Annotated in this window: 103 protein-coding genes and 2 tRNA genes (2 of these 105 cut by a window edge); 72 read left to right on the plus strand and 33 right to left on the minus strand. The window is 68.3% G+C overall.

All coding sequences use genetic code 11. From position 1 onward, the window contains the following. On the plus strand, positions 1 to 176 hold the 3' portion of the coding sequence (locus tag HDC34_RS07510; RefSeq protein ID WP_104312619.1) for a formate/nitrite transporter family protein. It extends 679 nt beyond the left edge of the window; the window shows 176 of its 855 coding nt (coding positions 680-855); its start codon lies off the left edge, out of view; it ends in the stop codon at positions 174 to 176. Positions 177 to 366: 190 nt separating this feature from the next. Here HDC34_RS07510 and gndA read toward each other — a convergent pair whose 3' ends face one another. After that, positions 367 to 1,839 (minus strand): NADP-dependent phosphogluconate dehydrogenase, encoded by a 1,473-nt coding sequence (gndA, locus tag HDC34_RS07515; protein WP_179556432.1) that lies wholly within the window; start codon positions 1,837 to 1,839, stop codon positions 367 to 369. A gap of 213 nt (positions 1,840 to 2,052) precedes the next feature. On the opposite strand from gndA, the gene HDC34_RS07520 reads away from it, so the two are divergent. The 6 genes from HDC34_RS07520 to HDC34_RS07545 all read left to right on the plus strand — a co-directional run bounded on the left by HDC34_RS07520 (position 2,053) and on the right by HDC34_RS07545 (position 9,342). Next, a complete protein-coding gene (locus tag HDC34_RS07520) occupies positions 2,053 to 2,886 on the plus strand; it encodes a hypothetical protein (RefSeq protein WP_179556433.1) in 834 nt (277 codons plus the stop codon). Positions 2,887 to 3,062: 176 nt separating this feature from the next. Then, complete coding sequence (locus tag HDC34_RS07525) at positions 3,063 to 3,662, plus strand: 50S ribosomal protein L25/general stress protein Ctc (RefSeq protein WP_104253694.1); 600 nt, start codon at positions 3,063 to 3,065, stop codon at positions 3,660 to 3,662. A gap of 132 nt (positions 3,663 to 3,794) precedes the next feature. Further along, positions 3,795 to 4,388 (plus strand): aminoacyl-tRNA hydrolase, encoded by a 594-nt coding sequence (gene pth, locus HDC34_RS07530; protein ID WP_104312358.1) that lies wholly within the window; start codon positions 3,795 to 3,797, stop codon positions 4,386 to 4,388. Further along, a complete protein-coding gene (dtd, locus tag HDC34_RS07535) occupies positions 4,385 to 4,822 on the plus strand; it encodes a D-aminoacyl-tRNA deacylase (protein ID WP_179556434.1) in 438 nt (145 codons plus the stop codon). The genes pth and dtd overlap by 4 nt, the downstream gene beginning before the upstream one ends. A gap of 72 nt (positions 4,823 to 4,894) precedes the next feature. Next, a complete protein-coding gene (gene mfd, locus HDC34_RS07540; protein WP_374757224.1) occupies positions 4,895 to 8,509 on the plus strand; it encodes a transcription-repair coupling factor in 3,615 nt (1,204 codons plus the stop codon). A gap of 2 nt (positions 8,510 to 8,511) precedes the next feature. Further along, positions 8,512 to 9,342 carry a MazG nucleotide pyrophosphohydrolase domain-containing protein gene (locus HDC34_RS07545; RefSeq protein WP_179556435.1) on the plus strand — a complete coding sequence of 277 codons (831 nt, stop codon included), beginning with the start codon at positions 8,512 to 8,514 and terminating at the stop codon, positions 9,340 to 9,342. 243 nt (positions 9,343 to 9,585) lie between these two features. Here HDC34_RS07545 and HDC34_RS07550 read toward each other — a convergent pair whose 3' ends face one another. After that, entirely contained in the window at positions 9,586 to 10,806 is a 1,221-nt protein-coding gene (locus tag HDC34_RS07550; RefSeq protein ID WP_179556436.1) for a winged helix-turn-helix domain-containing protein, read from the minus strand. Beyond that, the gene (locus HDC34_RS07555; RefSeq protein ID WP_104312354.1) at positions 10,803 to 11,081 is read right to left on the minus strand and encodes a hypothetical protein; all 279 of its coding nucleotides are present in this window, start codon (positions 11,079 to 11,081) and stop codon (positions 10,803 to 10,805) included. The genes HDC34_RS07550 and HDC34_RS07555 overlap by 4 nt, the downstream gene beginning before the upstream one ends. Before the next feature lie 49 nt (positions 11,082 to 11,130). On the opposite strand from HDC34_RS07555, the gene hisS reads away from it, so the two are divergent. The 9 genes from hisS (at position 11,131) to HDC34_RS07600 (ending at position 19,117) form a co-directional block, all read left to right on the plus strand. Then, a complete protein-coding gene (hisS, locus tag HDC34_RS07560; protein WP_104312353.1) occupies positions 11,131 to 12,447 on the plus strand; it encodes a histidine--tRNA ligase in 1,317 nt (438 codons plus the stop codon). 120 nt (positions 12,448 to 12,567) lie between these two features. Next, positions 12,568 to 13,155 (plus strand): hypothetical protein, encoded by a 588-nt coding sequence (locus HDC34_RS07565; RefSeq protein ID WP_179556437.1) that lies wholly within the window; start codon positions 12,568 to 12,570, stop codon positions 13,153 to 13,155. A 103-nt stretch (positions 13,156 to 13,258) separates the two neighbouring features. Then, positions 13,259 to 14,539 carry a phosphopyruvate hydratase gene (gene eno, locus HDC34_RS07570; RefSeq protein WP_104253687.1) on the plus strand — a complete coding sequence of 427 codons (1,281 nt, stop codon included), beginning with the start codon at positions 13,259 to 13,261 and terminating at the stop codon, positions 14,537 to 14,539. A gap of 99 nt (positions 14,540 to 14,638) precedes the next feature. Then, on the plus strand, positions 14,639 to 15,337 hold the full coding sequence (locus HDC34_RS07575; RefSeq protein ID WP_179556438.1) for a septum formation initiator family protein: 699 nt from the start codon (positions 14,639 to 14,641) through the stop codon (positions 15,335 to 15,337). Positions 15,338 to 15,407: 70 nt separating this feature from the next. Beyond that, entirely contained in the window at positions 15,408 to 15,938 is a 531-nt protein-coding gene (locus HDC34_RS07580; protein ID WP_249311999.1) for a DUF501 domain-containing protein, read from the plus strand. 51 nt (positions 15,939 to 15,989) lie between these two features. Then, positions 15,990 to 17,516: an FAD-dependent oxidoreductase gene (locus HDC34_RS07585; protein WP_104312350.1), complete on the plus strand. Its 1,527-nt coding sequence runs from the start codon at positions 15,990 to 15,992 to the stop codon at positions 17,514 to 17,516. Positions 17,517 to 17,568: 52 nt separating this feature from the next. After that, positions 17,569 to 17,642, plus strand: a tRNA-Leu gene (locus HDC34_RS07590). Between the two features lie 49 nt (positions 17,643 to 17,691). After that, positions 17,692 to 18,264 carry a GNAT family N-acetyltransferase gene (locus HDC34_RS07595; protein WP_179556439.1) on the plus strand — a complete coding sequence of 191 codons (573 nt, stop codon included), beginning with the start codon at positions 17,692 to 17,694 and terminating at the stop codon, positions 18,262 to 18,264. Positions 18,265 to 18,298: 34 nt separating this feature from the next. Next, positions 18,299 to 19,117: a shikimate 5-dehydrogenase gene (locus HDC34_RS07600; RefSeq protein ID WP_179556440.1), complete on the plus strand. Its 819-nt coding sequence runs from the start codon at positions 18,299 to 18,301 to the stop codon at positions 19,115 to 19,117. Here HDC34_RS07600 and HDC34_RS07605 read toward each other — a convergent pair. Next, a complete protein-coding gene (locus HDC34_RS07605) occupies positions 19,114 to 20,592 on the minus strand; it encodes an ATP-binding cassette domain-containing protein (protein WP_179556441.1) in 1,479 nt (492 codons plus the stop codon). The two genes, HDC34_RS07600 and HDC34_RS07605, sit on opposite strands and share 4 nt — an antisense overlap. Before the next feature lie 501 nt (positions 20,593 to 21,093). Here HDC34_RS07605 and HDC34_RS07610 point away from each other — a divergent pair. The 6 genes from HDC34_RS07610 to ilvA all read left to right on the plus strand — a co-directional run bounded on the left by HDC34_RS07610 (position 21,094) and on the right by ilvA (position 26,323). Beyond that, positions 21,094 to 21,462, plus strand: coding sequence for a hypothetical protein (locus tag HDC34_RS07610; RefSeq protein ID WP_104312347.1), 369 nt, complete (start codon positions 21,094 to 21,096; stop codon positions 21,460 to 21,462). Positions 21,463 to 21,560: 98 nt separating this feature from the next. Continuing rightward, entirely contained in the window at positions 21,561 to 22,208 is a 648-nt protein-coding gene (gene lipB / locus HDC34_RS07615) for a lipoyl(octanoyl) transferase LipB (protein WP_179556442.1), read from the plus strand. Continuing rightward, positions 22,205 to 23,197, plus strand: a complete 993-nt coding sequence (gene lipA / locus HDC34_RS07620; protein ID WP_179556443.1) for a lipoyl synthase — start codon at positions 22,205 to 22,207, stop codon at positions 23,195 to 23,197. The genes lipB and lipA overlap by 4 nt, the downstream gene beginning before the upstream one ends. 39 nt (positions 23,198 to 23,236) lie before the next feature. After that, positions 23,237 to 23,806, plus strand: coding sequence for a LemA family protein (locus HDC34_RS07625; protein ID WP_179556444.1), 570 nt, complete (start codon positions 23,237 to 23,239; stop codon positions 23,804 to 23,806). Positions 23,807 to 23,846: 40 nt separating this feature from the next. Continuing rightward, positions 23,847 to 25,079, plus strand: a complete 1,233-nt coding sequence (locus HDC34_RS07630) for an AI-2E family transporter (protein WP_179556445.1) — start codon at positions 23,847 to 23,849, stop codon at positions 25,077 to 25,079. Beyond that, positions 25,076 to 26,323 (plus strand): threonine ammonia-lyase, encoded by a 1,248-nt coding sequence (ilvA, locus tag HDC34_RS07635; protein ID WP_179556446.1) that lies wholly within the window; start codon positions 25,076 to 25,078, stop codon positions 26,321 to 26,323. Before HDC34_RS07630 ends, ilvA begins: the two co-directional genes overlap by 4 nt. A gap of 91 nt (positions 26,324 to 26,414) precedes the next feature. On the opposite strand, the gene greA is transcribed toward ilvA, so the two are convergent. After that, on the minus strand, positions 26,415 to 26,900 hold the full coding sequence (gene greA / locus HDC34_RS07640) for a transcription elongation factor GreA (protein ID WP_104253676.1): 486 nt from the start codon (positions 26,898 to 26,900) through the stop codon (positions 26,415 to 26,417). A 67-nt stretch (positions 26,901 to 26,967) separates the two neighbouring features. Next, positions 26,968 to 27,423, minus strand: a complete 456-nt coding sequence (locus HDC34_RS07645; protein ID WP_179556447.1) for a DUF4307 domain-containing protein — start codon at positions 27,421 to 27,423, stop codon at positions 26,968 to 26,970. 96 nt (positions 27,424 to 27,519) lie between these two features. Between HDC34_RS07645 and mca the strand changes: the two genes are divergently transcribed. Beyond that, positions 27,520 to 28,416, plus strand: coding sequence for a mycothiol conjugate amidase Mca (gene mca / locus HDC34_RS07650; RefSeq protein ID WP_308807285.1), 897 nt, complete (start codon positions 27,520 to 27,522; stop codon positions 28,414 to 28,416). Continuing rightward, positions 28,413 to 28,784: a hypothetical protein gene (locus HDC34_RS07655; RefSeq protein ID WP_179556448.1), complete on the plus strand. Its 372-nt coding sequence runs from the start codon at positions 28,413 to 28,415 to the stop codon at positions 28,782 to 28,784. Before mca ends, HDC34_RS07655 begins: the two co-directional genes overlap by 4 nt. Positions 28,785 to 28,794: 10 nt before the next feature. Here the strand turns inward: HDC34_RS07655 and HDC34_RS07660 are convergent, their stop codons facing one another. Further along, positions 28,795 to 29,538, minus strand: a complete 744-nt coding sequence (locus HDC34_RS07660; RefSeq protein WP_179556449.1) for a hemolysin III family protein — start codon at positions 29,536 to 29,538, stop codon at positions 28,795 to 28,797. A 70-nt stretch (positions 29,539 to 29,608) separates the two neighbouring features. On the opposite strand from HDC34_RS07660, the gene HDC34_RS07665 reads away from it, so the two are divergent. The 3 genes from HDC34_RS07665 to HDC34_RS07675 all read left to right on the plus strand — a co-directional run bounded on the left by HDC34_RS07665 (position 29,609) and on the right by HDC34_RS07675 (position 32,703). Continuing rightward, positions 29,609 to 30,385 (plus strand): isoprenyl transferase, encoded by a 777-nt coding sequence (locus HDC34_RS07665; protein ID WP_371030422.1) that lies wholly within the window; start codon positions 29,609 to 29,611, stop codon positions 30,383 to 30,385. 258 nt (positions 30,386 to 30,643) lie between these two features. Then, entirely contained in the window at positions 30,644 to 31,963 is a 1,320-nt protein-coding gene (locus HDC34_RS07670; protein ID WP_308807333.1) for a PhoH family protein, read from the plus strand. A 110-nt stretch (positions 31,964 to 32,073) separates the two neighbouring features. Continuing rightward, on the plus strand, positions 32,074 to 32,703 hold the full coding sequence (locus tag HDC34_RS07675) for a prepilin peptidase (protein ID WP_179556452.1): 630 nt from the start codon (positions 32,074 to 32,076) through the stop codon (positions 32,701 to 32,703). Between the two features lie 107 nt (positions 32,704 to 32,810). Here the strand turns inward: HDC34_RS07675 and HDC34_RS07680 are convergent, their stop codons facing one another. The 6 genes from HDC34_RS07680 to fbaA all read right to left on the minus strand — a co-directional run bounded on the left by HDC34_RS07680 (position 32,811) and on the right by fbaA (position 38,072). Beyond that, positions 32,811 to 34,214, minus strand: a complete 1,404-nt coding sequence (locus tag HDC34_RS07680; protein WP_371030393.1) for a class II fumarate hydratase — start codon at positions 34,212 to 34,214, stop codon at positions 32,811 to 32,813. A gap of 59 nt (positions 34,215 to 34,273) precedes the next feature. Continuing rightward, a complete protein-coding gene (locus tag HDC34_RS07685; protein ID WP_104312333.1) occupies positions 34,274 to 34,921 on the minus strand; it encodes a DUF4245 domain-containing protein in 648 nt (215 codons plus the stop codon). Then, a complete protein-coding gene (locus HDC34_RS07690; protein WP_371030391.1) occupies positions 34,921 to 35,145 on the minus strand; it encodes an exodeoxyribonuclease VII small subunit in 225 nt (74 codons plus the stop codon). The genes HDC34_RS07685 and HDC34_RS07690 overlap by 1 nt, the downstream gene beginning before the upstream one ends. A gap of 5 nt (positions 35,146 to 35,150) precedes the next feature. Beyond that, on the minus strand, positions 35,151 to 36,431 hold the full coding sequence (gene xseA / locus HDC34_RS07695; protein ID WP_308807286.1) for an exodeoxyribonuclease VII large subunit: 1,281 nt from the start codon (positions 36,429 to 36,431) through the stop codon (positions 35,151 to 35,153). A gap of 172 nt (positions 36,432 to 36,603) precedes the next feature. Next, complete coding sequence (locus HDC34_RS07700) at positions 36,604 to 37,050, minus strand: DUF6264 family protein (protein WP_146080813.1); 447 nt, start codon at positions 37,048 to 37,050, stop codon at positions 36,604 to 36,606. Continuing rightward, entirely contained in the window at positions 37,047 to 38,072 is a 1,026-nt protein-coding gene (gene fbaA, locus HDC34_RS07705; RefSeq protein WP_104312330.1) for a class II fructose-bisphosphate aldolase, read from the minus strand. The genes HDC34_RS07700 and fbaA overlap by 4 nt, the downstream gene beginning before the upstream one ends. 232 nt (positions 38,073 to 38,304) lie before the next feature. On the opposite strand from fbaA, the gene glpX reads away from it, so the two are divergent. Continuing rightward, positions 38,305 to 39,237: a class II fructose-bisphosphatase gene (gene glpX / locus HDC34_RS07710; RefSeq protein WP_244295971.1), complete on the plus strand. Its 933-nt coding sequence runs from the start codon at positions 38,305 to 38,307 to the stop codon at positions 39,235 to 39,237. 110 nt (positions 39,238 to 39,347) lie between these two features. Here the strand turns inward: glpX and HDC34_RS07715 are convergent, their stop codons facing one another. Together HDC34_RS07715 and HDC34_RS07720 are read right to left on the minus strand one after the other, a co-directional pair. Further along, entirely contained in the window at positions 39,348 to 40,580 is a 1,233-nt protein-coding gene (locus HDC34_RS07715; RefSeq protein ID WP_179556453.1) for a DNA recombination protein RmuC, read from the minus strand. 30 nt (positions 40,581 to 40,610) lie between these two features. Further along, a complete protein-coding gene (locus HDC34_RS07720) occupies positions 40,611 to 41,240 on the minus strand; it encodes a 3'-5' exonuclease (RefSeq protein WP_218854919.1) in 630 nt (209 codons plus the stop codon). Positions 41,241 to 41,441: 201 nt separating this feature from the next. Between HDC34_RS07720 and HDC34_RS07725 the strand changes: the two genes are divergently transcribed. The 6 genes from HDC34_RS07725 (at position 41,442) to HDC34_RS07750 (ending at position 47,479) form a co-directional block, all read left to right on the plus strand. Continuing rightward, positions 41,442 to 42,362: a PIG-L deacetylase family protein gene (locus HDC34_RS07725; protein ID WP_104312327.1), complete on the plus strand. Its 921-nt coding sequence runs from the start codon at positions 41,442 to 41,444 to the stop codon at positions 42,360 to 42,362. Then, positions 42,359 to 43,282, plus strand: coding sequence for an ATP-grasp domain-containing protein (locus HDC34_RS07730; RefSeq protein ID WP_179556454.1), 924 nt, complete (start codon positions 42,359 to 42,361; stop codon positions 43,280 to 43,282). Before HDC34_RS07725 ends, HDC34_RS07730 begins: the two co-directional genes overlap by 4 nt. Then, positions 43,279 to 44,568, plus strand: coding sequence for a glycosyltransferase family 2 protein (locus HDC34_RS07735; protein WP_179556455.1), 1,290 nt, complete (start codon positions 43,279 to 43,281; stop codon positions 44,566 to 44,568). Before HDC34_RS07730 ends, HDC34_RS07735 begins: the two co-directional genes overlap by 4 nt. Before the next feature lie 2 nt (positions 44,569 to 44,570). Then, complete coding sequence (locus HDC34_RS07740) at positions 44,571 to 45,650, plus strand: hypothetical protein (protein ID WP_179556456.1); 1,080 nt, start codon at positions 44,571 to 44,573, stop codon at positions 45,648 to 45,650. 26 nt (positions 45,651 to 45,676) lie between these two features. Beyond that, positions 45,677 to 46,750: a redox-regulated ATPase YchF gene (gene ychF / locus HDC34_RS07745; protein ID WP_104312323.1), complete on the plus strand. Its 1,074-nt coding sequence runs from the start codon at positions 45,677 to 45,679 to the stop codon at positions 46,748 to 46,750. Between the two features lie 186 nt (positions 46,751 to 46,936). Further along, a complete protein-coding gene (locus HDC34_RS07750; protein ID WP_308807287.1) occupies positions 46,937 to 47,479 on the plus strand; it encodes a mismatch-specific DNA-glycosylase in 543 nt (180 codons plus the stop codon). Positions 47,480 to 47,557: 78 nt separating this feature from the next. On the opposite strand, the gene HDC34_RS07755 is transcribed toward HDC34_RS07750, so the two are convergent. Beyond that, positions 47,558 to 49,078 carry a hypothetical protein gene (locus HDC34_RS07755; RefSeq protein WP_218854921.1) on the minus strand — a complete coding sequence of 507 codons (1,521 nt, stop codon included), beginning with the start codon at positions 49,076 to 49,078 and terminating at the stop codon, positions 47,558 to 47,560. Positions 49,079 to 49,271: 193 nt separating this feature from the next. Here HDC34_RS07755 and HDC34_RS07760 point away from each other — a divergent pair, with 193 nt between their 5' ends. The 4 genes from HDC34_RS07760 to HDC34_RS07775 all read left to right on the plus strand — a co-directional run bounded on the left by HDC34_RS07760 (position 49,272) and on the right by HDC34_RS07775 (position 55,118). Continuing rightward, entirely contained in the window at positions 49,272 to 50,309 is a 1,038-nt protein-coding gene (locus HDC34_RS07760) for a hypothetical protein (RefSeq protein WP_179556457.1), read from the plus strand. Between the two features lie 126 nt (positions 50,310 to 50,435). Next, complete coding sequence (locus HDC34_RS07765; RefSeq protein WP_179556458.1) at positions 50,436 to 52,670, plus strand: hypothetical protein; 2,235 nt, start codon at positions 50,436 to 50,438, stop codon at positions 52,668 to 52,670. Then, positions 52,667 to 54,439, plus strand: coding sequence for an HSP90 family protein (locus tag HDC34_RS07770; RefSeq protein WP_179556459.1), 1,773 nt, complete (start codon positions 52,667 to 52,669; stop codon positions 54,437 to 54,439). The genes HDC34_RS07765 and HDC34_RS07770 overlap by 4 nt, the downstream gene beginning before the upstream one ends. A gap of 67 nt (positions 54,440 to 54,506) precedes the next feature. Beyond that, positions 54,507 to 55,118 carry a dihydrofolate reductase family protein gene (locus tag HDC34_RS07775; protein ID WP_104312317.1) on the plus strand — a complete coding sequence of 204 codons (612 nt, stop codon included), beginning with the start codon at positions 54,507 to 54,509 and terminating at the stop codon, positions 55,116 to 55,118. Positions 55,119 to 55,172: 54 nt separating this feature from the next. Here HDC34_RS07775 and HDC34_RS07780 read toward each other — a convergent pair whose 3' ends face one another. Next, a complete protein-coding gene (locus HDC34_RS07780; protein ID WP_179556460.1) occupies positions 55,173 to 55,610 on the minus strand; it encodes a hypothetical protein in 438 nt (145 codons plus the stop codon). Positions 55,611 to 55,791: 181 nt separating this feature from the next. On the opposite strand from HDC34_RS07780, the gene HDC34_RS07785 reads away from it, so the two are divergent. Together HDC34_RS07785 and HDC34_RS07790 are read left to right on the plus strand one after the other, a co-directional pair. Further along, positions 55,792 to 56,190, plus strand: coding sequence for a VOC family protein (locus HDC34_RS07785; RefSeq protein WP_179556461.1), 399 nt, complete (start codon positions 55,792 to 55,794; stop codon positions 56,188 to 56,190). A gap of 70 nt (positions 56,191 to 56,260) precedes the next feature. Then, entirely contained in the window at positions 56,261 to 56,620 is a 360-nt protein-coding gene (locus tag HDC34_RS07790) for a DUF2695 domain-containing protein (protein WP_179556462.1), read from the plus strand. Here the strand turns inward: HDC34_RS07790 and HDC34_RS07795 are convergent. Continuing rightward, positions 56,614 to 57,009, minus strand: a complete 396-nt coding sequence (locus HDC34_RS07795; protein ID WP_257023093.1) for a TraR/DksA C4-type zinc finger protein — start codon at positions 57,007 to 57,009, stop codon at positions 56,614 to 56,616. The genes HDC34_RS07790 and HDC34_RS07795 overlap by 7 nt on opposite strands. Positions 57,010 to 57,149: 140 nt before the next feature. Here HDC34_RS07795 and HDC34_RS07800 point away from each other — a divergent pair, with 140 nt between their 5' ends. The 7 genes from HDC34_RS07800 to HDC34_RS07830 all read left to right on the plus strand — a co-directional run bounded on the left by HDC34_RS07800 (position 57,150) and on the right by HDC34_RS07830 (position 65,339). Next, entirely contained in the window at positions 57,150 to 58,400 is a 1,251-nt protein-coding gene (locus HDC34_RS07800; protein WP_179556463.1) for an NAD(P)/FAD-dependent oxidoreductase, read from the plus strand. Continuing rightward, complete coding sequence (locus HDC34_RS07805; protein ID WP_179556464.1) at positions 58,393 to 60,012, plus strand: cryptochrome/photolyase family protein; 1,620 nt, start codon at positions 58,393 to 58,395, stop codon at positions 60,010 to 60,012. Before HDC34_RS07800 ends, HDC34_RS07805 begins: the two co-directional genes overlap by 8 nt. An 88-nt stretch (positions 60,013 to 60,100) precedes the next feature. Next, entirely contained in the window at positions 60,101 to 60,511 is a 411-nt protein-coding gene (locus tag HDC34_RS07810; RefSeq protein WP_104312311.1) for a VOC family protein, read from the plus strand. Positions 60,512 to 60,630: 119 nt separating this feature from the next. Then, the gene (locus tag HDC34_RS07815; protein WP_179556465.1) at positions 60,631 to 62,031 is read left to right on the plus strand and encodes an MFS transporter; all 1,401 of its coding nucleotides are present in this window, start codon (positions 60,631 to 60,633) and stop codon (positions 62,029 to 62,031) included. Positions 62,032 to 62,096: 65 nt separating this feature from the next. Continuing rightward, positions 62,097 to 62,525, plus strand: coding sequence for a Rieske (2Fe-2S) protein (locus HDC34_RS07820; protein ID WP_179556466.1), 429 nt, complete (start codon positions 62,097 to 62,099; stop codon positions 62,523 to 62,525). Further along, positions 62,522 to 64,654 (plus strand): 4-alpha-glucanotransferase, encoded by a 2,133-nt coding sequence (malQ, locus tag HDC34_RS07825; protein WP_179556467.1) that lies wholly within the window; start codon positions 62,522 to 62,524, stop codon positions 64,652 to 64,654. Before HDC34_RS07820 ends, malQ begins: the two co-directional genes overlap by 4 nt. Before the next feature lie 4 nt (positions 64,655 to 64,658). Continuing rightward, a complete protein-coding gene (locus tag HDC34_RS07830; protein ID WP_179556468.1) occupies positions 64,659 to 65,339 on the plus strand; it encodes a hypothetical protein in 681 nt (226 codons plus the stop codon). Between the two features lie 22 nt (positions 65,340 to 65,361). Here HDC34_RS07830 and HDC34_RS07835 read toward each other — a convergent pair whose 3' ends face one another. After that, positions 65,362 to 66,168 carry a CPBP family intramembrane glutamic endopeptidase gene (locus tag HDC34_RS07835; protein ID WP_179556469.1) on the minus strand — a complete coding sequence of 269 codons (807 nt, stop codon included), beginning with the start codon at positions 66,166 to 66,168 and terminating at the stop codon, positions 65,362 to 65,364. 187 nt (positions 66,169 to 66,355) lie between these two features. Here HDC34_RS07835 and HDC34_RS07840 point away from each other — a divergent pair, with 187 nt between their 5' ends. The 3 genes from HDC34_RS07840 to HDC34_RS07850 all read left to right on the plus strand — a co-directional run bounded on the left by HDC34_RS07840 (position 66,356) and on the right by HDC34_RS07850 (position 71,106). Beyond that, positions 66,356 to 68,224, plus strand: a complete 1,869-nt coding sequence (locus HDC34_RS07840; protein WP_179556470.1) for an ABC transporter family substrate-binding protein — start codon at positions 66,356 to 66,358, stop codon at positions 68,222 to 68,224. A 153-nt stretch (positions 68,225 to 68,377) separates the two neighbouring features. Then, positions 68,378 to 69,952 (plus strand): ABC transporter permease, encoded by a 1,575-nt coding sequence (locus tag HDC34_RS07845; protein WP_179556471.1) that lies wholly within the window; start codon positions 68,378 to 68,380, stop codon positions 69,950 to 69,952. Positions 69,953 to 69,966: 14 nt separating this feature from the next. Continuing rightward, positions 69,967 to 71,106, plus strand: coding sequence for an ABC transporter permease (locus tag HDC34_RS07850; protein ID WP_082805746.1), 1,140 nt, complete (start codon positions 69,967 to 69,969; stop codon positions 71,104 to 71,106). 44 nt (positions 71,107 to 71,150) lie between these two features. Here the strand turns inward: HDC34_RS07850 and HDC34_RS07855 are convergent, their stop codons facing one another. Beyond that, the gene (locus tag HDC34_RS07855) at positions 71,151 to 71,756 is read right to left on the minus strand and encodes a hypothetical protein (RefSeq protein ID WP_179556472.1); all 606 of its coding nucleotides are present in this window, start codon (positions 71,754 to 71,756) and stop codon (positions 71,151 to 71,153) included. Between the two features lie 113 nt (positions 71,757 to 71,869). On the opposite strand from HDC34_RS07855, the gene HDC34_RS07860 reads away from it, so the two are divergent. The 6 genes from HDC34_RS07860 (at position 71,870) to HDC34_RS07885 (ending at position 79,118) form a co-directional block, all read left to right on the plus strand. Continuing rightward, positions 71,870 to 73,663: an ABC transporter ATP-binding protein gene (locus tag HDC34_RS07860; protein ID WP_179556473.1), complete on the plus strand. Its 1,794-nt coding sequence runs from the start codon at positions 71,870 to 71,872 to the stop codon at positions 73,661 to 73,663. A 107-nt stretch (positions 73,664 to 73,770) separates the two neighbouring features. After that, positions 73,771 to 75,687 (plus strand): translational GTPase TypA, encoded by a 1,917-nt coding sequence (gene typA, locus HDC34_RS07865; protein WP_179556474.1) that lies wholly within the window; start codon positions 73,771 to 73,773, stop codon positions 75,685 to 75,687. A gap of 45 nt (positions 75,688 to 75,732) precedes the next feature. Further along, positions 75,733 to 76,203, plus strand: a complete 471-nt coding sequence (locus HDC34_RS07870; RefSeq protein WP_179556475.1) for a hypothetical protein — start codon at positions 75,733 to 75,735, stop codon at positions 76,201 to 76,203. Continuing rightward, entirely contained in the window at positions 76,200 to 76,526 is a 327-nt protein-coding gene (fdxA, locus tag HDC34_RS07875) for a ferredoxin (protein ID WP_104253637.1), read from the plus strand. The genes HDC34_RS07870 and fdxA overlap by 4 nt, the downstream gene beginning before the upstream one ends. Then, a complete protein-coding gene (gene dapC / locus HDC34_RS07880) occupies positions 76,523 to 77,653 on the plus strand; it encodes a succinyldiaminopimelate transaminase (protein ID WP_308807288.1) in 1,131 nt (376 codons plus the stop codon). Before fdxA ends, dapC begins: the two co-directional genes overlap by 4 nt. A gap of 130 nt (positions 77,654 to 77,783) precedes the next feature. Then, positions 77,784 to 79,118, plus strand: a complete 1,335-nt coding sequence (locus HDC34_RS07885; protein ID WP_104312298.1) for a citrate synthase — start codon at positions 77,784 to 77,786, stop codon at positions 79,116 to 79,118. Between the two features lie 169 nt (positions 79,119 to 79,287). Here HDC34_RS07885 and dapD read toward each other — a convergent pair whose 3' ends face one another. Further along, positions 79,288 to 80,271, minus strand: a complete 984-nt coding sequence (gene dapD, locus HDC34_RS07890) for a 2,3,4,5-tetrahydropyridine-2,6-dicarboxylate N-succinyltransferase (RefSeq protein ID WP_104312297.1) — start codon at positions 80,269 to 80,271, stop codon at positions 79,288 to 79,290. 76 nt (positions 80,272 to 80,347) lie between these two features. Here dapD and dapE point away from each other — a divergent pair, with 76 nt between their 5' ends. The 3 genes from dapE (at position 80,348) to HDC34_RS07905 (ending at position 83,573) form a co-directional block, all read left to right on the plus strand. Further along, a complete protein-coding gene (dapE, locus tag HDC34_RS07895) occupies positions 80,348 to 81,478 on the plus strand; it encodes a succinyl-diaminopimelate desuccinylase (RefSeq protein WP_179556476.1) in 1,131 nt (376 codons plus the stop codon). After that, a complete protein-coding gene (locus tag HDC34_RS07900; RefSeq protein ID WP_179556477.1) occupies positions 81,460 to 82,719 on the plus strand; it encodes a hypothetical protein in 1,260 nt (419 codons plus the stop codon). Before dapE ends, HDC34_RS07900 begins: the two co-directional genes overlap by 19 nt. Positions 82,720 to 82,853: 134 nt before the next feature. Beyond that, positions 82,854 to 83,573 (plus strand): hypothetical protein, encoded by a 720-nt coding sequence (locus HDC34_RS07905; RefSeq protein WP_179556478.1) that lies wholly within the window; start codon positions 82,854 to 82,856, stop codon positions 83,571 to 83,573. Positions 83,574 to 83,659: 86 nt separating this feature from the next. On the opposite strand, the gene HDC34_RS07910 is transcribed toward HDC34_RS07905, so the two are convergent. Continuing rightward, positions 83,660 to 84,256, minus strand: a complete 597-nt coding sequence (locus tag HDC34_RS07910; protein WP_104253631.1) for a superoxide dismutase — start codon at positions 84,254 to 84,256, stop codon at positions 83,660 to 83,662. 216 nt (positions 84,257 to 84,472) lie between these two features. Between HDC34_RS07910 and HDC34_RS07915 the strand changes: the two genes are divergently transcribed. Then, positions 84,473 to 84,643: a DUF3117 domain-containing protein gene (locus tag HDC34_RS07915; protein ID WP_104253630.1), complete on the plus strand. Its 171-nt coding sequence runs from the start codon at positions 84,473 to 84,475 to the stop codon at positions 84,641 to 84,643. A gap of 76 nt (positions 84,644 to 84,719) precedes the next feature. On the opposite strand, the gene HDC34_RS07920 is transcribed toward HDC34_RS07915, so the two are convergent. Beyond that, positions 84,720 to 85,349 carry an O-methyltransferase gene (locus tag HDC34_RS07920; RefSeq protein WP_179556479.1) on the minus strand — a complete coding sequence of 210 codons (630 nt, stop codon included), beginning with the start codon at positions 85,347 to 85,349 and terminating at the stop codon, positions 84,720 to 84,722. Between the two features lie 133 nt (positions 85,350 to 85,482). Between HDC34_RS07920 and HDC34_RS07925 the strand changes: the two genes are divergently transcribed. Then, on the plus strand, positions 85,483 to 85,896 hold the full coding sequence (locus HDC34_RS07925) for a Sec-independent protein translocase TatB (RefSeq protein WP_249312005.1): 414 nt from the start codon (positions 85,483 to 85,485) through the stop codon (positions 85,894 to 85,896). Positions 85,897 to 85,953: 57 nt separating this feature from the next. Here the strand turns inward: HDC34_RS07925 and HDC34_RS07930 are convergent, their stop codons facing one another. Genes HDC34_RS07930 through HDC34_RS07940 form a run of 3 tightly spaced genes read right to left on the minus strand, consistent with a single transcriptional unit; the run spans position 85,954 to position 89,070 of the window. Further along, entirely contained in the window at positions 85,954 to 87,078 is a 1,125-nt protein-coding gene (locus tag HDC34_RS07930) for an Mrp/NBP35 family ATP-binding protein (RefSeq protein ID WP_374757225.1), read from the minus strand. Between the two features lie 5 nt (positions 87,079 to 87,083). Beyond that, positions 87,084 to 87,743 carry a DUF1003 domain-containing protein gene (locus tag HDC34_RS07935; RefSeq protein ID WP_104312291.1) on the minus strand — a complete coding sequence of 220 codons (660 nt, stop codon included), beginning with the start codon at positions 87,741 to 87,743 and terminating at the stop codon, positions 87,084 to 87,086. Continuing rightward, positions 87,730 to 89,070: a magnesium transporter MgtE N-terminal domain-containing protein gene (locus HDC34_RS07940; RefSeq protein WP_104312612.1), complete on the minus strand. Its 1,341-nt coding sequence runs from the start codon at positions 89,068 to 89,070 to the stop codon at positions 87,730 to 87,732. Before HDC34_RS07940 ends, HDC34_RS07935 begins: the two co-directional genes overlap by 14 nt. Before the next feature lie 96 nt (positions 89,071 to 89,166). Between HDC34_RS07940 and HDC34_RS07945 the strand changes: the two genes are divergently transcribed. Then, positions 89,167 to 89,895 (plus strand): general stress protein, encoded by a 729-nt coding sequence (locus tag HDC34_RS07945; RefSeq protein ID WP_179556481.1) that lies wholly within the window; start codon positions 89,167 to 89,169, stop codon positions 89,893 to 89,895. A gap of 16 nt (positions 89,896 to 89,911) precedes the next feature. On the opposite strand, the gene HDC34_RS07950 is transcribed toward HDC34_RS07945, so the two are convergent. Both HDC34_RS07950 and HDC34_RS07955 read right to left on the minus strand, forming a co-directional pair. Next, positions 89,912 to 91,483: an aminopeptidase P family protein gene (locus HDC34_RS07950; RefSeq protein WP_374757226.1), complete on the minus strand. Its 1,572-nt coding sequence runs from the start codon at positions 91,481 to 91,483 to the stop codon at positions 89,912 to 89,914. A 68-nt stretch (positions 91,484 to 91,551) separates the two neighbouring features. Continuing rightward, on the minus strand, positions 91,552 to 92,607 hold the full coding sequence (locus tag HDC34_RS07955) for an endonuclease/exonuclease/phosphatase family protein (RefSeq protein WP_179556482.1): 1,056 nt from the start codon (positions 92,605 to 92,607) through the stop codon (positions 91,552 to 91,554). A gap of 86 nt (positions 92,608 to 92,693) precedes the next feature. Between HDC34_RS07955 and HDC34_RS07960 the strand changes: the two genes are divergently transcribed. Next, positions 92,694 to 93,569, plus strand: coding sequence for a PHP domain-containing protein (locus HDC34_RS07960; RefSeq protein WP_104312288.1), 876 nt, complete (start codon positions 92,694 to 92,696; stop codon positions 93,567 to 93,569). Between the two features lie 127 nt (positions 93,570 to 93,696). Here the strand turns inward: HDC34_RS07960 and HDC34_RS07965 are convergent, their stop codons facing one another. Continuing rightward, positions 93,697 to 95,187: a DEAD/DEAH box helicase gene (locus HDC34_RS07965; protein ID WP_104312287.1), complete on the minus strand. Its 1,491-nt coding sequence runs from the start codon at positions 95,185 to 95,187 to the stop codon at positions 93,697 to 93,699. A gap of 199 nt (positions 95,188 to 95,386) precedes the next feature. On the opposite strand from HDC34_RS07965, the gene HDC34_RS07970 reads away from it, so the two are divergent. Continuing rightward, complete coding sequence (locus tag HDC34_RS07970) at positions 95,387 to 96,118, plus strand: ferritin-like fold-containing protein (protein WP_179556483.1); 732 nt, start codon at positions 95,387 to 95,389, stop codon at positions 96,116 to 96,118. Between the two features lie 121 nt (positions 96,119 to 96,239). On the opposite strand, the gene HDC34_RS07975 is transcribed toward HDC34_RS07970, so the two are convergent. Then, on the minus strand, positions 96,240 to 96,569 hold the full coding sequence (locus tag HDC34_RS07975) for a hypothetical protein (RefSeq protein WP_146080809.1): 330 nt from the start codon (positions 96,567 to 96,569) through the stop codon (positions 96,240 to 96,242). A 10-nt stretch (positions 96,570 to 96,579) separates the two neighbouring features. Beyond that, positions 96,580 to 96,804: a DUF3107 domain-containing protein gene (locus HDC34_RS18185; RefSeq protein WP_104253871.1), complete on the minus strand. Its 225-nt coding sequence runs from the start codon at positions 96,802 to 96,804 to the stop codon at positions 96,580 to 96,582. A gap of 166 nt (positions 96,805 to 96,970) precedes the next feature. Between HDC34_RS18185 and HDC34_RS07985 the strand changes: the two genes are divergently transcribed. Together HDC34_RS07985 and HDC34_RS07990 are read left to right on the plus strand one after the other, a co-directional pair. Next, positions 96,971 to 100,342 carry a UrvD/REP family ATP-dependent DNA helicase gene (locus tag HDC34_RS07985; RefSeq protein WP_179556484.1) on the plus strand — a complete coding sequence of 1,124 codons (3,372 nt, stop codon included), beginning with the start codon at positions 96,971 to 96,973 and terminating at the stop codon, positions 100,340 to 100,342. Beyond that, positions 100,339 to 103,635 carry an ATP-dependent DNA helicase gene (locus HDC34_RS07990; protein ID WP_179556485.1) on the plus strand — a complete coding sequence of 1,099 codons (3,297 nt, stop codon included), beginning with the start codon at positions 100,339 to 100,341 and terminating at the stop codon, positions 103,633 to 103,635. Before HDC34_RS07985 ends, HDC34_RS07990 begins: the two co-directional genes overlap by 4 nt. Here the strand turns inward: HDC34_RS07990 and HDC34_RS07995 are convergent. Continuing rightward, on the minus strand, positions 103,610 to 104,800 hold the full coding sequence (locus tag HDC34_RS07995; protein WP_179556486.1) for a phosphotransferase: 1,191 nt from the start codon (positions 104,798 to 104,800) through the stop codon (positions 103,610 to 103,612). The genes HDC34_RS07990 and HDC34_RS07995 overlap by 26 nt on opposite strands. Before the next feature lie 94 nt (positions 104,801 to 104,894). Between HDC34_RS07995 and nudC the strand changes: the two genes are divergently transcribed. Continuing rightward, a complete protein-coding gene (nudC, locus tag HDC34_RS08000; RefSeq protein WP_257023094.1) occupies positions 104,895 to 105,833 on the plus strand; it encodes an NAD(+) diphosphatase in 939 nt (312 codons plus the stop codon). After that, the gene (locus HDC34_RS08005) at positions 105,817 to 107,589 is read left to right on the plus strand and encodes an ATP-dependent helicase (RefSeq protein ID WP_258068201.1); all 1,773 of its coding nucleotides are present in this window, start codon (positions 105,817 to 105,819) and stop codon (positions 107,587 to 107,589) included. The genes nudC and HDC34_RS08005 overlap by 17 nt, the downstream gene beginning before the upstream one ends. An 867-nt stretch (positions 107,590 to 108,456) precedes the next feature. On the opposite strand, the gene HDC34_RS08010 is transcribed toward HDC34_RS08005, so the two are convergent. Then, positions 108,457 to 109,824 carry a zinc-dependent metalloprotease gene (locus HDC34_RS08010; RefSeq protein ID WP_179556488.1) on the minus strand — a complete coding sequence of 456 codons (1,368 nt, stop codon included), beginning with the start codon at positions 109,822 to 109,824 and terminating at the stop codon, positions 108,457 to 108,459. A 130-nt stretch (positions 109,825 to 109,954) separates the two neighbouring features. On the opposite strand from HDC34_RS08010, the gene HDC34_RS18190 reads away from it, so the two are divergent. From HDC34_RS18190 to HDC34_RS08030, 4 genes are all read left to right on the plus strand, one after another. Further along, positions 109,955 to 111,172 (plus strand): PDZ domain-containing protein, encoded by a 1,218-nt coding sequence (locus HDC34_RS18190; RefSeq protein WP_104312278.1) that lies wholly within the window; start codon positions 109,955 to 109,957, stop codon positions 111,170 to 111,172. A 158-nt stretch (positions 111,173 to 111,330) separates the two neighbouring features. Further along, positions 111,331 to 114,264: a UPF0182 family protein gene (locus HDC34_RS08020; RefSeq protein ID WP_179556489.1), complete on the plus strand. Its 2,934-nt coding sequence runs from the start codon at positions 111,331 to 111,333 to the stop codon at positions 114,262 to 114,264. Between the two features lie 404 nt (positions 114,265 to 114,668). Beyond that, positions 114,669 to 114,745: transfer RNA gene (locus HDC34_RS08025), tRNA-Met, on the plus strand. 245 nt (positions 114,746 to 114,990) lie between these two features. Continuing rightward, positions 114,991 to 115,343, plus strand: the start of a protein-coding gene (locus HDC34_RS08030; protein WP_179556490.1) for a DUF817 domain-containing protein. The gene runs 538 nt beyond the window's last position; 353 of the gene's 891 nt are visible here — the first part of the coding sequence; it begins with the start codon at positions 114,991 to 114,993; its stop codon lies off the right edge, out of view.

The raw sequence follows: 115,343 nt of genomic DNA on the forward strand, positions 1-115,343 counted from the left end.
TCACGCTCATGGACTACCTCATCTGGAACGAGATCCCCACGGTCGTCGGCAACCTCGTCGGCGGACTGCTCTTCGTCGGACTCCCGCTCTACTACACGCACGGTCGCACCCGAGCATCCCGTGCCCTCGCGCCGAAGAACGCCGCATCCGACGCGAAGACCCCCGCCGCGGTCTGACCCCCCGTCTGTCCCTCACGCGGCGCGAGTCGCCCCAAAGGGTCGCCGGATGAGCAGAACAGCGACCCACTGGAGCGACTCGCGGTAGGGCACAACAGCCTCAGGATGAGGCGGGTCTGCGCTCTTCGAGACACCGAAGGCCCCGTCCTCCCAGCTGATGCTGGGAGGACGGGGCCTTCTTGGCGGCGAGCTACGCGTTGTGCTCGGTGCGGTCGCCGGACCAGTCGGTGTGGAAGACGCCGTCGCGGTCGACGCGCTTGTAGGTGTGGGCGCCGAAGAAGTCGCGCTGTCCCTGGATGAGGGCGGCGGGGAGGCGCTCGGCGCGCAGTCCGTCGTAGTACGACAGGCTGGAGGAGAAGGCGGGGGCGGGGATGCCGGCCTGCGCTGCCTGCACGACGACGCGGCGCCACGCCGCCTGGGCCGTGTTGACGGCGTCGGTGAAGAAGGGCGCGGTGACGAGGGCCACGAGGTTCGGGTTCTCGGCGTAGGCGTCGGTGATGCGGTTCAGGAAGCGGGCGCGGATGATGCAGCCTGCTCGCCAGATCGCGGCGATGTCGCCCTTCTTGATGTCCCAGCCGTACTGCTCGGCGCCGGCGATGATGGCGTCGAAGCCCTGCGAGTAGGCGATGATCTTGGACGCGTAGAGCGCGAGGCGCACGTCCTCGACGAACGCGTCGGCGTCCTCGACCTGGAAGCCGTCGGGGCCGGGGAGGGTGCGGGATGCGGCGCGCTGCTCGAGCTTGGAGGACACGGAGCGGGCGAACACGGCTTCGGCGATGCCGGAGACGGGCACGCCGAGGTCGAGGGCCGTCTGGACCGTCCAGGCGCCGGTTCCCTTGGCACCGGCGGCGTCGAGGATGACGTCCACGAGTGGCTTCCCGGTGTCGGCGTCGACCTGGCGGAGGACCTCCGCGGTGATCTCGATGAGGTACGACTCGAGCTCGCCCTTGTTCCACTCGGCGAAGATCTCGGCGATCTCGGCGGGGGTCTTGCCGGTGCCGCGGCGGATGAGGTCGTAGGCCTCGGCGATGAGCTGCATGTCGGCGTACTCGATGCCGTTGTGGATCATCTTCACGAAGTGGCCGGCGCCGTCGGTGCCGACGTGGGTGACGCAGGGCTCGCCCTCGGCGACCGCGGCGATGGTGCGCAGGATGGGGCCGAGCGTCTCGTACGACTCGGCGGTGCCGCCCGGCATGAGGGAGGGGCCGTTGAGGGCGCCCTCTTCGCCGCCGGAGATGCCGCAGCCCACGAAGTGGATGCCCGTCTCGCGCACGGCTGCCTCGCGGCGGCGGGTGTCGGTGAAGAGGGCGTTGCCGCCATCCACGATGATGTCGCCCGGCTCGAACGCCTCGACGAGCTGGTTGATGACCGCGTCGGTGCCGGCGCCTGCCTGGACCATGATGATCGCGGTGCGGGGCTTCTGGAGTGACGCTGCGAAGTCGGCCACCGACTCGGAGGGCACGAATCCTGCTTCGGGGTGCTCGGCGACGAGCGTGCGGGTGCGCTCGGGGGAGCGGTTGTAGACCGCGACGGTGTTGCCCTCGCGGCTCGCGAGGTTCCTGGCGAGGTTGGAGCCCATGACGGCCATGCCGACAACGCCGATGTTCGCGCTGGGGGACGAGCCGGTTTCCGAGGAGATCGAGGGGGCAGCGTCAGTGGTCATAGATGCGTCTCTTTCAGAGTGGATGCTTGTCTCCCGTCAGGGCGATGCACGGGACACTCCACGGTATTGCACGACGGGCAGTCGTACGCTGACTTGTGGCACGAGCACGGCAACGATTTCCGAACATGACGAAACGTCGCCGAACTCGGCGCACGGCCAGGACCAGATCTGGCGGTGCGCGCGACCGCGAGCACCTAGACAGGGAGACACTCAGTGGCTGATCACGACGCCCGCACGAGAGCCTACGATTTCGGGCGCCCAGACGATGACGGCGACGCCATCACCGACGAGCAGCCGACGACGGCGATGCCGAGGACGCGTGCGACGCCGAGCTCTCCATCCGCTCGCTCGTCGTCGAGTCTCTACGCCGGCAGCGAGGAATCGACCCGCGTCATCCCGCAGCAGGCACCGCCGCCCGCGGTGGCACCCGTCGCTCCGACCCGCACGCCCAAGGAGGGCAGGCAGCAGCCACCCGCCGCGCAGCAGCCGGGGCAGACGGATGCGCGGGGGCAGGCGAACAAGTACGGCCGCGCCCGCGAGTCGGCCAGCCCCAGCGTCTGGGCGCGCATCGGCTCCGTCTTCCTCGCCGTGCCCCTCTACGCCATCTGCGTGGTCGCCTTCAGCGCCATCCCCCTGCTCATCATCGTCTCCGGAGTCTCGTCGTCAGCAGGCAGCTTCATCGGGGACGGTGGGGGAGTCTCACCTGTCTGGACGATGCTCGTCACCATGCTGGCGGCCGTCGGCTTCTTCCTCATGGCGCTCACGATGCGCCTGTCCGGAACCGGGTCGGTCGTCGCGGGGGCGCTGTCCGTCCTGGCGGGGCTCGCCTCGTTCCTCTTCCACGCCCAGCTCACATCCGCCATCGCGGCCGCGCCGCTGTGGCAGGACCAGCTCGCCACGTTCGCACTGTTCGCGGGTTCTGCATCCGGAATGGCTGTCTCGCTGCTCGCCGCAGAGCTGGTGGTCTTCGGGTTCGCGATGCTGGGTGCCGGCGCCGCCGTGAGCAGCGCTCGCCGCCACGGCTGGCGCAAGGCCGTCGGCTTCTGACGGGGAGCTCAGCAGAGCTTTGCAAGAACGTGCCCACCCGCGCGCTCGATGACGTAAAGTGGGGGGCTGAACTTCGGCGAGGGGCCGTGAGGCCCGTGATCGACGCGGTGATGTGTCCTTGAATGGGCCTCCACACGCTTCCTCAGTCTGTCGAGAACCACCACCAAGGAGACAACATGGCAGAGACCAACAAGCTCAGCGTTGAACTGCGCAACCAGTTCGGCAAGGGTGCGGCACGCAAGATCCGCGCCGCAGGCAAGATCCCCGCGGTCCTCTACGGCCACGGCACCGAGCCCCGCCACCTGACCCTCCCGGGTCACGAGACGATGCTGCTCATTCGCAAGGCGAACGCGCTCATCGAGCTCGACATCGAAGGCGACAAGCAGCTCGCGCTCGTCCGCGACGTCCAGCGCGACCCGGTGCGTCAGATCATCGAGCACCTCGACCTCGCGGTCATCCGCAAGGGCGAGCGCGTCGAGGTCGACGTGCCGCTGCACCTCGTCGGCGACCCGTTCCCCGGCACGATCGCCGTGCAGGACGCGACGACGATCCTCGTCTCGGCCGACGCCACCACGATCCCGAGCTTCATCGAGGTCTCGGTCGAAGGCCTCGAGGATGGCACGCTCATCCACCGCGAAGACCTCAAGCTGCCCGAGGGCACCGAGCTGGTCGACCTCGCGGAAGACGCAGAAGAGGTTGCCCTCGTCTCGATCCAGACGCCTCGCGGCGAGGACGAGGACGAGGACGAAGAGTCCGAAGAAGCAGCCGCCGAGTAATCTCGCGTCTGGCGTCGTCGACTCGACGCAACTTCGTCGAAAGGCGGGCGGCTCCGGCCGTCCGCCTTTCGCGTTCCAGAGATCCCACGGGTCGTCGCGCGGCGCATCCCGTCGCATGAAAGGCTTTGCAGCATGGCAGCAGACACCTGGCTCGTGGTCGGACTCGGCAATCCCGGCGAGAAGTACGCGAAGAACCGGCACAACGTCGGTCAGTTCGTCGTGGACGAGCTCGCGAAGCGACTCGGCGCGAGCTTCTCGCGGCACAACAAGGCGAACGCCCGCACCGCCGAGGGGCGCACGGCCCCGGGTGGGCCGAAGCTGGTGCTCGCGAAGTCGAACGGCTACATGAACACCTCGGGCGGACCGGTCTCGCAGCTGGTCGACTACTACGGGGTCGACGTCGACCACGTGATCGTCGTGCACGACGAGCTCGATCTCCCGTTCGACACCCTCAAGCTGAAGGTCGGTGGCGGCCACGGCGGTCACAACGGCCTCCGCGACATCAGCGCGGCACTCGGCGACCCGAGCTACCTGCGCGTGCGTGTCGGCATCGGGCGTCCTCCGGGCCGGCAGGACGCGGCCGACTTCGTCCTCAAGGACTTCGCGGGCAGCGAGCGCGAGGTCCTCCCCGTGCTCGTCGGTGACGCGGCGGACGCCGTCGAGCTGATCGCGAGCGACGGCATCCAGGCCGCTCAGCTGCGCGTGCACACGGCAGCGGGCGCGTGAAGCTCGTCATCCAGCGCGTCACCGAGGCGAGCGTCACGGTCGACGAGCGGACCGTCGGCCGCATCGACGAGCCGGGACTCCTGATCCTCGTCGGCGTCACGCACACCGACACCGACGCGGATGCGGCGAAGCTCGCCCGCAAGGTGCTCGGGCTGCGCATCCTGAACGACGAGAAGAGTGTGCTCGACACCGGCGCCCCGGCGCTGGTCGTCAGTCAGTTCACGCTCTACGGGGATGCACGCAAGGGGCGACGGCCGTCGTGGTCGCTCGCGAGTGGGAGGGCCCACTCGGAGCCGCTCGTCGACGCGTTCGTCGCGGCCCTCCGGGAAGGTGGAGTGCACGTCGAGACCGGTGAATTCGGCGCCATGATGAAGGTCGCGAGCGTCAACGACGGTCCCTTCACCGTGCTCCTCGAATCGGCAGACCTGGCGTAGATCGCCGACGGCGAGACAGCGAGCCTGGGCACTGTAGGAAGTATCTTCGCCTCGGCGCGTACAATTCCCCGAGTGACTCTGCACGGCTTCGTACGCTCCATCCAGTCCACCCCTTCCTTCGAGCGCGCCATGGGGCGGGCCGGTCGTGACACCGACTTCTCGCTCGTCGACGGGGCGAGGGCCCCGCTCATCGCGAACCTCCTCGCTGCGCGCCAGGCCGAGCTCGGCGCGGCACCCATGCTGTTCGTGCTCACGGCGACGAGCCGCGAGACCGAGCAGTTCGGCACAGACCTGCAGACGTTCGTCCCGGACGCGCACATCGCCGAGTTCCCCGCCTGGGAGACCCTCCCGCACGAGCGCCTGAGCCCATCGGTCGAGACGACGGGCAAGCGACTGCGCGCGATGCGCGAGCTCACCGAGTGGAAGGCCAGCGAGCGGACGTCTCCGTTCGTGCTGCTCGCCTCCGTGCGCGCCGCCCTGCAGCCGCTCCTCCCCGGTCTCGACGCGGCCACGACCATCCGCCTCGAGCGCGGCTCCCGCGGCAACGACCTCTCGAGCCTCGCCCTGCAGCTCGTCGACCTCGCCTACTCGCGCGTCGACATGGTCACCCGCCGCGGCGAGTTCGCCGTGCGCGGCGGCATCCTCGACGTGTTCCCGCCAGACGCCTCGCACGCGCTGCGCATCGACTTCTTCGGCGACGAGGTCGACGAGATCCGAGTGTTCTCGGTCGCCGACCAGCGCTCGCTCGAGTCAGAGGTCACGGAGGCGCTCATCACGCCGGCGCGCGAGCTGCTGCTGACGGAGAGCGTTCGCCAGCGGGCTCGCGAGATGCAGCACGAGTTCCCGAACCTCCAGCAGATGCTCGCCAAGATCGCCGAGGGCATCCCGTCGGAGGGCATGGAGTCGCTCGCGCCGGCGCTCGTGAGCGAGCTCGTGCCCATCACGAGCTACCTGCCAGAGGACGCCGCCATGGCGGTGCTGTCGCCCGAGCGAGTGGCCACGCGCGCCGTCCACCTCTCCGAGACCAACCACGAGTTCCTCGAGGCCGCCTGGAGCGCGGCTACGGCCGGCGCCGACGCCCCTATCGACCTCAGCTCCGGTGACTTCCTCACCGTCTCAGGGCTGCGGGATGCCCGTGGCGCGAGGCCGTGGTGGTCGCTGTCGCCGTTCCAGTCGCTGGAGATCCCGGAGGAGCAGCTCGACGCGAGCGAGATCCTCGCCGTCAAGATCGAGGGCGACGCCGTGCCGAGCTTCGCCGGCAATGCCGACGGCGCCATCGAGCACGTGTCGGCTCTCCTCAAGGACGGCTGGCGGGTCGTCGTCACGAGCCAGGGGCCAGGGCTCGTCGAGCGCGCGAGCCAGCTGCTCTCCGAGCACGGCGACGGGGCACGGCTCGTCGATGAGCTCCCCGACGAACTCGAGACCGGCGTCGCCTACCTGACCCAGTCGCCCGTCTCCACCGGCGTGCAGGTGACCGGGCAGAAGCTCGCGCTGGTCACCGAGACCGACTTCTTCGGTCGCTCCGTCGGCTACGACTCCAGGCAGCCGAAGAAGCTCGCCAGGCGCCGTACGAACTCGGTCGTCGACCCGCTGCAGCTCAAGGCGGGCGACTTCGTCGTGCACGAGACGCACGGCATCGGCAAGTTCATCGAGCTGCGAAAGCGAGAGGTGCAGGCCGGCGGCCGGAACGCCCCGAAGACCGTACGCGAGTACCTCCTCATCGAGTACGCGCCCTCCAAGCGCGGGCAGCCCGGCGACAAGCTCTTCATCCCCACCGAGCAGCTCGACCAGCTGACCAAGTACGTCGGTGGCGAGGCGCCAGCCCTGTCGAAGATGGGCGGTTCCGACTGGTCCGCCGCGAAGGGCAAGGCGCGCAAGGCGGTCCGCGACATCGCCGTGGAGCTCGTGAAGCTCTACAGCACGCGCATGGCGTCGAAGGGCCACGCGTTCGGGCCGGACACGCCATGGCAGCATGAGCTCGAGGAGGCGTTCCCCTTCGTCGAGACGCCCGACCAGCTCCAGACCGTGGACGAGATCAAGCGCGACATGGAGCGGCCCATCCCCATGGACCGCCTCGTCTCCGGCGACGTCGGCTTCGGCAAGACGGAAGTCGCCGTTCGCGCCGCGTTCAAGGCCGTGCAGGACGGCAAGCAGGTGGTCATCCTCGTGCCGACGACGCTGCTCGTGCGCCAGCACCACGAGACGTTCTCCGAGCGGATGGCGGGCTTCCCCGTCACCATCAAGCCGCTCAGCCGCTTCCAGTCGAAGAAGGAGTCCGAGGAGACCATCCGCGGGCTCGCGGACGGCTCGGTCGACATCGTCATCGGCACGCATCGCCTCCTCACCGACTCGATCGCGTACAAGGACGTCGGGCTCATCGTCATCGACGAGGAGCAGCGCTTCGGCGTCGAGCACAAGGACGCCCTCAAGAAGCTCAAGGCCAACGTCGACATCCTCGCGATGAGCGCGACGCCCATCCCGAGAACCCTCGAGATGGCCGTCACCGGCATCCGCGAGATGTCGACCCTCGCGACGCCGCCGGAAGACCGGCACCCGATCCTCACGTTCGTCGGCGCCAAGTCCGACCGCCAGGTCGCAGCCGCGATCCGCCGCGAGCTGCTGCGTGAGGGCCAGGTCTTCTACGTGCACAACCGCACCGCATCCATTAACCGGGTCGCGGCCGAGATCGCCGAGCTCGTGCCTGAGGCGCGTGTCGCGGTCGCCCACGGCAAGCTCAGCGAGGCACGCCTCGAGCAGATCATCGTCGACTTCTGGGAGCGCAAGTTCGACGTGCTCGTGTCGACGACGATCGTCGAGACGGGCCTCGACATCGCCAACGCGAACACGCTCATCATCGACGACGCGGAGCGGTACGGCCTCAGCCAGCTGCATCAGCTGCGCGGGCGTGTCGGCCGCGGCCGCGAGCGCGCCTACGCGTACCTGCTGTACGACGGAACGCGTCCGCTCACGGAGACCGCCACCGACCGCCTCGAGACGATCGCCGCGAACAACGAGCTCGGCTCCGGCATGCAAGTGGCGCTCAAGGACCTCGAGATCCGTGGCGCCGGAAACCTGCTCGGCGGCGAGCAGTCCGGACACATCGCGGGCGTCGGCTTCGACCTCTACCTGCGCATGATCGGCGAGGCCGTCAACACGTTCCGCGGCGAGGTTGCGGAAGGCCAGACCGAGCTGCGCCTCGAGATCCCCGTGGATGCACGCGTGCCAGAGGACTACGTCGCGAGCGAGCGACTGCGCCTCGAGGCGTACCAGAAGCTGTCGAGCGCCTCGAGCCCCAACGCGAAGCCCGGCCAGATCGGGCTCGTCCTCGAAGAGCTGCAGGACCGCTACGGCGAACCGCCCATCGAGGTGCAGCGTCTCATCGAGGTCTCGAAGCTGCGTCGCCTCGCCGTCAAGGCCGGCCTCGGCGAGCTCGTCGTCTTCGGCAAGACGCTGCGCATCGGGCCCGCCGAGCTCAGCGACTCCAAGCAGATGCGCCTCCGCCGCATGTACCCAGGGTCGAAGGTCGTCGACGCCACCCATTCGCTCGCCATCCCGGTGCTCGAGGGCCGCGACGGCACCCTGCCGAGCGACGAGGAGATGCTCATCTGGGTGCGCGGCATCCTCACGGCGATCTTCGAGGTAGAAGACGAGACCGTCGAGGTGACGAGCGACGCGGAGGCGAAGTAGCCGTGGCCGACGCGAGCGAGCGGTCTGGGCAACGCGAGCATCCGGAGCTCCTCCGTCTGCTTGAAGTCGTCGGGGCGTTTCGCGGCGACGGCGGATGCGCCTGGTACGAGGAGCAGACGCACGCGACGCTCGTGAAGTACCTCACGGAGGAGACGGCGGAGCTCGTCGAGGCCCTCGAGGACGACAACCCGGCCGACATCAAGGAGGAGCTGGGAGACGTGCTCTTCCAGGTGCTCTTCCATTCCGACATAGCCTCCACGCGGGGGAGCGGCGCGTTCACGCTCGAGGACGTCGCGCGTGAGCAGGCCGACAAGCTCGTGCGCCGCAACCCGCACGTCTTCGGGCCGACCCCGACCCGTGACATCGACGAGATCATCCGCCTGTGGCAGGAGGCCAAGGCCGTCGAGAAGCGCGACCGCACGAGCGTGCTCGATGGCGTGCCCCGCGACATGTCGGCGCTTGCGCTCGCCCAGAAGCTCCTCGGGAAGGAGCGCCAGGTCGCCGCGGCGGTGTCGCCCGCCGTCGCGGCTGACACCGCATCCGTCGCCACCACTCTCGATTCGGGATGGGGAAATCACCTCGGGATGGAAAACAAACCATCTGGAAGCGAGAAAGCCATCCCGAAACCTGGGGTGGAGGTCGGTGCGGTCGGAGCCGACTCGGTCGGAGCCGACGCGGTCGACGCGGTCAGCGAGGAACTGGAACTTGGGCGGACGCTGCTGGCGCTCGTGCGAGACGCGGATGCGCGGGGCCTCGACGCCGAACGCGCGATGCGGCTCGCGAACCGCGAACTCGAGCAACGCATCCGCGCGGCCGAAACCCGACGCGGCTGATTTCCGTCACCGGCGCCGCCTCACGAGGCCCCGTCCGGCCGCCCCTCGTCCCGGTGCTGCGGCCGCGCATCGCTGCCAGGCAGATGGCCGCTTCTGCCGGCCTCCCGCGAACTGCTGCCAGTCAAGTGGCCGCTTTGGCGCGGCCTAACGGGCTCATCGGCTGGCAGCGTTGGCTCGCGGCGCAGTTGGGCCAGCGCAATGTCAGCGCGTCGTCGTCAGTGCGCCAGGTCAGGCCAGGTCAGGTCAGGTCGTGAGGGCGCCCGCGAGGTCGCGGGCGAGGGTGCCGCGGTCGGCCACGACGATGTCGTCGAGGTTCTGCCAGGCGGCCGCCTCACGAAGCAGGAGCGCGGTGCGCTCGGCGATATCGGTGGGCGCATCCGCTTCGCTCCACGCAGATTGCACGCGCAGGATGCGCGACTGGCGGTCGTTCTTCAGGTCGACGCGGCCGACGACGGCGTCGCCGAGGAGGATGGGCAGTGAGTAGTAGCCGTACACGCGCTTGTGGGCGGGGGTGTAGATCTCGATGCGGTAGTGGAAGTCGTGCATCCGCTCGGCTCTCGGCCGGAACCAGACGACGGGGTCGAACGGTGAGAGGAGCGCGGCCGCGTCCATCGCGCGTGGGCGGCGGGCGTCCCGGTGCAGCCACGCGAGGCCGGGCTGGCCGTCTTTGCCCCACTCGGCGACTCGCACGGGGAGGACCTCGCCAGAGTCGGCGAGCTCTTCGAGCGCGGTCTTCGTGAGCGCCATCGGCACGCGGAAGTAGTCGGCCAGGTCAGCCGTGGTGCCGATGCCGTGGGCGGCGGCGGCCATCCCGGTGAGCTCGCGGACCGCGTCGCGCGTGCTCACCTCAGCACCACGCACCTCGGCGGGAAGCGCCTGCTCGGGAAGCGCGTAGCGTCGCTCGAAGCCCTTGCGGGGAGCTGACGCCAGCTCGCCCCACCGGAAGAGGTACTCGAGCACGATCTTGACGTCTGACCACTCCCACCACGATCCGCGCCGTTTGTTGGCCTCGTGCTCGAACTCGCTGGCGGCGAGCGGTCCGCGCTCGAGGAGCTCGGCGCGCAGCCAGGCGATCGTCGCCGCGTGGCCCTCGAGGAACTCCGCGTTCTTGCGCCGGTCGCGTTCCGCTTTGTCGCGCATGCGCCACCCGAACAAGGGGAGCGACGCGACCGGGAGCAGCGCCGCCTCGTGGGCCCAGTATTCGGTGAGCCGCGGGGTGCGGCCCGACGCGAGCCGGTCGAGTACGGCTTTGTCGTAGCCGCCGAGGCGCGAGAAGACGGGCATGTAGTGGCTCCGCTCCCACACGTTGACGGAGTCGATCTGCAGGAGGTGGATGCGCGAGAGCAGCGAGCCGAGCTGCCTGGTGCCGACTTCGGTCGCGGCACTTCGGGTACCGAAGCCCTGGGCTGCGAGCGCGATGCGCCGGGCCTGGCCCGCACTGACGAGGGGGAGCTGGGCGGTCATGCCTCGTCACGCCGTTCGAGCGTGATCTCGACGCGGCCGGTCTCAACCGGCAGCGGGCCACCGGTGACCGGGGTGGGGGCAGGCATCACGCGCTCCGCCTCGAGTGCCTCCGCGGCCTCGGCGTGGGTCGGGGCGAATGCCTGGTCGACGCCGGTCATGGCGCCGGACAGGGCGCCGCCGACGCGTGGGCGGCCCGGGCGTCCGATGCGCGAGAAGCTCCAGAACATGCAGGCAGCGAAGAGAAGCGCCGCCGAGAGGATGATGAGGCCGGTCACCGCGCGCCCCCGGACGTCTCGCGTGCGATCATCCTGCGAGAATAGTGCAATGGCTTCTCAGATCACCCCGCCTCGTGGCATGCGCGATTTCCTCCCGGCAGACAAGCGCAGGCGCGAGCGCATCCTCGGCACGATCCGCGAGGTGTACACGAGGCACGGCTTCGATGAGATCGAGACGCCCGTCGTCGAGGACACAGCGCGGCTGCACTCGGGGCTCGGTGGCGATAACGAGAAGCTCTCGTTCGCCGTCATGAAGCGGGCGCTCGACGGGGACGCGCTGGCCGCCGCGGCTGAGGCTGGGGACCCGCTCGCGCTCAGCGACCTCGGCCTGCGCTTCGACCTGACGGTGCCGCTCGCCCGATTCGTCGCGACGCACCGCGGCACGCTGCCCGGCGTCTTCCGCAGCCTGCAGATCGCCCCCGTCTGGCGCGCCGAGCGCCCACAGAAGGGCCGCTACCGGCAGTTCGTGCAGTGCGACATCGACATCATCGGCGAGCCGGGGGCGCTCGCGGAGGTCGAGTTGCTCGTGGCTTCGTCGGCTGCGCTCGTGGAGCTCGGCCTGGACGACTGCACCATGCGAGTCAACGACCGACGCCTGCTGACCGCGCTGCTCGTGCACTGCGGGTTCGCGGATGCCGAGCACGGCGCCGCGCTCATCACCATCGACAAGCTCGACAAGATCGGACCGGAGGGGGTCGCCGCGGAGCTCGCCACGATCAACGCGACGGCGGCCCTGCAGCTCGCGGCGGCGCTCGCCACCTGGGCCCCGCTGCTCGAGTCGGGCATCCGCTTCGACCGCGAGACCATCCTCACGAGCCTGCCCGGCGCGCTCCGCGAGGACCCGGCCGTCGTCGAGGTCGTCGACGGCATGGTCGAGATCGCGGATGCTGCTGCCGCTGCTGGCGCGTCGACCCGGCTCGTGTTCGACCCGAGCCTCGTCCGCGGGATGGGCTACTACACGGGCACGATCTTCGAAGCCGCTCACCCCGAGTCCGGTTCGTCGGTCGGTGGCGGCGGTCGGTACGACGGCATGATCGGCCGCTTCCTCGGCCAGGATGTGCCGGCCTGCGGCTTCTCCATCGGCTTCGAGCGCATCGTCGACCTCGCTCAGCTGCCGGAGACGGGGGAGGAACGCGCAGTCGCGCTGCTCTTCGACAAGCGCGCATCCGTCGCCGACATCGCGAAGGTCAAGGGCGCGGTCGTGCGCTCGGGGGCCTCGCGCGTGCGGGTCGCGAAGAAGCCCAAGAACGTGCGTGGCCTCCTCGCCTCGCTCGCCGAGCAGGGGTTCACGCACGTCGCTCACGTGCGGGATGAGCACGTCGAGGCGCCCGAGACGCTCAGCTTCGAAGCGCTCCAGGACTCGTAACCTGGCACCTCCGAACGAGGAGGAGCTTTGGAATCGAGCGCCCGACGGGTGAAACCAGTCAGCAGAGTCCGAGGGCGTTGGCTCGCGTCCGCCGGCCTCGCGGTGGCAATGGCAACGTCAGTGAGCGGGTGCTCACTGCTCGGCGAGTGGGACGACCCCTTCACCTTCCAGGAGGTCGTCATCCCTGAATCCGTTGCCGAGCCCGGCAGCCGATTCGAGTACCAGGAGACCGCGCTGCTCCCGCTCGAGGACAGTCGCGAGGTCGCCGTCACCTTCTCGGTGCTGTCGATCGGTGGTCCGGAGAACGCGGGCCTCGCGGAGATCGGCGACGAGTGGACGCACCCGGAATCGGTGAACGTCGAAGTCGGATTGCAGGGTGACGCGCAAGATGGGACGTCGGCGCTTCCACCGGATCTGGTCGGCATCCTCGACGACGGTTCGGTGGCGCCGCGCGCGACCGTCGACGAAGCGCCTGACGCAATCGTCTGCGAAGAAGCCCTGGGCGTCCCCAAGCAGGACGAAGCCGACTCGCAGCAGCTCCGCTGCGCTCTCTATCTCGTACCTCCCGGCAGGGTGCTCGAGCAATTGCAGTGGGATCCGGCGGGCACAGCTGCCGAGTACGCGCAGAACCCGGTGGTGTGGCGGGTCCCGAGCATGGCGGAGCTGATGGCGGGGGAGACTGCCGGGTTGCCGTCGCCCACCCCGTGAGCTCGTCAAGCCCCTCCTTCCTCACGTTCCACCGACCCCGATACACTGACGAAGGACCGCGTCTCTGGCGGTCCGTACGCTACTGATTCGCAAGGAGCATCCTGTGGCCCTTATTGACGTCGTCCACGCCCGCGAGATCCTCGATTCCCGAGGCAACCCAACCGTCGAGGTCGAGGTTCTGCTCGATGACGGATCGACCGGCCGCGCGGCCGTGCCGTCCGGTGCATCCACCGGTGCCTTCGAAGCCTTCGAGCTGCGCGACGGCGACGCCGACCGCTACCTCGGCAAGGGCGTCCAGAAGGCCGTCGAGGCAGTCATCGACGAGATCGACCCCGCCATCGAGTTCTTCGACGCCAGCGACCAGCGCCTCGTCGACGAGGAGCTCAAGGAGCTCGACGGCACCCCGAACAAGAAGCGCCTCGGCGCGAACGCCATCCTCGGCGTGAGCCTCGCGGTCGCCAAGGCTGCAGCCGACTCGGCTGGCCTCCCGCTCTTCCGCTACGTCGGCGGCCCGAACGCGCACGTGCTGCCCGTGCCGATGATGAACATCATCAACGGCGGCGCGCACGCTGACAACGGCATCGACGTGCAGGAGTTCATGATCCTCCCCATCGGTGCAGAGACCTTCAGCGAGGCGCTTCGCTGGGGCACCGAGGTGTACCACCAGCTCAAGAAGACGCTGCACTCCAAGGGCTACGCGACGGGCCTCGGCGACGAGGGCGGCTTCGCCCCCGACCTGCCCAACACGCGTGCGGCTCTCGACCTCATCGTCGAGGCCATCGGCGCGACGAAGTACGAGCTCGGCACCGACATCGTGCTCGGCATGGACGTCGCCTCGAGCGAGTTCTTCAAGGACGGCAAGTACCACTTCGAGGGTGCTGAGGTCTCGGCCGAGGAGATGACGTCCTTCTACGAGAAGCTCGTCGCCGACTACCCGATCGTCACGATCGAGGACCCGCTGGACGAGGACGACTGGTCGGGCTACCAGGCCCTCACCGCCGCCATCGGCGACAAGGTGCAGATCGTCGGCGACGACCTGTTCGTCACCAACCCGGAGCGCCTCCAGCGCGGCATCACCGAGGGCGCGGCCAACTCGCTCCTCGTGAAGGTCAACCAGATCGGCACGCTCACGGAGACGCTCGACGCTGTCTCGCTCGCGCAGCGCGCCGGCTACACGGCGATCCTCTCGCACCGTTCGGGCGAGACCGAGGACGCGACGATCGCTCACCTCGCAGTCGCCACGAACTCCGGGCAGATCAAGACGGGTGCGCCCGCCCGCACCGACCGCGTCGCGAAGTACAACGAGCTCCTCCGCATCGAGGAAGAGCTCGGCGACGCCGCCGTCTACGCGGGACGCAGCGCCTTCCCTCGCCACAAGGCGTAGGCACTGCGCCGCGCTGATCAGCGCGACACACGAACGGGTCGGGGCAAGTCCCCGGCCCGTTCGGCATGATGGAGAGTCGACACGGAGAGGGGGATGAGCATGCCCAACTCGACAGGCAAGTCCGGCGCAGGCAGGAAGACGGGCGCAGCGGACGATTCGAGCACCAGCGCGGGTTCGCGAGCTGGCTCGAAGTCCACCCCGAACACGACGTCGAAGACGCGGCCAGTAACTGCCGCGCCACCGAAATCGAACGCGAAGGCCAAGTCGAACGCGCAGGACAAATCGAACGCGAAGGCCAAGTCGAGCGCGAAGCCGAAGTCCAAGCCCCGCGCCAAGTCCACGTCGACGTCGCCCCGCACATCCGGGCAGGGCGCTTCCGGCTCGCGCGGCCGCATCCCGACCGTGCGCCCGAACGGCGCGACCGTGCTCGTCGCCCTCGTGGTGATCCTCGGCATCGCCGTGCTCGCGCCCACGGCCCAGCGCTACATCGCGCAGCGGCAGTACGTGGCGCAGCTGCAGGCCGAGCTCACCCAGACGCAGCAGAGCGTGGACGAGATCGCCACGGAACGCGACAGGTGGAGCGACCCCGCGTACATCCAGTCGCAGGCACGCGGTCGACTCCTCTTCGTCATGCCGGGTGACACGAGCTACCTCGTGCTCGACCCGCCGGCGACCACCAAGCAGCAGCAGAGCAACATCAGCACCGACCTCCACGAGACGCAGTCAAGCTGGCTCGACAGCTTCGCCGAGTCGCTCGTGACCGCGGGCACGGCCCCGGCGCCGACTCCGACCGACTAGCAGCAGACGCACCACCACGATCAGTGGATGCGCGTGAACGCGGATCCACCCGCACAGCCGAAAGCGACCAATGCTCGAGTACTCAGAAGCCACCGAACGCGATCTCGACGTCATGCGCGAGCAGCTCGGCCGCCCCATGCGGGGGGTCGTCGGCATCGGCGCGCGCTGCGCGTGCGGCAACCCGACCGTCGTCGTCACCCGCCCGCGCCTTCCCGACGGCACGCCGTTCCCCACGCTCTACTACCTCTCCCACCCGGCCGCGACCATCGCCATGTCGCAGATCGAGGCAGACCAGATCATGCCAGAGATGCAGCAGCGCCTCAGCGAGGACGACGAGTTCCGGGCCGCCTACCTCGCCGCGCACGAGCGCTACCTGGCGGAGCGCGAATCCCTCGAGGTCGTCGAGGAGATCTCGGGCGTCACTGCGGGGGGCATGCCGACACGCGTCAAGTGCCTGCACGCGCTCGCCGCCCATTCGCTGGTCGCGGGGCCCGGTGTGAACCCGGTCGGCGACTGGGCCCTTGAGCTGTCAACGTGGTCACCGCAGCGCTGCGTGTGCGCCAACCCCGGTGATGCACTCACCGGTGATGTGCAGGAGTAGACTTGACAAGGTTTTCCTCGCCCAACCATCGCATGCAGGGAGTACAAGTACGTGACTAAGATTCTCATCGTTGGCGGAGGTTACGCCGGCTTCTACACGGCATGGCAGCTCGAGAAGCAGCTGAACCCGGGCGAAGCCCAGGTCACGGTTGTCGACCCACTGCCGTACATGACGTACCAGCCGTTCCTTCCCGAGGTCATCAGCGGAAACATCGAGCCGCGTCACGCGGTCGTCTCGCTGCGACGTCACCTCAAGCGCTCGCGTGTCATCACGGCTGAGGTCACGAACATCGACCACGCCACGAAGACGGCGACCATCACGCCTGAGATCGGCGAGCCCTACACGGTCAACTACGACATCATCGTGGTCACCGCGGGTGCTGTGTCGCGCACGTTCCCGATCCCGGGCATCGCCGACAACGCCATCGGCGTGAAGACGGTCGAAGAGGCCACGTGGATCCGCGACACGATGATCGACAACTTCAACAAGGCGTCGACGATGGCCCCCGGCCCGGAGCGCACGCGCCTCCTGACCTTCGTGGTCGTCGGCGGCGGCTTCGCCGGCATCGAGTCGTTCGCTGAGATGCGCTCGCTCGCGACCGCGCTGCTCGAGGACTACCCGTCGCTGCAGTTCGACGACGTGCACTTCCACCTCATCGAAGCCGCCGGGCGCATCATGCCCGAGGTCTCCGAGGACACGGCTCTCTGGGTCATCAAGAACCTCGCCGAGCGCGGCGCGACCGTGCACCTCAACACGCAGGTCACCTCTGCTGTCGACGGTGTCGTCGAGACGTCGGCCGGCGACAAGTTCCCCACGGACGTCATCGTCTGGACGGCTGGCGTCATGGCCGCTCCGATCATCAAGAGCAACAGCGACCTCCCCGTCGACGAGCGTGGACGCCTCCGCGCCCGCGCCGACCTCCGGGTCGAGGGCGACAACGGCATCGTGCAGGACGCCTGGGCGGCCGGCGACGTGTCCGCTGTCCCGGACCTCTCCGGTGGCGGAGTCGGCGGCTTCTGCGTGCCGAACGCGCAGCACGCGGTTCGCCAGGGCAAGCTCATGGCCTCGAACCTCGTCGCAACGCTTCGCGGCGGAACGCCGAAGGACTACTACCACGAGAACATGGGCGCGGTTGCCGGCCTCGGTATCGGCGTCGGCGCCTTCCAGTCGGGCACCTTCGCCCTGACCGGCGTGCTCGCCTGGCTCGCGCACCGCGGCTACCACGACCTCGCGATCCCGACCGTCGAGCGCAAGATCCGCGTGCTCACGGGCTGGATCAACAACTTCGTGCTCGGGCGCGACTTCGTGTCGCTCAGCGCCCGCGAGACGCCTCGCGCCGGCTTCGAGCGGTTCGCTTCGCGTCCCCGCCCGGCCGTCGCCGAGGCGAAGAAGGACGCGCCTGAGAAGCTCCCCGCGTCGAGCGAGCACGGCGGCGGCAAGCCCGCTGCGCCGTCGGACAAGCCCGCTGCTGACACGAGCGGCAAGAACGCTGCCGAGAAGGTCACGGCTGAGGCAGGTTCGGCCGCTCCCAAGCCCGCCGCCCGCTCGGCGAAGGCTCCCGCTGGCGACAGCAAGTAGCGACGCTCGTCGGGGCCGCCTCATCTTCGGATGCGGCGGCCCCGACGTGTACGCCCCTATAGCCCAACTGGCAGAGGCAGAGGACTTAAAATCCTTGTGTTCTGGGTTCGAATCCCAGTGGGGGCACTTCGCAAGCTCCTCGCTTGCTCCGAGGTCCGCGTGGCACCATGCCCACATGGTGATCGAGGTTCGGGCGGCGAAGCGGTTCGCCGACGTGCAGACGATGGTCGGCCCCAAGCGTCCCGACGCCAATGTGTGCTGGTGCCTCAGCTACCGCATCCCGTCGAAGGAGAACCAGTCGTTGGCGGGCGTCGAGCGTGGTGAGCGCGTCAAGCGTCTGCTCCGCCAGAAGATTCCGCCTGGCGTGCTCGCCTACGACGGCGACGAGGTCGTCGGCTGGGCCGCCGTGCACCCGCGAAGCGACACGAGCTTCGCCCGCAACCGCCGCATCCCGCGCCTCGACGATCTGCCCGTGTGGTCGCTGTGGTGCGTTCGGGTGCGTCCCGGGTTCCGCGGCCAAGGGCTCTCGCATCGCCTCGTCGAGGGTGCTGTTCAGCTCGCGAGGGAGCACGACGCCCCTGTCGTGGAGGCGTATCCCGTTGACAACGGGGGAGCGAAGGTAGATCTCACGATGGCCTATGTCGGCACGCGGGCGCTCTTCGAGAAGGCCGGCTTCTCGAAGGCGTCCGACACCGACTCCGTGCTGAACGGCTTCCCGCGCGTCCTAATGCGTCTCGATCTGCGCTGAAGCGGCCGCGTCGAGGACGCGCCATACTGGCGTCATGCCGATTCTGAACAAGGACATGACCCTCTGCATCTCGCTCGCCGCGCGGCCGTCGAATCTCGGGACGCGCTTCCACAACTTCCTCTACGACGAGCTCGGCCTGAACTTCATCTACAAGGCGTTCACCACGGAGGACATCGAAGGTGCCGTTCGCGGCGTTCGAGCACTGGGGATCCGCGGCTGCTCGGTCTCCATGCCGTTCAAGGAAGCCGTCATCCCGCTCGTGGACGAGCTGGACGCGTCGGCACTCGCGATCGAGTCGGTCAACACCATCGTGAACGACGGAGGAAAGCTCGTCGCCTCCAATACCGACTACGAGGCGATCGCCGCCCTCATCGCGGAGCACGACATCCGCCCGTCGCTGCCCGTTGTCGTGCGCGGGGCGGGCGGCATGGCGAAGGCCGTCGTGGCGGCGTTCCGGGATGCGGGCTTCGCGGATGTCACGGTCGTCGCGCGCAACGAGAGGACGGGCTCCGCACTCGCCGAGAAGTACGGATTCCGGTGGCAGGCCGTGGACCCCTCGCCTGGTCCGTTCGCACTCGTCAATGTCACCCCGCTCGGCATGACGGGCGCCGACGAGGGGGCGCTGTCATTCAGCGAGGAGCACGTCGCCGCAGCCGAGCTTGTCTTCGATGTCGTCGCGTTCCCCGCGGAGACTCCGCTCATCCGCCTTGCACGTTCTCGCGGAGTCCCCGTGATCACGGGCGCGGCCGTGGCTGCGCTGCAGGCCGCGCGTCAGTTCGAGAAGTACACGGGGACGACGATCACCGCTGACCAGGTGGAGCGTGCCGCGGCGTTCTCGCGGCAGGCTGTCTAGGTGGTGATCGCTGCTCGGCGTCCGACGCGCTCAGGCCGCTGGGCACCGAGCATCGCGTGCACGATCATGTCCTCGTCGAGCAGCTCGGAGCGGCCTTCGAGCGCAGTGCGTCCGTTGGCGAGGACCACGACCCGGTGGCTCCACTGCAGGAGCTCCGTCATGTCGGTGCCGAGGAACACCACCGCGGTGCCGGTCTCGGCGAGGCTGTGGAGGAACGCGAACACGGACCGTCTGGCACCGACGTCGACGCCCTGCGTCGGGTGAGCCAGCACCAGGACGCTGCCGCCGCGTTCCACGGCGCGGATGAACTCGGCTTTCTGCTGATCGCCGCCCGAGAGCTCATCGAGCGCGGCGTGAATGTTCGTCGTATTGATGCGCAGACGGTGCACCAGGTCGATCATCTTCCGAGCCCGCGTGATCTCGGCGCTGAGCGAGCTGTCGGCCGGATCGACGCCCTGGCTGAGGCTCCGGTCCGAGTCGAACGAGGGAACGGCGTCCGGGAGGAAGCTCACTCCGTGCGCTTCCGCGGCCCCTGACTCCGTCAGATCGACCGGCTCGCCGAACAGCTCCACGTGACCTTGCCCGGGGTGCTGGGCGCCGCCGAGGATCTCGATGAGCTGGCGGACGCCCGAGTCGTGTGTGCCGGTGATGCCGACGACCTCGCCTGGGCGGACATGCAGATCGACGCCGTGCAGAAGCTGGCCGTCTCCGACGCCGAAGGCAGCGAGTGCCGCGCGATGAGCGTCATCGGCGGCGACCGCGAGCGTCGCATCGGATTCCGGCAGCTCGCCCAGGAGCATGATCGTGAGCTCTTCCGAGCTGAGCCCCGCGATGGGGGTGTCGATGGCGATCCTGCCCTCGCGGAGCACGAGAACACGGTCGACGATGGACTGCACCTCGTCCATCCGGTGCGTGATGTAGAGGATGCCACGTCCTTGCCCGGCAAGCTGGCGCAGGACCCGGTGGAGCAGCGCGATCTCGTGATCTGCGAGCGTCACGGCCACCTCGTCGATCACCACGAGCTGTGCCTCCTCGGCGAGCATGCGCACGACCTCGACGAGCGCGCGTCGACCACGATCGAGCTCGCTGACCATGGCGCCGAGGTCCAGCTCGGCACCGGTCTGGTCGAGCAGCTCGGTCGCGCGTTCGAGGACCTCCTCGTGCGCTTCGCCCGCCCGGTAGGTGTTCCGGAAGAGCGCCTGCGCAACCGTCAAGCCGGTCGGCGGCTCCGCGTTCTGCGTGATGACGCCGACTCCGCATGCCTGCGCTTCGTCGAGCGACTCCGGCGCGTACGGCTCGTCGCCGAGAATCATGGTTCCGGAATCGAGTTGGTGTCGTCCGACGAGCGTGTTGACGAGCGTGCTCTTCCCGGCCCCGTTGACCCCGATCAGGCCGACGATCTGACCTCTGTACAGGGTGAGGTCGATGTCGCGAAGTACGTGCCGGTTGCCGTACGAAGCGGTCGCATCAGTCATGTGCACAAGAGTGTCCATCGTTCCCCCTCGATAGCTCTGCGACGCGTGATTCTGGGATCGACAACGCGCCGTTCGTCCGCCCCCTCCGCAGCGGACTGCGAACTCGGACGAGCCAAATCTATACGATCGCTGACCTCTGCCGCGTATTTCTGGGGTCCAGGTGTGCGTTATGGTCATGTCGGCTGCCGTCGGCAGCCAACACCGACTGGATCTTCGATGCGGCTGAGGTTTGACGTGCGGACACCCGATTCACTGCCATGGTGGCGGCGCTTCCTGGGCCTGGCTGCCGCGGATGTCACGGCCGGGTCTGGAGCTGCGACTGCTGCGGAGCATTCTCCGGGACGCATGAACGATGGCTCGGATGCGTTGGGGAATCTGGTCGGCAAGGGGGAGTCGGACGACGAAACCGCTTCGGAATGGACGATAACGCAGGACGATCTTTCGCCTGCCGTTCCTGAAGGTGTGGAGTCGGCGACTCGAAACGCAAAGGGGAAACACCACATGAGTTCACTCGACGAAGCCATCAGGCAGCTGCTCAGCATCGAGGGCGCCACCGGCGCTGCGATCGTCGACTATGCCAGCGGCATGGCGCTCGCGCAGGGCGGCAATCCGTCCTTCGACCTCGGCATCGCGGCCGCCGGCAACTCCAACGTCGTGCGGGCGAAGCTCGCGACGATGAGCGAGCTCGGCGTCACCGACGAGATCGACGACATCCTGATCACGCTGAGCTCGCAGTACCACCTGATCAACGTGCTCAACACGCAGGGGTCGAACGGCCTGTTCATCTACCTCGTGCTGAGCCGTACGAGCGCGAACCTGGCGCTGGCGCGGCACAAGCTGAAAGCGGTCTCGTCGCAGATCGCGGTGTGACGGCCGGCGACGGGCGCGCGGAGGGGTGACCAATGGTCGCCCCTCTTTGCGCCGAGCAACGTTCTTGTACTGCGTCCACAATATGCGACACTGGTGCCATGATGCATGTGCTGACACCGGGATTCGGGCCAGAGGCCGTCGAGTACGCCGAGGCGCTCGGGATGCAGCGCGCGCTGCACGCCCAGCGGGTCGCCAGTTCGCGCGGTGACACGGTCGTCCTGCTCGAGCACCCGAGCGTCTACACCGCCGGGCGGCTGACACGGGCCAGTGAGCGTCCCGTGGACGGGACACCGGTCGTTGATGCAGACAGGGGCGGCCGTCTGACCTGGCACGGGCCGGGCCAGCTCGTCGGGTATCCGATCGTGCGGCTTCCGGAGCCGATCGATGTCGTGGCGCACGTCCGTCGGCTCGAGGTGGCGCTCATCGAGCTGATCGGCGAACTCGGCATCGTCGGCCGCCAAGTCGCCGGACGGTCTGGAGTTTGGGTGGGACCTGAGGATGCACCTCGGAAGATCGCCTCGATCGGCGTCCGCGTGGTCGAGGCGTGCACCATGCACGGCTTCGCCCTGAACTGCTCGAACGAGCTCGAGCCGTTCCAGCGCATCGTGCCGTGCGGGATCAGCGACGCAGGCGTCACCTCCCTGAGCGTGGAGCTCGGACGGGTGGTCACGCCGGCTGAGATCACCCCACGAGTCGCCGAGCTGCTCACCGAGCACCTCGTCATCCGAAACGAGGTCGCGGCATGACGATCAAGCCCGAGGGGCGGAAGCTGCTCCGTGTCGAGGCGCGCAACGCGGCGACTCCGATCGAGCGCAAGCCGGAGTGGATCAAGACGAGAGCCAGGATGGGGCCCGAGTTCACGAGGGTCTCCGAGCTTGTGAAGGAGGGCGGCCTGCACACGGTCTGCCAGGAGGCAGCCTGCCCCAACATCTACGAGTGCTGGGAAGACAGAGAGGCCACGTTCCTCATCGGGGGATCGCAGTGCACGCGCCGGTGCGACTTCTGCCAGATCGACACGGGCAAGCCAGCTGAGTACGACACCGACGAGCCGCGGAGGGTCGCCGAATCGGTGACCGCGATGGGGCTTCGCTACGCGACGGTGACGGGCGTCGCGCGAGATGACCTGCCTGACGAAGGTGCATGGCTTCATGCGGAGACCGTGCGGCGCATCCACGCCGACAACCCGGCAACAGGCGTCGAGATCCTCGCGACGGACTTCTCCGGAAACCCGGAGCTGCTCGCGGAGGTCTTCTCGTCGCGGCCGGAGGTGTTCGCACACAACGTCGAGACCGTGCCGCGGATCTTCAAGCGCATCCGCCCCGCGTTCCGCTATGAGCGGTCGCTCGGCGTCATCACCCAGGCGAGGAACGCGGGCCTCGTCACGAAGTCCAATCTGATCCTCGGCATGGGGGAGGAGCGCCATGAGATCGAGCAGGCTCTCGCCGACCTCCGCGAAGCCGGCTGCGACATCATCACGCTCACGCAGTACCTGCGCCCCAGCCCACGACACCTGCCGGTGGCCCGGTGGGTGAAGCCGCAGGAGTTCGTCGAGCTGAAATCGGTCGCCGAGGAGATCGGCTTCCTCGGCGTCCTGGCCGGCCCGCTCGTGCGGTCCTCGTACCGTGCGGGGCGCCTGTGGGCGCAGGCTGCTCGGCGCCGGGGGATGCCCATCCCCGAGCACCTTCGGCACCTCGCGGAGTCGGCGTCCAGTGAATTCGCTCAGGCGGTGAGCTGACCCCGCCGCCTCGCAGCCGATGCGGGATACCATTCCGGCATGCTCGAAGTCTGGATCGCCGTCGGAGCCGTGCTCCTCATCGTCATTGCCATCGCCGTGTACGCGGTCGCCACGAGCCGCGCGTTGAAGCGGCTGCAGACGCGCGTGGATGCAGCCTGGACTGACATCACCGCGCAGCTCGTTGCCCGCGAGGAGCTCCTGCCGCAGCTCGAGAGCAGCGTGCGGACGTTCGCGACGCACGAGGACAAGGCCTTCGCCGCGTTCGCCGAGGCGCGTCAGGCCAGCTCGCAGGCGCAGACCCCTGAAGAAGTGAGCGCCGCAGAGAACGGGGTGCAGGGCGCGCTCCGCGGTCTCTTCGCCGCCGCAGAGGCCTACCCGCAGCTGCAGGCGAGTCGGGAGTTCCTGCAGCTCCAGTCCGACCTCGTCGACGTGGAGAACCGCATTCAGGCATCGCGTCGCTTCTACAACGGAGGCGTTCGCGAGTACAACACCAAGGTCAAGGTGTTCCCCAACAATCTCGTCGCCGGCCCGCTCCATTACGAGCAGCGCTCGTTCTTCGAGGTGGCCGACCGTGCCGCCATCTCGCAGCCCCCTCGGGTGCAGTTCTAGTGGCACCGACGCGCCCGCGGGCGCTCCTAGTATTGAGCCTATGACCGAACGAGACCTCGACGAGACGACCGCCACGGCGGCCTCGGCGAGAACCGGCTCCACACTGGCGCAGAACCCCTCGCCAGCGCTGCGCAACGAGAGCGAAGACGAACTCGTCCCACGCGGTCTTCGCATCGGCGCCGCCTGGGCCTGGCGCAGCGTGGCCATCCTGCTCGCGCTCATCCCGCTCGGCTGGCTCGTGACCCAGGCGTCGCTGCTCGTCATCCCCCTGCTCGTGGCCGCACTGCTCGCATCGCTGCTAGCCCCACTCATGAAGTGGCTGGTGGGGAGCGGGCTGCCGCGCTGGGCCGCGCTCATCCTGTCGCTCATCGTGCTGCTGGTCGCCATCGGCACCCTCATCACGCTGGTCATCAGCCAGTTCGCGCAGGGGTTCAACCTCGACCTCGGAAAGCTCGAGGCGCAATACCAGCTGGCCCTGCAGTTCCTCAGGGACTCCCCGCTGCACGTCACCGAGGAACAGGTCGATGCGGGGCTGAGCGAGATCGTCGGCTGGGTGCAGTCGAACGTCAATTCCATCGCGTCGCAAGCGGTCTCGGTCGGGTCGAACGTCGCCGCCTTCCTCGCGGGGACGCTCGTCACCGCGTTCGCGCTGATCTTCTACCTGCTCGACGGGCGCAGCATCTGGCTCTTCATCGTGTCGATCTTCCCGAAGAAGGCGCGCGCCGCCATCGACGGAGCGGGGCAGCGTGGGTGGATCTCCGTGGGCCACTACGTGCGCGTGCAGGTGCTGGTCGCCCTCATCGATGCCGTCGGCATCTACCTCGGTGCCGTCATCCTCCAGGTGCCGTTCGCGCTGCCGATCGGCGTCATCGTGTTCCTCGCCTCGTTCGTGCCCTACATCGGAGCGATCTCGGCGGGCACGATCGCCGTCGCGGTCGCCCTGGCGTACAACGGCTTCCTCAACGCCCTCATCATGCTGATCGTCGTCGTCGCCGTCATGCAGATCGAGTCGCACATCCTGCAGCCGCTGATCATGGGCAGCGCCGTCAAGCTGCATCCGCTCGCCGTGCTGCTGTCGGTGAGCGCCGGAACCATCTTCGGCGGCATCGCCGGTGCCGTCTTCGCGGTCCCGCTCGTTGCAGCGGGCAAGGTCATGGTCCAGTACATCTCTCGGGGCTCCTGGCGAGACGAACCCGACCCGACCAAGCTCACCAAGCCCCCAACACCCCAGCGCGAGAAGTCGCAGCGCGAACAGAAGGCAAGCACGGTATGACCGCTCCCATCATCACGCTGGACCAGATCGTCGCGGCACGCGAAATCGTGCGGCAGGTCATCTCGCAGACGCCCATCGACTCGGCACGCTTCCTCTCGGAGAAGCTCGGCTCGCCTGTGCTGCTCAAGTGCGAGAACATGCAGCGCACCGGGTCGTACAAGATCCGCGGCGCCACGTACCGCCTCTCGCAGCTGAGCGAGGAGCAGCGGTCTCGCGGAGTCGTGGCGGCCTCGGCAGGAAACCATGCGCAGGGCGTCGCGTTTGCTGCGCGAGAGCTCGGCATCAAGGCGACCATCTTCATGCCAGTGGGCGTGCCCCTCCCCAAGCTGCAGGCCACGCGCGGATACGGCGCCGACGTGGTCCTGACCGGTGTCAACGTCGCCGACGCTCTGGTCGCTGCGAAGCAGTTCGCGGTCGACACGGGAGCGGAGTTCATCCACCCGTACGACCACGCCGACATCATCACGGGGCAGGCCACGCTCGCGCTCGACATCCTCGAGCAGGCACCCGACGTCGACACGATCATCGTGCCCATCGGCGGGGGCGGCCTCATCTCGGGCGTCAGCGTCGCGGCGTCGCTCCTCGGCGAGCAGCGTGGTCGGCCGATCCGCATCATCGGCGTGCAGGCCGCGAACTCCGCGCCCTTCCCGGTCTCACTCGAGGCGGGCTACCCGGTGAAGATCCAGGCGCGACCGACGATCGCCGACGGCATCGCCGTCGACGTGCCAGGGGACATCACGTTCGAGGTCGTCCGCAACCTCGTGGATGAGGTGGTCACGGTCTCCGAGGACGACATCTCGCGGGCGATCCTGCTGCTCGTCGAGCGCGCCAAGCTCGTCGCCGAGCCAGCCGGGGCGACTGCCGTCGCGGCGATCCTCGCCGGCAAGATCAAGGACGCGGGCACGACCGTCGCGATCCTCTCGGGCGGCAACATCGACCCGCTCATGCTCGAGAAGGTGCTGAGCCGCGGCCTCGCCGCATCCGATCGCTACCTGAAGCTCGTCATCGAGCTGCAGGACGTTCCGGGTCAGCTCGCGCTCATCGCGAAGACCATCAGCGAGGTCAACGCGAACGTGGTCGAAGTCCTGCACACACGCCACAACAAGGGCCTGCAGGTGAGCCACGTCGAGCTCGAGGTCTCCGTCGAGACGCGCGGCACCGAGCACTCCCATCAGGTGATGGATGCGCTTCGCGCGCTCGGCTACCAGCCGCGCACGAGCCGGGACGCGGCTCCGATGCCGTGACCCGAGCATCCGGCGCGCAGCCCTGACACAGAAGAGGACCTCCCACGGGAGGTCCTCTTCTGCTGCACCGCGTGCGCGCTGCGGCTGGCGCCTACGGGTGGAAGGTCTCGACCTCGACGATCTCGACGTCGATGGAGTTGCCGTTCGGCGCCTCGTAGCTGGTGGATGCGCCGACTGCGAGGCCCAGGATGGAAGCCCCGAGCGGGCTCTCACCCGAGTACACGCGCAACTGCGTCTGCGAGGCCATCTCGCGGCTGCCGAGGAGGAACTTCTGCTCCTTGCCGCCGATCTTGGCCGTCACGACGGTTCCGGTCTCGACGATGCCGGATGCTTCCGGCGCTTCGCGGACCTCGGAGTTCTTCAGCATCGTCTCGAGCTGGTTGATGCGGGCCTCGATCTTGCCCTGCTCGTCCTTCGCCGCGTGGTAGCCGGCGTTCTCCTTGAGGTCGCCGTCTTCGCGCGCCTCTTCGATGCGCTTGGCGATCTCTTCACGACCGTTCACGGCGAGCTCGTCGAGCTCCGCCTTGAGCCGGTCATACGTCTCCTGGGTGAGCCAGGTCACCGATGGGTTAGCCATGCTGGAACTCCTTGTGCAGCCGGATACGACCAAAGCCCTGACGCGAGTCAGGGCCTCAGTCGCCATTCTACGGCAACCAGCATTCCTTCACCAAAGCCGTCGTGCCCGCCTTCGTCGTCCGGACCTGGACATTCAGCACCTGGGACGCCTCGTCGGTGGGTGGGACGTCCACGACGTCCCAGCCGACGACTGCCTGCTGCTCGTCGCGGATCTCGATGGCGCAGGTCACCTCGGTGCCTGCCGGGGCCGTGATGCGGTAGTCGAAGCTCACGTTCGCGTCGTCCAGGATGGAGAACCGGACGGTGTCGGCGCGGATCGCCGAGGAGGAGACCGGGCCGACGGTCGTCGTCGCCCAGAACGCGACGACCGCGATGACGAAGATGCCGACCACCATCCAGATCCAGCGTTCCGGCTTCTTCTCGGAGCGGGGGGCGCGCGCGCCATATCGATCGACGAGATCAGCGCGGGATGCGAGGTCGGCTGCGGGGGTGGCCGCGGCGACGGTTTCGCGTTCAGCTGACACTGGGGGTTCCTCTCGGCGGGAGGGCGTGCACGGCCAGAAACTGGCGGCCGCGCGAGATAGGCTCTCTACCTAGGTTAACGTTCCACGAGGAGACCAGTGACACTTCGACTGATGGCGGTCCACGCCCATCCCGATGACGAGTCCAGCAAGGGTGCAGCGACCTACGCCGCGTACCGTGCGAGGGGTGCCGAGGTCATGGTGGTCAGCTGCACCGGTGGCGAGGCTGGCGACATCCTCAACCCGGGGCTCGAATCCGTCTTCCACGCGCAGCGTGACCTCGCGGGCCTCCGCCGCGTCGAGATGGCCGCCGCACAGGAGTTCCTCGGCGTCGAGCACCGCTGGCTCGGGTACGTCGACTCCGGGATGGCGTCGGAAGACGGCTCGCTGCCCGTGAACTCGTTCGCGAGCATCCCACTCGACATCTCCGCGCGGCCGCTGCTGCGCCTCGTCCGTGAGTTCCGCCCGCACGTGCTCGTCACGTACGACGAGAATGGCGGCTACCCGCACCCAGACCACATCCGCACGCACGACGTTTCCATGCGCGTCTGGCGCGAGTCCGGACTCGCCTCGCACCCCGAGCTCGGCGCACCCTGGCGCATCTCGAAGCTCTACTACGACCGCACCATGAACGGCAAGCGGGCGGACAACCTCCTGCAGCACATCAAGGGACTCGACCCGGAGTCGCCGCTCCTCGAGCGCCTCGAGCAGATGCTCGCCTGGATGCGCGACAAGCCCAGCAACGTCACGACCCAGATCCAGATCGACGAGTTCTTCGACGCCCGCGACTCGGCCCTGCGTTCGCACGCGAGCCAGGTGGCGCCCGATAGCGGCTTCTTCGCGATTCCACGCGACATCGAGGCGGCGGCCTACCCGTACGACGACTTCGAGCTGGTGGACTCACGCGTCGATGCGCCGACGCCGGAGACCGACCTGTTCAGCGGTGTCGACGAGCGGAATGACGACAAGCAGCGCTCCCCGGGGGCTTCCGCGTGATGCTCGTCGCGCAGGCCCAGACCTGGATGCTGACACTCGCCGCGACCGCGCCGACGCCGGGGGAGGAACTGCCTTTCAACCCGGATGACGTGACCCCGGGCCCGCTCGGCTTCTTCGTCTTCATCTTCGTCGCGGTCGCGACCGGACTGCTCGTGATGGACCTCATCCGCCGGACGAGCCGCGTCCAGGCGCGAGCGCGCATCCGCGAGCAGCTGCAGGCCGAGGTCGCTGCGGGCAAGGCCGCGGACGCTGCGGCCGCTGCGCGGCCGGCAGGCTCGGGCGCCGTGGCGACGGGAGATGCCCACCCGGACGGACAGGCCGCACCGGACGCAGAGCAGGCCGCAGGCGAGAAGAAGATCGCCGACTAGGTCCGTCCGGTCAGCCGGTGAAGACCGGCGGGTCGATGCACAGCAGCAGGATGCCCGTCCACTGGCTCAGGAACGCGAGCACCGTGAAGACGTGGAACAGCTCGTGGAAGCCGAAATGGCCCGGCCAGAAGTTCGGACGCTTGAGCGCGTAGAAGACCGCGCCGACGGTGTAGAAGAGACCTCCGACGACGATGAGCACCACCGTCGCCACGTTGACAGCCGCGATATCGCCGAGGTACGCGACGGCCGCCCACCCGAGTGCGATGTACAGCGCCACGTAGAGCCAGCGCGGAGCGCCGATCCAGAACACGCGGAAGCAGATGCCGAGCAGCGCGGCGACCCAGACGACTGCGAACAGCGGCCACCCCTTCTCCGGTGGCAAGGCGACGAGCGCGATGGGCGCGTACGTCCCCGAGATGAGCAGGAAGATGTTGGCGTGGTCGAAGCGCTTGAGCGCGACACGAGCCTTCTCGCTCCAGTTGAAGCGGTGGTAGAGCGCTGAGATGCCGAACAGCAGCCACGAGCAGAGCGCGTAGAGCGCGCAGGCGAGCTTCGCGGTGGTGCCCTCGGCGAGCACGATGAGCACGATGCCGGCAACGACCGACACGGGAAGCGTGCCGGCGTGCACCCAGCCGCGCCAGGACGGTTTCGCCTCCACGACGGGAGCCCCCGACTCTGCCTCGAGCACCGGCAGGTGCACCGTAGGCTCCGGCCCCGGGTCGAGTTCATCGTCTGCGTGATGTTCTGAAGCCACCCTCGAACTCTACGCGGCCTCGTGCACGTGTATCCGACCCGGGGTCCGGTACGTTGGCTGAACCATGTCGATGATTCCCACCAGCTTGCGGAGCTTCCTGTACGGGCTGTACACGAGGCGTCTGCGTCGATCTCTGCACGGACGTCCCAAGCCGAAGCACGTCGCGATGATCATCGACGGCAACCGGCGCTGGGCCAGGCAGCTCGGCCTGCGCGACGCCGCGCAGGGGCACGCGGCGGGCGCGGCCAAGATGATGGAGTTCCTCGCCTGGTGCGACCGGGAGGGAGTGCAGGTCGTCACGCTCTACCTGCTCTCGAACGACAACCTCAAGAACCGCAGCAGCGAGGAGCTCGACGCCCTCATCGACATCATCGAGAAGCTCGCGGTGCAGATCGCCGACAACGCGCGCTGGCGAGTGCACCACGCGGGGTCCTCGGAGCATCTCCCAGCCGGGCTCGGGGCGACGCTCGAGCGCCTGCAGCGCGACACGGCCCAGCGCCGTGGCATGCACGTGAACCTTGCCGTGGGGTACGGAGGCCGCAGCGAGATCGTCGACGCGATGCGGCGGATCGTGCGAGCGCACGCAGCAGACGGGGGCGATGTCGCCGCACTCGCGGACATCCTCACCCCCGATCTCATCGCGGAGCACCTCTACACAGGCGGGCAGCCAGACCCCGACCTCGTGATCCGCACCTCGGGTGAGCAGCGGCTCAGCGACTTCATGCTGTGGCAGTCGGCCCACTCGGAGTTCTACTTCGTCGAGGCGCTCGGGCCGGACCTACGAGAGGTCGATTTCCTGCGCGCCCTGCGCGACTTCGCTTCGCGCCAACGCCGCTACGGACAGTAGCGGCCGCGCTCCCAGACACGAGCCAAGATTTAACGTTCGCCTGCGCGTGGCGTGCGCGGCATCGTCGTACGTTAATGCCATCAGGTACGGTGCCTGATCGAAACGGCCACAGGTTCCCGAAGTTCGTTTCACCCTACCGAGTGCCCCTGTGGTCGGAACGTAACCCAACGACGAGCGAGAGCTTGGCGAAGGAGCGGAACTGCCGTGACACCCGCACAGCGCAACACCGACCACCTCGAGAACGAGGAAGGGAGCGCCGTGCACGTCGCGGTTCCCGACACCGCGACCTCGACCCGCACCTACGTGCTCGACACGTCGGTGCTCCTCAGCGATCCGAGGGCCCTCTTCCGTTTCGCGGAGCATGCCGTCGTCATTCCCGTCGTCGTCATCACGGAGCTCGAGAAGAAGCGGCACGACCCGGAGATCGGGTACTTCGCACGCCAGGCGCTCCGGTTCCTCGATGAGCTGCGCATCAAGCATGAGCGCCTCGACTTCCCGATCACCATCGGGGAGGCCGGAGGCACGTTGCGAGTCGAGCTCAACCACTCGAACATGAGCGTGCTGCCCAGCGGGATGCAGCTCGGAGACAACGACACGCGCATCCTGGCGGTCGCGCAGAACCTGGCTGGCGAGGGGCTCGCGGTCACCGTCGTCTCCAAGGACCTGCCGATGCGCGTCAAGGCGTCGGCGATCGGCCTCGCCGCTGAGGAGTATCGGGCCGAGTTGGCTCGCGACACCGGCTACACGGGGGTCGCCGAGATCTCGCTCGGGGCGGACGAGCTCGACACGCTGTACACCGACGAGACGGTCGCGACCGGGGCCGTCGACGAGCTGCCCGTTAACACGAGCCTCGTGATCCACTCGGATCGCGGCTCCGCGCTCGGACGCGTGTCGGGGAAGGGCGCCGTCCGACTTGTGCGGGGCGATCTGGATGTGTTCGGCGTGCACGGGCGTTCGGCGGAGCAGCGTCTCGCCATCGACCTGCTCCTCGATCAGTCGATCGGCATCGTGTCGCTCGGCGGACGCGCGGGTACTGGGAAGAGTGCCCTCGCCCTGGCCGCGGGCCTCGAGTCAGTCCTCGAACGCGGGCTGCACCGGAAGATCATGGTCTTCCGCCCACTCTTCGCGGTGGGTGGGCAGGAGCTCGGCTTCCTGCCCGGCGACCAGGGCGAGAAGATGAACCCTTGGGGGCAGGCGGTCTACGACGCCCTGTCGGCGATCGTCTCCGAGAACGTCATCGACGAGGTCATGGATCGTGGCATGCTCGAGATCCTCCCTCTCACGCACATCCGCGGGCGGTCGCTCCACGACGCCTTCGTGATCGTGGATGAGGCGCAGTCGCTCGAACGGAACGTGCTGCTCACGATGCTCTCGCGCATCGGCAAGAACTCGCGCGTGGTGCTCACCCACGATGTCGCTCAGCGCGACAATCTGCGCGTCGGTCGGCATGATGGCGTCGCCTCGGTGATCGAGACGCTCAAGGGGCACAAGCTCTTCGCCCACATGACGCTGACGAGGTCCGAGCGCAGCGACATCGCCGCGCTCGTCACCGAGCTGCTGGGTGACTACGAGGTGTGACGCTGCGGACGGGCGCGGGGACTGCCCGGATTGCACTTCGGGCAGCGCCCACGCCCTCGATCCTGTGGATAACTTCTGCGCGGCACGAGTGTGGTGACTAGCGTTCGGGCATGGCAGAGAGAGCAAGGGGGAGCTCTTCTGCCGTGACGAGGCTGGGCTCCGCGCGCGAACACGGGGGAGCGCGGGGCCCGGCCTCTTCGTCACGGCGGTGGAGCTTCGGGGAGTTGCTGTGCGTTGGCGCCCTGGTCGGCGTGGCGGTCGCCGCGGCGGTTGCGGGGCGGCTCGGCGAGCTCCCGGTGATGGTCGCGCTCGCGATCGTCACGCCCCGTCTCGTCGTCACTGACGTGAGGGAGCACCGACTGCCGAATCCGCTCGTGGTGTTCGCCGCGCTTGGCCTGCTCCTCGCGTGCTGCCTCGACTGGCTCCTCACCGGGAGCCTCGACCTGGTGGCGATCGTCATCGGCGTGCTGGTCGGAGCTGTGCTCCTGCTCTGCTCCGTGCTCGGCGGGCTGGGCATGGGCGACGTGAAACTCGGGGCCGTCCTCGCGGCCGCGGCGGCTCTGGTGCACCCGTCCCTCGCCGCTCTCCTTGTCTTCCTCGCCGTCCTGTTCGGGGGACTGCAGAGCATCGTCGTGCTCGCCTGCACCCGCGATCGGCGGCGGAGCATCGCGCTCGGGCCGGCGCTGCTCGCCGGTTACTGGCTCCCCGTGACGTGGCTGGCCGTGTCCGGGCCGGTGTGACCGCCACGCGCTTGCGACGGCGCCCGCCCGCTTGAGGACAGCACCGGGGGATGACAGCAATGACCCGCCGTGTCGCCACGGCGGGTCATTGCTGCGCAGACGCGCGCTTACAGGTTCGGCGAGGTCATGCTGAGCACGTCGAGCTTCTCGTCGAGCTGCTCTTCCGTGATGTCGCCACGCTCGACGTAGCCGAGGTCGATGACGGCCTGGCGGACGGTGACCTTGTTGGCAACGGAGTACTTCGCGATCTTCGCGGCGGCCTCGTACCCGATGATGCGGTTGAGCGGAGTGACGATCGACGGGGAGGACTCGGCCAGGGCGCGAGCGCGCTCTTCGTTGGCGACGAGGCCATCGACGGTCTTGTCAGCGAGCACGCGGACGCTGTTCGCGAGGAGACGGATGGACTCGAGCAGCGCGGTTCCCATGACGGGGATCTGCACGTTCAGCTCGAACGAACCAGAGGCTCCTCCGAAGACGATGGCCGCGTCGTTGCCGATGACGCGCGATGCCACCATGAGGACCGCCTCTGGCACGACCGGGTTGACCTTGCCCGGCATGATCGAGGAGCCCGGCTGCAGGTCGGGGATCAGGATCTCGCCGAGGCCCGTGTTCGGCCCGGATCCCATCCAGCGGAGGTCGTTGTTGATCTTGATGAGGCTCACCGCGATCGTCCGCAGCGCGCCCGAGGCTTCGACGAGGCCGTCACGCGCGCCCTGTGCCTCGAAGTGGTCGAGCGCCTCGGTGAGGGGGAGCTTCGAGTTCTCGGCCAGCTCGGCGATGACCTGCTGCGAGAACCCGGCCGGGGTGTTGATGCCGGTGCCCGTCGCGGTTCCACCGAGGGGGACCTCGGCGACGCGTGAGATCGTCGACTGCACGCGCTCGATGCCGAGGCGGATCTGCCTGGCGTAGCCGGCGAACTCCTGGCCGAGCGTGACCGGGGTCGCATCCATGAGGTGCGTGCGGCCGGCCTTCACGGTGGTCGCCCACTGCTGGGCTTTGCGCTCGAGGGCTTCAGCGAGGTGCTCGAGACCGGGGACGAGGTTGTTGAGCAGCGCGTCCGTGACGGCGACGTGCACCGACGTCGGGAACACGTCGTTCGACGACTGCGAGGCGTTCACGTGGTCGTTCGGGTGAACGGTCTCCCCGAGGCCTCGTGTGGCGAGAGTCGCGAGGACCTCGTTGATGTTCATGTTCGACGAGGTGCCGGAGCCGGTCTGGTAGACGTCGATCGGGAACTGATCGAGGTGCTCTCCGTCGATGATCTGCTGTGCGGCGGCCACGATGGCGTCGGCCACGGGCTGCTCGATGATGCCGAGCTTGGCGTTCACGATCGCGGCGGCGCGCTTGATGCGTGCGAGGGCGATGATCTGGCCCGGTTCGAGGCCCGCACCGGAGATGGGGAAGTTCTCGACGGCGCGCTGAGTCTGCGCAGCGTAGAGGGCGTTCTTGGGAACGCGGACCTCGCCCATCGTGTCGTGCTCGATGCGGTACTCGTCTTGATTTTCCACCACGTTGTGTGACCTTTCCAGGTAGCCGATCTCTGTAGAGGCCAGCCTACCGAGTACTGGCCTCAGCCGAGGTCGGCAGCGACGAGCTCTGCCAGTTTCGTGACGGTCTCCGGCTTGTTGTTGCCGTAGACGAGGTAGGCCTGGTCGCCCTGCTCGTGGACGAGCATGTAGGCACGGTTGCCGGCGTCCTCCGGGCTCAGGTTCGTCGCGTCGTACTCGATCCAGTCGAGGCCGCCGACCTGCACGGTGCCCGTCGGCGTGCGCTCGCGCGTTGCGTCGAGCAACCAGGTCGGGTTGACGCCGATGCCCTGGCTCAGCCCCACGTACTCCGTCGGGGCATCCTTCGGGCCGACGAGGAAGCCGATGTACCACTCGCTCACGCCGTCGGCGCTCGTGCGGATCTCGGCCTCGTTCGCGGTCCAGTCTGCCGGGACCTGCGGCACGACGAGCGGCTCGGCGAAGTCGCCCTGCGCGCTCTCGGCCTCCGAGGCGAAGTCGACGTCGAAGGACACCGGCGTCTCGTTGCGCGGAACGATGGCGACGATGAAGACAACGAGGCCGAGCGAGACGAGGAGCGAGTAGACGAGATTGTTGATCGTCTTGCGCTTGCGGTACAGGCGCGAGGACTCGGCCTTCCGCGCGAAGGTCTCTTCCGGAGTCTCGGGGCGACCGAGCTCCGCGACGATCGGGGGTTGCTTCTGCTTGGCCATCAGGACTCGTCGGTGTCGTCGGTGCGCCGGCGTGCCGCCTCGAGGCGTTTGCGTGCGCCGAGCAGCCACGACTCGCAGTGCGCCGCGAGCTGCTCGCCGCGCTCCCAGAGCTTGAGTGAGGCCTCGAGCGAGGCACTACCCTGTTCGAGCTGGCTCACGACGGAGATGAGCTCGTCGCGTGCCTGCTCGTAGCTGAGCTCTGCGATGTCGGACTGTTCCTGCATGGTGGTCATTCTACGTTCGCCTCCGTTGCGCCATTCGAGGCGCCGGTCGTGATGATGGGCTCGCCGCCGAGGGACGAGGCCGTGATGCGGCCGTCAGCCGTGCGGATACGGAGCTCGGCGGACGCTGGGGCGTCCTGCCAGGCCGTGACGAGTGTGCGAGCGGCGCCGTCGACGCGCTCGACGATCGAGTATCCGCGCTCGAGCGTGCCCTGCGGGGAGAGGCCGCGCAGATGGCGGGCCAGCGACTCGAGCTTGTCCTGTTCTCGGTCGAGGCGACGGGTGATGAGCTCTTCGCCGCGCTGCGAGGCGCGCATGAGCTCCTCGCCGCGCTGGTCGATGATCCAGGACGGGTTGGCGAGCGCCGGGCGAGACACGAGGGACTCGAGGGCATTCGACTCGCTGCGAACGCGGTCGACGATGCGCTGCAGGATTCGGGACCTTGCCTGCTGGACTCCAGCGAGTTCCTCCGCCACGTCTGGCACGACCCGCTTGGCGGCGTCCGTCGGGGTGGAGGCTCGGAGATCGGCGACATCGTCGAGGATCGGTCGATCGGCTTCGTGGCCGATGGCGCTGACGACGGGTGTCGAGAGCTCGGAGACGAGCCGCACGAGGCTCTCGTCGCTGAAGGGGAGGAGGTGCTGGAAGTCGCCACCGCCTCGCGCGACGATGATGACATCGACCTCTGGGTCTGCGTCGAGCTGCAGCAATGCGGCCGAGACCTCGGCGACCGTGCGCTCGCCCTGCACGGAGGTGTGGATCGTGCGGAACTGCACTGCTGGCCAGCGGAGCTCCGAGTTGCGTCGCACGTCCTTCTCAGCGTCGGACTCTCGCCCCGTGATGAGTCCGATGGTGCCGGGCAGGAAGGGGAGAGCCTGCTTGCGGCCATCGGCGAAGAGGCCCTCGGCGGCCAGCTGCTTGCGGAGCCGTTCGAGCCGTTCGAGGAGGTCGCCGAGTCCGACGTGCCGCAGGTCGGAGACTTGCATCGAGAGCGTGCCGCCTTTGACCCAGAAGTCTGGTTTGACGCTCGCGATGACGCGGTCGCCTTGCTTGAACTCGCCGTCGAGACGCTGGACGACGCTGCGCCAGGCGGTCACCGAGAGCGTGGCGTCCGCGTCGAGGTCCTTGATCTTGCCGTAGGCGTGCCCGCCTCGGATGCTCCAGCCGGTGAGCTCGCCCTCGATCCAGACGGAGCCGAGGCGCGCGATCCAGTCTCGAACGAGTTCGGAGACGACGCTGACCGGCCAGGGTGCATCCGGTGTCGACTTCGGGGGCTGGATGACGACCACGTGCCTCTTTCGGAGATCTGGGCTGTCCCGCGCGGATGCGATCAGGACTGCGCATCAGGACCGAGAAACTCGGCCCTGGCTTGCGATATCGAGGATATCGCGTGCCAGGGCCGAGTTCTCGTGCCTGTGGAGAGCGCCACCGCGCTCTTCGGTGGCTACCGGGCGTGTCGCGTCAGGTGGACGTCGGCGTCGCGGTTGGCAGTGCGCCGCTCGAGAGCGCCTGAAGCAGCTCTCCGTGGAGCAGGATCGCGGTCAACGTGAAGCCGAAGATCGTGATCAGGGTGACGACGGCGCCGATGACGGGAATCCACATGGCGCGCTTGCCTGCTTTCCAGCGGATCAGCGTGAGGTAGAGCGTGAGCGCGTAGATCGCGGGAAGCACGAGGATCGCCGTCGTGGACAACACGCCGAGTCCTTCAGGCCGGACGTAGTCGCTGATCCCGAAGTCCTCATAGAGCAGGGCCATCTGGCCCGCCAGCGAGTTCTCCGTGAACGTCGTCATGTTCAGGATCGTGGCGACGAGGCCGAGCACCAGGAACCCGATGCCGAGGAAGCGGTCGTTCTTGCGTTTCGCCTCCTGCACCGTGTCCTGCTGCTCGGCTCCCGGCGTCACACTCACGCCGCTGAGTGACCGAACGAGCCGAGCTGCTTGGTGGCCTCGACGACGCGAGCCGCCATGGCGGACTCGGCCTTCTTGCCCCACGAGCGGGGGTCGTAGACCTTCTTGTTGCCGACTTCCCCGTCGATCTTGAGGAAGCCGTCGTAGTTCTTGAGCACCGTGTCGGCGACCGAGCGGCTGAACGCGTACTGCGTGTCCGTGTCGATGTTCATCTTGATGACGCCGTTGCGCACTGCCTCGGCGATCTCTTCGTCGGTGGATCCCGAGCCGCCGTGGAAGACGAGGTCGAGCGGCTTGGCTCCGGTGCCGTACTTCTCAGCCAGGCCCGCCTGGATCTCCGCGAGGAGTTCAGGACGGAGCTTGACGTTGCCGGGCTTGTAGACGCCGTGGACGTTGCCGAACGTGAGCGCGGCCATGTAGCGGCCACGGTCGCCGAGACCGAGAGCTTCGACGGTCGCGATCGCGTCATCGAGCGTCGTGTACAGGTGCTCGTTGATCTCGTGCGCGACGCCATCTTCTTCGCCGCCGACGACACCGATCTCGACCTCGAGGATCTGGTTGTTGGCCTGGGTGAGCTTGAGGATCTTCGAGGCGATCTCGAGGTTCTCAGCGAGCGGCACAGCCGAGCCGTCCCACATGTGCGACTGGAAGATCGGCTCGCCGCCGCGCTTGATCTGCTCGGCGGATGCCTCGAGGAGCGGGTAGACGAATCCGTCGAGCGCATCCTTCGGGCAGTGGTCGGTGTGGAGTGCGACCGTGATGGGGTAGTTCTTCGCGACCTCGTGTGCGAATGCGGCCATGGCCAGCGCGCCGGAGGCGCGTGCCTTCACGGACTGGCCGGCGAAGTAGTCGGCGCCGCCCGTCGTGACCTGGAGGATGCCGTCAGAGCCGGCTTCGGTGAGACCCTGGAGGACGGAGTTGATGGTCGACGAGCTGGAGACGTTGATCGCGGGGTACGCGAAGCCGCCTTCCTTGGCTCGGTTCAGCATCTCGGCGTACTGGTCCGGTGTTGCGATGGGCATGTGTGCTCCTTCAGCGCTTGGAACTTACGCGTGAAGTCTAGCCAGGGCCGCCGACTTTCTCCGAGCGCGCGTACTAGGGTTGGGAACTGGATAGCGCGGAGCAATGGTGTCGTGTGATTGCTCGGCGAGAACGTCCACAACGCCAGCGAAAGGGACCCCTGTGACCTCGACTTCCGCCACTCCGACTCCTGAGCACGGGCAGCTCTTTGCGAACCCGGACCGCAACCTCGCTATGGAGTTGGTGCGCGCAACCGAGGCCGCTGCCATCCGAGCGACGCCGTTCATCGGGCGAGGCGACAAGAACGCTGCCGATGGCGCCGCGGTCGATGCCATGCGCAAATTCCTTTCGACCGTCGACTTCGCCGGCGTGGTCGTCATCGGCGAGGGTGAGAAGGACGAAGCCCCGATGCTGTTCAACGGCGAGCAGGTCGGCAACGGTCAGGGCCCTGACTGCGACATCGCGGTCGACCCGATCGACGGGACGAGCTTGACCGCCGCCGGGCGCCAGAACGCGTTGAGCGTCATCGCCGTGGCTGACCGCGGTTCGATGTACAACCCGAAGGATCTCTTCTACATGGAGAAGATCGTGACCGGCCCCGAGGGGGTCGGTGTCATCGATCTCGCTCGCCCGATCGGCGAGAACATCCGCGCGCTGTCGAAGGCGAAGAACAAGCCGGTCGAGGACATGGTCATCGCCGTGCTCGATCGACCTCGCCACGAAGAGCTCATCAACGAGATCCGCGAGGCCGGAGCAGGGACGCAGCTCATGCTCGACGGTGATGTCGCTGGCGGCATCAACGCGGCGCGGGGCACCGGGCGCATCGACATGTGCGTCGGCATCGGCGGAACGCCGGAGGGCATCATCACCGCCTGTGCGATCAAGGCCCTGGGCGGCGTGCTCCAAGGCCGCTGGTACCCGCGCAATGCTGAGGAGCGCGAGCGGGCGATCGCTGCTGGACACGATCTGGATGCGGTGCTCACGCAGGACGATCTGGTCCGCACGGAGAACACGTACTTCGTGGCCACGGGTGTGACTGACGGTGGCCTGTGCGCGGGTGTCCGCCGGGTCGGCAACCGCATCATGACGGATTCGGTTGTGCTCCGTTCGCGTTCGGGCACGGTCCGCAGAGTCACGGCTGAGCACCTCGCCGACAAGTGGCTCTGACCCGGGTCTCTCTCTGACACATTCGCTGTTCTTCGGATGCTCCGCCCGCCACCAGGCCGGTGAAGCACCCGGGGGCAGCGATGTCTCGTCCGGGTGACTTGGGGTGCGCGTCAGCGCCCGCTTGGCGCGCTCTCTGCCGGTCCGGACAGCGTGGGTTCGGTCAGTTCTGGCGCCGTGAGCCCGCGGAGCTGGTCCTCGACCGGCCGCGGGGTCGAGATCGGCGAGCCGATGTTGAGCGCGTCGAGTTTCCGGGCCGTTGGCAGCACGCGCGTCTCGAGCGAGCCGAGGAACGCGTTGTAGCTGGTCGTCGCCCCTGCGAGTGACCGACCGAGCTTGTCGATGTGGGTCGCGAGGGTGCCGAGGCGCGCGTGGAGTTGCGTGCTCAGCTCGAAGATCTCGTGTGCACGGTCTTCGAGGACGTCCTGCTGCCAGGCGTATGCGATGGCACGGAGCGTGGCCCACAGCGAGACCGGCGACGTGACCGCGACGCCACGGTGGATGGCGTCCTCGAGCAGCGAGGGATCGGCGGCGACGGCGGCCGAGAGCGCCGACTCGCTCGGCACGAACGCGATCACGAGCTCGGGCGATCCCGAGACCGCACCGGGGTAGCCGCGAGCGGCGAGCGCCGTGACGTGCGCCCTGAGCGTTTTCGCGTGTTCGCCCAGGAGGGTCCGCCGTCTGCTGGTCTCCTCCTCGTCGCCGAGCTCGCTGAGCTGGCTCGCTGCCAAGTACTTGGCCATCGGTGCCTTCGCGTCGATGACGAGGTGCTTGTCTCCGGGGAGGTGCACGAGCATGTCGGGGCGACCCGCTCCCTGCTCGCCGCTGACGCTCACCTGCGTGTCGAAGTCGACCCGTTCGAGCATCCCCGAGGCCTCGACGATGTTGCGAAGCTGCGCCTCGCCCCATACGCCGCGCGCCTGGTTGGACTGGAGCGCGGAGGCGAGCGAGTCGGTCGTCGCCCTGAGGCGTTCGTCTGCCTCGTGCTGGTTGCGGAGCTGCTCGCTGAGCTCGCCATGCTGCTGGAGCCGCTGCTCCTCGATGGACGCGACGGCCCGGCGCATGAGCTCGAGCTGCTTGTTCACCGGGGCGAGGGCCGTGAGCACCTGCTGCTCACCGACCTCCTTCGACCGTCGTGCCTCGAGCTGCGCTCGCTCACGCGCGAGAACCCCCTCGAGGTGATGCTCCGCGGTCGCACGCGCCTCGTCTGCTGCTTCGGCTCGCGCGCTCGCACCGGCCAGCTCAGCTGCGAGCTGCTGACGCTGTGCTGCGCCGCGCATCGCGGCGACGGCGAAGCCGACGACGAGGCCGAGGAGGAGCCCGATGGCGAGGAGAAGAAGATCCATACGTCCACCCTCGCAGGTGCCACCGACATTTCAGGCGAAGGTGGCCGCCGCAGTGAGTGTCGCCGCGCGTTCCCGCTCCTGATCGAGTTCGATCCGCTCGATGGCGACGTCACGGCTCGCTGCCAATGAGGCGAGGTCCGGAGCGCCGAACCGCCGTGCGCTGTCGATGACGATTGCCGCGCTCGCCTCTGCATCCGAAACAGGGTCGTGGTGGACCAGTGTCCGAAACCCTGCGGCTTCGGCGGCAACCGGGAGACGATACGAGTGCAGCTCGTAGCTTCGGCGCGCCAGTCGGAGGGAGCAGAAGTAGCGCAGGGCCGGCAATGCTGCCTGCGTCGCGAGGCTCGTCGCCAGCAGCACGCCGATGTCGAACCTCGCGTTGTGTGCCACGAGCACGTCGTCGCCGAGGAAGGCGAGCAGCGCCGGCAGCTGTCGCTCCCAGGATTGGGCCCCGCGGGTCATCTCCCGGCTGATGCCGTGCAGCTGCACGTTGAACGGGCGGAACTCATCGTGAGCGCTCGGCGGTCGGATGAGCCAGGTCGCACGATCGGCGATCCTCCCGTCGCGGACTCGGACCAGACCGACCGCGCACGCCGAGGCGGGGGAGCCGTTGGCGGTCTCGAAATCGATCGCCGTGAAGTCGATGGTCACGTTGTCCATGCTCGCACGCTGCGCCGTATTCGACCGCTCCCGGACGGAGAGTGGGAAGATGCTGGACTAACTTCATGGACTACTGACCTGATATTGCGGGATCACAAAGAAATGCGTGCGGGCAAGCCGCCGTAGGATTCCAACACCGGAATAGCACCCCGATGAGATGCAAGGGCGTTCGCCTCTGTGCAGGAAGAAGAAGGAATCTCCATGATCGTTGCGGTCCTCGGGGCTTCAGCGTGTCTGGGGCTCATCCTCTACGTGGCCGTTCGCATGGACAGGGCCCTGGTGTCAGCGGAGGTCGGGCCACCGGTGCGCTGGATGCTGCTCCTGTTCGCGAGCTTGCTCGGCTTCGCCTACTTCTTCCTGATCTTCCACGCTCAGGGTGACGATCACGCGCCGACGCAGCTGGAGGTGCTGGGAACAGTCGCGCTGTGCCTGCTCGCGGGGCTGCTCGTCGTCTTCATCGAGGCCGTGCACGCCAGGAGGCCGTCGGTCGTGCAGCCGAAGCGCGTCCTCGTGGTTGGGGCGCATCCGGATGATCTGGAGCTCGCGTGCGGCGGCACCGTCGCGTCGTACGTCGATGGCGGACACCAGGTCAAGGTCCTCGTGATGAGTCGTGGTCAGCGGGGCGGCGATCCGTCGGCGCGCATCCTCGAGGCGCACGCCGGGGCGGCGATGCTCGGTGTCGACGATGTCACGGTGCACGACTTCCCGGACACGCAGCTGGCCGACGCGAACGGCAGCATGATCCGCGCGATCGAGAGCGCGATCGCGTCCTTCGCGCCGACGGTCATCCTCACGCACTCGGAGCACGACCACCACCAGGACCACCAGGCGGTGCACCGTGCAGTCGTTCGAGCGGGGAGGCAGGCGTCGTCCATCCTCTGCTTCGAGTCTCCCTCGGTCACGCGGCAGTTCAACCCATCGATGTTCGTCGACATCGACGCGTTCATCGACGTCAAAGTCAAGGCGGTGCAGACGCACCGCGACCAGGCAGGGAAGCCGTACATGACCTCGAATCGGGTGCGCGGGATAGCGGCCTTCCGAGGGGCGCAGGCTAAGTGCGATCACGCGGAAGGGTTCGAGCTCGTGCGATATCTGCAGAACACAGGAGGACGCTTCTCATGATGAGGACAGTCTTGGTCACCGGGGCCGGAGGTCCCGCGGGGAAGGCGCTCGGACGGCAGCTCGCTTCTCTGCGCGCCAACGGTCTCGAGATCTTCGCGATCGGTACCGACATCACCGCTCTGTCGGACGAGAACTTCTCGATGACGGTGCAGGTACCGCGCGCGGACTCGCCGGACTACGCTCCGGCGCTTCGAGAGCTCGTCGTGCAGACGCGAGCCGACGTCGTCATTCCGACGGTGTCAGAAGAGCTCGTTCGGATCGCTGGAATCGCGCACCTGCTCGGAGAAGGTGAGCGGGAGCCAGCGGTCGTCGTCTCGCCGCCCGCTGCGACCACGCTCTGCGAGGACAAGCTCTTCACCATGTGGGCCCTTGACGCTGCCGCCGTCGCCGTGCCGAAGTTCACGGGTGGTGCCGAGCACGCGACCGCGCAGAGCGCACTCGATGCGTTCAATGGCCCGGTCATCGTGAAACCACGCGTGTCCCGCGGAGGCAGAGGCGTTCGCCTCATCGAAGACGCCCGCGACGACTGGGGTGGTGTGGACGCCCGAAGCCTCATCCAGGCCTTCGCGCCCGGCATCGAATACGCGCCCCAGGTCTACCGCTCACCTCGGACCGGAGAAACCAGCGTCGTGGTGCTGGAGAAGACCGTCATGAAGGAGGGCCGCATCGGGAACGCCGTCGAGACGACGCGGCTTGCCGCGCACGAGGCCGTCGATGTCGCGTGGCTGGCAGAGTCGGCCGTCACGAGGCTCGGACTCGTGGGGCCCGTCGACCTGGACATCCGGCGCGATGAGCATGGCGTGCCCGTCGTGCTCGAGGTCAACGCGCGCTTCGGGGCCAATTCAGAGCACGCTCCCGAGCTGCTCGCCTCGGTGCTCGCCGACTGGGCGTCCTTGGTGGAGCAACTGGACCCTGCATGACCCCGTGGCTCTTCTGGCCGCTCCTGATCCTCGGCACGCTCATCCTCGTGCTCGGGGCGCTGAAGCTGGTCTACCTGCCGCTCGCGGTGGCCTACGAGGTCTCGGCGAGTCGCCGTCGTCGCCATCGACCGCGTCATTCCGAAACGACGATCTTCGGGGTGAGCGCACCGTTCGTGAGCGTTGTCGTGCCCGCGTTCAACGAGGCGAATGTGCTCGAGAACTGCGTTCGGTCGCTGGCGCGTTCGAACTATCCAGCGTTCGAGATCATCCTGGTCGACGACGGATCCACGGACTCGACGTTCGCGCGGATGCAGGAGCTCGCGGCCGAGTATCCAGGGGTCACCGCGCTGACCAAAGCCAACGGCGGCAAGGGGTCTGCGCTGAACGTCGGCATCAAGGCTGCGCAGGGCGAAGTCCTGCTGTTGAGCGATGCCGACGGAGTATTCGGTGAGGACGCCATCGCGAGCATGATCGAAGCCTTCGCGGATCCGTCGATCGGAGCTGTCTGCGGGGACGATCGGCCCGTCAACCTCGATCGAGTCCAGACGCGGTTCCTCGCCGTGATCAGCCACGTGGGCACGGGCCTCGTGCGCCGTGCCCTGCACGTGCTGCGGTGCCTCCCGATCGTCTCCGGCAACATCGGCGCGTTCCGTCGCGACGTGCTCGAACGCAGTGGGCTGCTCGCCGAGGACACACTTGGGGAGGATCTTGAGCTCACCTGGCGCATCTACCGCGCCGGGTTCCGAGTTGCGTTCGCACCGAGAGCGGTCGTCTTCGCCGAGAGCCCGTCGACGATCAGGGGACTGTGGCGACAGCGAGTGCGGTGGGGTCGAGGCTTACTGCAGACCTGCGGGAAGCACGCTGACATGATCGGGAATCCCCGCTTCGGGATCTTCGGCCTTTCCTTGATCTATCTGGTCGCCACGTCGATCGTCGTGCCGATCGCCCAGCTGCTGATCGTGCCCCTGCTCATTCTTGCCGTCATGCTCGGCGACAGTTCGGCCGTTGCCTCGGATGCGTGGCAGCTCGTGCTCTGGCTCGGACTCCCGGTCGCGGTCCTCTTCCTGCTCGTCGCTGTCGCGCTCAACCGCGCCTGGGGTGATCTGCGGTTCGCGTGGACCCTGGTGCTGTGGCCCGTCTACTCCTCGCTCATGAGCGTGGTGTTCGTGCGGGCGCTCTCCCTGGAAATCCGAAAGGCCCCACAACGATGGAACAAGCTCGAACGAACCGGGGTCGTGTCCCGCACCAGCACGGAGCGCGTCGCCGCGCCGCTCTCTGCGTCCTGACCGTGGTCTCGCTCTTGGGCCTCGCCGCATGTGCCGACGACTCGCAGATCATCTACCCGGAGGTGCGGGCGGTGAGCCTCGGCTTCGAGGACGTCGCCAACGCCGACACGGATTGGTCTGCGGTCCGAGCCGACCTCGAATCTGTGAACGCGAATGCCGTGCACCTCGCAGTGGGGCGTGTCGAGTGGTCGGCCTTCCCGTGGGCGAAGCATGCGGATCGCAACTCGTCTCTTGTCGACGAGACCGGAACCGACTACGTGCAGCGTGCGATCGATGAGGTCGGCACCCAGCCGGACGGGACACCTCGACGGATCGTGCTGACGATCGATGCCCTGATCCCCGAGCTCATCGCCGCTGACCCCGAGCTCGCAGGGGTCGACGCATCTGGCCAGCGGTCGGAATCCTTCTCGTCCGCGTCTGCGCTCGCGGACGGACCGGTGGGGGACCGGCTCGTCGAGATGGTCGGGTACGTCGCCAGGACCTACGACGCTGACGAGGTCACGCTCACGGAGACCATGTTCGATGGGTCCACATTCGGCGATGACGACCGCGAACTGTACATGTCGATGTTCGGCGCAGCCGACTGGCCACGAGACGCAGACGGTGCGATCGATACCGGGCATCCGTCGATCGGCGCGTGGCGGTCGCAGGTGATCGCCCAGCTCGCATCCCGTGCACGTGTGGCGGCGAACGCGGCCGGCAGTGAGCTGGCGCTGGATGTGCGCACGTCGTGGGAAGACCCGGTCTCCGGACGCGCTGAGAGCGGCCACGACCTCTCGGTGCTCGCGGGGGCCGTCGATCGGCTCATCGTCTGGAACTACTTCGGCATGAGCGGTGCGTCTGGCGATGACTCGACCACCCTGACGCGCGCGTTCCGTGACGCGGGTATCGATCCGACGATGGTGACGATGTCAGTGGGGCTGTGGACCGACGACGGGGACGTGTTGCTCGATCCGGCTGATTTCGGGGCAGGGGTTCGCGCTTCCGCGAGCTACGGGGTGACGAGTGTCGCCGTCACGCCGCGCTCGCTCATGACGCGAGCGCACTGGGACGCGCTCGCGTCGGTCTGGAGTGCCGAATGACGCTCGGCCCCGTACGATAGACCCTCGTGGCTCTTACTCTTGGCATCGTCGGCCTGCCCAACGTCGGCAAATCGACCCTTTTCAACGCACTCACGAAGAACCAGGTTCTCGCGGCGAACTACCCGTTCGCGACGATCGAGCCGAACGTGGGGGTCGTCGAGCTGCCCGACGCTCGCCTGAAGGTGCTGGCCGAGATCTTCGGGTCGGAGCGCATCCTCCCCGCAGCGGTGTCGTTCGTCGACATCGCCGGCATCGTGCGCGGTGCGAGCGAGGGGGAGGGCCTCGGCAACCAGTTCCTCGCGAACATCCGTGAAGCGGATGCGATCGTGCAGGTCGTGCGCGGCTTCGAGGACGGCGACGTGGTGCATGTCGACGGCAAGGTCGAGCCGGCCAGCGACATGGAGACGATCAACACCGAGCTGATCCTCGCCGATCTGCAGACCATCGAGAAGGCGCTGCCGCGCTTCGAGAAGGAGGTCAAGCAGAAGCGTCTTGACTCGTCCGTGCTCGAGGCGGCGAACGAGGCCAAGGCGGCGCTCGACGAGGGCACGCTGCTCTCGGCGACGAAGATCGATCTCGAGCCCGTCAAGGAGCTCGGCCTGCTGACGGCCAAGCCCATGATCTTCGTCTTCAACATCGACGAGGCCGCGCTGAGCAGCGAGGAGAAGTTGGCCGAGCTGGCCGCGCTCGTCGCACCCGCGAAGGCGATCTTCCTCGACGCGCAGACCGAGTCGGAGCTCATCGACCTGGACCCCGAAGAAGCGGCAGAGCTGCTCGCGTCGCTCGGCCAGGACGAGTCGGGCCTCAGCCAGCTCGCGCGCATCGGCTTCGACACGCTCGGCCTGCAGACGTACCTCACCGCCGGCCCAAAGGAGTCGCGCGCGTGGACGATCCGCAAGGGCTGGAAGGCCCCGGCTGCGGCCGGCGTCATCCACACCGATTTCGAGCGCGGCTTCATCAAGGCCGAGGTCATCTCGTTCGATGATCTTGTCGAGACCGGCTCCACCGCCGAGGCTCGCGCCAAGGGCAAGGCCCGCATGGAGGGCAAGGACTACGTCATGCAGGACGGCGACGTCGTGGAGTTCCGCTTCAACGTGTAGCGGTGGCAGCGTCCACCGTCTGACTCGTGCAGACCAGCCTCGGACCGTCGATGGGAAGGACTTGCAGTGAGTGACTCGCCCGTGTTCGCGCCCATTCCTGCCAGGGAGCGTCGGGAGTCGCCGCTTGGTGGTCGGAAACCTCTGACTTCCGAGCTTGCCGCGTTCCGGGGCAGCGACGCCGATGCCGTGGACGACATTCTCCCCGTCGATCTCGCAGCAGTCCGTCTCCTCATCGTGGGCGTCAACCCGGGGCTGTGGACTGCGGCGGTCAACGCCCCGTTCGCTCGGCCGGGCAACCGTTTCTGGCCCTCGTTGCACCGAGCCGGGTTCACGGACCACGTCGTCGACGCCTCGCGCGGACTCTCAGCCGACGACGAGCAGTCGCTGCTGCGCCGCGGCATCGCGATCACGAACCTGGTCGGTCGCGCCACGGTGCGAGCTGACGAGCTCTCGCGCTCAGAGTTGCAGACCGGCGGGCGACGACTCGTCGAACGTGTGCGGGAGATGCGTCCGGACGCGGTGGCCGTTGCCGGTATCACCGCCTTCCGAACCGCATACGCGCTGCCCAGGGCGGTGCTCGGACGGCAGGATGTGCTCGCGATCGACGGTTGGCCTGAAGGCGTCGACCTCTGGGTCGTTCCTCAGCCGAGCGGGCTGAACGCGCATGAGACGATCGACACGCTCGCTGTCAAATGGCGAGAGGTCTGGGAGTCGCTGCCACCCGAGTGACGCTCCGTACCTGGACTGAACAGGTCGGGCCTCGGACCGAGCAGAGGGCTACGCCGCGAGCGCCGCTGGGACTGGACCTCAGCGGTCGCGGTGCGGCAGCCAGAGGTGGACGTCGATGTCTTCCGGCTGCTCCAGGCTCACCGCGATGGTCGTGATGTGCACGCCGTCGCGTGCGTGCACGTGGATCCAGCCCTGCTCGAAGTCGCGCAGATCGTCGTGCTCGCCGATGTACGTCGGCACCCCGAACGGGAGCTCCTCGCGCGTCGGGCGGGCGGGCGTTCCGTCGACGAACGCGGCGAAGCGCTCGGCCCGGGAGACCGCGCCGCCGATCTCGACACGCTCGAGACGGCCGTCGCGGAACGAGAGGTCGACCCCGTCGAGCCGGCCGACCGCCAGCACCAGCGGATGCGCTTCCGGCTGGCCGAGGGCGTCGAGGAACATCGTGAACTCGCCGGAGCGCCACCGGTGGATGCGGTGGGACACGCTCACCCCGGTGGGGAGCGCCGTCAGCTCGGTCACCGCCGCGTCGGCTTCGTGCGAGCTGTACTCCGTCATCAGATCGCAAGTGCCGAACCGTCGGAGTTCCATCCGGCCGGTCGTCGCGAGCGGCGCACCGAACGCTCGACGAGTCTCGTCACGCGTCCCTGGCCAGCGCGGACTGCGCACCGGTGGCGTCTCAGCCGCCCAGGGCTCGGTGTCCACCTCAGGGGAGGGGCGGAGGCGGACGCTCAGTACGCGGGCGTCTTCGACCTGCACCTCCGCGCCACAGTCGAACTCGAGAAGGTGCCTGGGGAACCCCGACGACACGGCCCAGCGCCGGCGGACCTCCCCGAGCAGCTCGACCCCGCGCGTCCACGCGAAGCCGCCCTCCGGCTCGCCGAGCATCTCGAGGAGCAGCCTCATCGGCCCGTCCGGCACGGGCTGCGCGGCGGGGCGCTCGAGGATCACCTCGGCAAGGCCCTCAGCCTCGTAGCCGAGGCGCACGCGATCACCCTCGAGGCCGTGCACGTCCGAGTCCGCCTCGATGGAAGCGCCAAGCACCGCCGACACCTGAGCTCGACTCGCCCCGGCACCGAGCCCGGCGATGAGGCCAGCCGGTCGCGGATAGGCGGGGTCCCCGCGCAGCGTGAAGCGGATGCCTGCGACGCGCCCGGCATCCACGGTCACGTCCTCCGTCCCGCCCGCGAGCGCCCGCGAGACCGTCGCGCGTTCCGAATCCGGCGCCTCACCCAGGGCGTCCACGTGGTGCCAGATCTCCCCGTCGACGCGGGGAGGGAACATCCGGGTCCTCGCAGGAACCCACTGCTCCGGATACCAGGACCCGCCGCGAGGGTCGAAGAGCCTGAGGTCGTCGTGCTTCCCCGACCAGCACTCGCCGACGAACCCTGGCTTGACCGAGTCCCAGACCAGCTCCCCGACGTACTGCTCGGCGGTGAGCTCGAAGAGCGCATCCGCGGAGCCGTGCCCGACCTGCTGGTCGACGCCGACCCAGGTGGTTCCGGTCGACGTCTCGACGCCGAGGCTCGGCTGGCTCCTCACCTGCACGAAGCACCGCGAGTCCAGCTCCGGCGCCTTCGATCTGCTTCTGCGCTTCGACACTCGGGGTCCGCCAATCCGGTCTGCCAGGGCAGGGGCAGCGCACTGACAGCAGCAACCGTACCCGGATGCTCGTCGATGGCGCCCTCAAGCACCACCGGTGACGGTCGCCGAACCGGCAGTGAACGCTGCTCGCGGACACGCGTGCCGCCTCGCATACTGGTGGCGTCGGTTGAGCCTCGAGGAAGTGGTGGACATGAGCAGAGACGTGAACATGCCGAGCATCGATGTCTCACGGGACGGGCTGCGCATCGACGGCGTGCCGGTCGACGCGCAGAGCGTCCGAGCCCTGACGGACGCGCTCGGTTCGCCGCGCACCCTTCCACCGAACGGGAGCACCACCTGGGTCGTCTGGGACGACGTCGGCGTGCGCGCGTCCACGAAGGACGGCGAAGCTGCGACGGGCGTCTACGTGACCGTTGCGACCGATGCGCAGAGAGAGGCGAAGCGCGACGAATCGGCGCGCCTCTGCCGCCCTTTGGGGCTCTACACGGGTGCGTTCACCATCGGGGGGCAGTCGCCGATCGCCGCGGCCCCGGATGCGGAGCTCCGGAAGGCGTACCTCATGCTTCGGTTCAGGGTCGGAGATTGGGAGTTCGTCCTGCTCCTGAACACCACCGAGCTGCGGGAGCTCCACGCGATGGAGGCCCGGGAGCGCTTCGCCAGACAGCAGACCGAGGAGCTGGCGGACATGGTCCGGTCGGCGCAGGCACCGGTCACGGAGATCATCGCCTCGTACAGGCCCGTGCTGCCGGTACAGGAGCCGTCTGGCAAGTGGAAGCTTCCGGTGCTCGAGGAGCCGACACTCTCGCTGAAATCGTTCCCGTTCCGGCTCGCCATCCTCAACGAGCTCATGTTCGTTCAGCGAGTGCTCGGTCCGCGCTTCAACGTGTACGACTTCGCTCAGGATCGAGGGGCGAAGAACTTCGATCCGGACGAGTACTACGACACCATGATCCCTTCCGTGCGCGCCTGGCTGCGCAGCTACCCGATCCCTGCGCGCGTAGCAGGGAAGGTCGAGAAGCTCGTTCTCGACGGCGGCAATGAAATCTACGCGCAGCTTATTCCGCAGTGGGATGGCGAGGACAGCAGCTTCGACATCGCAACCGTCACCGACCACGACCTCGCGCCGTTCACGAACCTCCGGCGAGTGGACGACATCGGCGGTTTCCTCGGGCCCCGCGCACGCAGGGCGCTCGCACGGCGCGGCGTGCAGGTCGACGGTGCCGACTGAGCCGTCCTTCCGTGAGCAGCACGCGAGGGCCTCGTCATCCAGGAGCACTCGGTCGACGGCGACGGGCACCTTCAGCATGGCCTGGGTAGGGTCGTCGCGAGGACACGTCCCCAAAGGAGGCCCACGATGATCGCGTATTCAGAGCTAGGCACGCTCGAAGACGAGCAGCAGGAACGCGTCCAGAGTCTCTTCGAGCGCAGCTCCACTATCTGGGACCTGCCAGAGGACGAAGGCAAGCTCGAGGTCTGGGATGAGTTCATCGAGGACTGCGAACGCGCCGAGTTCCCCCACCTCATCGCGAGCGCGCGGTTCGGCCAGTACACGACCCTCGTCAAGGCGGGGTTGGGAGTCCGAGCGCTCGACGCCTACGTGCGCCTCATGCAGGTCATCCACCGCCACGGCGACCTCATCGCACCCGAGAACGTGAACCGCATGCTCAATTCCATCGCGACGGCGAGCATGACGCTCGTCGACGACCCGGTAGTGCCGCTCGAGCAGATCACCCGTGCCATCGATCTCGTCGAGCAGCAGATCCGGCAGCGGGGTGCCGACATCGTCGGCGTCTACGTGGCGCGAGCCACGGTCTCTGCCGCCAGGGGCGAGGCCGAGGCGACGCTCGACTGGATTCAGCGCTGGCGATCCGAGAACAGCATCGAATGGCGTCCGGATGACTCCGGCGTCATCCAGATGGAGCTGCCTCTGGTGGCCCGCTTCGATCTGCCGCGCGCGACGGTGACGCTCGAGCAGCGGTTGCGGATGCTCGAGATCGACCCTCGCGCGTTCGACGAGGCGCGTTCCGAGGCGGTGAACGCCTTGCCGCTGCTCGTCATGCTCGCCTTCTTCTACGTTCGCGCGGGCCGTCGAGCCGACGCGAACCTCATCGCCGACCAGCTCCTCGAAGGAGTCGGATCCGCCCGGCTCGCTCGAGACGGTGTCGCCGAGTTCCTCATCCCCGTCCTGGAAGAACGGCCGGATGCAGCGCTCGCTTCCGTCGACCACACCCTCCGCAACCTGCACCTCGATGGGAGTGACTGGGAGGCGACAGCCGCCGTCGCGCGCAGCCGCATCCTCGCCGACCCGACTGGGGAGGAGGGCAAGCTGCTGAGGGCGCTGGCCGGGCAGTCCGCCGCCGCCTTGGACCGGCGTGGCGGCACCGACGTGCACTCTCGCGAACTCGAGACATTCTGGTGGGCGGGGCTCCCCACCCATCCGCGGCCCACCCTCGTCGATGACCCGGAGGTCTGGGGCGATGTGGAAGAACGAGCCGAGGCGATTCTCGCCGCGGGCTGGCTGCCTCGCACGGCCTCGGTGAGCTCCGAGGACCCGCCCATCTCCATCAAGCACCGCTACGTCGCGCACCTCGGCGACACGATGGAGCTGCTCTCCGCGGAGACCCCCGAAGACGCCGACGCCCTCGCGGCCTCCCTAACCGCGCGCTCGGAGCAGCTCAAGTGCGCGTCGACCCGCTACTGCGTGCCGTTGCTCCACGGTCTCAGGGCGGGTCAGCAGGGCAGGATCGCCACGCTCGTTCGCGACTTCCGCAGTTCGCAGACGGAGCTCCTGCGCGCGCACGACGCCATCGAGGACGCCTTCCAGGCTATTGGCGAGCGGTTCTTCGCGGTGACCGTCGAGCAGGCAGTCGCATCGCCCGACGTCGCGTGGTCGGAGATCGAGGAGCTCATCCAGACCGAGACTCGCCTGCGGGAGGTCACCGGTGGCCCGCTCGCGCATCTCTCGCTCGCGCGCGCGGAGATCGCCGCCCACCGCGACGATGGCTCGGCCCTGCGCGCGGCCGTCGAGCAGGTGCAGCACGAGCTGGCGGCTGAGGAGAAGCTGCTCGACCGGGTCTCGGTCGACCTCGAAGTCGTTCGGCTGACCGCCCTGGTCGAGCCCGCCTTCGCGGCGGCGACGGCCAAACGCGTCCTCGCGATCGGGGATGCCGAGCAGATTCGAGCCGCGACTGCGTGGCTGTGCTGGCTGGATGCCCGTTCCGGAGACAGGGCGGCCTCAGCCGAGCTTGTTCGGCTCCTGGAGAGCGTCGACGGGGATGTCACAGAGTTCGGGCCGTTACCCGGATGGGTGCTGCTCGAGGGGATAGCCGCACCCGGTGCGGACTTCGGACGGATCATCGATGCGCTGCTCGATGAGGTCGACGAGTCGCCAAGCGAGCTCATGGTCCTCGCCGCCTGCGGCAGCGCGCTGCTCGCCACATCCCCTGACGACCCGCGGGGCCCGAGACTCCGTTCGCGGGTCGCGGACCTCACCCGCGGTCTGGACGCCCGGAACGGGGATGACGGGTGGAGCACCTGGGTGCGGGACCGGTGGTTCCCGGGCGACACCTCCTTCGGGGTGTCCGCATGAGCGGGGAGAGCTTCCGTGTCGACCTGCGCGGCATCGTCGACATCCTGTCCCACCACCTGTACTCCAGCCCGCGCGTGTACCTCCGCGAGCTGATCCAGAACGCCAGGGACGCGGTGGTGGCCAGAAGCGAATCCGATCCGTCCGCCCCTCGGGAGATCGCGATCGAGATCGAAGACGGCGGGGCCGTGCTGGTCCGCGACTCCGGCATCGGGCTGACCGAGGAGGAGATGCGGTCGGTGCTCGCGACCATCGGCGCCTCGAGCAAGCGGAGCGACTTCACGCGAGTGCGTCGTCAGTACCTGGGCCAGTTCGGCATCGGGCTGCTGTCGTGCTTCCTCATCGCCGATCGCATCGAGGTGCGGTCGCGCAGCGCCCGTTCGGCCGACGCGCCGACGCTGAGCTGGGTCGGGAACTCTGATGGCACATTCACGATCACAAGCGCCCAGACGCCTCTCCCGGACGCCGGCACCGAGGTGCGAGTGCAGGCGCGCGCCGACGACCGGGAGTGGGTCGAACCGGTGCGGGTGCAACTGCTCGCTGAGCGTTTCGCGAGCTTGCTCGAGCTGCCCATCAAGCTGCAGACCGGTGCGCACCAGCAGTCCGAGATCGTCAGCACCCGGACGCCGCCATGGAGAGGCTCCGGCCTCGAGGCGACCGCCTGGTGTCATCGCGAGCTCGGATTCGCGCCCCTCGCCGTGCTTCCCATCGACGTGCCCACGGCCGGTGTGGTCGGGGTGGCCTTCATCTCGGACAGCCCGGGGCGGGTCGGGAACCGACACGGCGACACCGTCTACTCTCACGGCATGTTCGTCGCCGACGACAACGTGCAGCTGGCTCCGAACTGGGCCTACTTCGTGCGACTCGCCGTCGAGGGCGGCGACCTCGCCCTGACCGCCTCCCGAGAATCCCTGCAGGACTCGCCGGCGATCGGCGACGTGAAAGCGCAGATCGGGACGCAGCTCAGGCAGGGGATCGAGCACTTCGCGCTGAGCGACCCGGTCGGCTTCGACCGATTCATGGACGTCCACGCGAAGGGCATCCTCGCCATGGCGGCGGGCGATGACGACATGCTCGACCTCGTCATCGGCCACGTGCCCTGGGAGACCAGCGAAGGCACGATGACGCTCGCGCAGATCCTGCGCCTCTCGGACGATGTGCGGTACACAACGTCGATGACCGACTTCACCGCGTTCGCCCCGCTGCTGCGCGCGAAGCGATCGCTGCTCGTCAACGGCTCCTATGTCTACGGCAGCGAGATCCTCCGCAAGGTGCGTGAGCGCCGCGGGCATACGGCGCGCGTGCGAGCGTTCGACCCGCACGCGTTCCTCGACTCCCTCCCGGAACCGCGCGGGGGTGGCGCGGAGGCCCGCGGGTTCGAGGTGCACGCCCGTGCAGTCCTCGAACGGCTCGGCGTGGACCTCGATCTGCGGGCGTTCGCGCCTGCATCCACGCCTTCGCTGTTCGTGGCCGCCACCGGCGATGACCACTTGAGTCAGCTGGCGGACGACGGTGCTGAGGCGGACCCTTGGGCGGGGTTGCTCAGCGAGCCTGAGGCGTCGCCTGTGCGACCGCGGCTCGTCATGAACGTCACGAGCGACGCGGTGCGCTCCCTCGTGCGCGTGCGCGACGAGCGAGTGCGGGCGGAAGCCATCAGCGGGCTCTATGTCATCGGCCTCCTTCGGGCCGGCCAGACGCTCGACGAACGGCACGGTGAACTGCTCAGCAGCACGTTGCACACCCTGATCACGGCGGCGGGTGGCGGGGAGTGATGCCCGGGCTGAATCGGGAGTAGGGTCGCGGTCACGATCCGATCTCGCGTCCAACGGAGGGCCCCGAATGTCCGACACCACGTGCCACATGTCCATCTCCCTGGACGGCTTCGTCGCCGGCCCCGAGCAGAGCCGCGAGCATCCCCTCGGCCGGGGAGGGCACGGCCTCCACACGTGGCACATGGGGGATCCGCGCGCGACCGACGCCGACGAGGTCGCGGCCAGCTGGCTCATGCGGCCCCGAGGCGCCTACGTCATGGGCCGGAACATGTTCGGCCCGATTCGCGGCGAATGGGACGGAGAGTGGCGAGGATGGTGGGGCGATGAGCCCCCGTACCATGCGCCGGTGTTCGTGCTCACTCATCACGCCCGCGAGCCAATCGAGATGGAAGGCGGCACGACTTTCCACTTCGTGACCGACGGGTTCGACGCCGCCTTCGCCCGGGCCCTGTCCGTCGCGGACGGCAACGGCGTCGACATCGCCGGTGGCGCCTCCACGGTCCGACAGGCACTGCAAGCCGGCGTCATCGACGAGCTCGCCCTCGACATCGCGCCCGTGCTGCTCGGTGGCGGCGAGCGGATGTTCGACGGCGTCGAGACGTTCGGGTACGAACCGGTCGAGGTGCTGCACTCACCGCTCGCCACGCACATCCGGTACCGCAGAGCCGCACACGGCTGAGAGAGCGGGCCAGGCGGAAACCCCCTGCCTGGCCCGAGTCCGACTCCGTCGCGCTTACGCGCCCGCGGCCCTGCGCACGCAATCGGCGATGGTCTGCTCAGTCTCCGGCGTCAGCTTGATGAGCGCGAACGACGTCACCCAGAGGTCGCCGTCATCGAGCTTCGCGGCCTCCTCGAAGCCGAGCGTTGCGTACCGAGTCGTGAACTTCGATGCCGCCTTGAAGAACACGACGACCTTGCCGTCTGCGTCGGTGTAGGCGGGGAAGCCGTACCAGGTCTTCGGCATGAGCTGCGGGGCGACGTCCTTCACGATGCGGTCGACGCCCTCGGCGAGCGCCTTGTCCTCGTCGGTCATCTCCGCGATCGCCTTCTGGATAGCCGCGTCGCCCGCGGCCCGGTTCTTGCCCGCCTTCTGCTCGGCGCGCAGCTCCGCGGCACGCTGCTTGACCGCCTCGCGCTCGTCCTTCGAGAGTCCGGTCGTCTTCTCCGCCATGGCAGCTTCCTTCGTTCAGTCGTGAGCAGGTGAATCACGACTACGGTACGACCCCTGGCGCGCGGATGCTTCTCCGAACCTGCTCGGTCTCCTCGAGCTCGCGAGTTCGAGGTCGTCTCGGGCCGGGCGGCGCGAATCCCCAGCTCGCTCGTCCAGGATGGGCGAGTCTGAGGAGGCGCACATGGGACTTCGCTGGTATTCGACCGTCATCGATTCGAGAGATCACCGCGCTCTTGCGGCCTGGTGGGCGGAGACGCTCGACTGGCAGGTCTCCTTCGAGGACGGCGACGAGGCGGTCATCATCCCGAAGTGGCTCGATGAGGACAACCCTGGTGTGCCCTTCGAGCGGGTCGGCCCCGGACTGGTCTTCGTCCCGGTCGGCGACGACAAGACCGTGAAGAACAGGCTCCACATCGACCTCGCGGCTCCGCTGCACGAGAGCCAGGTCGCCCATGTCGACGCCTTGATCGCGAGGGGCGCCACCCGCGCCGACGTCGGGCAGGGCGACGACGTCAACTGGGTTGTCCTGCTCGACCCGGAGGGCAACGAGTTCTGCGTGCTCTCGTCTCGCGAGAGCTGAATCGCGGCGGCGTGCTGTGGACGTGCGCACTGCGACAGAGATTGTCGGTGGTCCGGTCCAAGATCAGGTCATGACAGATCAGCGAATCGACCAAGAAGCCGAGACCCTCGTCCAGACGATGGCGAACGACCTGCTCGAACCCGGGCCGCGCGAATGCCTGCTGTGCTACGTCGCCGTGCAGCTCGACGAGTTCGGCTGCGACGGCGCTCACCGCTTCTCGCAGTGGTACCAGGAACGCACGGCCCCGCGAGCGACCGCACTCCTCGAGCGCCTCGATCGTCTGGGCGCGTACTGCGACTGCGAGATCTTCCTCAACGCGTACGACGCGTGCGGGGGTGAGCCGGCGACGCTGCCGCCTTGCCTCGGCGTTCGGCGAGGTTCCACGCAGCCGTGCAGGCTGTGGTGGAGAGAGCGGCGATCCGCCTACTGACGGCCGCGGCCTCGCCGTTGCTCTGCGCAGGAGACGCAGTGCTCCGCGAAGGGACGAACCCGCAGCCTGATGTTCGGGATGCGCTGGCCGCACGTCGAGCAGACGCCGTAGCGGCCCTCTTCGAGGCGCAGAAGCGCTGCCTCGATCTGCCTGAGTTCCGACTGCGCCGCGTCCACCTGCCCGGCAAGGCGGGACCACTCGGCCGACAGCGGAGCGCCGTCGGGGTCGTGCTCGTCGTCGTCGTTGAGCGAGGAGCGGTCCTGGACAAGCGCCCGCAGTGCCGCGGACGTACTGGTGACGCGGTCGACGGCGTCCGCGCGGAGCGAGGCCAGTCGCTTCGCGTGCGTGGCGGGGGAGTCGGACTCCTCCATCTCATGAATGCCGTGCATGCGGGCCATTCTGCGCCACCAGCACCCCGGCCTGCCGAGGACCGCGCCCACCAGCGTTCACGAGCCCGCGCTCAGGGACGGCCCGGGTTGCTCCCGCAGACTGACGGACCAGTCGAGCGAAGCCCATCGAACGGAGCCATATGGACACGGACGTCGTCGTCATCGGAGCAGGGCTCGCCGGCCTCAGGGCCGCGCGGAGCCTCGAGGAGCGCGGGCGCAGCGTCGTTGTCCTCGAGTCGGAGGACGAGGTCGGCGGCAGAGTCGGCACGGACGCCATCGACGGCTTCCTCTGCGACCGCGGCTTCCAGGTCCTCAACCCCGCTTACCCGGCGTTGCGCGCCTCCGTGGACCTCGCTGCGCTCGACCTCAAGCGCTTCGGGGTCGGGGCCATCGTCCGTTCGCGGGAGCGGACGTCGACGCTCGCGCACCCGCTCCGCCATCCGCGGTTCGCGTTGCAGACGCTGCTCAGCGGGCACGTGCCGGTCTCCGACGTCCTGGCCCTCGCACGCTGGCTCGGCCCGACGCTTGCACAGCCAGACCCGCAGGCTGCTGGGCCGGATACGACGCTCAGCGCCTCATTCGACGATGCGGGCCTCACCGGGCGGCTCCGACTCGACCTGCTCGACACGTTCCTCGCCGGAGTCCTGGCCGACAGCAGCGGAGGCAGCTCGGCGAACCACGTCAAGCAGCTCGTCCGCTACTTCGCGCTCGGCGCGCCAGGGCTCCCCGCCGACGGGATGCGCGCACTGCCTGCCCAGATCGCCGCCTCGCTGCACGAACCCGTCCGGCTCGGCACCGCCGCGCGGGAGGTGACCGAGACCGGGGGTGGCGTGCGGGTCGTCACCGACCGCGGGACGATCCTCGCCCGAGTCGCGATCGTCGCGGTCGCCCCGAACGACCTCCCTGCGCTGACCGGCCAGGCGGCTCCGAAGACGCACGGCCTGACAACATGGTGGTTCCGGGCCACGGGGACGCCGCGAACCGGGCCGTTCCTCCTTCTGGATGCCTCGAACATCGGCGGCGGGCCGGCCGGGCCGATCTGGAACACCGCCGTCATCTCGGAGGTGGCCCCTTCGTATGCCCCGGCCGGACAGCACCTCGTGCAGGCGACCACCCTCCTCGACCACCTGGACGGACTCGCGAGCGAAGCGGACGTCAGACGCGACCTCGCCCGTCTGTACGGCACGCCCACCGACGGCTGGGAGGTGCTCGCGCACCACGTCATCCCGCACACCCTCCCCGCCCAGCCACCGCCCCTCGTCGACCGCGGGCCGGAGCGAGTCGGGGAGCGGCTCATCGTGACGGGCGACCACCGCGAGACAGGGTCCATCCAAGGTGCGCTGGTCGCCGGAGACCGGGCCGCAGACGCCACCGTCGAGCTCCTTGGCTGAACCGAGAGCGGCAGGGCGGGAGCTGCGGCTCGTCCTGCCTCACCAGCTGTTCGAGGCGCACTTCGCCGAGCCGACCGGAACCGTGTTCGTGCTCATCGAACACGACCTCCTCTTCCGCCAATACGCCTTCCACTCGCACAAGCTGGTCCTGCACCGAGCATCCATGTCCCGGTTCGCGCAGCGTCTCCGCGTTGCAGGGCACGTCGTCGAGTACCTGGAGAGCGACGCGGCTGCTCCCTCCGGCCAGCAGGTGGCCGCCCTCGTCCGCCGAAACTCGCCGACCCGGGTGACGTGGTTCGACGTGGTCGACGACTGGCTTGAACGCGACCTGACCCGGGCACTGGCCGCAGGGGGCTACACCGCGGTGGCGGGAGACGAACTCGAGACGCCGAACTTCCTCACCGACCGGGCGCAGCTGGACTCCTGGTTCGCGCACAACGAATCACGCATGCACGAGTTCTACATCTGGCAGCGTCGCAGACTCGGCATCCTCCTCGACGGCGACGCCCCATGCGGCGGCCGCTGGTCGTTCGATGCGGACAACCGCAAGCGCGTGCCGAGGGGATACGTGCCGCCGACGGTCTCGCGCTTCCGCGGACACCCGAGCGTGCATCCCCAGGGCGTCTTCGACCTGGACGCACTCATGTCTCCCACCCCGCCATCAGATGGCCGCGACGAAGGGAAGGAACAGGTCGAACTCGCCGTCGCCTGGGTTCGCGAGGAGTTCCCCCAAGCCCCGGGCGACCCGACGACGTTCGCCTGGCCGACGACCGCGGACGAGGCGCGCGAGCACCTCCGAGAATTCGTCCGCACGCGCCTCGACGACTTCGGCCCGTACGAGGACGCGATCTCCGCGGAGCATCCCTTCCTCAACCACAGCCTGCTCACGCCAGCACTCAACATCGGTCTGCTCGACCCGCGCGAGGTGCTGCAGATGACGCTCTCGAGCGCCCGCGCGGACACACCCCTCGCCTCCCTCGAGGGCTTCGTGCGTCAGGTGATCGGGTGGAGGGAGTACATGCGGGCCACCTATCGGCTCCGTGGCCGGGAGCTCCGGACATCGAACGTCCTCGGACACACGAATCGCCTGGGGCGCGGATGGTGGACCGCCAGCACCGGACTGGACCCCGTCGACCTCGTCATTCGTCGCGTCCTCGCGACCGGGTACGCCCACCACATCGAACGCCTCATGGTGCTCGGCAACGCGATGTCACTGCTCCGCATCCACCCGGACGACGTCTACCGGTGGTTCATGGAGCAGTTCGTGGACGCCTACGACTGGGTCATGGTGCCGAACGTCTACGCTATGAGCCAGTTCGCGGCCGGCGAGACGGTGACCACCAAGCCCTACGTCTCCGGCAGCAACTACCTGCGGAAGATGTCCGACCTTCCTTCGGGGGCGTGGACTGAAGCCTGGGATGCCCTGTACTGGGACTTCGTCGCCCACCACCGGGCGGTCTTCGCCCGCAACCCGCGCACCCAGATGACGATCGCGCTCCTCCAGAACATGGAGCCGGAGACGCTCGCACGACACCGTGCTCGAGCGCAGGGACTCCTGCAGGACCCCGACGAAACCCCGCTCGTGATCGGGACGACCCGCGACGCCACGTGACGCGCTTCCGGTGGACTGCTCGGACTCCTATGATCGGACTACGACGCGTAATCCGTCGTCACATGTCTCGAGTGCAAAGGAGCCCATCATGGGCGTATCCATGGTCTTCCCGAACCTGCCCGTCGCCGACGTCAAGGCGGCAACCGACTTCTACGTCGGACTTGGCTTCACCATCAACCCGATGTTCTCCGACGACAGCACCAGCTGCGTCGTCGTCAACGACCAGGTCGCGATCATGCTGCTGCAGACCGAACGGTTCCAGGGCTTCCTGCCGGAGGGCGCGGAGACCATCGTGGGCGGAAACCGACACGAGAGCACGACCGCGCTCCTCCTCGGCAGCACCGAGGAAGTCGACGAGATCACGGCCAAGGCGGAGGCTGGTGGGGGCAGAATCCACCGTCCGGCTGAGGCGAACGAGTTCGGGATGTACGGCTCAGCGTTCGACGACCTCGACGGCCACCTGTGGGAGGTCTTCTACATGGCGTCCCCTGAGGCCTGACTCGCAGAGAGCGCTGCTCCGCGGGCCTCCGTTGCGCAATGCGGCAGCGGGGCTGGTGGAGCCGTTTCCGGTCTGGCACGGTTAGTCGTCCCCTCCACCCCGCACCCTTGGATACGCACATGACCGAGCGCACCCCGGCTGACCGCCACGCCGCAGCGACAGAGCAGGCGGCGCCCACGCGCAATCAGCACCTCGATCGCCTCCCGTTCACCGGCAGGCACCGCAAGCTCCTGTTCGGGTCCGGCATCGGCTGGGCGCTCGACGCCATGGACGTGAGCCTCATCTCGTTCGTCATGGCCGCGCTCGCGGTGCAGTGGAGCCTCGACGCGACGACGCTGTCGTTCATCGCCTCGATCGGCTTCGTCGGCATGGCGATCGGCGCGAGCGTCGGCGGACTGCTCGCCGACAAGCTCGGGCGGCGTCAGGTGTTCGCGGCGACCCTCCTCATCTACGGTCTCGCCACGGGTGCCTCCGCGCTCGCGGCGTCGGTGGGCGCGCTCATGGTGCTGCGCTTCATCGTCGGTCTGGGGCTCGGCGCCGAGCTTCCCGTCGCCTCGACGCTCGTGAGCGAGTACGCGCCGAAGCGCATCCGCGGACGGGTCGTCGTGCTGCTGGAGGCGTTCTGGGCTGTCGGCTGGATCGGCGCCGCCCTCATCGGGGCCTTCATCATCCCGCTGTCGGCGGATGGATGGCGCTGGGCTCTCCTGACGGGCCTCCTGCCTGCCGTCTACGCGGTGGTCGTGCGGTTCGGGCTCCCCGAATCCGTCCGCTTCCTGGAGAGCAAGGGCAGGTACGCGGAGGCCGAGCGAGCGGTCCGGCAGTTCGAGGAGTCGGCTGGCGTCGATGCGCCCCCGGCGGCGGGTATCGACGCGTCTGACCGCGGACACTCCGCAGCGCGAGCATCCGTGTCACCGGATTCCCAGCGGGCACGATGGCGCGACCTCTGGGCGCCGTCGCTGCGCCGACGGACGGCCGCCCTGTGGGCCGTGTGGTTCTGCATCAACCTCAGCTACTACGGCGCGTTCATCTGGATTCCGAGCCTCCTCGTCGGCCAGGGTTTCACCCTTGTGAAGTCGTTCGAGTTCACGCTCATCATCACGCTGGCGCAGCTGCCCGGCTACTTCGTCGCGGCCTTCCTCATCGAGCGCATCGGCCGGCGTGCGACGCTCGCCATCTTCCTGCTCGGTTCCGCGTGTGCCGCGTTCTGGTTCGGCTTCGCGACGACCGAGGGCGCGATCCTCGCCGCGGGCATGTGCCTGTCCTTCTTCAACCTCGGCGCGTGGGGAGCGCTCTACGCGATCGGCCCCGAGCTCTATCCGACGAGGCTGCGCGCGTCGGGAACCGGGGCGGCCGCGGGCTTCGGCCGCATCGCGTCGATCATCGCGCCGCTGCTGGTGCCCATCATGCTCGCGGGTGGTGGCAGCGTGCTCGTCTTCGGCGTGTTCGCCGCGGCGTTCCTGCTCGCCGCCGGTGCCGCATTCACCCTGCCGGAGCTCATGGGGCGGGAACTCGAGGAGTAGTCGACGCGGGGAGTGGCTCGCGCGCGCCGCGGCCCGCTCAGCCACGCGCCGACTAGCCTTGACGTGTGAGCGAACGACGAGATCCTTCACGACGCGGGGTCATACGGGGAAGCGCGGCTGTCGGCGGCGGAATCGCGACGGCGGCGCTGCTTGCCGCGTGCGGAGGCGACGACGCCGGTGGACAGGATGCGGATGCCACGTCGACGGTGAGCGGCGCCGTGCCCGTCGGCGACGTCCCGGTCGGAGGCGGGGTCGTCATCGCGGACACCGAGACGGTCATCACCCAGCCGGCCGCGGGTGAGTACTTCGGCTTCAGCTCGATCTGCACGCACCAGGGGTGCCCGGTCGCCACGGTGACCGCGGAGCACATCATCTGCCCCTGCCATTCGAGCCACTACGACACGAGGACCGGGGAGCCGGTCGCCGGACCGGCGGACCGGCCGCTCACCCCTCGCACCATCACCGTCACCGAAACTGAGGTCGAATACTCGTGAGCATCACCAATCTGACCGCGATCCGCGATCTCGCGACGGACGCGGGTCTCGAGGTCGAGTACTGGGGCTGGCGGGGCGAGAAGGAGCAGGTCGCGCCCGAGACGCTCGCGGCGGTCCTCGGCGCCCTCGGTCTCCCGGCATCCACCGACGAGGACGTCGCCGCCTCGGCCCGCGAGTTCGAGAACCGGCCGTGGCGTCGAGTGGTGCCGTCCTGCACGACGGTGCGGGAGGGCAGCGACGCCACGATCTTCGTCCACGTTCCTCACGGGAGCGCCGTCCAGGTCGACGTGCTCCTCGAAGACGGGTCGACTCGCAGCCTGCAGCAGGTCGAGAACTGGGTCGATCCGAAGGACCTCGACGGTGCGCTGATCGGTCGCGCGACGTTCGCGCTGCCCGCGGACCTGCCGACGGGCTGGCACGAGGTCGTCGCGAAGGTCGGGGACGACCTCTCGGAGCATGCGCCTGCTGGCACGCTGATCGTCGTGCCGACGAGGACGCCCTGGCCAGCCGAGCGCTCGTGGGGGCTCTTCACCCAGCTCTACCAGCTTCGCTCGACCACGTCCTGGGGGATCGGCGATCTCCGGGACCTCGCCACGTTGACGGCCTGGGGTGCGCAGCGTGACGCGGACTTCGTGCTCGTCAACCCCCTCAACGCGAACCCTCCGGTGTCTCCCATGGAGCCGTCTCCGTACCTGCCGACCTCACGGCAGTTCGGCGACCCCCTGATCCTCACCGTCGACTGGGCGGCCGCCTTCGTCGCGCATCGCACCGAGGTGCCGGCCGACACGGTGGAGCTGCTCTCGCGCCTTGCGGGCGAGGCGATCCTGGGCAACGGCGTCGACAGCATCGATCGTGACGCCGCCTGGGCGCTGAAGGAACCAGCGCTCCGCGCGCTCTTCGACGTCTGGCAGTCGGCGAATGTGATCGACGACGACGTCACGGAGTTCCGCAAGGAGGCGGGGGAGCCGCTCGAGCGGTTCGGCGTCTTCTGCGCCATCTCGCGCGTGCATGGGCGAGATGCTCGCAACTGGCCGAGCGAGCTGGCCACCGCGAACGGTGCCGACGTGCTCGAGTTCGCGGCTGCTCACGCCGAGGACGCCGAGTTCTACGTCTGGCTGCAGTGTCTCCTGGAAGCGCAGGCGAAGCAGGTGCAGTCCGATGCGAGGTCGGCCGGCATGTCGATCGGCATCGTGCACGATCTGCCCGTCGGTGTGCACGCCGGTGGAGCTGATGCGTGGTCGTTCGGGGCGGCGATGGCCCGCGGCGTGACGGTCGGCGTGCCGGCCGACCAGTACAACCAGTTCGGGCAGAACTGGTCGCAGCCGCCGTGGCGCCCCGACATGCTGGCCGAGCTCGGCTACGCGCCGTACCGGGACATGCTGCGCGCCGTCTTCCGCAACGCTGGCGCTGTGCGCATCGACCACATTCTGGGCTTCTTCCGCCTGTGGTGGATCCCGGAGGGCAACACCGCGAAGGATGGCTGCTTCGTGCGGACCGACGCAGAGGCCATGCTGGGCATCCTCGCGCTCGAGGCGCAGCGAGCGGGCGCCGTGGTGATCGGCGAGGACCTCGGCACGGTTCCGCCGGAGGCCAGGGATGCGCTGGCCGAGCGCGGCATGCTCGGTGCCTCCGTCCTGTGGTTCGAATGGTCGGACGATGGGGTCCCGCTGGCCCCTGAGGACTACCGGCGCGCCTGTCTCGCGACGGTGACGACGCACGACCTCCCGCCGACGGCTGGGTTCCTCGCGCTGGAGCACCTCGACGTTCGAGAGCGCCTCGGGCTGCTCGAAGGTTCGGTCGAGGAGGCGCGGGCCGAGGAGACCGAGACGATCTCGAAGGTCGTCGACCGACTCCGGCGAGCTGGCCTGGTGGGGGAGGAGCCGAGCAACGCGGACATCGTCGTGGCGCTGCACGAGTACCTTGCCGGTTCGGCTGCCCAGCTGTTCGGTGTGGGCGTGTCCGATCTCGCGGGTGACCGCCGCGGCGTGAATCAGCCGGGCACCGCCGACGAGTATCCGAACTGGCGAGTGCCCATGACGGATGCCGAGGGCAGGCTGGTCTCGCTCGAAGCGCTCCTGGGCTCGCCGCTCGCCGCCCGGATCGCGGCGGCGTCGGGGAGAACCGAGTAGCGCGGTGAGGCTCTCCGGCGGGTGGCGGCCACGGGGTGTCCGCGGCCTCCTCCTGGCGTCGGCGCTCGGTGCGTCGCTGCTGCTCGCGGCGTGCGTTCCGCCGGTGGCCGCGACGCGCGAATCCGCTGATGCGGTGGCCGTCATCGCCACCCCGGGCGTCACCCAGACGCCGACGCCGACGGTCACCCCGATCAACGTGCAGGTCGTGGCCGCGCCACGAGTCGCGGAGAACGAGAACCCGAAGCCTGTCGACGGCGAGCTCAGGTTCACGAGGGGCCAGTGGGCGACGGTGCTCGGCGCGAGTGGCGAACCCGTCGGCCGCTTCACCATCGCGGGTGTGGCCTTCGACGTTCGGTGTCTCGAAGAGGATGCTCCGAAGGCCGGCGGCAGCTACGTCGCGATCCAGCTGCAGGTCGAGGGATACGGGGCGCTCAGCGCCGAGGATGAGGAGGGCGCGTTCGCGCCCGTGTTCGCCTTCGACAGCCTTCGCCTGTTCGAGAAGAACGGCGACTCGAAGCTGGGGGCCTCGCTCGCGGACGACTGCATCGGGAGCTCCGTGCAGCAGCGCGAGTACGGGGTCGGCGCAGAGTCCGGGTACGTCGTGTTCGACGTTCCGAAGGAGCGCTTCGACGTGGTCTGGGAGTACGGCGACCAGTCGTTCCGGTTCGTGAATCTCACCGTCTGAGGGCTCCGCGCCGCGACCGGTCTCAGGTGAAGAGCTGCGGGAGGAGCGCCGCGGCGAGGGGATAGCCGAGGAACGAGACGGCGTCGAGGATGAAGTGCGCGACGACGAGGCCGCCCACGCGCCCCTTGCGGAGGAACCACCAGGAGAGCAGCACGCCCATGGCGACGTTGCCGAGCGCCATTCCGGGGCCCTGATACAGGTGGTAGGAGCCGCGGAGGAGCGAGGACGCGACGATGATCTGCCAGGTCGCCCACCCCAGCTCGCGCAGGCGGGTCGCGAGATACCCGACGACGACGATCTCCTCCAGAAGCGCGGCACGCAGCGCCGCGAGCAGGAGCAGGATCACGGTCCACCACGTGATCTCCTGCGCGCTCGCCTCGACGGAGAGCGTGAGCCCGAGTGCCCTGGTCGCGAGGTAGAAGACGATACCGGGCACGCCGACGCAGGCGGCCAGCAGAAGGCCCTGCCCGAGGTCGCCGAGGGGCTGCCTCGTGTCCAGGCCCAGCTTCCGGAAGCCGGAGACGGTGGGCCTCCAGAGCAGCCAGATCACCAGAGCGACGGGTACGAGGTCGGTGAGGATGCTCGAGAGCTGCAGGAGCGCGTCGAACAGTGGCCGCGCGTCGCGGGAAGCGTTCAGCGTCGTCGTCTGGTCGGCGAGTGCGGTGTCGCGCGTCGCACGATCCGCGAGGGAGATGACCGCGTACAGGCTCGACGGGATGATCGCGAGTGCCAATACGATCCAGATCTCCCAGCGCAGCCGCACGCGCGCGGAGCGGTCCAGTTCCTCCGGACCCTGGCTGACCGTAACGTCAATGCGCGAATGTGACATGTCCGCAGTCTACGAACGGCGAACGGCTTGTAAGAGTTGAACAAGACCCGTTTCGTGTGAGTAACGATCCCCTGAATTGGTGAAACCCCTCGCGCGAGGGGGCGTAGGTTCAACGGGTATTTGTCGATAATTCACAGAGTTCGTGGATGTTCGACGTTCACAGCCCCTGTTTCCCCAAGGAGGTCCTATGAGGACATCACGAGTTATCGCCGTGGGAGCCGTCGTCGCCACAAGCGCGTTGGTTCTCGCCGGCTGCTCTGCCCCGAATCGCGATCCGGAGATCGTCGGTGGCTCCGCCATCACGGTTGCATGGAACGACCCGTTCTTCGCGTTCAACGTGAACACCTCGGCCAACAACGCCGCGGCGAACGCCAACATCGTCCACGTCACGTCTGATGGCTTCATCGACTACGACCCGACCCCCGAGCTCGTGGAGAACACCGAGTTCGGCACGGTCGAAGAGGTCTCGACCGACCCGCTGACCATCAAGTACACGGTCAACGACGCGGTCACCTGGAGCGATGGCACGCCGTTCGACGGCGCCGACCTGCTGCTCACCTGGGCCGCCAACACCACGCACCGCGAGGCGGGCGAGGTGCCAGAGGCCGAGTACGACGACGAGGGCAACGTCACGAACCAGGACGCGATCGACGCGGCCGCGGACGCCGGTGTCTACTGGGGAACCGACCCGGCACCCGGTCTGCAGCTCGACCTCGCCTCGCAGGCTCCGACGCTCGCCGACGACAACAAGTCGTTCACGGTCGTCTACGACCAGCCGTACGCCGACTGGAAGACCATGTTCGCGCCGGACACGACGGCGATCTCGGCACACGGCACCGTCCAGCTCGCCTACCCGGGTGAGTACGACGACGCGCAGGCCGCGAAGGATGCCTTCATCACCGCGGTCAACGACAACGACAGCGAGTTCCTGAGCAAGGTCGCCTCCGCCTACCGCACCGGCTACGACTACACGTCGATGCCGGAGGAGCCGCAGAAGACCCTCTCCAACGGCCCGTACACGATCACGGATCTGGTCGAGAACCAGTACGTGACGCTCACGGCCCGCGAGGACTACACGTGGGGCCCGCTGCCGCACTACGAGACCATCACGATCCGCTTCATCCCGGACCCGCAGGCACAGGTGCAGGCGCTCCAGAACGGTGAGGTCCAGATCGTCTCCGGTCAGCCGACGACCGACCTCCTGCAGCAGCTCGAGGCCACCGAGGGCATCGAGTGGGAGTCCTCGCTCGAGGGCACCTACGAGCACGTCGACCTCCAGGTCGCCAACGGCGGCGTCTTCGACCCCGCTACCTACGGCGGCGACGAGGCCAAGGCCCAGCAGATCCGCGAGGCCTTCCTCCTCACGATCCCGCGTCAGGAGATCGTCGAGAAGCTCATCACGCCGATCGCCCCGGATGCGACCACGCGCGACTCGCTCGTGTTCCTCCCCGGTGCCGACGGCTACGAGGAGTCGGTCGCCGACAGCGGCGTCTCCCGCTACTCGGGTGACGACGCTGCCATCGAAGAGGCCAAGGGCCTCCTCGCGCAGGCTGGCGTGGCCAACCCCTCCGTCCGCTTCATGACGGCATCCACGAACCCGCGTCGTCAGCAGGAGCTGCAGCTCATCAAGGCCTCGGCCGAGAAGGCCGGCTTCACGATCGTCGACGCGAGCGCCGAGGACTGGTCCACCGTGCTCACGACGCAGACCGACGCCTACGACGCGGCCCTCTTCGGATGGCAGTCCGAGGGTCTCGGTGTCGGCGAGCCGTCCCCGAACTACATCACGGGCGGCATCAACAACTACTACGGCTGGAGCGACCCCGAGCTCGACCAGATCCTCAAGGACGTCGACGTCACGATCGACCCCGCCGAGGCTCAGGGCAAGCTCGTCGAGGCCGAGAAGATCATCATGGACAACTCGTGGTCCGTGCCGATCTTCCAGTTCCCCGGTGTCGTCGCCTGGAGCGACGAGGTCGCGAACGTCAAGCCCGGGTTCCTCTCGCCCCAGTACTTCTGGAACGCCTGGGAGTGGGCACCCGTGGAAGCCGCTGAGTAGTCACACCAGCGTCGAGCTCTCGACGCGCTGACCGCCGCGCGGTCAGATCTAGCGACGGCGGGAGTACCGTAGTCTTCTCGACTGCGGGACTCCCGCCTCGTCTGTTCACGGCCGCACCCCGGCCGAATGCCCCTTCCAGAACAGGACCCATCTGTGCTGAGATTCACCCTCCGACGCCTCTTCGTGTCGATCTTCATCCTGCTGGGCGCGCTCTTCATCGTGTACAACCTCGTCGCGATCTCGAAGGACCCGCTCGCGGACATCTTGGAGTCCACGGCTCCCAACAAGGAGCAGCTCATCGCCGCGCGCGTGGAGCTCCTGCAACTGGATGTGCCAGCCCCCGCCCGCTTCTTCCTGTGGCTCGGCGGCATCCTCGGGTTCTTCATCCCGACCTTCGATGACCCGAACGGCCTGTTCGGCTTCCTCGGCAACAACTTCTCCATGGGCGTCAATATCGCCAACCAGGACGTCGGCCCGCTCATCGCCTCGGCGGTCGGCCAGACCCTGCAGCTCGTCACGGCCGCGACGCTCATCGCCGTCGTCATCGGCGTCGCCGTCGGTGTGACGACCGCCCTCCGCCAGTACTCCGGCTACGACTACACGGTCACGTTCCTGTCGTTCCTCACGTACTCGCTGCCGATCTTCTTCGTGGCCGTGCTGCTCAAGCAGTACATGGCCATCGGCTTCAACGACTTCCTGCAGGACCCCGAGATACCGATACCGCTGCTGCTGCTCATCGGCGTGATCATGGGCTTCATCTTCATGTCGATCATCGGAGGGCCCGCAAAGACGCGCGCCACCGTGTTCGGTGCTGGTGCCGTCGGCACGATCGCGATCCTGTTCGGGATGGAGCTGCTCGACTGGTTCCGCAATCCCGGGCTCGGCACGGTGCTCATCATCGTGCTCGGCCTCGCCACGGTGCTGCTGACCGCCGCGCTCACGGTGGGCCTCTCGCACCGTCGCAACCTCATCGTCACCGGTGCCGTCGCGGTCGTCGGGGGAGCGCTCTGGTACCCGCTGCAGTTCGCGATGACCAACGAGATCGGCGCCTGGTTCCCCATCGCCCTCATCGTGGTCTTCACGGTCATCGCCTGGTTCGTCGGCAAGTACTTCGGAGGCCTCGACAAGCGCAACGTGGCGAGCAACGCCGCCATCGTCGGCTTCGTCGTGTCGCTGCTGCTCGTCATCGACCGCGTCATGCAGACCTGGTCCGGCTACTACGACCAGACCGGCGGCCGTCCGATCGCGACCGTCGGAGCGTCCAGCCCGCAGCTCGGCTCCGACCCGTCGATCTGGCTGCAGATGCTGGACGGCTTCACGCACCTCCTGCTGCCGACGATCGCCATCATGGTCATCTCCATCGCGAGCTACAGTCGCTACTCGCGCTCCAGCCTGCTCGAGATCATGAACCAGGACTACGTCCGCACGGCACGCGCGAAGGGCCTCCCCGAGCGCACCGTGGTCATGCGCCACGCGCTGCGCAACTCGCTCATCCCGATCACCACGATCGTGGCCGCCGACGTCGGCGCCATCATCTCGGGAGCGATCGTCACCGAGCAGATCTTCGGCTGGCGCGCGATGGGATCGATCTTCTCCGAGTCGCTGCGCAACGTCGACCTGAACCCGCTCATGGGCTACATCCTCGTGACCGCGGCGCTCACCGTGATCTTCAACCTGATCGCCGACATCCTGTACTCCGTCCTCGACCCGCGAATCCGCCTGAGCTGAGAGAGGGCTGAGCTATGACGACTCCGAACTTCACCGAGATCACCGCCCCGCAGCCTCACGGCCCCGGCGACGAGCTGACCATCGAGCAGCGTGAGACCATCGGCCTCAGCCAGGGCCAGATCGTGTGGCGGCGCTTCGTGCGCCACACGGGTGCCATGGTGTCCACCGCCGTCCTCCTGGTCATCGTGCTGCTCGTCTTCACGTCCGTCGGCATCGTCGTGCCGTGGTGGGACTTCTCTGAGGGCAAGTTCACGCAGATCCAGGTCTCGGGCTGGTGGGCCTACGACTGGAACTCCATCGCGCCGATCGTGAACGGCGGCAATCCGACCTTCGTGAGCCTCTTCGACTGGGGCTCGCATCCGTTCGGTCAGGACGAGATCGGCCGTGACATCTTCGCCCGCGTCATGCGCGGCACGCAGCAGTCGCTGACGGTCATGTTCATCTACGGCATCCTCGCAGCGGTCATCGGCATCATCGTCGGCGGCATCGCGGGCTACTACCGCGGCTGGGTCGACAACGTGCTCATGCGCGTCACCGACCTCTTCCTCGTCATCCCGACGCTCGTCTTCGCGGCCGTCCTCGGACAGCTCGCTGGACAGAACGAGGTGCTGCGGGCCTACGGCGCCGTCTCGCTCGCCGTGGTCCTCGGCCTCGTCGGCTGGATGTCGCTCGCCCGCCTGGTTCGCGGCGAGTTCCTCACCCTTCGCGAGCGCGAGTTCGTGGACGCTGCGCGCGTCGCCGGCGCCTCCGGCCGGCGCATCATCTTCCGCCACATCCTGCCGAACGCTCTCGGCGTGGTGATCGTCTCGACGACCCTGCTGATGAGCGCCGCCATCATCCTCGAGGCGAACCTCTCGTTCCTGGGCTTCGGCATCCAGCCGCCCGACGTGTCGCTCGGCCAGATCGTGCAGGAGTACCAGGGCGCGTTCGCCACCCGTCCGTGGCTGTTCTGGTTCCCCGGCGCCTTCATCGTGGCGATCGCCCTGTGCATCAACTTCATCGGCGACGGCCTGCGAGACGCCTTCGACCCGCGTCAGCGCAAGATCCCGGGCAACGGCACCTGGTCGCGCATGTGGCGCACGCTCACCTCGCGCGACGGCCGTCCGACCAAGGGCGACGCGGCTGACCGCGACTCGAGCAAGGCGGATGCGTGACGGTCCTCGTGGCAGAGCGCGCCGGGTCGCTGGCCCCTGTGGGGCTAGAACGCGAAGAGCGCGCCGACGACCAGCAGGGTGGTGATCAGCACCACCGTGTTCGCCACGTTCTGCGTGCGCACGACCGGGGCGAGCGGGGCTCCGGCCTCACGCTGCTGCTGGGCCCTGCGGTGCGTGAGGTTCACGGCCGCGTCTCCCGAGTACGTGCCGGGAGCGGCGCTCGTGCGGATGCTCTGCGACTCGTCGGTGAGTCGGCGAGGGTCCTTCCACAGGAGCGGGTCGCGCGGGTCCATTCGCTCGGCGCTGAGCCGGTCGGGCGGGGGAGCGGCCCACGCGCTGACCTTGCCCTCCGGCGTGGTGACGGTGAAGCCGCGCGTCGTCTCGACGAGCTCGATGTGGCCGTATGGCACCACCGTCTTCTTGAGGGGGTTGTTCACCTCGAGCGCATCATCGGTGAAGACGACGCTCGGGCTCACGAGGGTGATCCAGCCGACGCCGAGCGCCAGGATGGGCAGCGGCAGCACCGAGAGCAGGTGGCGGCCGGCACCGGGCGTCACCGCCACGGAGATGACGGCGACCAGCGCCATGGCGGCGATGACGCCGTAGACGACAAGACCCATGCGGGGGCGGAGAACTGTTCGCTCGGACACGAGCCAAGTGTCGCAGACGAATCCCGTCCCACCGCGGTGAGCGGACCGGCAGTCGGTCCGCTCGCACCTCAGACTCCACGCACTTCGACCGCAGCCCACCGGGAGGCACGCTCATGAGCACGACTTCACGCAAAGACGACACGACGCCCATCCTCGAGGTGCAGGACCTGAGCGTCGAGTTCTGGGTCGGCGGAGACTGGGTCCCCGCCGCGAAGGACATCAACTACGTGGTCCGGCCGGGCGAGGTGCTCGCCATCGTGGGCGAGTCCGGCTCCGGCAAGTCGGTGTCGTCGATGACGCTGCTGGACCTGCTCCCGAAGAACGGGCGCACGTCCGGAAGCGCGAAGCTCAACGGCACCGAGCTCATCGGCGCCCCGCAGTCGACGCTTCGTCGCGCGCGTGGCAATGACATCGCGGTCATCTTCCAGGAGCCGATGACCGCGCTCAACCCCGTGCTCACGATCGGATTCCAGATCTCCGAGGCCCTGCGCATCCACAACCCGACGATGACGCCGAACGATGCGCGCGAGCGTGCGCTCGAGCTGCTTCGCCTCGTGGAGATGCCGAACCCGGCCAAGGCGTTCGACTCGTACCCGCATCAGCTCTCCGGCGGCCAGCGCCAGCGCGCCATGATCGCGCAGTCCCTGAGCTGCGACCCCGACCTCCTCATCGCGGATGAGCCGACGACAGCGCTCGACGTGACGATCCAGGCCGAGATCCTGGAGCTCATGCGCTCACTCCACGAGCGCCTGAACTCGGCCATCGTCATCATCACGCACGACATGGGCGTCGTCGCCGACATCGCCGACAACGTGATCGTCATGAAGGGTGGAGAGATCGTCGAGCGCGGCACGGTGCGCGAGATCTTCAAGAACCCGCAGCACGCCTACACGAAGACGCTGCTCGACGCCGTGCCGCACCTCGGCACGGGGGAGGCGAGCGGGCTGGACGCGCGCGAGTTCACGGGCGAGCCGGCTCTCGTCGTGCAGAACGCCGACATCGAGTACCCGAAGCAGGGGCGCGTCCCAGCGTTCAAAGCGGTCGAGGACGCGACGTTCGAGATCTACCCTGGCGAGATCGTCAGCGTCGTCGGCGAGTCCGGCTCCGGCAAGACCACGGTCGCGCGAGCGGTCGTCGGCCTGCTGCCGGTCGCGGCAGGCTCCATGAAGCTCAACGGCGTCGAGCTCAACGGCGTCTCCCGGCAGGACCTCGCGAAGGTGCGCCGCGACATCGGCATCGTCTTCCAGGACCCGGGCTCGTCGCTCAACCCCCGCTGGCCCGTCGGGCAGTCGATCGCCGAGCCGCTCATCCTCGAGAAGAAGCTCACGAAGGCCGAGATCGAGGCCCGCGTCGGCGAGCTGCTCGACCAGGTCGAGCTGCCCCGTTCCTTCCGCAACCGCTACCCGAACGAGCTCTCCGGCGGCCAGCGTCAGCGAATCGGCATCGCTCGAGCCCTTGCGCTCGAGCCGAAGCTCCTCGTCGCCGACGAGCCGACGTCGGCACTGGACGTCTCGGTGCAGAAGCGCGTGCTGGAGCTGCTCGTCGAGATCCAGCAGCGCCTGCAGTTCGCGGTGCTCTTCGTGACCCACGACCTCGCCGTCGTGGACCAGCTCGCCAACCGCGTGATCGTAATGAACCACGGCAAGATCGTGGAGCAGGGGCCGACGGACCAGATCCTGCGCGCACCCCAGGATCCGTACACGCAGCGCCTCGTCGCTGCCGTGCCGGTTCCCGACCCTGACGAGCAGGCGATGCGTCGCGAGGAGCGCGCCGCGCTCAAGCGGGCGACGGCCGCTGCGGTCACGAACGAGGTGCTCGGCGACGACATCGTGGTCTCCGACGCGCCGAGCGGGCAGCAGGAGAACGTGCTGCGGGCGGAAGCCGAGGAGCGCGAATCCGGGCAGTGACCCGGTAGAAACTTCGACCAGCGTGAGGCCCATCTCACGCTGGTCGGGAGGCGTGCCCTCCGTGACGTAGGATGAACTGCCCTTTTCTCAAATGAAAGCACCCCTGAATGACTGCTGTGCCTGTCGCCCACCGTTCTGAACTCCGTAACGTCGCCATCGTGGCGCACGTCGACCACGGCAAGACGACCCTCGTCGACGCCATGCTGAAGCAGACGGGCTCGTTTGGCGAGCACGACAGCAACTCGACCGAGGCCCGAGTCATGGACTCGAACGACCTCGAGCGTGAAAAGGGCATCACCATCCTCGCCAAGAACACGGCGATCTCGTACAAGGGGAAGCACGCCACGGATGGCCCGATCACGATCAACGTGATCGACACCCCCGGCCACGCCGACTTCGGCGGTGAGGTCGAGCGCGGCCTGTCGATGGTCGACGGCGTCGTCCTGCTCGTCGACGCGTCCGAGGGTCCCCTCCCGCAGACTCGCTTCGTGCTCCGCAAGGCGCTCGCCGCGAACCTGCCCGTCATCCTCTGCGTCAACAAGACGGACCGTCCCGATGCCCGCATCGACGAGGTCGTCGCCGAGAGCCAGGACCTGCTTCTCGGCCTCGCCTCCGACATGGCCGACGAGGCACCGGATCTTGACATCGACGCGCTGCTCGACCTGCCCGTCCTCTACGCCTCCGGGCGTGCCGGTGCCGCTTCGCACAACCAGCCCGCTGACGGCGAGCTGCCGGACAACGACGACCTCGAGCCCCTCTTCGAGACGATCCTCAAGCACATCCAGCCGCCCGCCTTCGACCCAGAGGCGCCGCTGCAGGCGCACGTGACGAACCTGGACAGCTCGCCGTTCCTCGGGCGTCTCGCTCTGCTGCGCGTCTTCAACGGCACGCTCAAGAAGGGCCAGAACGTGGCCTGGGTCAAGAACGACGGCTCGGTGCACAACGTGCGCATCACGGAGCTGCTCGAGACGAAGGCGCTCGACCGCGTCCCCACCGACTCCGCGGGCCCCGGTGACATCGTCGCCGTCGCCGGCATCCCCGAGATCATGATCGGCGAGACGATCGCCGACCCCGAGGACATCCGCCCGCTCCCCGGCATCACGGTCGACGAGCCGGCCATCTCGATGACGATCGGCACGAACACCTCGCCCATCATGGGCAAGGTCAAGGGCCACAAGCTCACCTCGCGCATGGTCAAGGACCGTCTCGACCGCGAGCTCATCGGCAACGTCTCGATCCGTGTCCTCGACATCGGCCGCCCGGACGCCTGGGAAGTCCAAGGCCGTGGCGAGCTCGCGCTCTCCGTCCTCATCGAGAACATGCGTCGCGAAGGCTTCGAGCTGACCGCCGGCAAGCCGCAGGTCGTCACGAAGATCGTCGACGGCAAGACGCACGAGCCGTACGAGCACCTCACTATCGACTCGCCAGAGGAGCACCTCGGTGCCATCACGCAGCTCCTCGCGGCGCGCAAGGGCCGCATGGAGTCCATGTCGAACCACGGCACCGGCTGGGTGCGCATGGAGTTCGTCATCCCGTCGCGTGGCCTCATCGGCTTCCGCAGCGAGTTCATGACCAGCACACGCGGCACCGGTATCGCCAACGCCATCTCGCACGGCTACGAGCCATGGGCCGGCCCGATCACGACCCGCACGTCGGGCTCGATCGTCGCCGACCGCGCCGGAGTGGCGACGCCGTTCGCGATGATCGCCCTGCAGGAGCGCATGTCGTTCTTCGTGCAGCCGACCGAAGAGGTCTACGAGGGCATGGTCATCGGCGAGAACTCGCGCGCCGACGACATGGACGTCAACGTGACCAAGGAGAAGAAGCTCACGAACATGCGTTCCGCCAACGCGGACACGTTCGAGTCGATGACCCCGTCGCGCCAGCTCACGCTCGAGGAATGCCTCGAGTTCGCTCGCGAAGACGAGTGCGTCGAGGTCACGCCCGAGAAGATCCGCATCCGCAAGCTGCTCCTCGACGGCAACGCACGTGCACGTGCCACGTCGCGCGCCAAGAAGCAGTAGTCGAACGTGCGAACTCGCACGGTTCGCAGTGAAGATTAAGGTCGTATGACGGAAGTCATCGAACAGCCTGCCGGAGAGCAGCGCACCGGGGAGCGAATCCTCGGGGCGCTGCTCTACGCGCTTCTCGGCCTCATCGTCGGCACGGTCACGACGTTCCTGCACCGCGGTCGCGTCGAGCTCTTCGACACCACGCTGTGGGTCGGTATCGTGCTCGGACTCGCCTGCATCCTGTGCCTCGGCATCGGCCTCCGCATGTACCTCGTCGACCGGTGGATGACCACGGGATTCGCGGCCGGCGTCGTCGCGGCGGTCGGCGCCCTCGGACTCTGGAACCCCGGGTCCAGCGTCGTCGTCGTCGGGGACGCATTCGGCCTCGCGTGGCTGGCGCTCGCATCGCTCATCGCGGCGGCCTGCGCATTCTGGCCGCAGCTCCCGAGCCGTCGAGCGCGAACGACGCCCGTCCGCGACGAGTACGATGGGAGATCGCCCACGAACTTGGAGGAGTCACCCAAGTGACCTACGTCATCGCCCTTCCCTGTGTCGACGTGAAAGACCGGGCCTGCATCGACGAGTGCCCCGTCGACTGCATCTACGAGGGCGACCGGATGCTCTACATCCATCCGGACGAATGCGTCGACTGCGGGGCCTGCGAGCCCGTGTGCCCCGTCGAGGCCATCTACTACGAAGATGACCTGCCCGACGAGTGGAGCGAGTACTACACCGCGAACGTCGACTTCTTCAGCGAGATCGGCTCCCCGGGAGGCGCGGCCAAGGTGGGCGTCATCCATCACGACCACCCCCTCATCGCGGCACTCGACCCCCAGGGGGACGGCGCGTGACGCTGGGTGAGCTTCCCGACTATCCGTGGGACAACCTCGCGCCGTACGTCGAACGAGCGAAGTCGCATCCTGACGGCGCCGTGGACCTGTCGATCGGCTCGCCGGTCGACCCGACTCCCGAGATCGTGCGGACGGCGCTGCGCGAGCACGCCGACGCGCACTCCTACCCGACGACAATCGGCACCCCTGAGGCGCGGGATGCAGTGGTCGAGTGGTTCGCGAGGAGCCGGGGTGTCACGGGGCTCGGGCGAGCGAACACGATGCTCACGGTGGGCTCGAAGGAGTTCGTCGCCACGGCGGCGTTCTTCCTGCGCCTCGGTGCAGGCGACACCGTCGTCTACCCGGCACGCGCCTACCCCACGTACGAGATCGGCGCCGTCTTCGCTGGGGCGGCGGGGTTCTCAGGTGACGACCCGGCTTCCTGGCCCGCGTCGACGAAGCTCATCTGGCTGAACAGCCCCGGCAATCCGGACGGACGCGTCCTCGGCGTCGACGAGCTCAGGGCCGCGGTCGAACGTGCGCGGGAGCTGGGGGCCATCATCGTGAACGACGAGTGCTACGCCGAACTCGGCTGGGGTGAATGGTCGGGGGAGCGCATCCCGAGCATCCTCGACGATCGGGTCACCGGTGGTGACCTGACGAACATCCTCGCCTGCTCCTCGCTGTCGAAGCGCTCGAACCTCGCCGGATACCGAGCGGCGTACATCGCTGGTGATGCCTCGCTGATCGAGAGACTCCTCGTCGCGCGCAAGCACGCCGGCCTCATCGTGCCAGCTCCTGTGCAGGCGGCGGTCGCGACGGCGCTCGGCGATGACGAGCACGCCAGGGAGCAGTACCACCGCTACCGCCGACGCCGCGAGGTGCTGCTGCCGGCCCTGCAGTCCTGGGGGCTGCGCATCGAGCACAGCGAGGCGGGGCTCTACCTCTGGGGCACGACAGGACATGACTCGTGGACCACGATCGGCGCGCTCGCCGATCTGGGCATCATCGGCGGGCCGGGCGTCTTCTACGGCGACGCCGGAGCCCAGTACGTCCGCATCTCACTCACGGCCACCGATGCGCAGATCGCTGAGGCCGCCCGGCGCCTGATTGCGGCCAATGCTGACCAATCGGTGCACGCGCAGTAGACAACAGACAGCACATCGCGGGTTTCATTGTGGATTCGCATAGTCACCTTGTCGACCGATTAGGCTATGAGGACACTGCGCGTTCTGCGTGCTCGCCGGGGAGCATCCCCCACTCGCTCGAGGAGGATTTGTGACTGAACAGCACAAGCAGGCTGAGGCCCACCAGCACGAGGCGGACTCGGCCACCTTCAGGATCGGCGACAGGACCGCGGAGTTCCCAGTCCTGCGCGCCACCGAAGGCGCTGACGCGGTCGACATCTCGACGTTCATGAAGCAGACGGGATACACGACGCTCGACCAGGGGTTCGTCAACACGTCGTCGACCAAGTCCGCCATCACGTACATCGATGGTGCCAACGGCATCCTGCGTTACCGCGGCTATCCGATCGAGGAGCTCGCCTCCAAGTCGAGCTTCCTCGAAGTCGCCTACCTGCTCCTCTACGGTCAGCTCCCCACCGAGTCCGAGTACGAGAGTTTCACGGATCGCATCCGCCATCACACCCTCCTGCACGAGGACCTCAAGCGCTTCTTCACGGCACTGCCGCCGCACGCTCACCCCATGTCGGTGCTCTCCAGTGCGGTCAACGCGCTCTCGACCTACTACGAGGACTCGCTCGACGTCCACAACCCCGAGATGGTCGAGCAGTCGACCATCCGGCTCCTCGCGAAGATCCCGGTCATCGCCGCCTACGCGCACAAGAAGAGCATCGGCCAGGCCTTCCTGTACCCGGACAACTCGCTCGACTTCGTCGACAACTTCCTCAAGCTCAACTTCGGCAACCTCGCCGAGCCGTATGAGGTCAACCCAGTGCTCTCGAAGGCGCTCGAGCGCCTCCTCATCCTGCACGCCGACCACGAGCAGAACGCATCGACGTCGACGGTCCGCCTCGTCGGCTCGACCGAGGCGAACATGTACTCGTCGATCTCAGCCGGCATCAGCGCGCTCAACGGCCCGCTGCACGGTGGCGCGAACGAGGCAGTCCTGAAGATGCTCGCGCAGATCCAGGAATCGGGCGAGGGCGTCGACCGCTTCGTCGAGCGCGTGAAGAACAAGGAAGACGGCGTCCGCCTCATGGGCTTCGGGCACCGCGTCTACAAGAGCTACGACCCGCGCGCGAAGCTCGTCAAGGAGTCCGCCGACGAGGTGCTCGCCGCCCTCGGCGTCAACGACCCGCTCCTGGAGCTCGCCACGCAGCTCGAGCAGGTCGCGCTCAACGACGACTACTTCAAAGAGCGCAGCCTCTACCCGAACGTCGACTTCTACACGGGCCTCATCTACAAGGCCATGGGGTTCCCCACGCGCATGTTCACGGTGCTCTTCGCCATCGGCCGGCTGCCCGGCTGGCTCGCGCACTGGCGTGAGGCCAACGCCGACGCCAAGACGAAGATCGGTCGCCCGCAGCAGCTGTACACGGGGGAGCCGGAGCGGCACTACCCGGAGAACCGCGGCTTCCAGCTTCTCTGACGCTGGCCGCGCGACGACAAGAGAGAGCCGCCGGAACCTGGAAATCCCTGAGAGGGCTTCCGATCCGGCGGCTCTCGCTCTACGCTGAACGAACAAGACACTCCCCGCTCGAGCCGCACGACAGGTGGCCAGCGGGGAGTGTTGTTTCGTCTCCGGGTTGCGGGGGTTGCTAGGCGTGCAGCGCGTCGTTGAGCTGGATGCCAGCCCCCGTGCGGGCTAGGGCCTCGACGGCGCCGTTGAGCGAGTTGCGACGGAACAGCAGGTTGGGCACACCGGAGAGCTCGGCGGCTTTCACCGAGCGGGGCTCGCCGATCTGACCGTCGGGGTCGCTCACGCCGATGAGGGAGACCTTCGTGCCGGCCGTGACATAGAGGCCGGCCTCGACGATCGAGTCGTCGCCAAGCGAGATGCCGATGCCGGAGTTCGCGCCCAGCAGTGCGCGCTCGCCGATTCGGATGCGCTCCTTGCCGCCGCCGGAGAGCGTGCCCATGATCGATGCGCCGCCGCCGATGTCGCTGCCGGCGCCGAGGACGACGCCCTGGGAGACGCGGCCCTCGACCATGGAACGGCCGAGCGTGCCCGCGTTGAAGTTGACGAAGCCCTCGTGCATGACGACCGTCCCCGGGGCGAGGTGCGCGCCGAGCCGCACCCGTCCGCCGTCCGCGATGCGCACATCCGCCGGCATGACGTAGTCGAGGAGGCGCGGGAACTTGTCGACGGCGTAGACCTGGATGCCCTCGCGCTGAAGGCCCGCGCGCGAGCTCGCCGCCAGCTCGGGGCGCATGGGCCCGACGTTGGTCCACGCGTTGGTGGGCAGGTGGCCGAAGATGCCGTCGAGGTTGATGCTGTTGGGCTCGACGATGAGGTGGCTCAGGAGGTGGAGGCGCAGGTAGGCATCGACGACGCTCTCGACGGGACCGTCCAGCTCCACGGTCACCGTGACGGGGCTGACCTGGACCTGGCGACGCTCGTCATCGTAGGCGAGGGCGGCGAAGCTCGCGGGCGAGATGTGCGGGTCTCGGCCCTCTGGCAGGGCGCCGAGCGCGGGTGTCGGGAACCAGGCGTCGAGCACCTGTCCGTCGTTCGTGATGGTGGCGAGGCCGTCGCCCCACGCGGTCCGCGGGTCGTTGGAGGTTGGTGCATCGTTGGTCATGGCTCCAGGCTACCCAGCGAAGGGCTCGCGCGGGCACGAGCGGGCCCGTTCCGGTGGAGGACTTAGGCTTGAGCGCATGTCTTCTCTCGCGAGCGCCGACGCCATCGATCTGACGCGACCTTCGACCGAACTCACGAGGCTGCTGTGCGACATCCCGTCGGTATCCGGCGAAGAGGCGGCGATTGCCGACACGATCGAGGCGGCGCTCTCGCCGTTCGAGCATCTCGAAGTGCTCCGGCTCGGCAACACGATCGTCGCGCGCACGTCGCTTGGTCGCACCCAGCGGGTCGCGATCGCCGGGCACATCGACACGGTTCCGATCAACGAGAACCTCCCGACCCGCAGCGAGGTGCTGACGCCCGAGCAGGCGGCCGCGGACGTGCCGGGCACGCCGGCCGGTGAGTACCTCTGGGGGCGCGGCACCGTCGACATGAAGGCCGGTGTTGCCGTGCAGCTGCGGCTCGCGGCAGAGCTCACGGAACCCGCCGTCGACGTCACCTGGATCTGGTACGACAACGAGGAGGTCGCCTCAGACCTCAACGGCCTCGGGCAGCTGGCCGATGCGCGACCCGATCTGCTCGCGGCGGACTTCGCGATCCTCGGCGAACCCACGAAGGGGGAGGTCGAGGGTGGCTGCAACGGCACGATCCGCGTCGACATCCGCACGAGAGGCAAGCGCGCGCACTCCGCCCGCGCCTGGGTGGGCCAGAACGCCATCCACAGGGCGGCGCCGATCCTCGCGAGGCTCGCGGCGTTCGAACCGGCCACCGTTCCCGTCGAGGGGCTCGACTACCGGGAGGGGCTCAACGCCGTCCGCATCTCAGGGGGAGTGGCCGGCAATGTCATCCCAGACGAGTGCGTCGTGCACGTCAACTACCGCTTCGCTCCGGACAAGTCGCTCGACGAGGCCGAGGCGAAGCTCCGAGAGTGGTTCGGCGACTTCGAGCTCGACTTCGTGGACCGTTCTCCCGCCGCGCGTCCCGGGCTGGACGCACCGCTCGCCCGCGGCTTCCTGGAGGCGGTTGGGGCGGAAGCCAAGCCGAAGTACGGGTGGACGGACGTGGCGCGCTTCTCGGCCCTGGGCATCCCGGCCGTCAACTACGGCCCCGGCGACCCGTTGAAGGCGCACGCGGACGACGAGCGGGTGCTGCTGACCGAGATCACGCGCGTCGAAGAGGGGCTGCGCACGTGGCTGACCTCACGCTAGCCAGGACTGGGCGCGACGACTTCACCGTCGCCGCTGACACGCGACCCACCTACTTCTCCTACTACTGGAATCGCCTGCCGCCACTTGCGCAGGTCGCCATCATCTTCGCCGTCTCCCGCGTCGTGACGACCACGTTCCTGCTGGCGTTCGCCTCGCAGCAGCAGGAGACCTGGCAGTCGCCGGCCAAGCCCGACCTGTGGACCTTCTCGAACCTCTGGGACTCGGCCTGGTACGAGCGCATCGCGACAGGGCCGTACGGCTACTCCAGTGACCTGCCGAGGAACGACGAGGGGCAGGTGACCGAGAACGCGTGGGCGTTCATGCCCGTGTACCCGGTGCTCGTCCGCGCGCTGATGCTCGTGACGACGCTCCCCTGGGAGATCGCGTCCGTGCTCGTCGCGACGGCCTTCGGGTTCGCCGCTGCATGGGTCTTCAACCGAACGCTTGCCCTGGTCGTCGACAAGAGCACGACGTCGTTCGCGACGCTGCTCTTCTGCATCGGGCCGACGAGCCCCTTGCTGCAGCTCGGCTACGCGGAGAGCGCGCAGAACTTCTTCGTCGCGCTGCTGCTGTACCTCCTCATCAAGCGCCAGTGGCTCGTCATGCTCCCGGTCATCGTCATCGCATCCTTCACTCGCCCGACCGGGCTCGCGTGGGCTATGACGCTGGGCCTGTACTTCCTCGCTCGCTGGTGGATGCACGCCAAGGGCAGAGAGGACTTCCCGAAGCCGGAGGTCATCAAGGTCATGGCGGCCGGTCTGCTCTCGGCGCTCGCCGGCTTCGGCTGGCTCCTCATCGCATGGGCCGTCACCGGCATCCCGTCGGCCTACATCGACACGGAGCTGGCCTGGCGCATCCACTACACCGGCCCCATCGAGCTCGTGCCGTTCACCGGCTGGTTCCACGGATCGACGTTCTGGTTCGGGCAGCCGATCGGTGCCGTGATCGTCGTGCTGTTCGTCGTCGTCGTGCTCGGCGTCATCGCGCTGCCGGTCATGCGAAGGCTCGGCATCGAGATCAGGATCTGGCTGCTCAGCTACTTCACATACCTGTTCGCCGTGTTCTTCCCGCAGTCGAGCACCTTCCGTCTGCTCATGCCGATGTTCCCCGTCCTCGGCGCGGTCGCCATCCCCAAGTCACCGCTCTACCGGGTCGGCGTGGTCGTCGTCATGCTCGTCGGCCAGCTGGTCTGGCTGTACATCTGCTGGTACACCGTGGAGGGTGACTGGACCCCGGCTTAGCCCGGTCCAAAACGTCACCGTTCCGTGGCCGGAGCGTTATCGTTTCCGGCACAGAAAGCCCTGGTGAACCCCTACATTGAGGGCAGGCAACAGCACCGACGCAGCAGCGTCGACAGAACACGGGGGAGCAGGACATGGAACGACTCGGGGCGGGGCGGATCGCAGTAATCGCGGCGGTCGGGATGCTGGCACTTTCGGGGTGTCAGGCGACACCGGGGGAGGCGGGCCCAACGACCACGTCGTCACCCACCGCGGCAGTCACGGCGACGCCTGAGGTCACGGAGACCGCGACCGCAACGCCCGAGGAGACGGAGCAGCCCGCGGTTGCCTGGAGCATCTCCTCGATCGACTCGGCGGAACAGTGCGCGCTCTTCACCGACGCCATGCTCGGGGACCTCAACCCGGCGCGCCTCGTGCCCTTCGAGCAGGCGTTCTCGATCGAGCAGCACCCTGATCTGACACAGCTCGCAGCTGCAGCTCCCGAACTCTGCAACTGGGTTCCGTCGAGAGTCGGAGATGTCGAGGGGACCGGTGGTGGTCAGCCCGGTGGGAAGTGGCGCTCGACCTTCCTGCACATCGCGACCGTTCCGAGCAGCGAGACGCTCGACGCCGCGACCATGTTCGATGAGTTCGAGAGCTTCACCGAGGGGTTCTCGGTCGGCACGAACCCGTACACCACGCAGGAGCTCGGCGACGGCACCGTCTACCTCCTCGAGAACAAGACGCACGGCGAGACCGTGCCCGCCGACATCTGCCACTACGTCGAAGGGCAGACCGTCGTCACCATCGTGCGTGAGACCGATGGGCAGTGCGTCGCGGCCCTCGAGCGGGCCGTCGCCGTCGCGAAGGGCTGACCTGCTGGCCCAGCCCCAGAGACAGCGATCGCCGCATCCAGCACGGATGCGGCGATCGTCGTCTGCGGGTCGCCCCGCTGGTTGAGCTAGGAGCGTGCGGCGTCGAGGCGCTCGCCGACGTTCTTCCAGTTCACGATGTTCCAGAACGCCTTGATGTAGTCGGCACGGACATTCTGGTAGTCGAGGTAGTAGGCGTGCTCCCACACGTCGAGCTGCAGGAGCGGCGTGACCCCGAACGGGATGTTGCCCTGCTGGTCGAACAGCTGGAACGTCGTCAGGTTGCCGCCGGTCTGGTCGTAGCCGAGCACCGCCCAGCCGGAACCCTGGACGCCGAGGGCCACCGCGGTGAACTGCGCCTGGAACTTCTCGAGTCCGCCGAACTGCTCGTCGATGGCGTCCTTGATGCCACCCTCGGGCTCGCCGCCCTCGGGGGAGAGGTTGGTCCAGAACACGCTGTGGTTGACGTGCCCGCCGAGGTTGAAGGCGAGGTCCTTCTCGAGCTTGTTGATGTTCGCGAGGTTGCCGCTGTCTCGCGCCTCGGCGATCTGCTCGAGGGCCGTGTTCGCGCCCTTGACGTACGTCGCGTGGTGCTTGTCGTGGTGCAGCTCCATGATGCGAGCTGAGATGTGGGGCTCGAGTGCCGCGTAGTCGTATGGAAGGTCGGGAAGCGTGTATTCAGCCACGGAAAGTCCTTTCGATCATCTGGCAAGAGCAGGAGGCGTCGTCGACGCCAACGCCTTTCGACGCTACACCTCGCTTCTGGTCGTTCCCCCGTCGATTCCCCGCAAGTCTGCGTGCATCCAGAACACGACTTTTCACATTCCGGAGGGCCGAATGCACACTCCGTCCACGAATTTGGGATACTAGGAGGACACTGCACAAATCTTGGAGGCGCAATTATGGCCGCGATGAAACCGCGTACTGGTGACGGACCTATGGAAGCCATCCGCGAAACACGGCTGATCATCGTCCGTGTACCCCTCGAGGGTGGCGGGCGCCTCGTGGTGTCCGTCAACGACGACGAAGCACGCGAGCTTCGCGATGCGCTGAGCTCGGTCGTCGGCGAATAGCCGTTCCGCACGAAGCAGAAGGGCGTCGACCATTCGGTCGGCGCCCTTCTGCTGTGCCTGCTCGGGGCCTTCTTGCCTAGCGCAGCTTCGTGAGCTGCAGGATCCCGCCGTCAAGAGGCAGGAGTGAGAGCCGCAGGTCGTCTTGCAGGTCGAACTCGGCGTAGAGCGCGCGAAGGCCGCTCGTCAGCGCATCGCGGCGGGCCGGCGATGCCACCTTGCCGCCATTGAGCGCGCCGAGTGCCACGATCGTGCCGCCCGGGCGGATGAGCCGGAGTCCGTGCTGCAGGTGAGCGCCGATGTGCGCCACGTCGCCGCCGATGACGACGAGGTCGTACCCGCCCTCCGTCATGCGGGGGAGCACGTCCTGCGGGTGGCCCGTGATGAACCGGAGGCTCGCGCCTCGCGCACCCGCCGAGACGAGCAGGCGACGAGCGTGGCCGAGGTACTCGGGCTCAGCATCGATGCAGGTGATCGTCGCGCCGGGCGCGCCGCGCCAGACCGCGTGGGTCAGTACTCCCGCCCCGGTGCCGATCTCGATGATCGTGGATGCGCCCGTGGCGGCGGCGAGGAACGTCAGGTGGGCGGCGGCTGCCGCCGAGGGGAGCGGGAGTCCGAGTTCGAGCGTCAGCTGACGAGCATCCCGGACGAGGGCATCGTCCACGATTCGCTCGTTGATGTAGCGCGAGCTGAGCTCCAGTTCAGACATTCTCCAAGACTAGCGTCGGCCTGGCCCGCGGGGCCCGAATGCGGAGTCCCAGCTGGCGTGCCCGAGTGCCGTGTTGGCGCAGACCAGAGCCTATGATGGGACGGTGTTTGGGCTGACGTTTGAGAAATTGCTGTTGATCGGCATTATCGCGGCCTTCATCATCGGTCCCGACAAGCTCCCGAAAGCTGCCGAGCGTCTCGCTGATGCGGTCAAGTGGCTTCGTGGTGCGTCCACGAACGCCAAGTCGCGCATGAAAGAGGAGATGGGCGACGACTTCGCGGACGTCGACTGGCGCAAGCTCGACCCCAGACAGTACGATCCCCGCCGCATCATCCGCGACGCGCTCCTCGCTGAAGACGAGCCCGTGGCCCCTGAACCCGCTGTCGCGAAGCCGACCTCGACAGGAGCGGCTGCGAGCACCGCGGCGCTGGCCGCTGGAGGAGCCGCCGCCGCGATCGGCGGTGCTTCGCGACCGAGCTGGGCAGCAGGCGCCGCTCCAGCTCCCGCCGTGGTCGGGCCCGTGCCCTTCGACGGTGAGGCGACCTGATCCTGACGCCCAACCACGCTCACGCAGGCGGGCGCGCTGCATGTCTGCCGGCCCCGTCTAGACGAGCGACACGGGCAGCCTGCGGCCGCTGAGCCCCCTGGGCTGAGCGAGCAGTGCATCCGCCGCCTGCTGCAGGGCGATGCCCGCCGGAGTGGTCGGTGCCTGCCGGAGCAGGGGCGTGCCTGCATCGCCGGACTCGCGCAGAGACTGGCTGACGGGCACTTCGGCGAGCAGCTCGACGGGGGAGCCGTCTTCGCTCAGACGATCAGCGACCGCCCTTCCGCCGCCCTCTCCGAAGAGCGCGACACGCACACCGTCGGCCGAAGCGAACGGCGACATCGTCTCGATGACGCCGATGACGCGCTGGCCGGTCTTCCTGGCGAGCGCACCCGAGCGCCACGCGACTTCGGCCGCCGCGGCCTGGGGCGTCGTGACGACGACGACCTCGGCTCCCGGCAGCAGCTGTCCGAGGGAGATGGCGATGTCGCCGGTTCCCGGCGGCAGGTCGAGAAGCAGGACGTCGAGGTCACCGAAGTACACGTCGGTGAGGAACTGCTCGATCGTGCGGTGCAGCATCGGGCCGCGCCACGCGACCACCTGCGCGTCGTCGCCGAGGAACATGCCGATCGAGATGAGCCTCACCCCGTGCGCCTCAGGCGGCACGATCATGTCGCCGACCCGAGTGGGCGAGACATCATCACCCAACCCGAAGAGACCCGGAATCGAGTATCCGTGCACATCCGCGTCGATGAGGCCCACGCTGAGCCCGCGTCGAGCGAACGCCGCGGCGAGGTTCGCCGTCACCGTCGACTTCCCGACACCGCCCTTGCCACTCGTCACGGCGATGACACGCGTCAGCGAGTCCTTGCCGAACGGATGCACGCGTCCGGCTCGCGAGCCGCGGAGCCGTTCAGTGAGCGCGGTCCGCTGCTCGCGCGTCATGACGCCCACCACGAGCTCGTAGGGCGCGCCGTCGATGACCGACTCGATCGCAGATCGCACGTCCCGCTCGATCTGGCGGGCAGCAGGACAGCCCACGATCGTGAGGCGGAGCTCGACCTCGAACGCCCCGTCCCCGCGCTCGTCGACGCGCTCGATCATGCCGAGCTCGGTCAGCGGTCGACGCAGCTCAGGGTCGCTGACCTCGCCGAGCGCGCCCCAGATGTCCGCAGCGACGGTCACGCCACTCACACCTGCTCTTCTGCCGACTTGGCCGCGCGCTTCCTGTCCCGGATGGCTTCCGCACGTCGCCTCGCTGAGTCGCTGACCCGCTGCTCCTCGCGCGAGATGGTCTCAGAGCCCTCCTCATCGGGATCATCGAGGTCCTCGATGTCCTCGAGCAGAGCGCGCAGCTCGGCCCGGATGAAGTCCTTGGAGGCCAGATCCTTGGTCAGGACGCGCAATGCCACGATCTCGCGCGCGAGGTACTCGAGGTCGGCCGAGTTGCGCTCGGCGCGCTGCCGGTCCTGCGCGATCTGCACGCGGTCGCGGTCATCCTGCCGGTTCTGGGCGAGCAGCAGCATGGGGGCCGCGTAGGACGCCTGGAGCGAGAGCATGAGCGTGAGGGCGATGAAGCCGAGGTCGGCGGAGTCGAAGCGCAGCTCGATGGGTGCCATCGAGTTCCACACGACCCAGAAGATGACGAACAGCGACAGACCGACGAGGAAGGCGGGGGTGCCCATGGCTCGGGCGAACGCCTCCATGCCGCGGCCGAACGCATCGCTGCGCTCGTGGTCGCGGTTCTCCGAGTCGTCTCCACGAGCGTCACGCCTCGGCTTCGGGCGCGGCCGACGGAGGTGGAGGCCCTTGACCTTCGGGCGCTCGAGATCGTCTTCACGACGTGCCATGAGTCCTCCGGACCACTGGAGAGTTCGCGGGGGCGGTGACGGCGCGCTTCGTGCCGACACGCTGCGAGACGCGGCTGGGCACGACCTCGCCTTCCGCGTCGACCTGTCGCCAGTCCTCTGGCAGGAGGTGATCGAGGACGTCGTCGATCGTCACGACGCCCACGAGGCGGTGCGCCTCGTCGATGACGGGCAGCGCGACGAGGTCGTAGCTCGCGAGCACACGAGCAACCTCGGCGTCGCGCATCGTCGTCGGCGCTGGCTCCATCTCGCGGTCGAGGATGGTGTCGAGGCGCTCGTGCGGCGGATATCTGAGGAGCCGTTGGAAGTGCACGAGGCCGAGGTACCGGCCGGTCGGCGGCTCGTAGGGGGAGAGGGTCACGAAGACACTGGTCGCGAGAGCAGCCGGGAGGTCCTTCCGGCGGATCAGCACGAGCGCCTCTGCCACCGTGGCGTCCCCGGGGAGGATGACGGGATCGGTGGTCATGAGACCACCAGCGGTGTCCGGTGCGAACTCGAGGAGCATGCGGACCTCTTCCGCCTCCTCCGGGTCCATTCGCTGCAGGAGCGCCTCGCTCTTGACCGCGTCCAGCTTGGCCACGAGATCGGCGGCGTCATCAGGCTGCATCTTGTCGAGCACGTCAGCCGCATGCTCCTCATCGAGCCACTCGATGATCGTCACCTGGTCGGACTCCCGCATCTCCTCGAGCACATCCGCGAGCCGCTCGTCCGGCAGCATGCTCACGACCTCCTTGAGGCGTGCATCCGGCAGATCGAGGAGCGCTGTCGCGAAGTCGCTCGGCTTCATGTCGGAGTGAGCCGTGAGGAACTGGGTCGCCGCCTGCTGCTCACCGAGCGTCACCTCTGGAGTGACCTCGTCCCACGTCGCGAAGCGCGTCGGGCCGGTGCCGAAGAGCTGCTTGCTCTTGCGAGGCAGGCGGACGAACAGCTGGCCCACGTTCCAGTACCCCTGCGCGTCCTCCTCGATCTGGACGTCCTCGATGGTGCCAGTCGCCGTCCCGTCGTTGAAGGTCACGGAGCGGTCAGCGAGGTCCGCGAGCACACGCACCTCCTGCCCGTGCTGCACGAACGGGCGCGAGTCGATCTCACCGCTCACGACGATCTGCCCCGAGCCGATCGACTCGACCTGACGGATCGGGATGAAGATGAGTCGCTTGCTCTTCGTCTCGACGACGAGCCCGTTGACGCGCGGGGAGTGCGCTGCGCGGTACTCGACGATGACGTCGCGCACCTTGCCGATGCGGTCGCCGTCCTCGTCGAAGACGGGGCACGCGGAAAGTCGCGCTGTAAAGACCTTGGAGACGCTCACGGGCCAATGGTAGTCGCCCGTGAGGGCTCGCCAGCCGAGAGCGAACATGTGACCGGGCCGCCGCGTTTCCTACTGGCGTGCTGAGAGAATGGCGGCATGACAACCCCAGGCACGACGACACGTGGCGCGCGCAGTCGGTTCCCGAAGGTCCCAGAGGGCGACGTGATCGCGAGCCTCGAGAGCTACGAGGAAGCCCGCGCCGTCGTGGACGGTCTCGCGAAGCAGGACTTCCCGGTCTCGACGGTCTCGATCCTCGGCAGTCACCTGCGCACCGTCGAGCGGGTCACGGGCCGCATGTCGTTCGGCAAGGCGGCGCTCGGTGCGGTCGGCACAGGCGTCATGCTCGGTCTCTTCGTCGGGCTGCTCGTGCTCATCGTCACGCCCGGGGTCGGCTTCGAGACCCTCATCGCGATCCTGCCCGTCGCGATCGGCTTCTCCGTGATCTGGAGTGTCATCGGATACGCGGCGAACCCGCAGCGTCGGCAGTTCACCTCGGTCATGCAGGTCGTCGCGACGCACTTCGACGTCGTCGTGCCGCGGGAGCACGCCGGGAAGGCGCGCGGTCTCCTCGGCACGCAGCAGGCACCTGCCGCTGCGGTTCCGGCCCAGCAGGCGGCGGTTCACGTGCCGCCCGCCGCACCTCCCGCGCAGCAGCCCGGGCTCGACGCGCCGGCAGCTGACGCGGCGAGCACGGACGCCGAAGCTGCCCCCGCAGCGCCCCGCCGCACCTACTCAGAAGCGCAGGCCGAGCTGCGGCGGCTCGAGCGCGAGAAGCGCGCCCAGCAGGCAGACCAGGGACGGCCTGGGCCCAACGGCACGTCCTGAGCCAGCGGCCCCGCCGCTATTCGCCGTGAAGCCTCGCGAACCACGACTCGACATCCGCAACCGTCCGCGGAATGGCTGACGAGAGGTTCTCGGCGCCGTCGGCCGTGACGAGGATGTCGTCCTCGATGCGCACGCCGATGCCCCTGAGCTGCTCTGGCACCGTGAGGTCGTCCGGCTGCAGGTACAGCCCCGGCTCGATCGTGAACACCATGCCCGCCTCGAGCACGCCGTCGAGGTAGAGCTCGCGGCGCGCCTTCGCGCAGTCGTGCACGTCGATGCCGAGGTGATGGCTCGTGCCGTGGACCATGTAGCGGCGGTACAGCTGCTCGGCGGGGTCCGTCTCGCCGACCCCCAGCGGCATGCCGAGCTCCTGCGTGCGCTTGGCGATGACCTCCATCGCCGTGTCATGGATCGTGCGGAACGTGATCCCCGGGCGAACGATCGCGAACGCGGCATCCGCGGCCTCGAGGACGATCTCGTACACGAGGCGCTGCTCGTCGCTGAACCGTCCCGTCACCGGGATCGTCCGCGTGATGTCCGCCGTGAACAGCGAGTCGACCTCGACCCCCGCATCCACGAGGATCAGCTCGCCTGGGCGCACCGCGCCGGAGTTCTTCGTCCAGTGGAGGATGCAGGCGTGGCTCCCGGAGGCCGCGATGGTGTCGTAGCCGACGTCGTTGCCCTCGAGGCGCGCCCGCTGCTGGAAGACGCCCTCCACGATCCGCTCACCGCGCGGATGGGCCGACGCCTGCGCCAGGGCCGCGACGATGTCGTCGAAGCCCGCGGCCGTGGCTGCGACGGCCTCGCGCATCTGGCCGATCTCGTAGGCATCCTTCACAAGCCTGAGCTCGCTGAGGTCCTGGGCGAGGAGGGCGTCGTCGGCGAGGAGCTCATCGAACTCGGCGTCGGGGAGCGACATGGTGCGCCGAGCCTCGTCGACTCGGTCCGTGAGCGCAGCATCGGCCTCGCGAAGCACGAGCGTGCGCGCGTCCGTCACCAGACCGAGCTCGGAGAACTCGGCGAGATCCCGAGCCGCGACGTCGAGGTCGGCGGCGGTCTGCGCGAGCGACGGCCGTGGGCCGATCCAGAATTCGCCGATCTCGGAGTTCGCGTAGAACTCGTCGCTGTCACGGCCGGCGCGTTCGCGGAAGTACAGCGTCGCGTCGTGGCCGTCGTCGACGGGGTCGAGCACCAGGACGGCGCCAGGCTCGGCGTCCGAGCCCCACCCCGTCAGCTGCGAGAAGGCGGAGTGCGCTCGGAAGCGGTAGTCGGTGTCGTTCGAGCGCTGCTTCAGACTCCCCGCTGGGATCACCAGCCGCGCGCCCCGATGACGTGCGGAGATCGCGTCGCGGTGGGCGGCGGCTGTCGGCACCGACACTCGGGCCTCCGGCAGCGGCTCGTCGCGCTCTGCCCAGCCGCGCATGATCTGCGACCGGAACACGTCGCTCTTCGGCGTCGTGCTGCGGTTCTCGTTGGCAGGCGCTTCGACGGCCTGCGCGCCTTCGTCCACGGCCGATGCCGCCTCCGTGGCGGATGCTGTGGCAGGTGCTGTGGCGGACAGGGTGCGGGAGCGGTCGGAGGTAGTCACCCCACCATTGTCGCGCGGAAAACTGGACGACGCGGTCACCGTCGAGGCGCTCTCGATGAGAAGGCGCGTCAGCTCAGCGACGACGGGGAAAGCTGCGCGAACACCGGCCGGTGGTCGCTGCCGGCGTCGTCGCGGGAGACCACCACCTCGAAGCCCGTGACGCTCCACTCCGGCGTCGCCATGACACGGTCGATGTTCGCACCGAGCAGCGGAGGCACTCCCGCGGTCCAGGTGCCCACGGCGCCGTTGCCCGTCGCCAGCGCCGCATCCGCGCACGAGCCGAGCTGGCTGGCGCCACTCTCTCCAAGACCCGAGAGGTGGTCGAGCGTCGAGTTGAAGTCGCCGGCGACGATCGTGTTGCTCGTGCACTGCGCCGCGAGCCATTCCAGGTCGGCCTTCCACGCCTCCATGTTGCCCGGCGTCGGCGAGACGGGGTGCGCGGCGATGATCGTGGGGCCGCTGCCGTCGACCGGGACCGCGATGACCGTCGGAAGCGTGCTCGTATCACCGCGGTCGGTGACGACCTCGTAGTCGCCGAGGTCCGGAGAGATGAGGAGCGTCGTCGACGTGGCCTTGTAGTCCTCATCGATGGTCTGGGTGTGCACCCACATGGGTGAGCCGGCCTCGGACATCTGTGCGGCGATCTCCACGCCCAGCTCCTCGGTCGTCTCCGGGAGCACGACGACATCCGCACCGACTTCCACGGCGAGCTCGGCGATCGAGGGGGAGCCGGGAGCGTCGCCGCGCGTGTTCCAGCTCAGGATGTTGATGGACCCCGGCGCGTCGCTCGCGGCGAGGGGAGCACCGAGGCCCCGGTCGAAGAGCACAGCGACCGTCGACGCGACGAACAGCGCGATGACCAGAGCGGTCATCCCGAGGACCGCGCGCGCCTTCCGAGAGGCGAGGACCGGAATGAGCAGGAGCAGGAGGATCGCCGTCGCCCCGATGGCCACGGGCAGCCGGAACGAGATCGCCTGGGCCACCAGCGGCGCGCGCTGCAGGTCGAGCAGCTGCGGCCAGCCGAGGACGATCGCCGCGGCGAGCGCGACCAGCCCGAGGAGGATCCCCGCTGCACGGTGGCCGGCGAGAGAGGAACGTCTGGGGTGTGAAGAGCTGCGCGGCATGACCGCCTCAGCGTAGCCCCAGAGCCGAAGAGAGCCTGGGAGGCGCGTGGCGTTCACTTCCGGACCCCCTGTGATTTGATCGAAGCATGACCCCCTCCGACAAGCCAGGCATCGATCTCCACACCCACTCGGTGGTCTCAGACGGGACCGAGTCGCCTGGTGACGTCGTGCGGCAGGCGGCGAGGGCGGGCCTCGACGTCATCGCCCTCACCGACCACGACACGACGGCAGGCTGGGCGGATGCCAGCGTCGCGGCGCGGGAGACGGGCATGACGCTCATCCCAGGTATCGAGTTCTCCTCCCAGCTGAACCACGCGAGCATTCACGTGCTGGGCTACCTCATCGACCCCGCGAACGAGGTCATGCTGGCGGAGATGCAGCAGGTGCGAGAGTCCAGAGTCTCGCGTGCCGAGCGGATGGTGCAGATGATCGGCGGCGACCACGACCTGGACTGGAACGACGTGCTCGCCGTCACGGAGCCCGGCGCGACGGTCGGCCGTCCGCACATCGCCGATGCGCTGGTGTCCAAGGGCATCGTCGAGAGCCGTGTCGCCGCGTTCGAGACCATCCTGCACTGGAGAGGCGGCTATTACGTCGCGCACTACGCTCCCAGCCCGTTCGACGCCGTCAGGCTCATCCGGAGGGCCGGTGGGGTGCCCGTGCTCGCGCATCCGGGATCGAGGGGAAGGCGGGGAATGGCAGCCGACGTCCTCGAGCAGCTGGTGCAGGCCGGCCTCGGCGGGCTCGAGGTGGGGCACAGGGAGAACGATGCGGAGAGCCGGCGCCTCCTGCTGGACATCGCTGCAGAGCACGACCTCATCGTCACGGGGTCGAGCGACTACCACGGTGCGGGAAAGCCGAACCGACTCGGCGAGAACACGACGGCGCCCGAGCAGCTGGAGCGGATCCTGGAGCAGGCGACGGGCAGCGGTCCAGTGATCGGCGGAGCTACCCCGCTCTGACCAGCCTGAGTTCGGCGACGGGCGGCGGCGTCGCCGGGGAGGCGAACGGCGCCGAGCTGGTGCCCGGCGCCGTCTGCATTCGTGCAGCGATCATCTCGGCGCGCCGCGGATGCTCGCTGTCCTGCGACTACTCGCTGGGCTGCGACTCCTGGCGAGAGGCGCCTGACTCGCTGCCGGCTCCACCGCCGCGACGACGACGACGTCGCCGAGCGGGGCGTTCTGCCCCGGCCTCGGCGGCAGGCTGCTCCCCGGACGCGGCCTGCGCTGCCGGCGCCTGGCCTTCCGGAGCGGCGCTCGAGTCGTCGCTGCGGCGACGCGAGCGTGAACGTGCGGGCCGCTCCGACGAGCCTCGCGTCGAAGAGCCGCCGCGTTCGCTGCGTTCGTTGCGCTCACTCGAGCTGTGGCGGCTGCCGGGCGACTGCACCTCGCGCTTCGGCGCGGCGATGCGCCCCTTCGTGCCTTCCGGGATGCGCATGTCGGCGTAGAAGTGCGGGGAGGAGGAGTACGTCTCGACGGGCTCCTCCGCTCCGAGCTCAAGCGCCTTCGAGATGAGCGCCCACTTGTGCAGGTCGTCCCAGTCGATGAAGGTCACGGCGATGCCCGTGTTGCCGGCACGACCCGTGCGGCCCACACGGTGCAGGTAGGCCTTCTCATCCTCCGGGATCGTGTGGTTGATGACGTGCGACACGTCGTCGACGTCGATGCCGCGAGCCGCGACGTCGGTCGCGATGAGCACGTCCTTCTTGCCGGCCTTGAACGCCGCCATGGCACGCTCGCGCTGCTCCTGGTTGAGGTCGCCGTGGACGGCGGCGGCTTTGAAGCCACGGTCGGTGAGCTCCTCCATGAGCTTTGCCGCTGCGCGCTTGGTGCGCGTGAAGATGACGGTCTTCCCGCGGCCCTCTGCCTGCAGGATGCGGGCGATCATCTCGTCCTTGTCGAGCGGGTGGGCGCGGTAGATGACGTGCTCGATGTTCGCCTGCGTGATGCCCTCATCCGGGTCGGTCGCGCGGATGTGGATCGGCTTCGTCATGAAGCGGCGGGCGAGGGCGACGATCGGCCCGGGCATCGTCGCGGAGAAGAGCATGGTGTGGCGGGTCGCCGGCGTCTGCGCGAAGAGGCGCTCGATGTCGGAGAGGAAGCCGAGGTCGAGCATCTTGTCGGCCTCGTCGAGCACCATCTCGCGCACGTTGGAGAGGTTGAGCATGCGCTGCTGCGCGAGGTCGAGGAGACGGCCCGGGGTGCCGACGACGATCTGGGCGCCGGCCTTGAGCTGCTCGATCTGGCCCTCGTACGCCTTGCCGCCGTAGATCGGGACGACGGTCGTGGTGCGACCGGAGACGGCGATCTCGAGGTCTTCGTAGACCTGGACCGCGAGCTCGCGGGTGGGCACGACGACCAGCGCCTGCACGCCATGGGCGGGGTCGAGGCCGAGGCGCTGGATGAGGGGGAGGCCGAAGCCGAAGGTCTTGCCAGTGCCGGTCTTGGCCTGGCCGATGATGTCCTGCCCGCTCAGCGCGAGAGGAATCGTCTGCTCCTGGATGGGGAACGGCTCGGTGATGCCGTGTCCCTCGAGGGCCGAGACGATGTCGGCATCGATGGAAAGGTCGGAGAACTTCACGAGTGAAACGCCCTGTCTGCAGTTGTGGGATGCGCCCGGGAAGTCGAAGGGCGCCGAACGGCCGCGGTCGCGGCATCGCCACAGTCTAGCGAATAGCTGCTTTCTGGTCCTCCGGACATCGGCGGGTACCTAGATCGCCTGACGCGGACCGGCCAGGAGCTGCACCAGGACGGACTCGTCTGGCGCATAGGATGTGCGTGTGAAGCCAGTATTCGGAAGGCGCAGCGGAGACCGATCCCAGGACGACGCAGCCCCGGCATCCGCGCCGAAGCCAGCAACGTCGCTGGGAGACCTGCTGGTTCCCGTCGACGTGCTTGTCGCGCGCGCCGCGTACCTCGAGCTGCTGCTGTTCCAGGAGCTGTCGGCCATCGTCAACGAAGCGCCCGCGCTCGCCAACAAGCAGCACATCGGAGCGGCCGCCAACGCCGCGCTCGAGCGGCACAGGACCCTGCTCGGCGGTGCAGAGGCCGCGGCGGAGCAGACGTCCATCGCGCGCATCGGCGAGGCTGCCGAGCACTTCTCCGGCTACCCGGAACGAGTGCTCGGGCACGACTGGGCGCAGCGTCTGCTGAGCTGCCACCTCTCGTCCGGCTTCTTCCGCGACTTCTTCGGGGAGGTTGCCGAGCAGGGCGGCGAGCAGTACCGGGCGGCGCTTGCGGCCGTCTTCATCACCGACGAGGAGCGGGATCAGCTGCTGCCGGTGATCGAGGCGGCCATCCACTACGAAGACGGCCTCGGCGACCGACTCGCGATGTGGGGACGCCGCATCGTCGGCGACACCGTGCTCGCGATCAGGCTCGCCCTCGACGTGCCGCTGGGAGCGAGTGGAGATGCCCTCATCCCCGACGGGGAAGCGCAGCTCGAGAAGCTCGCGTCGGTGCTGTACGCCGGTCATTCCCGGCGGATGAACACACTCGGGCTCGCTGCCTGACGGACCTGCACGACCCTGCCCCTGTATCGGGGCACGGCGAAGGCCCCCGGCCCGGCCACTCCAGTCGGAGTGTCGGGACACGGGGGCCTGATCGTCTGCGGCGAGCGGGAGACCGACTCGCCTACGACGTGGTCGTCTGCGCGCGGCCGAGGTGGCTGAGACGGTGCAGCAGGTCGTCGTCATCGTGCTGGCGGCGAGCGCTCAGCGACCAGCCGACGGCGATGGTCACGACCGCGGCGACAACGAGGGTGATGACCCAGATCCAGCCTCCGTCATAGGCGAGCCATGGCGCTGGGCCCTGGAGCCAGGTGAGCGCCTGCCAGGCCACGAGCGCGACGATGCCGCCCAGCGCGGGAAGGAGCACCGTGCCCCGCGTGGCCCGATGGGGTGCCGCGAATTGCACAGCCACACCGAGCAGGATTCCCGCAAGGCCCGCGAACATGAGTTCCATGGTGGTGGGGCTAGGCGATGAAGCCGACGCGGCGAGCCTGGTCGCCGGAGAGCTCCACGTAGAGGATGTTCTCTGTCGCGACGAGGTAGGAGCGCGACTTCGAGTCGTGCAGCTTCACGATGGCTGCTTCCTTCGCGACTGCCTCTTCGATGATGCGCTCGAAGTCGTCCTTGGTGAGATCGGTCTCGAACGAGAGCTCTCGTGGGGCGTGCTTGATGCCGATGCGAACTTCCACTTGGCGCCTTTCGGATGCGAACGGGTGTCTGGCAAGGCTACCGGCAGGCCGCCGGGCTCGCGCGCATTCGCCTCGTCTTTCGCCGTGGGCGCAACGCGTGCTGGCCACGTCGGACTGCGGCCATGGCTGCGCGTCGAATGTCGGTGCCCCGGGATACCGTGACTGCATGACTTCCGGACCAGTGCTCGATGCAGTGCTCCTCGATGCCACACAGATGGCCGTTCTCGAGGCTGACGAGACGTCGCATCTCAGCGTTGTGGGTGCCCCGGGCTCGGGGAAGACGACGACGCTCATCGAGATGCTCGCGCGGCGCGTCCTCGTGGATGGGCTCCGCACCACCGAGGTGCTTGCGCTGACCCCGGACCGACGCAGCGCTGCACGGCTCCGCGAGAGCATCGCCGAGCGACTCGCGGTCAGCACCCCTGGTGCCATGGCGCGCACGCCGGAGTCGCTCGCCTTCGAGATCGTGCGTGCCGACCGCGCGAGGCGCGGTATGCAGGCCCCGCAGCTGCTCACGGGCGCCGACGAGGACACGATCCTGGCCGAGCTCATCCAGAGCGACCTCGAGGCGCGCGCGGCGGCCGTCCCGGAGGGGCTGCACGCGGCGCCCGTCGAATGGGCACCGCCCGTGACCCCGGAGACGATCGGGCTGCGTGGCTTCAGGGCCGAGCTGCGCGACCTCCTGGCCGCCATGTCGGAGTACGACGTGACACCGGAGCGACTCGAAGAGCTCGCCCATCTCAGGCCCGTGTGGTCGGGTGCTGCGGCGGTCGCACGACAGTTCCGCGAGAGCATCGAGCAGGCGAAGCCGAACGCGTTCGACACGCCTGGCATCGTGCTCGAAGCGGCCAGTCTCGTGCACTCCGCGGCCAGCCTCGACGCCTTCGCCGAGCTCAAGCTCCTCCTGGTCGACGACGTCCAGGAGTTCACCGAGTCGGGGCGAAGGCTCCTCGCGGCCTTCGCCCTGCGAGGCGTGCGCATCGTCTCGTTCGGCGACCCCGACATCACGACGGGTGGCTTCCGCGGTTCGAGACCGGAACTGGCGGCAGACTGGCGCGGAGAGACGCGCGGCGCGCTCGCGGCGCCGATTCGGCTCGTCCTCGGCACCGTGCATCGAGGGGGTGCGGAGCTCAGAGCGTTCGTGCGGCGCGTCACGGAGGGCATCGGCGTGCAGCGAGAATCCGGACACCGAGGGGCGGATGCGGCTCGGGCCGGTGCCTCAGCGGCGGCCGCCCGAACGCCGGCCGCCCCACCGACGGTGGCTCGCTTCTCCGCCACGTCGGCGGCGGCCGAGTGCCGTGGGATCGCCGACTACCTCCGTGAACTGCACCTCCTTCACGACGTGCCCTGGGATGACATGGCGGTCATCACGCGCCGCGGTGGCAGCATCGAGTCGCTGCGCCGCCAGCTCGCGAAGCTGGAAGTGCCGACGAGTTCCTCGCAGGCCCTTCCCGCGGCGAGAGACAAGGCGGTGCAGGCGGTGGTTCGTCTTGCGGCCATCGCGAGCGGGGCTGATGAGCTCACCCCGGAAGCCATCGCGGAGCTCGCCGCCTCACCGGTCTTCGCGATCGATCCCGTGCAGCTGCGGCGAGTCCGGCGTGCCCTGCGGCTGGACGAGATCGCGGCGGGGGGAAACCGCGCCGCCGACGAGCTGCTCGTCGAGGCCGTCTCCCGCGTTGCCGGCCTCCGCCTCCTGACCGACCCGGACGCGCCCGTCTCGGCGACATTCGAGCGCCTGCTGGCGACAGGCGGCTCGGCAAGCGGACGCAGCGCGACGCGGGCCCTCCAGCAGCTGGGTTCGGTGATCCGTGCCGTCGCAGCCGAGATCGAAGCCGCGAGTGGCCAGCAGCGGAGCATCGCGGCCGACGAGGTCCTGTTCGCCGTGTGGGAGCGCCTCGGCCTCGCGAGACCGTGGCGCGAGGCAGCGCTGGGTTCGGGGCCGCGAGCGGAGCAGATCGGTGCCCACCTCGACGCCCTGGTCACGCTCTTCGACGTCGGCAAGCGCTTCGTGGAGCGGCAGCCGGACGCGGGCATCCACGACTTCATCCTGCAGTGGACCGGGAGCGAAGTCACCGCCGACTCCCTGGCGAGTCGCGCGCACGGCGGCACGGTCACCGTCACGACTCCGGCCGCCGTGCTCGGTCGCGAGTTCCGAGTCGTCGTGGTCGCCGGTCTCTCAGACGGCGTCTGGCCGAACCTGCGTCTCCGCGATTCGCTGCTCGGGGCAGGTCAGCTCGCTGAGCTCGAACGAGGCATCGACACCACTCGCGATCTCGTGGACCGACGACTCGAAGTACTGCACGACGAGCGACGCATGTTCGCCCAGGCCGTCTCCAGGTCCTCGGAGTGGCTGCTGCTGACTGCAGAGGAAAGCGAGGACAGCGCGCCGTCGCCGTTCTTCCTGCTGTCCTCGACCTCGTGGAACGACTCGGTCGCGGGGCCGGGGCAGGCAGCGCTCGGGTCCCTGACCCTGCGTGGCCTCGTCGGCGAGCTGCGTCGTGCCGCGATCGTCGACGGGGTCGAGACCTCCGGCGCGGCAGGTCTCGCGAAGCTCTCGGCGGAGGGCGTGCCCGGCGCGGACCCGGCCGACTGGTACGGACTCCTGCCGCCTACCTCCGGCAGGCCACTGCACGACCCGTCCGACCCCGACGCGAGCATCCCGGTCTCGCCGTCCAGCATCGAGAGCTTCGAGGACTGCGGCGTGAACTGGTTCGTGAGCTCGCACGGAGGCGGGAGCACGAGCGAGAGCATGAACGTCGGCAACATCGTGCACGCGGCCGCCGAGTTCGACTTCCCCAGCTTGGAGGCTCGAACGGCCTTCGCGCAGGCGCGCCTGCGCTCGAGTGACTTCGACGCACCCTGGCAGGAGAAAGCCGTTCGAGCGAAGGTCGACGAGCTCGTACGCAACCTCTCCGCCTACCTGCACCGCGTCAGTCTCAGCGGCGGCGCGCTGCTCGGGGCCGAGCGTGGATTCAGCATCGAGGTGCGCGTCGAGGGCGACGCCAGCGCCCAGGTCGTGCTGCGCGGCAAGATCGACCGCATCGAGAGCACCGCTGCCGGTTCCGTCGACGTCGTCGACTTCAAGACCGGCAAGTCGATGCCGTCCAACGACTCCATGACCAGGAACGCGCAGCTTGCCGCCTACCAGCTCGCCCTCTCGACGGGAGCGGTGAGCGACCCCGTCGATCGTCCGCCCCAGTCCGTCGAGCTTCCCCCGCGAAGCGACCAGGGAGGGGAGATCCTCGCCGCAGAGGTGCACGAGGCGAAGCTCGTCTTCCTCGCGAAGCCGACCTCGAAACTCGAGTGGAGCGAGCGCACCCAGCAGCCGTTCGACGAAGCGGCAACCGCGGAGTTCTTCGACCGCGTCCGCACCGTCGCCCTCGGCATGGTCGGAATCCCTGAGCCCTCCCGTGAGACGGGAGGCAGCGACCACGTCGCCGACGCCCACTATCTTGCCCACCTCGAGTCGCACTGCCTCGGCTCGTTCGGTGGCGGACGAGCGTGCGCACTGCACGCCGCACCGGAGGTCACCGAATGACGCACACCTGGCCCGCAGCAGCCGTCACGCACGGCGACATCGCGCTGGCACTCGCCGACAACGACCCGTCGCGAAAGCTCGAACCGACCCCGGAGCAGCGTCTCGTCATCGAAGCGCCCCCCGCGCCGAGTCTCGTGATGGCCGGGGCTGGCAGCGGCAAGACCCAGACCATGGTGCAGCGCATCGTCTGGCTCGTGGCCGCTCAGGGCGTGCATCCCACCGAGATCCTCGGTCTGACCTTCACCAGGAAGGCAGCGGGGGAACTCCGAGAACGCGTGCAGCTGGCCCTCGCCCGGCTTCGCAGCGAAGGGCTGGTCGGGGGTGACGAGTTCGCTTCCCCCGAGGTGTCGACCTACAACTCGTTCGCGAACCGCGTGTTCTCGGAGAACGCCCTCCTCATCGGACAAGAGCCGGACGCCCGAATCGTCGACGAGATGACCGCATTCGCGCTCATGCGCAGCGTCGTGCTCGCGAGCGACGACGAACGCCTCAGCTCGCTCGATCTGCAGCTCGCGGCCATCACGGCCCTCGCGCTCAACGTCGCGAGGGCGATGAGAGACAACCAGCTCTCCGCCGACGCGTGCGACGCGTTCGTCGCCGAGTTCCGGCGGGTCGGTCAGCTGCCGGGCCGAGGCAAGGCGAACACGCCGAGCAAGCCGGTGACCGACGCCGTCGCCATCCTGGAAGAGCTGCCGATCTTCGTCGCGCTCGCCGAGCGCTACCAGCTCGAGAAGCGCAAGCGCGGTCTCATCGAGTTCTCCGACCAGGTGACGTTCGCGGCGGAGATCTGCGCGGGCACACCGGCCGTCGTCGCGGAGCTGCGAAGCAGGCACCGGTTCGTGATCCTCGACGAATACCAGGACACGAGCGTCGGCCAGACTCGCCTCCTCGGAACGATCTTCGGCGATCACCCTGTCCTCGCTGTCGGCGACCCGAAGCAGTCCATCTACGGGTGGAGAGGCGCGAGCCCCGGCAACATGCGTCGATTCCACCGCGACTTCAGAACGCGCATCGCACCGCCAGGGGAAGAGCCCACCTTCCAGCTGTCGATCTCCTGGCGAAACGACGCGCGCATCCTCGACGCAGCGAACCAGGTCGCCTCCAGGCTCCCTGAGGCCAATGACCCCGGCGTCACCCAGCTCGGCACGCGGCCGGGTGCGGCGGCGGGCACGGTCTCGCTGGCGTTCCCCGAGACTCTCGATGATGAGGCGGATGCCGTCGCCACGTGGATGCGCGACCGCATCGTCGGCATCGGCGGTGGCGAGACGAAGCCGCCCTCGGGAGCCGTGCTGCTCCGCGCCCGCAAGCTCCTGCCGCTCTTCTCAGCGGCACTGACCCGTGCCGGTGTGCCCAACAGGGTCATCGGCTTGGGCGGGCTCCTCTCCTCGCCGGAGGTCGTCGACCTCCGCTGTGCCATGCGCGTCGCGCACGATTCCACCGCGGGCAACGAGCTCATCCGGCTGCTCGTCGGCGCGAAGTACCGGTTCGGCCTCGCCGACGTGAAGGTCATCCACGACATCTCGCGGCGCCTCGCCAACCGGGACGTCACCATGGCTGCCCTCGCGGACGACGTCCGTGCGAGCCGACGAGAACTCGCGAGCGGCGACGACGAGGTGCCGTTGCAGGAGGCGCTCGACTTCCTCGCCACCCGCATCCGGGGCGCGGCCAGGCGTGACGAGCCGGACGCCTGGCTGACCGAACTCAGCGACCAGGCGCTCCGCCGCATCCCGAAGGTGAACGACCTGATCTCCGAGCTCCGACGAAACTCGGGACTCCCGATCACCAGCTTCGTCGACACCACCATCTCGATCATGGGTCTCGACCTCGAAGTGACCGCGAACCCCAGCAACATCGCCAGAGTGGGCAACCTCGACGCGTTCGTCGAAGCGGCCGCGTCATTCGCGTCCGCCGAGCCGGATGCCGATCTGGGCGCGTTCCTCGACTGGGTCGAGATCGCCGCGGGGGACGACACGCTCGCCCCCGTCCAGGAGCAGGCCGAGCCAGGGGTCGTGCAGCTGCTCAGCATCCACGGTTCCAAAGGACTCGAGTGGGACTTCGTCGCCGTGCCCCGGAGTGTCGAGGGGGAGATGCCAAGCTCATCACGCGACGGCCTCGGCTGGATCCGGCGCGGTGCCATCCCGTACGAGCTCCTGCTCGACGCCCACGACCGGCCGGAGCTGCCCTGGCGGGAAGCGGAGTCGCAGAAGGAGCTCGCCGACCTCATGGTCGACCTCAAGGAGCGCATCAAGGAGCGCAACGACGACGAGGAACGGCGACTCGCCTACGTCGCCTACACGCGTGCGCGCCACGAGCTGCTCATCACGGGTTCCTACTGGAGCGCCATCCACAAGGCGCCACGGAAGGTCTCGACCTTCGTCAGCGAGCTCGCCGACGCGGGCATCATCGAGACCCCGCCGGAGAACACGCTCGAGGATGCGCCGGAATCACTCGCCGCGGACAGCGTGGCGTGGCCGCATAAGCCATTCACCGAGGCCCGCCGTCGGCGGGTGGGCGAGCTCGCAGGGGCCGTCGCCAGTGCTCAGCACGGCGCGACGATCCCGGACGCAGCGCTCGATCGACGCATCGACCTCCTCCTCCGGGAACGCGCCGACCGCAGCACGGTGACGCACATCCAGCTCCCGTCACGTTTCGCGGCCTCGAAGTTCAAGGACCTCGTCACCGATCCCGCCGAGATCGCGGCGCAGTTGCGACGCCCGATGCCGCAGAAGCCGTTCAGACAGACCCGGATCGGGACGATGTTCCACGCCTGGGTGGAGGCTCACTACGCTGCGCCCAACGTCGGCGGAGACCTCCTCGGCATGGCCGAGATCTTCGGCACGGAAGACGCGGCACTTGGCAGCCTCGCGGACGCGTCAGGCGCCGACTTCGCCGAACTCGAACGCCTGCAGGACGCGTTCCTCGAGACGCCATGGCCGCACAGGACCCCGATTCTCGTGGAGCAGACCATCGAGTTCCGCCTCGGAGACCGCACCGTGGTCTGCAAGATCGACGCCGTCTTCGAGCACGACGGCCGAATCGAGGTCGTCGACTGGAAGACCGGTCGCGTGCCGAGCGGCGAGAGCGCCCGATGGGAGCGTCAGCTGCAGCTCGCGCTCTACACACTCGCCTACTCCGAGCACACCGGTATCGCGCCCGAGCTCATCGACGCCGTGCTCGTCTACGTCCGCGAAGGCGAGGAGATCCGAGTCCCGGAGATCACAGGGCGCCGAGAGCTCGAACGGCTGCTCGCAGAGGCGGAAGCTGCGCTCAGCGCCGCGAGTCCGTCTGCATGAAGTCGTTCGGGGGAGTGTCGTCGTCGAGGTCGTCCTCGGCTGCGTGATCGACGTCGACCTCCGGGCTGTCGTCAGGATGCACGCCGGCAGGGGCCCCGGAGTCGGCGCCGTGCAGCAGTCCGGTCAGCACGGCGCTCCCCGTGTCCTGCGTGGCAGGCTGGTGCGCCGGGCGGCGACCAGCGGCCTCCTTCAAGAGCTCCTGCACCTCGGCGATATCGAGCACAGGAAGCGTCTCGTGGACCAGCGGCTGAGCGGGCGCACGGTGGATGCGGTCGACCAGAGAGTCGAGCATCCCCTCCGCGTCCGAGATGATGTCCGCGTCGCCGGCATCCACGCCGTGGAGCAGCCAGCGGGCGAGCTCGAGCTCTGCGTAGAGCAGTGCGCGCTGTCGAAGCTGCCGATCCACGGTCCCGGGGGCCTCGTCCGTGTACTCATCGAGAATCCCGCGAGCGATAGCGCCATCGAGGGACGAGATCCAGTGGAGGTCTCGAGCAGGATCGCCGACGCGCAGGTCGCTCCAACCGAGAACACCGCGCACCTGATTGCCGTCGGTGATGATCGACGAGAGCCCGAGCGCCCCATGGATGACCGTCGGCTGGAACTGCCAGAGCGAATCGTCGTCGACGGCCGCCGACCATCGGCGGTCCAGCGTCACCGGAAGACGGCCGGTCTCCTTCGCTCGGGCGATCGTCTGCGCGGCGGCCTGCCTCGCTTCAGTCGCAGTGAGCGTCGGCATGCCCGCGGCCTCGACGGGCCCCTTCGGAAGAGAGTGGATGGCGGCGATGGCACGACCGAGGCTCACGAGGAAGAGCGTGCCGGGCTCGAGCGTCTCCTGGTCGGCGGGGATCCCGCGCAGATACGTGTACACGGCGACCCGCTCGCGCTGGCCGGCCAGGCTGCCGAGCACCTCGGACACCTGGAACGGGAGTCGGCTGCGCATCCCGGGTGTCAACACGGCTAGCGCACGCACGTCGGCCAGCTGCTCCTGAGCCGCGGCGGACGACGTCGGGCGCCGAGCGATGATCGTCTCGCCGTCCGCGAGCGTCAGCAGAGCGGCGTCGAAGTCGCCGTGCGCCCCATACGTGTGCTCGAGGGCCGCAGCCACATCGAGGTCGGGGACAGCGGCCACGGCAAGTGCCGCGAGTTCCAGCGAGAGCTCAGCCATGGGTCCAGGTTAGGAGGCAGGGTCCAGGCTGAGCGAGTGCCACGCCCGCACAGCGTCGAGGCGACCTAGGATGAGTCCGCCTATGAATCACTTCATGTCTCGTCTTCCCCTCGCCCAGCAGCAGACCGATCGCGACCACGAGCGTCGGAGCCAGCCCGGTCTCGTTCAGGCGCTCTTCGCCGATGACGCCACCCGCGTGCTCGTCCTGAGCGGAGGCAAGGCGCTCATGCGCTCCGACGGCGACGGGCCGAAGCTCGAGCTGCTGGTCGCGACGAGCGAACGCGCCTCGATCCTGGCACCCGTCATCGGCGAGGCCATCTACCTCGGTCGCACACTCGCCGACGACGACGGGCTGCCTAAGGGCACCTCCGTCGTGTCCGTCAGCGTCGGCGAGCATCTCGCGGCCGCCCTCGAGCCGGATGCGCGCCTCTGGGCGGGGCTCATGGAGACCGCCGCGCACCTGGGCGCTGTGCACTGCGGGCTGTTCACGGAGGCGCTCGCCATCACGAACTGGCACGACACCCACGGGTTCTCGCCGCGCACCGGCTCCGCGACCAGCTCGGGCCTCGCCGGCTGGGTGCGCCAGGCGGAGGGCGAGTCGCACGTGAGCTTCCCTCGCACGGACGCGGCTATCATCGCGGCCGTCCTCGACCGGGATGATCGCATCCTCCTCGGCGCGAATGTGCGGTGGAACCCGCGACGCTTCTCGCTCCTGGCGGGCTTCGTCGAGCCGGGAGAGTCGTTCGAGGCCGCCGTCGCACGCGAGATCTACGAGGAGGCCAGGGCCCACGTCGTCGAACCGAGGTACCTGGGTTCGCAGCCGTGGCCATTCCCCGCGAGCATCATGGTCGGCTTCACCGCCAAGCTCCACCCGGACCAGGACCCCGCGAGCGTCGAACCTGACAACGACGAGATCGTCGAGCTCGGCTGGTTCACTCGAGACGAGGTGCGCGCCATCGAGGATCGGCTCCCCGGCCCCACCTCGATCGCCCGCGCGATCATCGATGCGTGGCTCAGTGGTCACCTCGACTGAATCGGAGACACCGGCGCAGGCCTCGACGGCAGACGTCAGCCTCCTCGCCTCCCTCAACGACGCGCAGCGTGAGGCCGCGCTGGCCCTGGTCGGACCGGTCTGCATTCTGGCCGGCGCCGGGACGGGAAAGACCCGCACCATCACGCACCGCATCGCCTACGGCATCCGCGCCGGCGTGTACGACCCGTCCCGAGTGCTCGCCCTGACCTTCACCTCGAAGGCGGCGGGCGAGTTGCGCGGACGCCTCCGCGATCTCGGAGCCTCCGGTGTTGCCGCTCGAACGTTCCACGCCGCCGCGCTGAGTCAGCTCGGCTTCTTCTGGCCGCACACCGTCGGCGGGCCCGCGCCGGCGATCGTGAAGGGCAAGGGGAGGCTCATCGCCGAGGCCGCCGAGCGCATCCGCCTGCGCCTCGACCCGGCGGGGGTGCGGGACATGGCGACGGAGATCGAATGGCGCAAGGTGCGCGAGCTCTCGCTCGAGGAGTACGCGATCCAGCTGCGAACGACGCGATCGCTGCCGAAGGGCGTCGGCGACGACGCGGCTCTCGCTCTGCTGCAGGCGTACGAGGACATCAAGGACGAGCGTCGTCAGATGGACTTCGAGGACGTCCTCCTGGCCACCGTCGGCATGCTCGAGCTCGAACCGTGGGTGACCCAGCGTGTCCGCGAGCAGTACCGGTTCTTCGTCGTGGACGAATACCAGGACGTCTCGCCGCTGCAGCAGCGACTGCTGCAGCTATGGCTCGGGGAGCGACGCGAGCTGTGCGTCGTCGGCGATGCGGCGCAGACGATCTACTCGTTCGCCGGGGCGTCCAGCTCCTTCCTGACGGGGTTCCCCGAGCGCTATCCGGACGCGCGGGTCGTGCGTCTCGAGGACAACTACCGCTCGACATCCGCGATCATCGGCGTCGCCAACGAGGTCGCCCGTCACGTGCCCTACGCGCTCACGCTCGAGCCGGCCGCCGAGACACCGAGGCGTGAGCCGCTGCCAGAGGTGCTGCAGTTCCACGATGACGATGATGAGGCGCGCGGGGTCGTGCACCGCATCGGCGAGGATCTCCGCGGCGGCATCCCGATCGAGAGCATCGCTGTGCTCTACCGAACGAACGTGCAGGCCGCCGCCGTGGAACGGGCCCTGCAGGACGCGGGGATCGCCTACTCGGCTATCGGGCAGCGCCGGTTTTTCGAGCAGCCGGAGGTGCGCCAGGCGCTCAGCGCACTGCGTGCCGCCGTCATGCAGGAGACCGAGGGGCCCCTGTTCCAGGCGGTCAGCGACGTACTCCGCGACCTCGGGTGGACACACGAGCCGCCCGCCGACTCCGGCGCGCTCCGCGACCGTTGGAACTCGTGGGACGCGCTTCTGCGGCTGGCCGATGCGCAGCCGCACGGCACGAAGCTCGCTGAGTTCTCGGCGGAGCTGCAGCAGCGGGCCAAGATGCAGTACGAACCGGAGCTGCGAGCCGTGACGCTCTCGAGCATCCACGCGGCGAAGGGGCTCGAGTGGGACAGCGTCACCATCATCGGGGCGAGCGAGGGCCTGCTGCCCATCTGGTACGCCGAGTCGCAGGCGGAGCTCGACGAGGAACGGCGCCTGCTGTACGTGGCCGTCACGCGCGCACGGAAGCGGCTCCGCCTGACACATGCGCAGTTCGGGGGGAGACGCGACGCGGAGCGCCCCGCGTCTCGCTTCCTGGCAGAGCTCGGCACCCGCATTCGCCGTGGAACGAACGGTGCGTTCGGTGGACCTCGCCGCTGACGGCGTCGAGCTTCCAGGACTCGGAACCGCAATCTGCTGACGCGGGTCCCTCGGCGAGCCAGGAGGCCACCGATCTCGTCACGAGGCTGCGCACGATCTCTCGAGTGGATCGCGGCAGCGGGACCCGGTCGGTGACAGCGAGCTGCGTGGCGATGGCCGCCCAGGCCCGGTCGGCGTCGAGTCGGTGCAGATCGTCGCAGCGCACGCAGGGCGTGCGGCCGGGAACGACGAACGGCCCTACGGTCGCCCCGAGGTCCTCCGCGATGACGACGAGGTGGGGGACATCGTCGGCCATCAGCGGCGCGTATCGCCGCGGCGGCAGGACGTAGTCGGCGCAGTCGACGACCACCCCGATCTCGGCGGGTCTCGGAGGCCGATAGTCGGCTCCGGCACGCCTCACGGTGCAGCCGAGCGCCGCGATGTGCTCGGAGAGGTCGTCGCCCGCGACGGTGCCGCGCACCAGGACGACCGGTGGTCGCCGCGGTACGCCACTCGCGGGTCTCGTCGCCCGTCTGCGCGGCGAAACCGGCGCCACCTCGAGCAGCGGGCTGACGGCGTCCAGCAGGTCGCGCACTTCGGCGCTGGTCAGCCCGAGTCGGGAGCCACGCTCCTGGAACTGCTCGAGCGTGCCCTGCTGACGCAGCGATTCGAGGAAGCGCTCGGCTCCCGTGCTCGGCACGTCGATGATCGCGTGAGCCGCAACCCCGCCGAGCTGGAGAACCGTGGGGGAGCGCCACACGATCGGCACACCGGGAGGCAGTCGCAGGTCCATGCGGAGATCATGCTGGAACTCGCGGTCCCGCGCAGGAGTTCTCCACAGGCAGGCGGGGGCGCGGCCGGAGGGTCGAGCCCGCCGGCCGCCGCCCGCTAGCCGGTGGGCTTGTCGCCGCCCTCGGGCGCATCTCCGAACGCCGTCGGGTCGTCGAGGAACTTCGCGAGCGCCTCGTCGTACTCGTCCGCCGGAAGCTCGCCGAAGCCGAGCCTCGTCACGAGCGCCTCCGGGTGGTCGATGTCCTCACTGGTGGGAAGGGCGTCGAAGTGCGCCCAGAGCTCGTCGCGAACCTGAGCGCCGTGGGCTTCGGACACGGCCCTCCACATGGCTGCAGCTTCGCGGAGGCGACGGGGACGCAGCTCCAACCCGACGAGCGAGGCGAACGCGCGCTCCGCCGGTCCACCGACGGCTCGCCGACGGCGGACCGTCTCGGCCAGCGCAACGGACTTCGGGAGCCGCGCGGTCGCGTCCTCCGTCACGACGTCGACCCAGCCCTCGATGAGCGCGAGCATCGTCTCGAGTCGCGCCAGCGCCGCCTCCTGCTGCTCGGTGCGAGGCGGGATGAACGCGCCTTCGGAGAGCGCGGCCCTGATGCCGTCCGGGTCGCTCGGGTCGAGGGTCTGCGCGAGCTCCTCCATGCGGGACACGTCGATGCTCACCCCTCTGGCGAACTCGGTGATCGACGAGATGAGATGCAGGCGGAGCCATTTGGCGTGCTGGAAGAGACGCGCGTGGGCGGTCTCGCGCACCGCGAGGTACAGCTCGACCTGCTCGCGGTCGACGTCGAGGCCCTCGGCGAAGTCGTCGATGTTCTGCGGCAGCAGCGAGGGCCTGCTGTGGTCGAGGACCGGCACGCCGATGTCGCCTCCGGCGACGACCTCCTCTGCGAGGTTCCCCACGACCTGGCCGAGCTGCACCGCGAACATGGCACCGCCGATGCCGCGCATCATCGAGGAGGACTGGCCGAGCAGCTGCGCCATCTCTGGTGGTGTCTGCTCGGTGAGCACGTTCATGAGCGCATCCGCGATGCTCGTGGCGACCGGCTCGGACAGCGACGTCCAGAACTGGATCGAGCCCGTGATCCACTCGAGTCTGGTCAGCGTCGCGGGGGATTCGTTGAGCTCGCCGAGTTCGGTCGCCTCGCTCAGCCACAGCTGCGCGACGCGGAACGCCTGGTCGAAGCGGGCGGCCTCTTCCGAGCTGATCTCGCGGTTCTTCGGTTGCGCGACCCGGCGCGCCTGGTCTCGTGCGACCTGCCAGTCGAGCCCGTTTCCCGGGTTCGCCACTGCCGCCTGCAGCTGCGACAGCAGTGCCTGCACCGCGGCAGGGTCGTTCGGGAGCCCCGCGACCCCAGCCAGCTTCGCAGGGTCGAAGCCGCCCTGGCCGCTCAGCAGCTCACGAAGCAGCTTGCGCAGCTCGTCCTCGGATCCGTCGTCGGGAATCGGTCCCTGTGCATCACTCATTCCGCACCTCCCAGCGCTTGGATCTACGCTAGCTCGTGGCCCCTCGAAGGAAGGGTCGCCGTGACTGCGTATGCGCCGAGTGCCTTGCGCCACGGGCGAACAATGGCCGCAGGACATCGAAACGAGCGCAGTGACCTTCTTCTCAGAGCCCTCACCAGAGGGTGAAGCGCGTGTGCGCGAGCAGTCCGAGGCGTTCGCCAGAGCGCACGAGGCGAACCGCCGTCGAAGCGAAGAGGGGACCCGCCGGGCGCGCATCGGTCTCGTCTTCCTGTCGATCGGCATGCTGCTGCTCGTCGCGCTCGGGTTCAGTCCGGCCCCGTACGTCGTGCGCTCGCCCGGTCCCGTCTTCGATGCGCTCGGCACCGTGCAGGCGTCGCAGGAGGACCCCACGCAGGTCGAGGTCATCACGATCGGCGGAGCGGACACGTTCGAGCCTTCTGACGGGCAGCTGGATGTCATGACCGTCAACGTGGGCGGGAGGCCGGAGAACCTGCCCAACTGGTTCGAGGTGTTCCTCGCCCTCGTCACGCCGTCCAACGACGTGCTTCCCGTGGAGGCGTACTACGCAGATGCCGAGACCGGCGAGCAGCGCGACGCGCAGAACGCTGCGCTGATGCAGGGTTCGGAAGCTGATGCGATCGCTGCCGCGCTCCTCAACGAGGGGTACGACGTCGGAACGGCACTCGCGATCGTCTCGGTGGGCGAGGACGGGGCAGCGGCAGGGATGCTCGAGCCGGGTGACCTCGTCACCTCGGTGAGCGGCATCCCGGTCGACTCGACCGAGGGCCTCCCAGCGGCGGTCGCCGAGGCCTCAGGCGGCAATCTGGACGACCTGCAGCCGGTGGACGTCGCCGTCGACCGGGGCGGCGAGTCCAAGACCTTCTCGATCACGCCACGCGCGGGTGTCGTCGAGGGGGAGGAGCGAGCCCTGCTGGGCGTCACCGTCTCCACGCAGCACGACTTCCCCATCGATGTGAGCATCGAGCTCGGCAACGTCGGGGGGCCGAGCGCGGGTCTCATCTTCGCGCTGGCCGTGTCGGACAAGCTCGTCGACGGCGACCTCACCCAAGGGCTTCACGTCGCCGGCACCGGCACGATGTCCCCGGACGGCACCGTCGGCAGCATCGGCGGCATCACGCAGAAGCTGTACGCGGCCGTCGAGGTCGGGGCGGACCTCTTCCTCGCCCCGGCCGACAACTGCCAGGACGTCATCGACGGCGGTATCCCGGGTGGGATCCCCGTGTACGCGGTCTCGTCGCTCACCGAGGCTGAGCAGGTCATCCAGACCGTCGGCGAAGGCGCCGACACGACCTCGCTGCGCACCTGCGAGTCGGTGCTCGGCTCCTGAGGCGGCGGTGTCTCAGTTTTGCCAGGCACTTGCCAGATAAACTCTCCTAGTTCCCCTTTCTCGGAAAACAAACGGCCCTTCCAGGCAATGACAGGTACGACGTGACAAGCACTGCAGCTCAACAGCCCCAGAGTCCGAAACCCGCCAGCCGACGTCGGATGGGACCGCTCACGATCACACTGCTGATCGTCGTGGCGCTTCTCGTCGTCTTCTTCTGGTTCGCCGGCCGATACGCGGACGTGCTCTGGTACGACCAGCTCGGCTTCCTCCAGGTCCTCCTCACCGAGTGGGGAGCTGGCGCGATCATGTTCGCGATCGGACTCGTCGCCATGGCGGTGCCCCTGTATGTGAACCTGCAGATCGCCTACCGCGCGCGTCCCGTCTACGCGAAGCTCAACGAGCAGCTCGACCGCTATCAGCAGGTCATCGAGCCCATCCGTCGCGGGGCAATGGTGTTCGTGCCCGCCATCTTCGGCCTCTTCGCCGGTGTGGCGCTCATCGCCTCCTGGCAGACCGTGCTCATGTGGATGAACTCGACCCCGTTCGGCGAGACCGACCCGGTCTTCAACCTCGACGTCTCGTTCTACGTCTTCCAGCTTCCGCTGTACCGCGGTGTGGTCGCCTTCGTGAGCGCCGTCGTGCTGCTCTCCCTCATCCTGACCGCCGCGACGCTGTACCTGTACGGCGGCATCCGCGTGACCGGCCGCGAGGTCGTCATCTCGAAGAGCGCGCGCACGCACATCGCGATCCTCGCCGGCCTGTACATGCTCGTCCAGGCAGTGAGCTTCTGGCTCGACCGCTACGCGGCGCTGAACACGCTCTCCGGCCGCTGGACCGGTGTGCTCTACACCGAGGCGAACGCGACGATCCCCGGCCAGGGCATCCTCGCCGGAGCCGCGATCGTCGTCGCTGTGCTCTTCTTCATCGCGGCAGCCATCGGCCGCTGGCGTCTTCCGCTCGTCGGAACCGCGCTGCTCGTCATCGTCGGACTCGTCGTCGGCATGGTCTACCCGTGGATCGTGCAGCAGTTCCAGGTCGGACCGAGCGAGCAGGCACTCGAGACCCCGTACATCCAGAACAACATCGACGCGACCCGCGCCGCCTACGGCCTCGACAAGATCGAAGAGGTCAACTACGCGGCCGAGACGACGGTCAGCCAGGGGCAGCTGCGTGACGACGCCGACACCACGGCGAACATCCGCATCCTCGACCCGTCGCTCGTCTCGCCGACGTTCGCGCAGTTCGAGCAGGAGCGCGCCTACTACCAGTTCCCGGAGAGGCTCGACGTCGACCGCTACGAGATCGACGGCCAGGTCCAGGATGCGGTCGGCTCCGTCCGAGACATCAACATCGCCGGCCTCGGCGCCGACGCCCAGTCATGGGTCAACAACACCATCGTCTACACGCACGGCTATGGGCTCGTCACGGCCTTCGGCAACCAGCGCGGCCCAGACGGCCAGCCCCTCTTCATCGAGGGTGGCATGCCAAGCGAGGGCGCGCTCGGCGAGTTCGAGCCCCGCGTCTACTTCGGCGAGACCTCGCCCGAGTACTCCATCGTCGGTGCCCCCGAGGGGTCCGAGCCAGCTGAGTTCGACCACGTGTCGGGCGCGGATGGCGCAACCCAGACGTACAACACGTTCACGGGAGACGGCGGCCCCGATCTCGGCAACCTCTTCAACCGTCTCGTCTACGCGATCAAGTTCCAGTCGGAGCAGATCCTGCTCTCGGAGTACGTCAACGACGAGTCGCAGATCCTCTACGACCGCGACCCGGCCGAGCGAGTGCAGGCGGCTGCCCCGTACCTGACGATCGACTCCGACCCGTACCCCTCGGTCGTGGACGGACGCCTCACGTGGATCGTCGACGGCTACACCACGAGCAACAAGTACCCGTACTCGGAGCTCGCCGGCCTGCAGAATCTGCTCGAGGACGCGGACACGCCGGCCTCCTCGCTGCCTCCAGAGGTCATCAACTACATGCGCAACTCGGTGAAGGCGACCGTCGACGCGTACGACGGCAGCGTCACGCTCTACGCCTTCGACGAGACGGACCCGATCCTGCAGACGTGGCAGAAGGTCTTCCCGTCGACGCTGAAGAACGTGTCGGAGATGTCGGGTGACCTGCTCAGCCACATCCGCTACCCCACGGACATGTTCAAGGTGCAGCGCGAGATGTTCGCGCGGTACCACGTGACCGACGCGAGCACGTTCTACAACCAGACGAACGCGTGGCAGCTGCCGCAGAACCCGACTGGTGGCGAAGCGTCGCAGCCCCCGTACTACCTGACGATGCAGCTCCCCGGGCAGGAATCGGCCTTCTCGATCTACTCCACGTACATTCCGCTGACGAACGCGAACGCGCAGTCGAGGAACGTGCTGAGGGGGTACCTGGCGGCGAACTCCAACGCGGGTTCCACAGACGGCACGGTCGCTGACACCTACGGGCGCATCACGCTCCTCCGGGTCGAGAACGACAACGTCAACGGTCCGGGTCAGGTGCAGAACATCTTCAACTCGAACGAGACGGTCGCCAACCAGCTGAACCTGCTCGAGCGAGGCGGCCAGACGCAGGTGCTGCGAGGCAACCTGCTGACCGTGCCCGTCGGCGAGGGCTTCCTGTACGTGCAGCCGGTCTACGTCGAGTCCACCGGTGAGACCAGCTACCCGCTGCTCAGGCGCGTGCTCGTCGCGTTCGGCGACAAGATCGCGTTCCAGCCGACGCTCGACGAGGCGCTCGACGAGCTCTTCGGTGGCGACGCCGGTGCGGACGCGGGTGACGGTGGCGTCGAGGTCTCCGACGACGATGTGCCCGTCGACTCCATCCCGGACGACACCGCTGGGACGCCGGCTCCGACTGCCACGACTCCGCCGGCTGGCGGGGGAACGGGGACTCCACAGGAGCAGCTCTCGACGGCCCTGGCCGACGCTGAGCAGGCACTTGAGGACCGCACGACGGCGTACGCGAACAACGACCTCGTTGCCGCAGCTGAGGCTGACAAGCGACTCACGGACGCCTTGAACCGCGCCCGTGAGGCTGATGGTCAGATCTCGGGCACCTCGGGCGAGTCCCCGGAGCCGACGCCCACCACGTAGGCGGCCGAGCTCCACACGCTGACGGGCGTCGTCCTCACTGAGGACGGCGCCCGTCGGCGTGTGTGCCTGCGTGTCCTCCCCGCAGCGCGCCGCGACGCCCTGCCCCGGCCCACGATTCGTCAGCAGAGGTGGGCCGTGTGCACCTGCTGTGCGGTCGGCGGCTGCACAAGACCCAAGTCTGAGGTGCACACGCGGTTGCCACGGAGGCGCGACGCGCCCGGGATGCGGTGCCTGCCCGGCCGGGCGAAGCCGTTTTCGACGAATTCGCGTCCTTCGGGCGGTTTCCTGGCCCGTTCTGGCCCGTGGCACTGGCCCCGTCACGCCCCCGACACGCCGAGTTTTCCGGGGGAGTGGCACCCCGAGTTGCACGACGTCAGGACCGCGTGTAATGTTTTCTCTTGTGCCGCGGGGTGGAGCAGTTCGGTAGCTCGCCGGGCTCATAACCCGGAGGTCGTAGGTTCAAATCCTGCCCCCGCAACCAAAGCCGCACAAGTTGGGTTGCTCGAAAGAGCAAGTATGAACTGCGGCACAAGGCCCGTTTCCTCTCGAGGAAGCGGGCCTTTCGCGTTCCCGCCTGCCCCCGCCGCCCCGCTCGTCCGTCTGCGCTGCATCCACGCGGGAGAAGGGTGTCGTGGCCCGCCTCAGCGGGTTCGCGGTCTGGAGCCGCTAGTCTCGGCCATTCGACGTGCGCCGATCGTTGGCGCGGTAGGAAAGCGGCGGTGCCAGGTGGCCAGATTCACGAGCCTCGAACGGCGCATCGACGACGCCGCCGGGCGGCTCCTCGAGAACGCGCCGTCGCACGGCCTCAGGGCAGGCCTGGTGGAGTTCCTCGTGTTCGGCCTGAAGCAGGCGTGGGCGTGCATCTTCGGCGCGCTCATGCTCGTCATGATCCTCGCGGCGAGGCTCTGGTATCCGGACGACGCCCTGCTCGCTCGGAACGATGCGCTCGTCATCGGCGCGGTCGTCATCCAGGTCGTCATGATCGCCGCACGGCTCGAGACGGGGCGCGAGCTGCTCGTGATCCTCGCCTTCCACATCGTCGGCACCGGTATGGAGCTCTTCAAGACGAGCATCGGCTC

It is taken from the genome of Pseudoclavibacter sp. JAI123, from assembly GCF_013409665.1.
In the GTDB taxonomy this organism is placed as follows: domain Bacteria; phylum Actinomycetota; class Actinomycetes; order Actinomycetales; family Microbacteriaceae; genus Pseudoclavibacter.

Excerpts from the sequence above, each read along its gene's own strand:
- gndA (WP_179556432.1), bottom strand. The coding sequence starts at position 1,839 with ATGACCACTGACGCTGCCCCCTCGATCTCCTCGGAAACCGGCTCGTCC.
- HDC34_RS07525 (WP_104253694.1), top strand. The coding sequence starts at position 3,063 with ATGGCAGAGACCAACAAGCTCAGCGTTGAACTGCGCAACCAGTTCGGC.
- pth (WP_104312358.1), top strand. The coding sequence starts at position 3,795 with ATGGCAGCAGACACCTGGCTCGTGGTCGGACTCGGCAATCCCGGCGAG.
- HDC34_RS07550 (WP_179556436.1), bottom strand. The coding sequence starts at position 10,806 with ATGACCGCCCAGCTCCCCCTCGTCAGTGCGGGCCAGGCCCGGCGCATC.
- hisS (WP_104312353.1), top strand. The coding sequence starts at position 11,131 with ATGGCTTCTCAGATCACCCCGCCTCGTGGCATGCGCGATTTCCTCCCG.
- HDC34_RS07575 (WP_179556438.1), top strand. The coding sequence starts at position 14,639 with ATGCCCAACTCGACAGGCAAGTCCGGCGCAGGCAGGAAGACGGGCGCA.
- HDC34_RS07580 (WP_249311999.1), top strand. The coding sequence starts at position 15,408 with ATGCTCGAGTACTCAGAAGCCACCGAACGCGATCTCGACGTCATGCGC.
- HDC34_RS07595 (WP_179556439.1), top strand. The coding sequence starts at position 17,692 with ATGGTGATCGAGGTTCGGGCGGCGAAGCGGTTCGCCGACGTGCAGACG.
- HDC34_RS07600 (WP_179556440.1), top strand. The coding sequence starts at position 18,299 with ATGCCGATTCTGAACAAGGACATGACCCTCTGCATCTCGCTCGCCGCG.
- HDC34_RS07605 (WP_179556441.1), bottom strand. The coding sequence starts at position 20,592 with ATGACTGATGCGACCGCTTCGTACGGCAACCGGCACGTACTTCGCGAC.
- HDC34_RS07610 (WP_104312347.1), top strand. The coding sequence starts at position 21,094 with ATGAGTTCACTCGACGAAGCCATCAGGCAGCTGCTCAGCATCGAGGGC.
- lipB (WP_179556442.1), top strand. The coding sequence starts at position 21,561 with ATGATGCATGTGCTGACACCGGGATTCGGGCCAGAGGCCGTCGAGTAC.
- lipA (WP_179556443.1), top strand. The coding sequence starts at position 22,205 with ATGACGATCAAGCCCGAGGGGCGGAAGCTGCTCCGTGTCGAGGCGCGC.
- HDC34_RS07625 (WP_179556444.1), top strand. The coding sequence starts at position 23,237 with ATGCTCGAAGTCTGGATCGCCGTCGGAGCCGTGCTCCTCATCGTCATT.
- HDC34_RS07630 (WP_179556445.1), top strand. The coding sequence starts at position 23,847 with ATGACCGAACGAGACCTCGACGAGACGACCGCCACGGCGGCCTCGGCG.
- ilvA (WP_179556446.1), top strand. The coding sequence starts at position 25,076 with ATGACCGCTCCCATCATCACGCTGGACCAGATCGTCGCGGCACGCGAA.
- greA (WP_104253676.1), bottom strand. The coding sequence starts at position 26,900 with ATGGCTAACCCATCGGTGACCTGGCTCACCCAGGAGACGTATGACCGG.
- HDC34_RS07665 (WP_371030422.1), top strand. The coding sequence starts at position 29,609 with ATGATTCCCACCAGCTTGCGGAGCTTCCTGTACGGGCTGTACACGAGG.
- HDC34_RS07675 (WP_179556452.1), top strand. The coding sequence starts at position 32,074 with ATGGCAGAGAGAGCAAGGGGGAGCTCTTCTGCCGTGACGAGGCTGGGC.
- HDC34_RS07685 (WP_104312333.1), bottom strand. The coding sequence starts at position 34,921 with ATGGCCAAGCAGAAGCAACCCCCGATCGTCGCGGAGCTCGGTCGCCCC.
- HDC34_RS07690 (WP_371030391.1), bottom strand. The coding sequence starts at position 35,145 with ATGCAGGAACAGTCCGACATCGCAGAGCTCAGCTACGAGCAGGCACGC.
- fbaA (WP_104312330.1), bottom strand. The coding sequence starts at position 38,072 with ATGCCCATCGCAACACCGGACCAGTACGCCGAGATGCTGAACCGAGCC.
- glpX (WP_244295971.1), top strand. The coding sequence starts at position 38,305 with ATGGAGTTGGTGCGCGCAACCGAGGCCGCTGCCATCCGAGCGACGCCG.
- HDC34_RS07715 (WP_179556453.1), bottom strand. The coding sequence starts at position 40,580 with ATGGATCTTCTTCTCCTCGCCATCGGGCTCCTCCTCGGCCTCGTCGTC.
- HDC34_RS07720 (WP_218854919.1), bottom strand. The coding sequence starts at position 41,240 with ATGGACAACGTGACCATCGACTTCACGGCGATCGATTTCGAGACCGCC.
- HDC34_RS07725 (WP_104312327.1), top strand. The coding sequence starts at position 41,442 with ATGATCGTTGCGGTCCTCGGGGCTTCAGCGTGTCTGGGGCTCATCCTC.
- HDC34_RS07730 (WP_179556454.1), top strand. The coding sequence starts at position 42,359 with ATGATGAGGACAGTCTTGGTCACCGGGGCCGGAGGTCCCGCGGGGAAG.
- HDC34_RS07735 (WP_179556455.1), top strand. The coding sequence starts at position 43,279 with ATGACCCCGTGGCTCTTCTGGCCGCTCCTGATCCTCGGCACGCTCATC.
- HDC34_RS07760 (WP_179556457.1), top strand. The coding sequence starts at position 49,272 with ATGAGCAGAGACGTGAACATGCCGAGCATCGATGTCTCACGGGACGGG.
- HDC34_RS07765 (WP_179556458.1), top strand. The coding sequence starts at position 50,436 with ATGATCGCGTATTCAGAGCTAGGCACGCTCGAAGACGAGCAGCAGGAA.
- HDC34_RS07770 (WP_179556459.1), top strand. The coding sequence starts at position 52,667 with ATGAGCGGGGAGAGCTTCCGTGTCGACCTGCGCGGCATCGTCGACATC.
- HDC34_RS07775 (WP_104312317.1), top strand. The coding sequence starts at position 54,507 with ATGTCCGACACCACGTGCCACATGTCCATCTCCCTGGACGGCTTCGTC.
- HDC34_RS07780 (WP_179556460.1), bottom strand. The coding sequence starts at position 55,610 with ATGGCGGAGAAGACGACCGGACTCTCGAAGGACGAGCGCGAGGCGGTC.
- HDC34_RS07785 (WP_179556461.1), top strand. The coding sequence starts at position 55,792 with ATGGGACTTCGCTGGTATTCGACCGTCATCGATTCGAGAGATCACCGC.
- HDC34_RS07790 (WP_179556462.1), top strand. The coding sequence starts at position 56,261 with ATGACAGATCAGCGAATCGACCAAGAAGCCGAGACCCTCGTCCAGACG.
- HDC34_RS07795 (WP_257023093.1), bottom strand. The coding sequence starts at position 57,009 with ATGCACGGCATTCATGAGATGGAGGAGTCCGACTCCCCCGCCACGCAC.
- HDC34_RS07800 (WP_179556463.1), top strand. The coding sequence starts at position 57,150 with ATGGACACGGACGTCGTCGTCATCGGAGCAGGGCTCGCCGGCCTCAGG.
- HDC34_RS07810 (WP_104312311.1), top strand. The coding sequence starts at position 60,101 with ATGGGCGTATCCATGGTCTTCCCGAACCTGCCCGTCGCCGACGTCAAG.
- HDC34_RS07815 (WP_179556465.1), top strand. The coding sequence starts at position 60,631 with ATGACCGAGCGCACCCCGGCTGACCGCCACGCCGCAGCGACAGAGCAG.
- HDC34_RS07835 (WP_179556469.1), bottom strand. The coding sequence starts at position 66,168 with ATGTCACATTCGCGCATTGACGTTACGGTCAGCCAGGGTCCGGAGGAA.
- HDC34_RS07840 (WP_179556470.1), top strand. The coding sequence starts at position 66,356 with ATGAGGACATCACGAGTTATCGCCGTGGGAGCCGTCGTCGCCACAAGC.
- HDC34_RS07850 (WP_082805746.1), top strand. The coding sequence starts at position 69,967 with ATGACGACTCCGAACTTCACCGAGATCACCGCCCCGCAGCCTCACGGC.
- HDC34_RS07860 (WP_179556473.1), top strand. The coding sequence starts at position 71,870 with ATGAGCACGACTTCACGCAAAGACGACACGACGCCCATCCTCGAGGTG.
- typA (WP_179556474.1), top strand. The coding sequence starts at position 73,771 with ATGACTGCTGTGCCTGTCGCCCACCGTTCTGAACTCCGTAACGTCGCC.
- HDC34_RS07870 (WP_179556475.1), top strand. The coding sequence starts at position 75,733 with ATGACGGAAGTCATCGAACAGCCTGCCGGAGAGCAGCGCACCGGGGAG.
- dapD (WP_104312297.1), bottom strand. The coding sequence starts at position 80,271 with ATGACCAACGATGCACCAACCTCCAACGACCCGCGGACCGCGTGGGGC.
- dapE (WP_179556476.1), top strand. The coding sequence starts at position 80,348 with ATGTCTTCTCTCGCGAGCGCCGACGCCATCGATCTGACGCGACCTTCG.
- HDC34_RS07905 (WP_179556478.1), top strand. The coding sequence starts at position 82,854 with ATGGAACGACTCGGGGCGGGGCGGATCGCAGTAATCGCGGCGGTCGGG.
- HDC34_RS07915 (WP_104253630.1), top strand. The coding sequence starts at position 84,473 with ATGGCCGCGATGAAACCGCGTACTGGTGACGGACCTATGGAAGCCATC.
- HDC34_RS07920 (WP_179556479.1), bottom strand. The coding sequence starts at position 85,349 with ATGTCTGAACTGGAGCTCAGCTCGCGCTACATCAACGAGCGAATCGTG.
- HDC34_RS07935 (WP_104312291.1), bottom strand. The coding sequence starts at position 87,743 with ATGGCACGTCGTGAAGACGATCTCGAGCGCCCGAAGGTCAAGGGCCTC.
- HDC34_RS07945 (WP_179556481.1), top strand. The coding sequence starts at position 89,167 with ATGACAACCCCAGGCACGACGACACGTGGCGCGCGCAGTCGGTTCCCG.
- HDC34_RS07955 (WP_179556482.1), bottom strand. The coding sequence starts at position 92,607 with ATGCCGCGCAGCTCTTCACACCCCAGACGTTCCTCTCTCGCCGGCCAC.
- HDC34_RS07960 (WP_104312288.1), top strand. The coding sequence starts at position 92,694 with ATGACCCCCTCCGACAAGCCAGGCATCGATCTCCACACCCACTCGGTG.
- HDC34_RS07975 (WP_146080809.1), bottom strand. The coding sequence starts at position 96,569 with ATGGAACTCATGTTCGCGGGCCTTGCGGGAATCCTGCTCGGTGTGGCT.
- HDC34_RS07985 (WP_179556484.1), top strand. The coding sequence starts at position 96,971 with ATGACTTCCGGACCAGTGCTCGATGCAGTGCTCCTCGATGCCACACAG.
- HDC34_RS07990 (WP_179556485.1), top strand. The coding sequence starts at position 100,339 with ATGACGCACACCTGGCCCGCAGCAGCCGTCACGCACGGCGACATCGCG.
- HDC34_RS07995 (WP_179556486.1), bottom strand. The coding sequence starts at position 104,800 with ATGGCTGAGCTCTCGCTGGAACTCGCGGCACTTGCCGTGGCCGCTGTC.
- nudC (WP_257023094.1), top strand. The coding sequence starts at position 104,895 with ATGTCTCGTCTTCCCCTCGCCCAGCAGCAGACCGATCGCGACCACGAG.
- HDC34_RS08010 (WP_179556488.1), bottom strand. The coding sequence starts at position 109,824 with ATGAGTGATGCACAGGGACCGATTCCCGACGACGGATCCGAGGACGAG.
- HDC34_RS08020 (WP_179556489.1), top strand. The coding sequence starts at position 111,331 with ATGGGACCGCTCACGATCACACTGCTGATCGTCGTGGCGCTTCTCGTC.